The sequence below is a fragment of the Gilvibacter sp. genome (assembly GCF_965601605.1).
GTDB lineage: Bacteria > Bacteroidota > Bacteroidia > Flavobacteriales > Flavobacteriaceae > Gilvibacter.
This window is the reverse complement of the sequence record NZ_CBFCWJ010000037.1, coordinates 1-115,343: the sequence shown is the minus strand read 5'-3', so window position 1 is coordinate 115,343 and position 115,343 is coordinate 1. Positions and strand designations below refer to the sequence as shown.

The 115,343-nt window shown below is 42.5% G+C and carries 98 protein-coding genes, 1 tRNA gene and 2 pseudogenes; 61 read left to right on the top strand and 40 right to left on the bottom strand.

What is annotated here, in order from left to right:
- Positions 1-381 precede the first annotated feature (381 nt).
- The 4 genes from tsaE to ACSLP7_RS10630 all read left to right on the top strand — a co-directional run bounded on the left by tsaE (position 382) and on the right by ACSLP7_RS10630 (position 3,259).
- Complete coding sequence (gene tsaE / locus ACSLP7_RS10645) at positions 382-816, top strand: tRNA (adenosine(37)-N6)-threonylcarbamoyltransferase complex ATPase subunit type 1 TsaE (RefSeq protein ID WP_435579284.1); 435 nt, start codon at positions 382-384, stop codon at positions 814-816.
- A gap of 181 nt (positions 817-997) precedes the next feature.
- Complete coding sequence (locus tag ACSLP7_RS10640) at positions 998-1,135, top strand: hypothetical protein (protein WP_435579283.1); 138 nt, start codon at positions 998-1,000, stop codon at positions 1,133-1,135.
- Between the two features lie 535 nt (positions 1,136-1,670).
- Positions 1,671-2,870, top strand: coding sequence for an alanine dehydrogenase (locus ACSLP7_RS10635; RefSeq protein WP_435579282.1), 1,200 nt, complete (start codon positions 1,671-1,673; stop codon positions 2,868-2,870).
- A gap of 2 nt (positions 2,871-2,872) precedes the next feature.
- A complete protein-coding gene (locus tag ACSLP7_RS10630) occupies positions 2,873-3,259 on the top strand; it encodes a hypothetical protein (RefSeq protein WP_435579281.1) in 387 nt (128 codons plus the stop codon).
- Here the strand turns inward: ACSLP7_RS10630 and ACSLP7_RS10625 are convergent.
- Positions 3,256-4,446 (bottom strand): proline dehydrogenase family protein, encoded by a 1,191-nt coding sequence (locus tag ACSLP7_RS10625; protein ID WP_435579280.1) that lies wholly within the window; start codon positions 4,444-4,446, stop codon positions 3,256-3,258. The genes ACSLP7_RS10630 and ACSLP7_RS10625 overlap by 4 nt on opposite strands.
- Positions 4,447-4,514: 68 nt before the next feature.
- Between ACSLP7_RS10625 and aroB the strand changes: the two genes are divergently transcribed.
- Together aroB and ACSLP7_RS10615 are read left to right on the top strand one after the other, a co-directional pair.
- A complete protein-coding gene (aroB, locus tag ACSLP7_RS10620) occupies positions 4,515-5,588 on the top strand; it encodes a 3-dehydroquinate synthase (protein WP_435579279.1) in 1,074 nt (357 codons plus the stop codon).
- A 70-nt stretch (positions 5,589-5,658) separates the two neighbouring features.
- Positions 5,659-5,937, top strand: coding sequence for a hypothetical protein (locus ACSLP7_RS10615; RefSeq protein WP_435579278.1), 279 nt, complete (start codon positions 5,659-5,661; stop codon positions 5,935-5,937).
- Here the strand turns inward: ACSLP7_RS10615 and ACSLP7_RS10610 are convergent.
- Positions 5,934-6,413, bottom strand: coding sequence for an Lrp/AsnC family transcriptional regulator (locus ACSLP7_RS10610; RefSeq protein WP_272832430.1), 480 nt, complete (start codon positions 6,411-6,413; stop codon positions 5,934-5,936). The two genes, ACSLP7_RS10615 and ACSLP7_RS10610, sit on opposite strands and share 4 nt — an antisense overlap.
- 82 nt (positions 6,414-6,495) lie before the next feature.
- A complete protein-coding gene (locus tag ACSLP7_RS10605) occupies positions 6,496-7,599 on the bottom strand; it encodes a M14 family zinc carboxypeptidase (RefSeq protein WP_435579277.1) in 1,104 nt (367 codons plus the stop codon).
- Positions 7,600-7,880: 281 nt separating this feature from the next.
- Here ACSLP7_RS10605 and ACSLP7_RS10600 point away from each other — a divergent pair, with 281 nt between their 5' ends.
- Together ACSLP7_RS10600 and ACSLP7_RS10595 are read left to right on the top strand one after the other, a co-directional pair.
- A complete protein-coding gene (locus tag ACSLP7_RS10600) occupies positions 7,881-8,264 on the top strand; it encodes a helix-turn-helix transcriptional regulator (RefSeq protein ID WP_435579276.1) in 384 nt (127 codons plus the stop codon).
- Positions 8,265-8,289: 25 nt separating this feature from the next.
- On the top strand, positions 8,290-8,700 hold the full coding sequence (locus tag ACSLP7_RS10595) for a DNA topoisomerase IV (protein ID WP_435579275.1): 411 nt from the start codon (positions 8,290-8,292) through the stop codon (positions 8,698-8,700).
- Here the strand turns inward: ACSLP7_RS10595 and ACSLP7_RS10590 are convergent.
- Both ACSLP7_RS10590 and ACSLP7_RS10585 read right to left on the bottom strand, forming a co-directional pair.
- Positions 8,697-11,372 carry a DNA gyrase/topoisomerase IV subunit A gene (locus ACSLP7_RS10590; protein WP_435579274.1) on the bottom strand — a complete coding sequence of 892 codons (2,676 nt, stop codon included), beginning with the start codon at positions 11,370-11,372 and terminating at the stop codon, positions 8,697-8,699. The two genes, ACSLP7_RS10595 and ACSLP7_RS10590, sit on opposite strands and share 4 nt — an antisense overlap.
- Positions 11,373-11,399: 27 nt before the next feature.
- Positions 11,400-13,253 carry a DNA topoisomerase IV subunit B gene (locus ACSLP7_RS10585; RefSeq protein WP_435579273.1) on the bottom strand — a complete coding sequence of 618 codons (1,854 nt, stop codon included), beginning with the start codon at positions 13,251-13,253 and terminating at the stop codon, positions 11,400-11,402.
- Positions 13,254-13,544: 291 nt separating this feature from the next.
- Between ACSLP7_RS10585 and ACSLP7_RS10580 the strand changes: the two genes are divergently transcribed.
- Entirely contained in the window at positions 13,545-14,075 is a 531-nt protein-coding gene (locus ACSLP7_RS10580; RefSeq protein ID WP_435579272.1) for a hypothetical protein, read from the top strand.
- Here the strand turns inward: ACSLP7_RS10580 and ychF are convergent.
- The 4 genes from ychF to ACSLP7_RS10560 all read right to left on the bottom strand — a co-directional run bounded on the left by ychF (position 14,072) and on the right by ACSLP7_RS10560 (position 17,342).
- Positions 14,072-15,166, bottom strand: coding sequence for a redox-regulated ATPase YchF (gene ychF, locus ACSLP7_RS10575; RefSeq protein ID WP_435579271.1), 1,095 nt, complete (start codon positions 15,164-15,166; stop codon positions 14,072-14,074). The two genes, ACSLP7_RS10580 and ychF, sit on opposite strands and share 4 nt — an antisense overlap.
- Before the next feature lie 69 nt (positions 15,167-15,235).
- Positions 15,236-16,033 (bottom strand): alpha/beta hydrolase, encoded by a 798-nt coding sequence (locus ACSLP7_RS10570; protein WP_435579270.1) that lies wholly within the window; start codon positions 16,031-16,033, stop codon positions 15,236-15,238.
- Positions 16,026-16,892, bottom strand: a complete 867-nt coding sequence (locus ACSLP7_RS10565) for an alpha/beta hydrolase (protein WP_272832418.1) — start codon at positions 16,890-16,892, stop codon at positions 16,026-16,028. Before ACSLP7_RS10565 ends, ACSLP7_RS10570 begins: the two co-directional genes overlap by 8 nt.
- Before the next feature lie 102 nt (positions 16,893-16,994).
- Positions 16,995-17,342: a 4Fe-4S dicluster domain-containing protein gene (locus ACSLP7_RS10560; protein WP_272832417.1), complete on the bottom strand. Its 348-nt coding sequence runs from the start codon at positions 17,340-17,342 to the stop codon at positions 16,995-16,997.
- A gap of 59 nt (positions 17,343-17,401) precedes the next feature.
- On the opposite strand from ACSLP7_RS10560, the gene ACSLP7_RS10555 reads away from it, so the two are divergent.
- The 6 genes and pseudogenes from ACSLP7_RS10555 to ACSLP7_RS10530 all read left to right on the top strand — a co-directional run bounded on the left by ACSLP7_RS10555 (position 17,402) and on the right by ACSLP7_RS10530 (position 22,140).
- Positions 17,402-18,433, top strand: coding sequence for an acyl-CoA reductase (locus ACSLP7_RS10555; protein ID WP_435579269.1), 1,032 nt, complete (start codon positions 17,402-17,404; stop codon positions 18,431-18,433).
- Between the two features lie 72 nt (positions 18,434-18,505).
- Positions 18,506-19,574: pseudogene (serC, locus tag ACSLP7_RS10550) on the top strand (3-phosphoserine/phosphohydroxythreonine transaminase).
- A 19-nt stretch (positions 19,575-19,593) separates the two neighbouring features.
- Complete coding sequence (locus ACSLP7_RS10545; protein WP_435579268.1) at positions 19,594-20,547, top strand: D-2-hydroxyacid dehydrogenase; 954 nt, start codon at positions 19,594-19,596, stop codon at positions 20,545-20,547.
- A 124-nt stretch (positions 20,548-20,671) separates the two neighbouring features.
- Positions 20,672-21,322: a DUF937 domain-containing protein gene (locus tag ACSLP7_RS10540; protein WP_435579267.1), complete on the top strand. Its 651-nt coding sequence runs from the start codon at positions 20,672-20,674 to the stop codon at positions 21,320-21,322.
- Positions 21,323-21,439: 117 nt separating this feature from the next.
- The gene (locus ACSLP7_RS10535; RefSeq protein ID WP_291183832.1) at positions 21,440-21,844 is read left to right on the top strand and encodes a DUF6146 family protein; all 405 of its coding nucleotides are present in this window, start codon (positions 21,440-21,442) and stop codon (positions 21,842-21,844) included.
- Positions 21,844-22,140 (top strand): DUF6787 family protein, encoded by a 297-nt coding sequence (locus tag ACSLP7_RS10530; RefSeq protein ID WP_435579266.1) that lies wholly within the window; start codon positions 21,844-21,846, stop codon positions 22,138-22,140. The genes ACSLP7_RS10535 and ACSLP7_RS10530 overlap by 1 nt, the downstream gene beginning before the upstream one ends.
- Before the next feature lie 95 nt (positions 22,141-22,235).
- On the opposite strand, the gene ACSLP7_RS10525 is transcribed toward ACSLP7_RS10530, so the two are convergent.
- Both ACSLP7_RS10525 and ACSLP7_RS10520 read right to left on the bottom strand, forming a co-directional pair.
- Positions 22,236-22,859, bottom strand: a complete 624-nt coding sequence (locus tag ACSLP7_RS10525; RefSeq protein WP_435579265.1) for a GTP cyclohydrolase — start codon at positions 22,857-22,859, stop codon at positions 22,236-22,238.
- Positions 22,860-23,002: 143 nt separating this feature from the next.
- A complete protein-coding gene (locus tag ACSLP7_RS10520; protein WP_435579264.1) occupies positions 23,003-25,357 on the bottom strand; it encodes a TonB-dependent receptor in 2,355 nt (784 codons plus the stop codon).
- 640 nt (positions 25,358-25,997) lie between these two features.
- Here ACSLP7_RS10520 and ACSLP7_RS10515 point away from each other — a divergent pair.
- Positions 25,998-26,564, top strand: coding sequence for a type 1 periplasmic binding fold superfamily protein (locus tag ACSLP7_RS10515; RefSeq protein ID WP_435579263.1), 567 nt, complete (start codon positions 25,998-26,000; stop codon positions 26,562-26,564).
- Positions 26,565-26,614: 50 nt separating this feature from the next.
- Here the strand turns inward: ACSLP7_RS10515 and ACSLP7_RS10510 are convergent, their stop codons facing one another.
- Positions 26,615-26,923 (bottom strand): hypothetical protein, encoded by a 309-nt coding sequence (locus ACSLP7_RS10510; protein WP_435579262.1) that lies wholly within the window; start codon positions 26,921-26,923, stop codon positions 26,615-26,617.
- A 279-nt stretch (positions 26,924-27,202) separates the two neighbouring features.
- On the opposite strand from ACSLP7_RS10510, the gene ACSLP7_RS10505 reads away from it, so the two are divergent.
- The 9 genes from ACSLP7_RS10505 to ACSLP7_RS10465 all read left to right on the top strand — a co-directional run bounded on the left by ACSLP7_RS10505 (position 27,203) and on the right by ACSLP7_RS10465 (position 36,385).
- A complete protein-coding gene (locus ACSLP7_RS10505; RefSeq protein ID WP_435579261.1) occupies positions 27,203-29,611 on the top strand; it encodes a DUF5916 domain-containing protein in 2,409 nt (802 codons plus the stop codon).
- Between the two features lie 63 nt (positions 29,612-29,674).
- Entirely contained in the window at positions 29,675-30,331 is a 657-nt protein-coding gene (locus ACSLP7_RS10500) for an ABC transporter ATP-binding protein (protein ID WP_435579260.1), read from the top strand.
- Positions 30,331-31,098, top strand: a complete 768-nt coding sequence (locus ACSLP7_RS10495) for a TIGR02757 family protein (protein ID WP_435579259.1) — start codon at positions 30,331-30,333, stop codon at positions 31,096-31,098. The genes ACSLP7_RS10500 and ACSLP7_RS10495 overlap by 1 nt, the downstream gene beginning before the upstream one ends.
- A gap of 43 nt (positions 31,099-31,141) precedes the next feature.
- On the top strand, positions 31,142-31,642 hold the full coding sequence (locus ACSLP7_RS10490; RefSeq protein WP_435579258.1) for a hypothetical protein: 501 nt from the start codon (positions 31,142-31,144) through the stop codon (positions 31,640-31,642).
- 104 nt (positions 31,643-31,746) lie between these two features.
- Positions 31,747-33,669 (top strand): BatA domain-containing protein, encoded by a 1,923-nt coding sequence (locus ACSLP7_RS10485; RefSeq protein ID WP_435579257.1) that lies wholly within the window; start codon positions 31,747-31,749, stop codon positions 33,667-33,669.
- 34 nt (positions 33,670-33,703) lie between these two features.
- The gene (locus ACSLP7_RS10480; protein WP_435579256.1) at positions 33,704-34,963 is read left to right on the top strand and encodes a dihydroorotase; all 1,260 of its coding nucleotides are present in this window, start codon (positions 33,704-33,706) and stop codon (positions 34,961-34,963) included.
- On the top strand, positions 34,956-35,276 hold the full coding sequence (locus ACSLP7_RS10475; protein WP_291183793.1) for a hypothetical protein: 321 nt from the start codon (positions 34,956-34,958) through the stop codon (positions 35,274-35,276). The genes ACSLP7_RS10480 and ACSLP7_RS10475 overlap by 8 nt, the downstream gene beginning before the upstream one ends.
- 46 nt (positions 35,277-35,322) lie before the next feature.
- A complete protein-coding gene (locus ACSLP7_RS10470; RefSeq protein ID WP_435579255.1) occupies positions 35,323-35,649 on the top strand; it encodes a DUF4870 domain-containing protein in 327 nt (108 codons plus the stop codon).
- Positions 35,650-35,728: 79 nt separating this feature from the next.
- Complete coding sequence (locus ACSLP7_RS10465) at positions 35,729-36,385, top strand: alpha/beta hydrolase (RefSeq protein ID WP_435579254.1); 657 nt, start codon at positions 35,729-35,731, stop codon at positions 36,383-36,385.
- Here ACSLP7_RS10465 and ACSLP7_RS10460 read toward each other — a convergent pair.
- Both ACSLP7_RS10460 and ACSLP7_RS10455 read right to left on the bottom strand, forming a co-directional pair.
- On the bottom strand, positions 36,382-36,795 hold the full coding sequence (locus ACSLP7_RS10460; protein WP_435579253.1) for a bZIP transcription factor: 414 nt from the start codon (positions 36,793-36,795) through the stop codon (positions 36,382-36,384). The two genes, ACSLP7_RS10465 and ACSLP7_RS10460, sit on opposite strands and share 4 nt — an antisense overlap.
- Positions 36,796-36,892: 97 nt before the next feature.
- A pseudogene (locus ACSLP7_RS10455) lies at positions 36,893-37,673 on the bottom strand (MBL fold metallo-hydrolase).
- Positions 37,674-37,752: 79 nt separating this feature from the next.
- Between ACSLP7_RS10455 and ACSLP7_RS10450 the strand changes: the two are divergent.
- On the top strand, positions 37,753-39,198 hold the full coding sequence (locus ACSLP7_RS10450) for a TonB-dependent receptor (protein ID WP_435579252.1): 1,446 nt from the start codon (positions 37,753-37,755) through the stop codon (positions 39,196-39,198).
- A 15-nt stretch (positions 39,199-39,213) separates the two neighbouring features.
- Here the strand turns inward: ACSLP7_RS10450 and bcp are convergent, their stop codons facing one another.
- Complete coding sequence (bcp, locus tag ACSLP7_RS10445; protein WP_435579251.1) at positions 39,214-39,669, bottom strand: thioredoxin-dependent thiol peroxidase; 456 nt, start codon at positions 39,667-39,669, stop codon at positions 39,214-39,216.
- Positions 39,670-39,699: 30 nt separating this feature from the next.
- On the opposite strand from bcp, the gene ACSLP7_RS10440 reads away from it, so the two are divergent.
- Positions 39,700-40,368, top strand: a complete 669-nt coding sequence (locus ACSLP7_RS10440) for an endonuclease III domain-containing protein (RefSeq protein ID WP_435579250.1) — start codon at positions 39,700-39,702, stop codon at positions 40,366-40,368.
- A gap of 273 nt (positions 40,369-40,641) precedes the next feature.
- Here ACSLP7_RS10440 and ACSLP7_RS10435 read toward each other — a convergent pair whose 3' ends face one another.
- A complete protein-coding gene (locus ACSLP7_RS10435; protein WP_435579249.1) occupies positions 40,642-41,226 on the bottom strand; it encodes an RNA polymerase sigma factor in 585 nt (194 codons plus the stop codon).
- 235 nt (positions 41,227-41,461) lie between these two features.
- Between ACSLP7_RS10435 and uvrA the strand changes: the two genes are divergently transcribed.
- The 3 genes from uvrA (at position 41,462) to ACSLP7_RS10420 (ending at position 46,518) form a co-directional block, all read left to right on the top strand.
- A complete protein-coding gene (gene uvrA / locus ACSLP7_RS10430) occupies positions 41,462-44,239 on the top strand; it encodes an excinuclease ABC subunit UvrA (protein WP_435579248.1) in 2,778 nt (925 codons plus the stop codon).
- Positions 44,240-44,348: 109 nt separating this feature from the next.
- Positions 44,349-45,077: a hypothetical protein gene (locus tag ACSLP7_RS10425; protein ID WP_435579247.1), complete on the top strand. Its 729-nt coding sequence runs from the start codon at positions 44,349-44,351 to the stop codon at positions 45,075-45,077.
- 151 nt (positions 45,078-45,228) lie between these two features.
- Positions 45,229-46,518, top strand: coding sequence for a hypothetical protein (locus ACSLP7_RS10420; RefSeq protein WP_435579246.1), 1,290 nt, complete (start codon positions 45,229-45,231; stop codon positions 46,516-46,518).
- 35 nt (positions 46,519-46,553) lie between these two features.
- Here the strand turns inward: ACSLP7_RS10420 and ACSLP7_RS10415 are convergent, their stop codons facing one another.
- From ACSLP7_RS10415 to ACSLP7_RS10405, 3 genes are read right to left on the bottom strand one after another with little or no spacing between them, the layout of a single operon-like run.
- Positions 46,554-47,873, bottom strand: coding sequence for a glycosyltransferase family 4 protein (locus ACSLP7_RS10415; protein ID WP_435579245.1), 1,320 nt, complete (start codon positions 47,871-47,873; stop codon positions 46,554-46,556).
- 1 nt (position 47,874) lies between these two features.
- Positions 47,875-50,334 carry a YfhO family protein gene (locus ACSLP7_RS10410; RefSeq protein ID WP_435579244.1) on the bottom strand — a complete coding sequence of 820 codons (2,460 nt, stop codon included), beginning with the start codon at positions 50,332-50,334 and terminating at the stop codon, positions 47,875-47,877.
- A 23-nt stretch (positions 50,335-50,357) separates the two neighbouring features.
- Positions 50,358-50,615: a DUF4834 domain-containing protein gene (locus ACSLP7_RS10405; RefSeq protein ID WP_291183752.1), complete on the bottom strand. Its 258-nt coding sequence runs from the start codon at positions 50,613-50,615 to the stop codon at positions 50,358-50,360.
- A gap of 107 nt (positions 50,616-50,722) precedes the next feature.
- Here ACSLP7_RS10405 and ACSLP7_RS10400 point away from each other — a divergent pair, with 107 nt between their 5' ends.
- Together ACSLP7_RS10400 and ACSLP7_RS10395 are read left to right on the top strand one after the other, a co-directional pair.
- Positions 50,723-51,724, top strand: coding sequence for a transporter (locus tag ACSLP7_RS10400; protein WP_435579243.1), 1,002 nt, complete (start codon positions 50,723-50,725; stop codon positions 51,722-51,724).
- On the top strand, positions 51,721-52,839 hold the full coding sequence (locus ACSLP7_RS10395; protein WP_435579242.1) for a GTP cyclohydrolase: 1,119 nt from the start codon (positions 51,721-51,723) through the stop codon (positions 52,837-52,839). Before ACSLP7_RS10400 ends, ACSLP7_RS10395 begins: the two co-directional genes overlap by 4 nt.
- A gap of 48 nt (positions 52,840-52,887) precedes the next feature.
- Here the strand turns inward: ACSLP7_RS10395 and ACSLP7_RS10390 are convergent, their stop codons facing one another.
- From ACSLP7_RS10390 to ACSLP7_RS10380, 3 genes are all read right to left on the bottom strand, one after another.
- Positions 52,888-54,150 carry an aminotransferase class I/II-fold pyridoxal phosphate-dependent enzyme gene (locus ACSLP7_RS10390; RefSeq protein ID WP_435579241.1) on the bottom strand — a complete coding sequence of 421 codons (1,263 nt, stop codon included), beginning with the start codon at positions 54,148-54,150 and terminating at the stop codon, positions 52,888-52,890.
- Between the two features lie 124 nt (positions 54,151-54,274).
- Complete coding sequence (locus tag ACSLP7_RS10385; RefSeq protein WP_435579240.1) at positions 54,275-55,315, bottom strand: PLP-dependent cysteine synthase family protein; 1,041 nt, start codon at positions 55,313-55,315, stop codon at positions 54,275-54,277.
- A gap of 83 nt (positions 55,316-55,398) precedes the next feature.
- Positions 55,399-57,537 carry a S9 family peptidase gene (locus ACSLP7_RS10380; protein ID WP_435579239.1) on the bottom strand — a complete coding sequence of 713 codons (2,139 nt, stop codon included), beginning with the start codon at positions 57,535-57,537 and terminating at the stop codon, positions 55,399-55,401.
- A 73-nt stretch (positions 57,538-57,610) separates the two neighbouring features.
- On the opposite strand from ACSLP7_RS10380, the gene ACSLP7_RS10375 reads away from it, so the two are divergent.
- Positions 57,611-57,937: a YbaB/EbfC family nucleoid-associated protein gene (locus ACSLP7_RS10375; protein ID WP_435579238.1), complete on the top strand. Its 327-nt coding sequence runs from the start codon at positions 57,611-57,613 to the stop codon at positions 57,935-57,937.
- Here the strand turns inward: ACSLP7_RS10375 and ACSLP7_RS10370 are convergent.
- Together ACSLP7_RS10370 and ACSLP7_RS10365 are read right to left on the bottom strand one after the other, a co-directional pair.
- Positions 57,934-58,389 (bottom strand): thioredoxin family protein, encoded by a 456-nt coding sequence (locus ACSLP7_RS10370; protein WP_435579237.1) that lies wholly within the window; start codon positions 58,387-58,389, stop codon positions 57,934-57,936. The two genes, ACSLP7_RS10375 and ACSLP7_RS10370, sit on opposite strands and share 4 nt — an antisense overlap.
- A 106-nt stretch (positions 58,390-58,495) precedes the next feature.
- A complete protein-coding gene (locus ACSLP7_RS10365) occupies positions 58,496-59,590 on the bottom strand; it encodes an OmpA family protein (protein WP_435579236.1) in 1,095 nt (364 codons plus the stop codon).
- 231 nt (positions 59,591-59,821) lie between these two features.
- Between ACSLP7_RS10365 and ACSLP7_RS10360 the strand changes: the two genes are divergently transcribed.
- Positions 59,822-60,148 carry a YegP family protein gene (locus ACSLP7_RS10360; RefSeq protein WP_272832375.1) on the top strand — a complete coding sequence of 109 codons (327 nt, stop codon included), beginning with the start codon at positions 59,822-59,824 and terminating at the stop codon, positions 60,146-60,148.
- Positions 60,149-60,196: 48 nt separating this feature from the next.
- Here ACSLP7_RS10360 and ACSLP7_RS10355 read toward each other — a convergent pair whose 3' ends face one another.
- Genes ACSLP7_RS10355 through ACSLP7_RS10345 form a run of 3 tightly spaced genes read right to left on the bottom strand, consistent with a single transcriptional unit; the run spans position 60,197 to position 64,258 of the window.
- Positions 60,197-61,210: a threonine aldolase family protein gene (locus ACSLP7_RS10355; protein WP_435579235.1), complete on the bottom strand. Its 1,014-nt coding sequence runs from the start codon at positions 61,208-61,210 to the stop codon at positions 60,197-60,199.
- Complete coding sequence (locus ACSLP7_RS10350) at positions 61,211-61,837, bottom strand: hypothetical protein (RefSeq protein WP_435579234.1); 627 nt, start codon at positions 61,835-61,837, stop codon at positions 61,211-61,213.
- A gap of 6 nt (positions 61,838-61,843) precedes the next feature.
- Entirely contained in the window at positions 61,844-64,258 is a 2,415-nt protein-coding gene (locus tag ACSLP7_RS10345; RefSeq protein ID WP_435579233.1) for a zinc-dependent metalloprotease, read from the bottom strand.
- 91 nt (positions 64,259-64,349) lie between these two features.
- On the opposite strand from ACSLP7_RS10345, the gene prfB reads away from it, so the two are divergent.
- The 5 genes from prfB to ACSLP7_RS10320 all read left to right on the top strand — a co-directional run bounded on the left by prfB (position 64,350) and on the right by ACSLP7_RS10320 (position 69,840).
- A protein-coding gene (gene prfB, locus ACSLP7_RS10340; protein WP_435579232.1) for a peptide chain release factor 2 occupies positions 64,350-65,457 on the top strand; the annotation gives its coding sequence in 2 pieces (ribosomal slippage) (positions 64,350-64,412 and positions 64,414-65,457; 1,107 coding nt in all).
- A gap of 2 nt (positions 65,458-65,459) precedes the next feature.
- Positions 65,460-66,446 (top strand): carbohydrate kinase family protein, encoded by a 987-nt coding sequence (locus ACSLP7_RS10335; RefSeq protein WP_435579231.1) that lies wholly within the window; start codon positions 65,460-65,462, stop codon positions 66,444-66,446.
- Positions 66,447-66,458: 12 nt separating this feature from the next.
- Positions 66,459-66,968: a hypothetical protein gene (locus ACSLP7_RS10330; protein ID WP_435579230.1), complete on the top strand. Its 510-nt coding sequence runs from the start codon at positions 66,459-66,461 to the stop codon at positions 66,966-66,968.
- Positions 66,949-67,308 carry an arsenate reductase (glutaredoxin) gene (gene arsC, locus ACSLP7_RS10325; RefSeq protein ID WP_435579229.1) on the top strand — a complete coding sequence of 120 codons (360 nt, stop codon included), beginning with the start codon at positions 66,949-66,951 and terminating at the stop codon, positions 67,306-67,308. Before ACSLP7_RS10330 ends, arsC begins: the two co-directional genes overlap by 20 nt.
- 57 nt (positions 67,309-67,365) lie before the next feature.
- Positions 67,366-69,840, top strand: coding sequence for a TonB-dependent receptor domain-containing protein (locus ACSLP7_RS10320; RefSeq protein WP_435579228.1), 2,475 nt, complete (start codon positions 67,366-67,368; stop codon positions 69,838-69,840).
- Positions 69,841-69,898: 58 nt separating this feature from the next.
- Here ACSLP7_RS10320 and ACSLP7_RS10315 read toward each other — a convergent pair whose 3' ends face one another.
- Positions 69,899-70,063, bottom strand: coding sequence for a hypothetical protein (locus tag ACSLP7_RS10315; RefSeq protein ID WP_272832364.1), 165 nt, complete (start codon positions 70,061-70,063; stop codon positions 69,899-69,901).
- Positions 70,064-70,201: 138 nt separating this feature from the next.
- Between ACSLP7_RS10315 and fumC the strand changes: the two genes are divergently transcribed.
- Together fumC and ACSLP7_RS10305 are read left to right on the top strand one after the other, a co-directional pair.
- Positions 70,202-71,593, top strand: a complete 1,392-nt coding sequence (gene fumC, locus ACSLP7_RS10310) for a class II fumarate hydratase (protein ID WP_435579227.1) — start codon at positions 70,202-70,204, stop codon at positions 71,591-71,593.
- Between the two features lie 141 nt (positions 71,594-71,734).
- The gene (locus ACSLP7_RS10305; RefSeq protein ID WP_435579226.1) at positions 71,735-73,108 is read left to right on the top strand and encodes a 7TM diverse intracellular signaling domain-containing protein; all 1,374 of its coding nucleotides are present in this window, start codon (positions 71,735-71,737) and stop codon (positions 73,106-73,108) included.
- Positions 73,109-73,151: 43 nt separating this feature from the next.
- On the opposite strand, the gene ccsA is transcribed toward ACSLP7_RS10305, so the two are convergent.
- Positions 73,152-76,319, bottom strand: a complete 3,168-nt coding sequence (gene ccsA / locus ACSLP7_RS10300) for a cytochrome c biogenesis protein CcsA (protein ID WP_435579225.1) — start codon at positions 76,317-76,319, stop codon at positions 73,152-73,154.
- A gap of 149 nt (positions 76,320-76,468) precedes the next feature.
- On the opposite strand from ccsA, the gene ACSLP7_RS10295 reads away from it, so the two are divergent.
- The 6 genes from ACSLP7_RS10295 to ACSLP7_RS10270 all read left to right on the top strand — a co-directional run bounded on the left by ACSLP7_RS10295 (position 76,469) and on the right by ACSLP7_RS10270 (position 83,585).
- Positions 76,469-77,218, top strand: coding sequence for a Rossmann-like and DUF2520 domain-containing protein (locus tag ACSLP7_RS10295; protein ID WP_435579224.1), 750 nt, complete (start codon positions 76,469-76,471; stop codon positions 77,216-77,218).
- Positions 77,215-77,712: a KdsC family phosphatase gene (locus tag ACSLP7_RS10290; RefSeq protein ID WP_435579223.1), complete on the top strand. Its 498-nt coding sequence runs from the start codon at positions 77,215-77,217 to the stop codon at positions 77,710-77,712. The genes ACSLP7_RS10295 and ACSLP7_RS10290 overlap by 4 nt, the downstream gene beginning before the upstream one ends.
- Positions 77,703-78,617, top strand: coding sequence for a geranylgeranylglycerol-phosphate geranylgeranyltransferase (locus ACSLP7_RS10285; RefSeq protein WP_435579222.1), 915 nt, complete (start codon positions 77,703-77,705; stop codon positions 78,615-78,617). The genes ACSLP7_RS10290 and ACSLP7_RS10285 overlap by 10 nt, the downstream gene beginning before the upstream one ends.
- Positions 78,617-79,216: a Maf family protein gene (locus ACSLP7_RS10280; protein ID WP_435579221.1), complete on the top strand. Its 600-nt coding sequence runs from the start codon at positions 78,617-78,619 to the stop codon at positions 79,214-79,216. Before ACSLP7_RS10285 ends, ACSLP7_RS10280 begins: the two co-directional genes overlap by 1 nt.
- Before the next feature lie 78 nt (positions 79,217-79,294).
- Positions 79,295-81,799, top strand: a complete 2,505-nt coding sequence (locus tag ACSLP7_RS10275) for a PIG-L family deacetylase (RefSeq protein WP_435579220.1) — start codon at positions 79,295-79,297, stop codon at positions 81,797-81,799.
- Between the two features lie 100 nt (positions 81,800-81,899).
- Entirely contained in the window at positions 81,900-83,585 is a 1,686-nt protein-coding gene (locus tag ACSLP7_RS10270; protein WP_435579219.1) for a sodium:solute symporter, read from the top strand.
- 50 nt (positions 83,586-83,635) lie between these two features.
- Here ACSLP7_RS10270 and ACSLP7_RS10265 read toward each other — a convergent pair whose 3' ends face one another.
- Complete coding sequence (locus ACSLP7_RS10265) at positions 83,636-84,478, bottom strand: DUF2911 domain-containing protein (protein ID WP_435579218.1); 843 nt, start codon at positions 84,476-84,478, stop codon at positions 83,636-83,638.
- A gap of 205 nt (positions 84,479-84,683) precedes the next feature.
- Between ACSLP7_RS10265 and ACSLP7_RS10260 the strand changes: the two genes are divergently transcribed.
- The gene (locus ACSLP7_RS10260; protein WP_291184383.1) at positions 84,684-84,920 is read left to right on the top strand and encodes a (4Fe-4S)-binding protein; all 237 of its coding nucleotides are present in this window, start codon (positions 84,684-84,686) and stop codon (positions 84,918-84,920) included.
- Positions 84,921-85,022: 102 nt separating this feature from the next.
- Positions 85,023-85,634, top strand: a complete 612-nt coding sequence (locus ACSLP7_RS10255; RefSeq protein ID WP_435579217.1) for a tRNA (guanine-N1)-methyltransferase — start codon at positions 85,023-85,025, stop codon at positions 85,632-85,634.
- Here ACSLP7_RS10255 and murA read toward each other — a convergent pair.
- From murA to ACSLP7_RS10240, 3 genes are read right to left on the bottom strand one after another with little or no spacing between them, the layout of a single operon-like run.
- A complete protein-coding gene (gene murA / locus ACSLP7_RS10250; protein ID WP_435579216.1) occupies positions 85,615-86,928 on the bottom strand; it encodes a UDP-N-acetylglucosamine 1-carboxyvinyltransferase in 1,314 nt (437 codons plus the stop codon). The two genes, ACSLP7_RS10255 and murA, sit on opposite strands and share 20 nt — an antisense overlap.
- Before the next feature lie 15 nt (positions 86,929-86,943).
- A complete protein-coding gene (locus ACSLP7_RS10245) occupies positions 86,944-87,579 on the bottom strand; it encodes a DUF4290 domain-containing protein (protein WP_291184375.1) in 636 nt (211 codons plus the stop codon).
- Positions 87,580-87,631: 52 nt separating this feature from the next.
- On the bottom strand, positions 87,632-87,922 hold the full coding sequence (locus ACSLP7_RS10240; protein ID WP_291184373.1) for a DUF493 family protein: 291 nt from the start codon (positions 87,920-87,922) through the stop codon (positions 87,632-87,634).
- Between the two features lie 133 nt (positions 87,923-88,055).
- Between ACSLP7_RS10240 and ACSLP7_RS10235 the strand changes: the two genes are divergently transcribed.
- From ACSLP7_RS10235 to ACSLP7_RS10215, 5 genes are all read left to right on the top strand, one after another.
- Positions 88,056-88,625, top strand: coding sequence for an AAA family ATPase (locus ACSLP7_RS10235; RefSeq protein ID WP_435579215.1), 570 nt, complete (start codon positions 88,056-88,058; stop codon positions 88,623-88,625).
- A complete protein-coding gene (locus ACSLP7_RS10230) occupies positions 88,622-90,508 on the top strand; it encodes a RecQ family ATP-dependent DNA helicase (RefSeq protein ID WP_435579214.1) in 1,887 nt (628 codons plus the stop codon). The genes ACSLP7_RS10235 and ACSLP7_RS10230 overlap by 4 nt, the downstream gene beginning before the upstream one ends.
- A gap of 3 nt (positions 90,509-90,511) precedes the next feature.
- Positions 90,512-91,450, top strand: a complete 939-nt coding sequence (gene fmt / locus ACSLP7_RS10225; RefSeq protein ID WP_435579213.1) for a methionyl-tRNA formyltransferase — start codon at positions 90,512-90,514, stop codon at positions 91,448-91,450.
- Positions 91,451-91,637: 187 nt separating this feature from the next.
- Entirely contained in the window at positions 91,638-91,910 is a 273-nt protein-coding gene (locus ACSLP7_RS10220) for an HU family DNA-binding protein (RefSeq protein WP_087525164.1), read from the top strand.
- A gap of 81 nt (positions 91,911-91,991) precedes the next feature.
- Positions 91,992-92,552, top strand: coding sequence for a YqgE/AlgH family protein (locus ACSLP7_RS10215; RefSeq protein WP_435579212.1), 561 nt, complete (start codon positions 91,992-91,994; stop codon positions 92,550-92,552).
- On the opposite strand, the gene ACSLP7_RS10210 is transcribed toward ACSLP7_RS10215, so the two are convergent.
- Together ACSLP7_RS10210 and ACSLP7_RS10205 are read right to left on the bottom strand one after the other, a co-directional pair.
- Positions 92,549-93,391: an aminotransferase class IV gene (locus ACSLP7_RS10210; protein ID WP_435579211.1), complete on the bottom strand. Its 843-nt coding sequence runs from the start codon at positions 93,389-93,391 to the stop codon at positions 92,549-92,551. The genes ACSLP7_RS10215 and ACSLP7_RS10210 overlap by 4 nt on opposite strands.
- 52 nt (positions 93,392-93,443) lie before the next feature.
- The gene (locus ACSLP7_RS10205; RefSeq protein ID WP_435579210.1) at positions 93,444-93,830 is read right to left on the bottom strand and encodes an START-like domain-containing protein; all 387 of its coding nucleotides are present in this window, start codon (positions 93,828-93,830) and stop codon (positions 93,444-93,446) included.
- Between the two features lie 146 nt (positions 93,831-93,976).
- Between ACSLP7_RS10205 and ACSLP7_RS10200 the strand changes: the two genes are divergently transcribed.
- The 6 genes from ACSLP7_RS10200 (at position 93,977) to ACSLP7_RS10175 (ending at position 110,667) form a co-directional block, all read left to right on the top strand.
- Positions 93,977-94,050, top strand: a tRNA-Met gene (locus tag ACSLP7_RS10200).
- An 894-nt stretch (positions 94,051-94,944) separates the two neighbouring features.
- Entirely contained in the window at positions 94,945-95,448 is a 504-nt protein-coding gene (locus tag ACSLP7_RS10195; RefSeq protein ID WP_435579209.1) for a hypothetical protein, read from the top strand.
- Positions 95,414-99,595: a M14 family zinc carboxypeptidase gene (locus ACSLP7_RS10190; protein ID WP_435579208.1), complete on the top strand. Its 4,182-nt coding sequence runs from the start codon at positions 95,414-95,416 to the stop codon at positions 99,593-99,595. Before ACSLP7_RS10195 ends, ACSLP7_RS10190 begins: the two co-directional genes overlap by 35 nt.
- Positions 99,596-99,840: 245 nt before the next feature.
- Entirely contained in the window at positions 99,841-104,412 is a 4,572-nt protein-coding gene (locus tag ACSLP7_RS10185; RefSeq protein ID WP_435579207.1) for a LamG-like jellyroll fold domain-containing protein, read from the top strand.
- Positions 104,413-104,685: 273 nt separating this feature from the next.
- Positions 104,686-109,272, top strand: a complete 4,587-nt coding sequence (locus ACSLP7_RS10180; protein WP_435579206.1) for a LamG domain-containing protein — start codon at positions 104,686-104,688, stop codon at positions 109,270-109,272.
- 153 nt (positions 109,273-109,425) lie between these two features.
- Positions 109,426-110,667 (top strand): ABC transporter permease, encoded by a 1,242-nt coding sequence (locus ACSLP7_RS10175; protein ID WP_435579205.1) that lies wholly within the window; start codon positions 109,426-109,428, stop codon positions 110,665-110,667.
- A 42-nt stretch (positions 110,668-110,709) separates the two neighbouring features.
- On the opposite strand, the gene ACSLP7_RS10170 is transcribed toward ACSLP7_RS10175, so the two are convergent.
- The 4 genes from ACSLP7_RS10170 to rpsF form a co-directional block, all read right to left on the bottom strand.
- A complete protein-coding gene (locus tag ACSLP7_RS10170; RefSeq protein WP_435579204.1) occupies positions 110,710-111,180 on the bottom strand; it encodes a DUF6495 family protein in 471 nt (156 codons plus the stop codon).
- 62 nt (positions 111,181-111,242) lie between these two features.
- A complete protein-coding gene (gene rplI, locus ACSLP7_RS10165) occupies positions 111,243-111,698 on the bottom strand; it encodes a 50S ribosomal protein L9 (RefSeq protein WP_435579203.1) in 456 nt (151 codons plus the stop codon).
- A gap of 12 nt (positions 111,699-111,710) precedes the next feature.
- The gene (rpsR, locus tag ACSLP7_RS10160) at positions 111,711-112,010 is read right to left on the bottom strand and encodes a 30S ribosomal protein S18 (RefSeq protein ID WP_435579301.1); all 300 of its coding nucleotides are present in this window, start codon (positions 112,008-112,010) and stop codon (positions 111,711-111,713) included.
- The gene (gene rpsF, locus ACSLP7_RS10155; protein WP_087525154.1) at positions 112,010-112,348 is read right to left on the bottom strand and encodes a 30S ribosomal protein S6; all 339 of its coding nucleotides are present in this window, start codon (positions 112,346-112,348) and stop codon (positions 112,010-112,012) included. Before rpsF ends, rpsR begins: the two co-directional genes overlap by 1 nt.
- Positions 112,349-112,548: 200 nt before the next feature.
- Between rpsF and ACSLP7_RS10150 the strand changes: the two genes are divergently transcribed.
- Positions 112,549-113,289: a LytR/AlgR family response regulator transcription factor gene (locus ACSLP7_RS10150; RefSeq protein WP_435579202.1), complete on the top strand. Its 741-nt coding sequence runs from the start codon at positions 112,549-112,551 to the stop codon at positions 113,287-113,289.
- On the opposite strand, the gene priA is transcribed toward ACSLP7_RS10150, so the two are convergent.
- Positions 113,286-115,343, bottom strand: a 2,058-nt coding sequence (gene priA / locus ACSLP7_RS10145; RefSeq protein ID WP_435579201.1) for a replication restart helicase PriA, incomplete at its 5' end; no start/stop codon positions are given. The two genes, ACSLP7_RS10150 and priA, sit on opposite strands and share 4 nt — an antisense overlap.

The window sequence follows — 115,343 nt, the reverse complement described above, 5'->3', positions numbered from 1 at the left end:
TAAGAAATGAGCAAGTGCATTCATAATATCATTTCTACAAATTCATAAAACTAAGTACTGAGTTGGCCTCGCATTTTATGAATCCATATTTCAATTTCTTTTTTAATAAAGCTTCTCTACTTAAGTTTGAAAAGCGATGAACGATTGCCGTCTTGCATTTTAGTACTAATAGGGGAGTAACTACGAACGCGGCAATTTCTTCATCGCTTTTTTTTGTTAATTTTGTTGTATCGGTAAAAGCTCTTAACTCCTTGATTTACAGAGAGTATGTATTATAGCCGTAATTGGCATTTCTATTTTTCTTACATCGAGATGCTTTTAATCGATAAAATTTTGATATCATCGATAATTTATTACATTTGTAAAGTTCGTAAATAGTAAATGACAGGTTTTACGTACAAATTAGAGGAGGTTGACGCAATTGCTGAAGCATTGCACTGTAACCTTGAAGGCCGAATCGTACTGTTGTACGGTGAGCTTGGAGTAGGAAAGACTACCCTGTTGAAGGCGTTATTGAAGAAGTTGGGGGTCCAGGACCAAATTAGCAGTCCTACCTATGCATTAGTTCACGAATATTCGTCCAAAAATGGACCGATTTTTCATTTTGATTGTTATCGGTTAAAGTCTTCGGAAGACGCAGAGATGCTGGGTTTTACTGAGTATCTGGATTCCGGAAATTGGGTCTTTATTGAATGGCCAGAGAAGGTAGAGTTTCTACTGGATCAAACGTATAACATTTTACGGTTAAGCCGTAATGCAGATAATACAAGAACCCTAAATCTAAAAATTGAGCGAACGATCGCTCGGCCTACTTAAGTAATTAGAAATTTGTAGGACAAAAAATGTTGTAGTAAAATATTCGGGATATTAGAACCTGAAACGCTGATTAAAGCATGTTCTGAAAAAAGACAATCAGCTAAGTTAAGGTGATAATAGTTCGAAAACTTCTGTTTTAATGGACTAGGTTTGTACTATTAACCTCACAAAAAAACAGAACATGAAAGCTACAAAATTACTATTGATCGTTGCACTCTTTGGGTTTGGACTAATGACTTCTTGTACACCTGAAAGTATTGAAGATGAACAAACCGAACAACAACACGACGGAACCTTTAAAGTCCCAAGACAAGGATAGTAAAAAACTATTCCTTGGTGGTATAGTTGTTCTTTTAATAGCTATAACTCCGTTTTTTATTATACGCTTACAAGAGTTTCCCAGACACTCAAATCTGGGAAACTCCTTTGTTTGATGCTAGCACTGGATTCGAAAGCTGGTATGCTTACACTTGGTATCTAACTGGAAAGATAGTGCCATTGTACATATTACTACTCTGGTTCTTTACGTGTAAGCACTGGTGGCACTGGATTATACTTGTACCCATTGCAATCTATTCCTTTCAATTATGGGGTCTCATAAACGAAAGTCAGAACTACGATGAAGTTGAACTGTACTATGTAATCCCTTTAATGGCTGTTGTCGTTCCTTTAGTTTACCTTATTCGAGCCAAGCTTTTTAATACAATTCGCGGGAATGATCTAAGATCTTTCGAAGAAGAATTAGCTCAAGAAAAAACACTTTGGGGTCAAATTAAAGACCTCTTCCGCTAGAATCTTCCATTTGGAACTTCATTTACTTTTATTGTATCTTGGGTTAGACTAAACACCCAACCATGGCTGAGCAGCTATCTCCTTTTACTAAAGCTGAATTACTCCCTCAGGAAGAAAAACTTGAAATAGCCCAAGAACACGGCGAACTCTTTATTGGAATACCTAAAGAGGTTTACTTTCAAGAGCGTAGAATCTGTCTAACACCGGATGCTGTTGGGGCACTAGTTTCTAACGGTCACAAGGTGTTGATTGAATCTCAGGCTGGGGAGCAAGCGAGTTTCTCCGATAAGGACTATTCAGAAGCAGGTGCTAGCATCACCAATGACACTAAAAAGGTATTTGGTTGTCCTATTGTTCTTAAAGTAGAACCCCCTACCCTTGATGAATTGGAGATGGTCAATCCAAACACCATCATCATATCAGCACTCCAGCTCAAAACACAACAAGCTAGTTATTTTAAAGCTTTAGCTAAGAAAAAAATCACGGCGCTTGCCTTTGAATTTATAAAAGACCAAGACGGAGCTTATCCGGCTGTACGTGCGCTAAGTGAGATTGCTGGTACTGCGTCGGTCTTAATTGCTTCTGAGATCATGGCCAATGATAAACAGGGCAACGGAATGATGTTTGGCAATATAAGCGGTGTGCCTCCCGTAGAAGTTGTGGTCATAGGAGCTGGAACTGTTGGAGAGTTTGCAGCCCGCTCTGCTATAGGCTTAGGAGCTAACGTTAAGGTGTTTGATAATTCTTTGACCCGCTTACGAATCCTGCAGACAAACCTGGGCAGAACGCTTTACACCTCTACCATTCAACCTAAATACTTGCTTAAAGCATTAAAACGCTGCGATGTAGCTATTGGAGCTGTTCGCGGCAAAAACAGATCTCCTGTGGTAGTAAATCGCGATATGGTTGCTGCTATGAAGCCAGGAGCGGTTATCATTGATGTCAGCATAGATATGGGTGGCTGTTTTGAGACCACTGAGGTTACCAATCACGACAAACCCACTGTGGTTCAGGAAGGTGTGATTCATTATGGTGTGCCCAATATACCGGCGCGCTACCCAAAAACTTCATCGATCAGCATCAGTAATATTTTTACTCCTTACCTCTTGCAAATGGGTGAATGCGGTGGCCTTGAAAATGCCATTCGTTTTGATTCCGGATTGAAAAATGGGTTGTATTTTTACCGCGGTATTTTAACCAATAAGTCTGTGGCTGATTGGTTCGACATGAAATACAGCGATATCAACCTTTTGATCTTCTAAATATGACCCGAATTAAACGCTTTGCCTATTTCTTTGGCGGATTCAGCGTTGGTGTAGTAATTCTGATGTTTTTCCTTGGTGGTAAGAACGCTTCTTGTGCTTATGGACCCAATGCTCGGGTGCTCAAGAATATACGTATAAAAAGCCCTGAGGTTAGTGAGAAAGCGCTAGCTGGTATGACCGCTAATGGCTTGGATACTTCAGAAATCAGACGTTTTTTACAGATCGGGAAGGTGCTTTTTAGAGACAGTAACATCAAGATAAACGATACCTGTAAAAAATACGTGATACGCGGAAAAGCCAAGGACAGCGAGCGTTACCTAATGCAGGTTAAAAACTGTGATTCAACTGCTTTTATTACGGACTTTAGTAAATACGTGGAAGATTAAAGCTTTCTGCGCTTCTTTTCATTTTTAAGCAAAGACAATTCCCTAGATGTTTGTCCGGCAACAGAGGTGTTCTCCTCTGCTCTACGGATCAAATAAGGCATTACATCTTTAACAGGTCCAAAAGGTATGTATTTGGCTACGTTGTAACCTGCCTCTGCCAAATTGTAAGAAATGTGATCGCTCATGCCAAAGAGTTGACCAAACCAAACACGAGGATCATTTTTAGCAATTCCGAGCTCAGCCATGAGCTCCATAGCAAGATAACAACTCTCTTCATTGTGGGATCCGATAAAAACAGAGATGTCCTCAATATTTTCTAGGATATAACGCAAGGTGGCATTAAAGGTCTCATCAGTATGCCCCTTGTCTTTACAAATAGGCGTTGGATAGCCTTGTTCTTCTGCGCGCTCATTCTCTTTCTCCATATAAGCACCACGAACAATCTTATAGCCCAACTTAAATCCTTTAGCACGGGCTTCTAAATGTTGTTCTTTAAGATAATCCAAGCGATCCCAGCGGTAACATTGCAAGGTGTTGAATATTAGCGCCTTGTTTTTATTGTATTTACGCATCATGTCGGTGACCAACTCATCTGCAGCGTCTTGCATCCACGACTCCTCCCCGTCTATTAATAAGGCTACGTCGTGAGCTAAAGCCTTCTCACAAGCAGACTCGTAGCGCGCAACAATGGCATCCCATTCCGCTTGTTCTGACTCGGTTAAAGCTTCGCCAGCAGATTGCTTTTCCCAGATCCTGAATCGCCCTAAGCCAGTCGGCTTAAATACAGAAAAAGGCATGGCATCTTTTTCATCAGCAAAGGCAGTAAGTTCATTTACCTTAGCCAAGGTACTGTTGAATTGCTCTTGGGTTTCTTTTCCTTCTACGGAATAGTCAAGCACTGCGTGAACTCCTTTTTCATAGAGTTTGTCTACTACCGGCAAGCAATCTTCCTCATTTACCCCTCCACAAAAATGATCAAAAACCGTAGAACGAATTAAGCCTTCTACCGGCAAATTCATGTTTAAAGCGAGTTTAGTTGCAGCTGTCCCTATTTTGACTAGGGGTTCACTGGCAATCATCTTAAAGAGGAAATGAGCGCGTTCTAGCTCAGAATCAGTTTTGAGTGCAAAGGCCACTTCTGTGTTTTCGAAGAGTTTTTCGGACGGCATGAGCAAAAATTTTGACATACAAATATAATTAGAATTCACAGCTATTTGCGCGAAAACCGCTAATTTGGTCCTAAAGAAAATTGAAGATGCAAGCCATTACCTCAGGAGCAGCACCCGTATATTTTAACGAGCAGATTTACAGTGAAATAGCGACCTATGTTGAACAGTATTCGCCTAGTTCTGTGGTTATCCTTACAGACGATAACACCTATGCGGATTGCCTGCCACTGCTGTTAGAGCAGATCAATTTTCCTATGGAACCCAATATACTGGTGATGCCTGCCGGTGAGGCCTTTAAAACCATGGAAGTCACTGTTTCCATCATCGATGAACTTTCTAATTTGCTGACCGATAGAAAAGCCTTGATGATCAATTTAGGCGGTGGCGTGGTTACTGATTTGGGCGGTTTTGTCGCTTCCATTTACAAACGTGGGATTACCTATATAAACCTACCCACTTCCCTATTGGCTATGGTAGATGCCTCTGTAGGAGGCAAAACTGGGGTCGATCACGGGATGCTTAAAAATCAAATCGGCGTGATCAACAACGGTGCTATGGTTGGGGTTGATATTGATTTTTTGGCAACCTTACCCGAGAATCAAATGCGTTCCGGTTTTGCTGAGATCATAAAACACGGCTTGATCTCCAATCAAGATTATTGGGCTGCTGTCATGAATTTTGACCCTGGCACTATGGAAGGATTGGATGTATTGATCAGAGATTCCGTGGTCATCAAAAGCGATGTAGTCCTGGAAGATCCAACCGAAAAAGGGCTACGCAAAGTGCTCAATTTTGGACACACTCTTGGCCATGCCATAGAAACGTATTCCTTAGAATCTGATGTGATGGACGACTTGCTTCACGGAGAAGCCATTGCTGTAGGTATGGTCATGGAAACTTATTTGTCAGTTAAACGCTTTGGGTTCCCGGAAAGTACGCTGTACGATTTGATGAATTTAGTGCGCTCCTACTATCAGAAGGTAAGCTTCCCTAAAAACGCCTTGGAAGAGATCAGTGCCTATATGCTTCACGACAAGAAGAATGTGGGGGGACGCGTGAATTTCGTGTTATTGGCAGATATTGGAGCTCATAAATTAGACCAAACTATTGATTCTGAACTCATTAAAGAGGCCTTTGAATTTTACGTAAACGAACTGTAAAGTTTCCGCTTTAGGTTATATCAATTGATTTTTTAGCTAATTTTAATAGTGCATTACTAGCTAAAACATCATGAGACGCGCTATAGTCGACATCAAAAAACTAACGCCAGAGATCCTTTCTTTGCTTGTTGCACGCTATCCCGATGGCTATGATGACAAGCACATCATCAGCTTTAAAAATCAACATAACGATACTATTGAAGCTGTTGAAGTAAAAACCGAAGACACCATTTATTTGGTCAAGGTCAGCTCTCGTTTAGCCAGTGTTATGGCTCAGTTTGAAGATGATACTGAAGATAATTACGACAGCGATGCAGCTCTGCCGTCTTCTGAAGCAGAGCCCTCCTAAAGCTCGTTAAAGATAGTGTGCATCAAACGCTTCTTGTCGTTGATGCTCTCTTCCAAGGAGATCATAGTCTCTGTACGCATCACACCATCAATATCATCCAATTGGAAGATCACCTCTTTGGCGTGCAAAGTATCACGTGCACGAATTTTACAGAAAATATTGAATTTCCCAGTAGTAATGTGAGCTACCGTTACATAAGGAATCTCTTGAATACGCTCCAATACGAATTGGGTCTGTGAAGTGTTGTGAAGAAACACACCCACATAGGCAATAAAGGAATAACCGAGTTTGGTATAATCTAATGTCAAAGAAGATCCGGTTATAATTCCCGCCTCTTCCATTTTTTTAACACGGACATGTACCGTACCTGCTGAGATCAATAGCTTTTTGGCAATATCTGTAAAAGGTACTCTTGTATTCTGAATGAGAATATCTAGGATTTGGTGATCTACGTCGTCTAATTTGAACTTGGCCATAAAATTGCTTCTATTCGTACATTTTTGTTATTGCAAAATTATGAGAAAAAACGGCAAAATCACAGATTTTGTTGCAGATTTTCTAATGACTATACTTTTTTAGTACATAATCAGCAATAAATGGAGGCCAATCTGCTTGGTTCAAACGTTTGAGTTCGCTATTGAGCTCAGTATCATTTTCATAGCGATGCGCGAATTCTGGTTCGAGAGATTCTGGGCCGAAAACCTCAGCTTCAAAGCGAATACTGCCTTCAACAAGTAGCTCACGGTATTGAATGAAAAGATCATTGGTATCATTGATCGCTATCGGAAGTACATTCTTTAGGATCAGATCACAGTAGTTTACTTGATTTTCAGGAAGATCTAGATAACAAGACACTATTGAATTTCTTTCCACTTCGGTCACAGGTTGACACAATTGATCAAAAAGTACCGCGTATGCCTTCTCAATTAAGGCCGCAGTATTGTTTCGGCTGTAGTCCGGGCCAAATTGTCCGGCTTCAAAGAGAATTGTTGGTATTCCCTGCTGTGTGCAATAATCTCCAAGACAGTTGTTGTTAAAAGTATCGTCATACCTCCCTATTTGTTGACCTATGTCCTCATGAAGCGCCTCTGTAATGCTATTGATTAGGCGCATGGCCTCTAAGCGCGCCGGTGTTATGGTGCGCTCCGAATCTGCAGCTGGGGCTAAAAAAGACAATACCGCTGGATTCTCGCTACCGGTGAGACCGTAAATACTGCGTTGTCCATGTAGATTCAAGCAAAGTTCGGGTTTAAAAGCGTTAAAGACTTCTCTAAAAACTATGCTTTCTGGCTGAGATAAATCCAGAGCGTCTCTGTTGAGATCAACGTCATTTGCATTGAGTCGTGTATAAGTCGCAGCGCCATCGGGATTCAACATCGGGATGATAAACAATTGAAGGTGCTTAGCAAGCTGAGCTCCCTTTTCGCTATTCACTAAACGCTGCAGGTAATGCAAGAGTGCTTTTGTGGTTGTGGTTTCGTTGCCATGCATCTGTGACCACAATAAAATTCTCTTGGAACCGCTCCCAAATTTCAATCCATAAATGTGTCGTCCTTCAGCAGATTTGCCTAAAACATCTAAGGAAAAATTAGGGTCAATTGTTAGGCTTTTGAGCGCAGTTAAAATATGATCTGGAGCTAGGTAACGTGTGTTGAATTCCACAGGAATATATTATTGAGTTACAAATGTAAACAATCAATAATTTACAATTGTAAACACCTCAATTGCGTTAATTGGTTACAATGTTAAACGCAATCACATCAGGCATTACGACTAAATAGATAAAACCAATAGAATTAATAACTTGGGTGTGTATAGTATTGCATATAAGTAAGTTAAGGGTTCTTATTTAAATGTTTATTTCATATAAAATAAAAGGCTTTGTGTTAAAAATGAAACATTTCATTGAGTAAAGCGTTACATTTGTAACACATTAAAGAAACATGGTTAACACTGAAGCATTCTCCAAACGTTTAAAGCAGATCATGGACTATTACAGTCTGAGTTCTGCGGGATTTGCCGAGGCTATTGGTGTGAATCGTTCCAGTATCTCTCACCTACTTTCTGGACGCAACAAACCCAGTCTAGATTTTGTCATTAAGGTGGTGGAATCTTTTGAGGAAGTTGAGCTGTATTGGTTGCTCAACGGAAAAGGTAGTTTCCCGAATACAGCTTCGATTTTAAAACCTACTGCAGCTACTCCATCACCTGCGGAGGAAATTAAATCTGAAGTAGCTCCAATTACTTCTAAGAATAAAGAGGATGATATTGAACACATCATCATCTTTTATAAAGACGGAAGTTTTAAAAAATACCGACCGAACTAAGCCGCTTTTTCACGAAATTTGCAAAGTGAATAAGATATTGCTCCTCACCTGCTGTTTCATTTTATTATTTGCTTGTCAAGAGCCAGAACGAGATTGCCCTAATTTTAAGACTGGCACCTTCACTTTTGAAGAGTTTGTCGGTGGAGAGCTCAAGCAGACCACCTTTGTACGTAACGACAGTATCGAGATTGATTATTACGATGAAAAGATAGACACCTTCAGCATTCGTTGGATCAATGACTGTGAATACGTCATGAAGAATCTACGCCCAAAAAATCAGTCCGAAGAGCGCCCTGTACATTTTAAGATCCTAAAAACAGAGGGAGACACCTACACCTTTGAATACGCCATGGTGATCAAAAAGAACAAAGCCAGTAAGCGATATGTCCGCCAAGGCACGGCTAAAAAGGTTAGCGAAGAAACCAGTCGAAATTAAAACAGTGACGTTTGTCCTTCTCCATCCGGATCATCTGGAGTATCAGAAGCTGGCGGTTTTGATGAATCCTTAGCTGTAGGCTTTGTATCAGCCTGAGGCGTTTCTTCCGAGACATCTTGTTGATCCACTACTTCCATTTCTTCTGCAGGAACTTCTTCTGGCTGCTCATACGGTAAGGACTCCATAGGATTTATTTCCAGCACCTTGTCTTTGGTTAGCTGGTTACCCATGGCACTAATACCTTTGATTGCAATGAATTCCTCTAAATTGATCTCCAAATTCTCTTTGCGATCCTTTCCACGCTTCTTGGCAAATACCACTTCAGCTCGCGGACGATAATCGGTAAAGATGCATTCCAATTGCGAATCTGAATGATCTCCAATAATGCTCTCTTCCCGTTCTGGGTTTTCAATCAAGAAGCGTTTTACGTAGAACAGTTCCTTACTGCCTTCCCAATAAATGGCGGTAAGCGGTTTTTTAGGATCCCATTTCTCCAAGACGATCATATCAGAATCAAAATGCAGCGTCATTTCTGGAATTACAGTCTTAACCATTCCCTTCTGATTCACAATAAGCAATCGATCTTCACTTCTAAAATCGCCTAAGAATTCACCGCGCCCATCTACATTGAGGCGTTGTACGGTATCGTCAAACCAGATCTTACGAGGCTTTAAGGTGGATAAACCTTTTTCCTTAAGCTCTATACGTTTTACAGGATACTTGCTTACAATATTTCCTTTGGAGTTTCTACCCTTGACCAGTTGATCTGCAAAATCCAGATCAAATTTCAGCTTTTTAATACTGCCGGACTGACGCAGTAGTACGGTAACCAACTCTGCCTCACCATTTGGGTTTGCAGTAAAATAAAGCACTTTACTGCCTTTATTGCCCGCTGTGAGATCGTAATGCTTGTCTCTGGTAATGGCCGTAACTGCAAAACGCTTCACATAAGTAGAACCGCGCGTACCGTCTTTGTAGATCATATTGTAAATAGTACGCTTGTCTTTTTTCTTAAAGACGGCCACGTGAATAATGCCTTTACCAATAAAAGTCTTGTTATCTACTTTGGTGACCATCATTTGGCCATCCTGAGTAAACACAATGATGTCGTCAATATCCGCGCAATCGGTAACGTATTCATCACGACGCAAAGAAGTCCCGATAAATCCTTCTTCCCGATTCACGTAGAGTTTGGTGTTTCTGATGACCACCTTAGTGGCTTCAATATCTTCAAATACGCGGATCTCCGTTTTGCGCTCCTTGCCAGTAGCATAGGTCTTCTTCAAGCGTTTGAAGTAGTCTATGGCATACTCAATAAGATGCTCCAAATGATGCTTTACTTGAGCGATCTGCTCCTCAAGGGCTTCAATCTTTTGCTGCGCCTTGTCAATATCGAATTTGGAGATGCGCTTGATGCGGATTTCCGTAAGACGCGTAATGTCTTCTGTGGTTACTGCACGCTTTAAATGCTTGATGTGTGGCTTTAACCCTTTGTCAATGGCCGATATAACGCCATCCCAGGTCTCCTCCTCTTCAATATCGCGATAGATACGATTCTCAATAAAGATACGCTCTAGGGAAGCAAAGTGCCACTGTTCCTCCAGCTCGCCCAATTGAATCTCCAATTCACTTTTAAGGAGCTCCACGGTACGGTCTGTGGAACTACGAAGCATTTCCGAGACTCCAACAAACAGTGGTCGGTTGTCCTCAATCACGCAGCCCAAAGGCGAAATGGAAGTTTCACAATTGGTAAAGGCGTATAAGGCATCAATGGTTTTGTCTGGAGATATACCGTTTGGTAAATGCACTAAGATCTCCACATCTGCAGCCGTATTGTCTTCGATCTTTTTGATCTTGATTTTACCCTTATCATTCGCTTTTAATATCGAATCGATCAAGGAAGAGGTCGTGGTTCCAAAAGGAATCTCCGTGATGACCAAGGTATTCTTTTCGTATTGGCTGATTCGTGCTCTACTGCGGATCTTTCCGCCGCGTAAACCGTCATTGTAATTGGTGAAATCTGCAATACCGCCCGTTGGGAAATCAGGTAATATGGTAAATCTTTTGCCTTGGAGGTGCTTAATAGAAGCATCAATAAGCTCTATGAAGTTGTGCGGCATGATCTTGGTAGAAAGTCCCACAGCAATACCCTCTGCTCCTTGCGCTAACAACAACGGAAACTTTACTGGCAAATGAATAGGCTCCTTTTTACGTCCGTCGTAAGACGATTGCCAATCGGTAGTCTTTGGATTGTAAACAACATCCAAAGCAAATTTGGATAATCGCGCTTCTATATAACGAGAAGCTGCGGCCCGGTCTCCAGTAAGTATGTTTCCCCAGTTTCCTTGAGTGTCTATAAGCAGATCCTTTTGTCCGATCTGTACCATGGCATCAGCAATAGATGCATCCCCGTGTGGGTGATACTGCATGGTATGTCCCACAATGTTAGCCACCTTGTTGTAGCGTCCATCATCCAAATCCTTTAGGGAATGCATAATACGACGTTGCACCGGTTTGAAACCGTCTTCAATCGCAGGTACAGCGCGCTCCAGGATTACATAAGAAGCGTAATCCAAGAACCAATCTTGATACATCCCGGTTACCTTAGTAATGGTATCCTGTGGGTCTTCAGGGCTTAATTCTTCTCCGTTTAAAGGGCTTTGGTCACTCATATAGTCTTGCGGGCTAGTGCTTTTGGATTAATCCTCTACACGATCCAATTCAACCTTTAGGTTATTGATAATAAATTCTTGACGGTCCGGAGTGTTCTTGCCCATATAGAAGCGGAGCAAGTTTTCAATGGACATGGCTTTATCCAGCATTACAGGGTCTAATCGGATATCGTTGCCAATAAAGTGCTGGAATTCATCCGGAGAGATCTCCCCCAGTCCTTTGAATCGTGTGATCTCTGGTTTGGGTTTGAGCTTTTCAATGGCGTCTATGCGTTCTTGCTCCGAATAGCAATAAATGGTCTCCTTTTTATTGCGGACGCGGAATAGCGGCGTTTGAAGGATGTACAAATGACCTTCTTTGATCAGCTCTGGGAAGAATTGTAAAAAGAAGGTGATCAGCAGCAAACGAATGTGCATTCCATCCACATCGGCATCCGTAGCGATCACAATATTGTTGTATCTCAAGTCTTCTAAGGACTCTTCAATGTTCAAGGCCGCTTGCAAGAGATTGAATTCTTCGTTCTCATAAACGATCTTCTTACTCATGCCGTAGGAGTTCAGTGGCTTTCCACGCAGTGAAAATACTGCCTGTGTATTCACATCACGACTTTTAGTAATACTTCCACTTGCCGAATCCCCCTCCGTGATAAAAAGGGTTGATTCCAAACGACGGTCTTTTTTGAGATCTCCTAAGTGCACACGGCAATCTCTAAGTTTTTTGTTGTGCAGGCTGGCCTTTTTAGCCCGCTCCTTGGCAAGCTTTCGAATACCAGACAGTTCTTTACGTTCGCGTTCCGCCTGCATGATCTTACGCTGAATTTTCTCGGCGGTTTCTGCATTCTTATGTAAGAAGTTGTCTACCTGTGTCTTGACAAAGTCGTTGATATAAGTTCTAACCGTTGGCAGTCCCTCTCCCATCTCTGTGGAACCGAGCTTGGTCTTGGTTTGCGACTCAAATACAGGCTCCATTACTTTTACGCTGATCGCCGCAACAATACTTTTGCGAATGTCGCTGGCGTCGTAGTTCTTGCCGTAGAACTCTCTTACGGTCTTTACTATAGCCTCTCTAAAGGCTGCTTGGTGCGTTCCTCCCTGAGTGGTGTTCTGCCCATTTACAAACGAATGGTATTCTTCACTGTATTGGGTTTTGGAGTGTGTAATGGCTATTTCAATATCATCTCCGCGCAAATGAATAATAGGATACAACATGTCCTCATTGTTCATATTGTCTTCCAACAGATCCTTAAGACCGTTGGCGGAATGATACTTTTCTCCGTTGAAATCAATGGTGAGACCAGGGTTTAGATACACATAGTTCTTGAGCATCTTGGCTACATATTCCGGACGGTATTTGTAATTCTTAAAGATCTCCGGATCTGGAATAAAACTCACTTTGGTCCCCTTTCTACGGGAAGTATCTTCTACGGGCAGGTCTTCAACCAACTCGCCATAGGCAAAGGCAGCAGCTTTTATCTGCTGATCGCGAACAGACTCAACACGGAAACTAGTTGAAAGGGCATTTACCGCTTTGGTACCCACTCCATTCAGACCTACAGACTTTTTAAAGGCTCGGGAGTCGTATTTACCCCCGGTATTCATTTTAGAGACTACATCGATCACTTTGCCCAATGGGATTCCACGTCCGTAGTCGCGAACGTGTACTTCCTTGTCTTTGATGCGGATTTCAATGGTCTTCCCTGCGCCCATTACAAATTCATCAATACAGTTGTCGATAACCTCCTTTAGCAGGATGTAAATTCCATCGTCTGGTGAAGATCCATCTCCCAGCTTCCCGATATACATTCCGGGACGCATACGGATGTGCTCTTTCCAATCCAGCGAGCGTATATTATCCTCGGTATATTGTGTCTCTTTTGCCATTAATCTGATGTGGGAGTAATCCTGCTAATATAGGATTTCAACTGCTTTTTTAAAACGAGATCGGCTTAAAGTAATTAACAATAAGACCCCTGAAATTGTTAAGAAATACAGGGTCTAACAGCTTTTCAGTTCGAATTATTTAAGATTTTATTAACATTTCGATCGTTTTTGCGACTAATACATTAAAACCTGCTTTGAATTATGCATTCCGGTGGCGCAAATACTACCCTTAGAAACAATCGTAAGCTTCTTAAAAATCGTTCCTCACGATTTAAGAGTAAGCGCACCGTTATGGGTCTGAAAGACAAGGATATCATCCGTAAAAAGGACGACAAAAAGCGCCTCACTACACTCAGTGCTTCAGAGATCAAAAACATCGGTAGACGTTTGCGTCGCAGAAGAAGAATAGAAACTGCAATTGTGCTGATCCTAATTTTAGGTGCACTGCTGTTTATCTTCAGTAGTTTTGGTTCTCCGGATGCTATTGAGGCTCCAGATGTAGCAAGTACTTCTGCTACTACTGCCGTGTTACTGCCTATTTCAAACAATCAAACCGATTTGCATGAACTGGCTGAGGATCCTACTGTGCAGTATCGAGATGTAAAGGCTGAACAGTATTTGTCCTTTGGAGTTGATTTTTATCGCGAAGGGGCTTATTCCAGAGCTCAGCTAATGTTTGAAAAGGCCTTGTTCTACGAGCCACAGCACTGTCATGCTAAAGCATGGCTAGCAACGACCAAAAAGAAGATCGAGATTATTAAAATGGAAAAACGAAAAGCTCGGGGAGAAACCCGTTATGTGTCAGATTACGCCAATCGTTAGACGTTGAAACGGAACAGCATCACGTCTCCGTCTTGCACCACATAGTCTTTTCCTTCAATACCGAGTTTACCGGCTTCTTTGACTTTCTCGCGTGATCCCATTGCCTCGTAATCTTCATAGGCAATGACCTCCGCACGGATAAAACCTTTCTCAAAGTCTGTGTGGATCACTCCTGCAGCCTCTGGAGCAGTAGCTCCTACTGCAACAGTCCAAGCACGAACTTCCTTCTCTCCTGCTGTGAAGTAGGTTTGCAGGTTGAGTAGTTTATAGGCTCCGCGGATCAGTTTAGAAGCTCCTGGTTCATCCAAACCAATATCATCCAAGAACATCTGACGCTCTTCATAATCGTCCAATTCGTTGATGTCTGCCTCGGTTCCAACAGCCAAAACAAGGACTTCAGCATTCTCTGAAGCAACTGCGGCTTTTACTTGATCCACATAAGCATTCCCGCTTACTGCGCTTGATTCATCAACATTGCAGACATACATTACAGGTTTGTCAGTAATGAGTTGTATTTGGTCAATATACGCTTCGCGAGCATCCGCAGGCACCTCAATAGCTCGTACGGAGTTTCCAGCTTCCAAACCTTCTTTGATCAGGTTTAAAGCGGCTTCCTCTTTTTGAGCCTCTTTGTTTCCCGTCTTTGCAGCGCGTTTCACTTTATCCAAACGCTTCTCAACAGTCTCAAGATCTTTAAGTTGAAGCTCAATATCAATAGTCTCCTTATCGCGAACCGGATCTACAGAACCGTCAACGTGTACAATGTTATCGTTATCAAAACAGCGCAAAACGTGAAGAATAGCGTCTGTTTCTCTAATGTTGCCTAAGAATTGGTTGCCAAGTCCCTCTCCTTTACTAGCACCTTTAACCAAGCCGGCAATGTCTACAATCTCTACCGTAGCAGGAACTACGCGTTCCGGATTCACCAATTTTTCCAATACTTCCAGACGGGTATCGGGTACGTTTACCACGCCTAAATTCGGTTCAATGGTACAAAACGGAAAGTTTGCACTTTGCGCTTTGGCATTGGATAAACAATTGAAAAGAGTTGATTTTCCTACGTTTGGTAATCCTACAATTCCGGCTTTCATGGGCTGTAACTAATTTGGCGGCAAAGATAAGAATTGCCCTGTATACCGCGCCAATTATAAGCCTTTAATTCATCGGATAAACAAATCCAAAGATTCGTGATAGAGTTCAAAATCTCCCAGATTGTTATGCCTACCCTCTGGAATAGTGATGAACTGCACATTGGCAGGTTTGAATTCCAAGAACAGGCGCTGTCCGGAACTGAACGGTACTACTCCATCTCGAGTTCCGTGTAAAATAAGGGTGGCACAATTCACTTCTGGAGCATATTTAAAACTAGGAAAGTCATATTTGATGAGCCATTGAACGGGTAAATACCTAAAGCGGGTATTGGCCACATCTTCTATACTGTGAAAGGGCGTTTCTAAAATGAGCTGTCCCGGAGTATTTTCAGCAGCTAAAAAAGTAGACACGCTGGTTCCCAAAGACCTTCCAAACACCAATATATCTTGTTCTTTGTAGCGCTTTTTAGCATGTTCATAAAACAGCTGAGCATCACTGTACATCGTAGCTTCTGCGGGGCTTCCGCCGCTTTTACCATAGCCGCGATAATCCATTACCATCACATCATAACCGTATTTGGTATACTGTTCTGCAATACCGCCCCAACGCGCTAGGTTTCCTGCATTTCCGTGATAATACAGAATAAGACCTTTTGGATCAGCAACTTTAAAATGCAAGGCATTCAAAGCAACACTGTCCGGAGTCCAAAGGTTGAATTCCTCAAACTCTGTATTGAAAGCATATTTGTAATCTGCAGCCAAAGTTTGAGGCTGAAACATGATATTGTCTTGAATGAAGTACATAAATAGTGAAAAAACAGTGTAGGGAATGGTAATGATCGCAATCCCAAAAAACAGTTTACGCATTGGCTTTGGAGCTGTGTTTTACTTTCATACTCGTGGTCTCAAGATCAATATCCGTAGGTTTTGACATCAAAATCTCACTGAGCATACGGTGGTAAGATTCAAAGTTGTTGAGATTCTTATGTCCCCCTCCAATCACAGCATAAAGTCTTGTTCTACTAGGATTTATCTTAGACAATTTAATGCTTGACTTAAAGGGTATGAGTTGGTCCTGAGTCCCGTGAATAATATGAATAGGACAACGCACATACTTCAGCCATTTATAAGTTGGCATTGGATATTTTAAAATCACTGACAAAGGCATAAAAGGCATATACCTTGAGGTGGTTTTGGTCAGGCTGTAATACGGAGCATCCAAAATGAGCATTCGCGGATGATTCTCTGAGGCGATCTTGGTAGCGAAGCCAGAACCCAAAGAACGTCCGTAGATAATGATATACTCCTCACTGACTCGCTCTCTGATTTTGTTGTAGACGTATTGCACATCTCTTTTGATGGCCTTTTGACTGCGCTTTCCAGTACTTTTACCAAATCCGCGGTAATCCAACATGATCACATCGTAATTGTGACGCGTAAAATCTACAGCGAACTTCCCCCAACCTTTTATGCTCTTGGAATTGCCTTTCAGGTATAAAACCACGCCAATCGGGTCCTTAACTTTAAAATGCAAACCATTGATGATCCCGCCATCGCGAGTTTCTAGATTGTATTCTTCTACAATTTGATTTTTATAATAAAACTGAAAATCCTTGGGAAGCTTCTCTGGTTTAAAGAGAAAATAGTCCTGCAGGTAGTACAGAATCAGGCTGATGGCCATATAAATAGCCAAAACAGTGAGGGTAATATTTAACCAGACAGGCATAAAGCGATTTGCTCTAAATTAATAAAATATGCCTACTAGCCGCAGTTTTGGACATAAAAAAACGCCGGCAATGCGGCGTTTTAGATTTGTTCTTGTCTTTTATTAATGGTGCATGAAGGCTTGCTTTCCTAGAAGTGTAGCTTCATCCTCTACGTTATTCTCATCAGGAACACAACAATCTACCGGACAAACCGCGGCACATTGAGGTTCTTCATGGAATCCCATGCATTCCGTACATTTTTCAGGGACGATATAGTAGATTTCGTCGCTAATGGGTTCTTGAGTTTCGTCGGCATTAACCGCAGCTCCATTTGGCAATACTAGATCTCCACTGAGGTCTGTTCCATCGGCATAACGCCAATCGTCGGCACCTTCATAAATTGCGGTGTTTGGGCATTCTGGTTCGCAGGCCCCGCAATTGATACATTCATCGGTAATTATGATCGCCATAGCATTTTCTTTTTCTAACTTTGTGCTACAAAAATAACGCCTAAAAGCGGTAATCACAAATGGAACTGGAACTACACAAGCGCATTGCAAGTTGGGGACAATTAGGGGCTGAATTAAACCAAATCGTTCATCAAGATCCTTTGCCCGCTGAATTCGAGGCCTTTTTATCTGCTGTTGAGTCCAAAAATGGCTGGTTTACTGAGCAGCAAGTGCTTCATGCGCTTAGAGCTTGGGCCGAAGAACTTCAAGTCGATTCTCTTAAAGCATGGCTCGCTCCGTATACCATAAATAATTTGACTCCTAAAACCATAGCGGTTATTGCTGCGGGAAATATTCCACTGGTTGGATTACACGATGCCTTAAGCGTTTTGATGAGCGGACACAAGCTGCAGATCAAATTATCCTCAAGTGACCCGCTGCTTCTTCCTTATCTTTTTGATCGCTTGATCGCTATTGAGCCTGCTTGGGCAGATTTTATTGAGGTCCGAAAAGATGCCGTAAGTGATTACGATGCCGTAATTGCAACGGGGAGCGACAATACTGCGCGCTACTTTAGTCATTACTTTAAGGACAAGCCGCACATCATTAGAAAGAATAGAAACTCTGTTGCCGTATTGAGCGGTGATGAGTCTGAAGCGGAGCTTTCTGGTTTGGCCAATGATATTTTTAGGTATTACGGTTTAGGATGCCGATCCGTCTCCAAATTGTTCGTTCCAGAAGGATTTGATTTTGATAAGATCTTCAAGGCGGTGTACGAATGGAAACACCTCTTAGCACACAAGAAATACGAAAACAACTACGATTACAACAAGGCGGTATTTTTGATGAGCCAGTTCGATTTTTTAGAAAACGGATTCTTTATGATTAAAGAGGATTCTAGTATGGCCTCTCCTATTGCCAGTGTTTTCTATGAAACCTATTCAAATGCAGCTGAATTAGCCGAAAAATTAAGCACGCAAAAAGAGCAGATTCAATGTGTTGTAGGCAATACTAATCTACAAGATACCATAGCGTTTGGACAATCCCAGCAGCCTGGATTGTCAGACTATGCAGACGGTGTGGATACCTTAGATTTCTTGTTAAAACTTTAGTTGATAATTTATTGGTTAATTAACACAGCGCGTTGACTTAATTAACATCTTTGTACTCTTAATAAAATAAGCATGCAGAAACACAATTTTAGCGCCGGTCCTTGTATTCTTCCTCAATCTGTATTTCGCAAAGCTGCGGATGCAATTATTGACTACAACGGAATAGGCCTATCCATTATAGAGATCTCACACAGAAGCAAGGAGTTTGTAGCGGTTATGGAACGTGCGAGAAGCTTGGCCATCTCCCACCTCGGATTAGAAGGAAAAGGATATCAAGCCCTTTTCTTACAAGGTGGAGCCAGCATGCAGTTCTTGATGGTTGCTTATAATTTATTGCAAGGTAAAGCAGGATACCTCAATACAGGAACCTGGTCTACCAAAGCCATTAAGGAAGCTAAGCTTTTTGGAGATTTGGTTGAAGTTGCCTCTTCCAAGGATCAGAATTTCAACTATATACCTAAAGGGTATGAAATTCCTTCTGGTTTAGACTATTTACACCTCACTTCAAACAATACCATTTTTGGAACACAAATCAAAGATATTCCACAGACGGATGCTTCTTTGATCTGTGATATGAGCAGTGATATTTTTTCACGTCAGATGGACTTCAGCCAATTTGATTTGATCTACGCTGGAGCACAAAAGAATATGGGCCCTGCCGGAACCACTTTGGTTGTTGTTAAAAGAAGAAATTCTAGGAAAGGTTAGCCGTACTATCCCGTCCATGTTGGATTACCAAGTTCATTTAGGGAAGGACAGTATGTTCAACACGCCTTCTGTATTTGCAGTGTTCACTTCTATGCTGACCTTAGAGTGGTTAGAAGAACAAGGCGGTGTTAGCGCAATAGAAAAGATCAATAACGATAAAGCGGCCTTGTTGTACGGAGAGATCGATAGAAACCCACTATTTAAAGGTTTTGTTGCGGATGCTGCTGACCGATCAACCATGAACGCCACCTTTACCATTAATGATGAGGCGCAAGCAGATCGATTCAATGCCCTCTGGCAAGAAGCCGGAATTAACGGTTTGAACGGACACCGCTCCGTAGGTGGTTATCGCGCTTCTATGTACAATGCTTTACCGCTTTCTAGCGTACAAGTATTGGTTGACGTGATGCAAGAATTTGAAAGAACAGCATAAATATAAATTAGCAGGAATAATGAAGAAGATTTTAGCCAACGACGGAATTTCGCAAAGCGGAGTCACGGCTCTCGAAGCCGCAGGCTATGAAGTGATCACCACTAAGGTGGCTCAAGAACAGTTAGAGAATTATATCAACGAAAACCAGATCAACGGGTTATTGGTGCGCTCAGCAACCACAGTACGCAAGGATCTAATAGACGCCTGTCCTAGCTTGAAGCTTATTGGACGCGGCGGCGTTGGAATGGACAATATCGATGTGGATTATGCGCGTGACAAAGGACTGCATGTGATCAACACGCCAGCGGCCTCTTCTGCTTCTGTCGCCGAATTGGTATTCGCCCACCTTTTTACAGGAGTGCGCTACCTCTATGATTCCAACAGAAACATGCCCTTAGATGGAGATACCAAATTCAAGGATCTCAAAAAGAACTATGCCAAAGGTGCGGAACTACGCGGGAAGACCTTAGGAATTATTGGTTTTGGACGAATTGGACAAGCCGTAGCAAAGATTGCCATTGGCTGCGGAATGAATGTCTTAGCTCATGATAAATACACAGAATCTGCAAGCCTTCAATTGGACTTCTTTGACGGGCGTTCTATGGATTTTGAGATCAAGACCATTTCTATGGATGAAGTGCTGCAAAATTCAGACTTCATCACTTTACACGTTCCTGCACAAAAGGATTACGTGATCGGCAAAGCAGAAATGGGTCAAATGAAAGAGGGTGCTGCCTTGATCAACGCTGCTCGTGGTGGTGTCATTGATGAAGTAGCCCTGATTGACGCCTTAGATAATGGTAAGCTTTCTTTTGCTGGTTTAGATACCTTTGAAGAAGAGCCGAAACCGGCTATCAAAGTACTGATGAATCCAAAGGTGTCACTGACGCCACACATTGGTGCAGCTACTCAAGAGGCACAAGATCGCATTGGAACCGAATTGGCAGATCAAATTGTTAGTTTGCTCGGATAGATGCTTTTTATCGGTTATTAATTGCGCTTTAACTGATTGAATTTGAAAATTTAAGGTGAGGTACTGGTATTTGTACTTCACCTTTTTTAATTTGTAGTCAGAAATAATTCACTAAACAATAATCATGGAAGGATTAATGGATTTGCTCCAAAGCGATATGGGCAAACAAATCATAAACGGGGTTAGTTCCCAAACAAACGCATCTCAACAACAAACGCAATCAGTACTCTCTATGGCTTTGCCTGTACTTATGGGTGCTATGAAGCGCAACGCAGCTTCTCCAGAAGGGGCTGAAGGCCTTATGGGTGCACTATCTGGAAAACACGATGGAAGCATCTTAGACAACCTTGGTGGGCTTTTTAGCGGCGGAGTTGATCAAAGTGTTATGGACGACGGTGCAGGTATTCTTGGACACGTCCTTGGAGGATCACAACAAAATGTGACGTCTGCCCTTTCGTCTAAATCGGGCTTAGATTCTAACACAGTAGGGAACATTCTGCAAATGGCTGCTCCTATTTTACTTGGATTCTTAGGGAAGCAACAACGTCAACAAAATGTACAATCAAGTGCTGGTTTGGGAGATCTTCTAGGCGGATTGATGGGCGGCGGTGCTTCTCAACAACCTAAGCAGCAGTCAATGATCGAATCGTTACTAGACGGTGACGGTGACGGAAGCATCTTAGATGATGTGGCCGGAATGGTTTTGAACTCAGGAGGAAAAGGCAAAAAAGGTGGCCTAGGAGGATTGTTGGGCGGACTCTTTGGAGGACGCTAACAATTAGCTACAAATAGTATTAAAAAGAGGCTCCACGCCTCTTTTTTTTATTATGACATCCAGAATTAATTAGGTTGATGGTATATTTAGTAAATTTACAATCAATTATAAGCTAAGATGAAATACCTTCTAGGATTTATACTCACCGGTCTTCTCATTTTCAGTTGTGACAGTTACAAAGGGCCGTCTAGATCGGCTCGTGACGGAGCAACTGCCAACGACACGGTGCGTATTGCCAATGACAGCCTAGATTATGAGATCATCATTATTGAACCTGGCTTTTACAATTGGTTGGTGACTCAGTTTCCAGAAGACTATTATACTTTGAGCTTTTTGGAGAACAGAAACTTATTCTACGTTCAAGAGTACAACCGCAGAGTAATTAATCCCAACCAGTACGATTCGCAATTGTATTTATGGCAAATTGATTATCAGCCCAATGTCAAATACGGCAAAGAGGTGAATTATTTACTCTACAACTGGTTCATTTACTTTCAGCAGACCTACAAGCAAAAACTGTGATGGACAAGCTAAAAGCGCGTTGGAACATTCAAGACAATTGGCAACTGACGGTAATTTTTATCGTATTTGCAATTACAGGAAGCACAGCTGCGAAATTTGCGGGGCCCCTAGTGGAGTATTTAGGAATCACCAAGGAAAGCGGAGCTTTGATCTATTGGCCCGCACGTATTCTGTTGATATTCCCAATATATCAAATTCTTTTGGTGTTCTTCGGATGGCTTTTTGGTGAGTTTCAGTTCTTTTGGAACTTTGAAAAGAAAATGCTCCGTATGTTTGGACTGTTTAAAGAGCAGTAGTCCATTGATCTCTGATATTAGAAAACTAGATACAATAAAAAACTCCCGTCCTGTAATGAAACAAGACGGGAGTTTTTATAAGAGCTTTTTACTAATTACTGTACGTTCAATACAAAAGTTAGATCGAAGTCAGTATCTCCATCGTTAACTCCAGTATCTCCAGTTTTGATGTCTGGTTGGTGCTGAAGTCTAACACGGAAAGATCCTCCCGTAGAAGCAGCAGCATTTGTAGTCCAAGAAGTGCTAAGACCTACTGGGTTCCCGTTGTCATCAGTATCGTTGTAGTTTACAGCGTCAGCAGAATCGTCAAAGTTTCCGTTTCCAGCTGGGTCAGCAAAGACGTCGTTAGTGAATGAGAAAAAGAACTGGTGCTCATCGTCTTCTTCTAGGATTTCCTCTCCAATGTCTTCTACATCAGCAGGATCCAAAGCGTTAAGGATAGCCATAGTCAGAGTGTAAGTCGCATCAGCAGTAAGCGTGATCTCGTCGTTCACTTGTAATTCTTGGATACCTTCTCCATCAGGATCTACAGCAGTAGCAGTTACCACGTCAGTAGCATCAGCATTGTTAGTAAAGATCAAAGAAACAGAAGTAATTACTTCTACTTCGTTCTCCTCTTCTGGAGCAGCATCATCGTCATCGCTACAGCTCGCTGCAAAAACAGCAACAAACAATAGAGCGATTAGTCTAAAATTCAAAATTTGATTAAAGGTTTTCATTTTTATTTGAGATTTGATTTATGAACTTGTTATTAATTTAAATAGTAGTGTAATAGAACGGTTTGTAACGTAATTTATTCATGGAGCTCTTGTTTTTTTGTTGTAATCATTAAAGTCTGATGTTATTTCCATCGAATTTGTATTTAAAAACTGTAATTCAATGAAAACAGTATGTTTATTCCGGGTTCGTCGGCAAAATACCTGAACTCGTTTAGATAATTTCTATAGCTGTTGTTTAATACATTTTGGGCTGTAATACTCCCGCCTAAGTTCTTCACTTGAAAACTCCACAATAGGTCTAGTAAAAAGTAACCTTGAGGAGCATCTATAAAGTCAAATATTTCTGAATCTGAAGTAATTTCTACAGTTCCATCAACCAAGCTTTCTGGTGTAACTGTTCGAGGCGCTTGAAATTGTTCAAAAGTGTAACTCGGGCGCACTCCCCAATTGGATTCATCAAAAATCCAAAATCCACCTTGCTCCCACTGTAATTCCAGATTTGTAGAAATTGGCGGTTGTTCAATTAAGGGTTGATCGTCCCCAATATTTCTAGACCACAGATAACTCAACCCATAAGTAGAGGATAAACGTTCACTGAAATCGTGTTTCCATGTATAATCCAATCCTATAAAGAGTGCTTCTGCTTGATCGATAATAAATGCAGGTTGTGGCCCTCTAATACTTCCAAACACACCAATCGGACGTTCATAAACAAAATTGTCAATGTAGTTGACGTATCCCGTGATCAGATGGGAATTACTTTCCGAACTGGTACGGTATTCTGTGGTAAGCTTATATCCGCGTTCCAAGTCAACATCACTGTCTTCCAACAAAACCACATCGCTGGTACTCAATGTTCCGTTATCATCAGAGAATCGAAGTAAACCAAAGGTAGAACGATAGCCTTGCTGCCCGAAACTAAAAAGCTCGGCAACATTAGGTGTTCTAAAGGCAGACCCGACATTGGTGCTCAGTGAACTGTTTTCAGAGATATTCCACAGATACCCTAAAGACGCTGTGAAATTGGTAAAGGTATAGTTGTCTCTAAAAATATCTTGATTGGTCTCACGCCCTCTAACATCATTAGTTTCCCGGTCAAAACGAACTCCAGCCTCAAAAGTGTCATCCCCTACTTCTAAGGTTTCAATAAGAAAGATACTGACCCGTTCTGTATTGTAGTTAGGAATAAAAGGAGTGGTGAGTGTCCCTGGATTATTATCATTATTCTGATTGAAATACTGCACTCCAATCACGCCATCAAAACCCTTCCAATCGGGATGTTCCCATTCCAATTGGTATTCATAGGTAACCAAGTCCAAGTTAATGATTGGGATCTCCTCTGGCCTTCTTACATCAAATTCGTTACGTCTGTTTTGTTGAATCCCCGCGTGGAAATGAAGTTTGCCTCCATCTGAATAACGCCAATCAATACCCACCTTTGCCAATTGGTGTTCTGTGGTTTGGTTGGGTTCTTTTACATCATAGGTAAACGGATTGATGATTATAGGTTCATCCGCATTAATGGAGTTGATGAATAAATCAGGACTGCGGGTGACGGAAGAACGCAACAAACCTAAGTCTTGATCAATATAACTGTAATAGACTTTAAAGTCCCAAGCATCAATATTGTATCGAGCTCCCAAACTAAAAGCCGTTTCTTCCTTTCCGGTATTGGATAGGTTGTAATCTGGAGCCTTTCTATCACCAATGCGCGCATAGCTTCCATTAGCGAAATAACTGAAATGCTCACCGCCTGCTCCAATTTCAGCATTGGCATTGTAACCACGACCGTTGGTTTGATATCCTGCTCCTACTCGCCCATAAAATGGATTGTAAAGCGCTAAAGGATTCGGCTCAACTAATATGGCTCCACTGAGTGCTTCTGGTCCAAAACGAACTCCAGCAGCACCTTTAATGACAGTAATTCCATTGGCCGCATTCATGTCGATCTCTGGAGCATGGTCAGAACCCCAATTTTGGAACGCATGCTTAATATCGTTGTTCAGAACTAAAATTCTGTTTCCAGACAAACCGTGAATAATCGGTAATTGCACGTTGGTACCTGTCGATGCGAAGGTCACACCTTCTAGTTTGGAAAGAGAAACCGCCAGTGATTGGGTTGAATTACTCAGAATGTCATCCTTGCTCAAACGGCTTTGGGCTATAGTCTCTGTGCCCTTTTCCTTTGCCGCTTCTGCCTTTACTGTTACTTCATCCAAACTAGCCACAGTCTCTTCTAAGTAATATGTTGGGATTTCACCCGCCTGCCTTGTGGTGGTGAAATTTGCTTCCTTATAACCGAGTACGTTGATAGATATGCTAACGCGGTCCGGGCAATAATCGGTCAAAACAAAACTTCCGTCTTCCTTGGTTTGGGTGTAAACATTCGTGTTAGGAACGTTGACTGTCGCGAAAGCTACAGGAGTATTGGTCGCTTTGTCTAATACTTTCCCTTTAGTACAACAACTGCAGCTTTGCTGCTGTCCTTGAACAGGCAAATTAAATAGACAAAAGCCTAAGCATATTGCAAATCTTAGTATGATAATTCTGGAATTAAATAATTAGAGGGTGGCTGAATAATAATCAGCGCTCAGGGTTAAAAACAGGATCTTTGGACGTATTACAAAGAGTGTGGCGGGGGCCTGCTGTAAATATGTAAGTTGATTTCCTGCTTGGCAGCGGAAGCGACAATCGCGTGATTCTCTTCTTGAAAGTTTAAAATTTCCTCCTTCAATTCAAAGGTAGTCTCTAAGACTAGAAAATCAAATTCTTGCGAAGTTACAAGATGTTCGCAGAGTTCACATGCTATCTCGTGTCCATCACTATCTGCGTGATGTGTAACCTGATGTATTGCAAGAGAAGACACCTTGAGCACTACAGTGATCAGCAGTATTGAAAAGAAAAAATATTTTTTCAACTTCATAGCGTGTTGAAAAGGTAATTTATAGTTGTCTTCTTTAGGATTTTTAACATCCTTCTTACAAGTTTGGCAAAAATAAGTTAAGCTTTAGACAAAAACAACATAATATCGCCTTTTTCTGTAACTTTGTGAAACTGGGTAAACTTAGTAAAACCGCGGGTTTTAGACTCCGCTTAGTTCGTTAATCCCAAGTTAAATTTTTAATAGAAATTAGAATTATGAAAAAGAATCTATTCTACACTTTTGGACTCCTTGTAACCTTAGTCCTTTTTTCATGTAGCAATGATGATGACGGAGACTCTTCAGGGAATCAACTCGATGATGTTAATGTGACAACTTTAGTATTGACCTTAACTCCAGAAGGAGGAGGAACCCCAGTGATCTTTACTTCTCAAGATTTAGATGGTACCGGACCTGGTGAGGCAGAACTAACTGTTGAAGGAACGCTAACAGCGAACACCTCATATACAGCCACCATTGTCTTTTTAAATGATGCTGTAGATCCTCAAGAGAATCAAACAATTACTATACTCCAGAATCCAAATCAGTTTCAAGTATTTTATATCAGTAGTGATGCGCTGAACCTTAATCCTATTTACCTGGATGGAGATGGAAACGGCAATCCTCTTGGAATACTTATGGGCTTTGAAGCCGGAGACGGCAGCTTTGGAAACTTGACAATTTCTTTGCGCCAAGATCCTAACAAACCTAATGACGGCAGTTTATCTGGAGCTGGTGGCACCACGAGAATTGAAACTACCTTTACGGGAGTAGCTATTCAATAATGCTCCATTAAAAAAGCTAAAAGCCCCTTCGAATTGAAGGGGCTTTTTTATTAGCGATCTGCTCTAACTTTTATGGGAGTCAACTCTCCGGGATCTTCACCGTTAAACACATAGGTATATAACCACATCAAGGTGAAGGTTGGTATAAAGTCCAGTCCAGGGATAAGCTCCTCTAGAAATACAATGACAGAAGCCATCTTTCCTTGCTTTCCTGGATACATCTTATTCATTTGCCAAGCGGCTATCGGCGCCCAAACCAGATCAATCACAGTTCCAATTCCTGGTAATACCATGGTTACCATCCCTGCAGCATCTAGCACCAATCCCTTGGCCAGCATTTTATATTTTAATTTACGCATAGGTATTTTTTAGTTCATTCATAATCAAGCAATAAGCGTACCAAATTTTGAGGCTATGAAAGCTCGATACTGATCAGACGTAAAATCGTCTTGTTTGTTTCAATACTAAAGATCTCATTTATTCTTCTAAGCTAATCAATCCTAACAACAAATTATCATTCTTTTGACATTTCATTGGCTTTATTTAACGTTTCCTTAGTAGCCCTCCCCAATTGAGCAGAGTAGCTTTGCTTGCAATCAACTGACGACCCCGCGGTCTGCCGCAAAAATTTTAACTGTATGAACTTGCGTAGCTTAACGTTATTGTTGCTGCTTTTACCTACCCTGTCTCTGTGTCAAGTCCGCAAAAACCTTGAAGCGACAAGGATTGACACCCCTCCTAAAATTGATGGAATACTAGACGATGCGATCTGGCAAGAGCTGCCGGCTTTCAACGATTTCAATATGTATGAGCCTGGAAATGATGGAGAGATCGCTGACGAATATCAAACCGAGGTTAAGTTCGCTTATGACGATAACTACGTCTATATCGCGGGCTATATGTATGACCCGAATCCGGAGTCTATTCTGACCCAATTCTCACAACGCGATGAAGTTTTTGTGCAAGCAGACGTATTCACGGTAGCGCTCAATACCTACAATGACGGAATTAACGAAACCAGGTTCTACATTAACAGTGCTGGAGCCATTGGAGACGCTTTTGTATCTAACGGTAGAACAGATTTTAGTTATAACGTAGTTTTTAGCGCGCGTACCTCAATGGATGAAAAAGGTTGGTATGCTGAATTTAGAATTCCATATAACGCTTTGCGCTTTCCTGAGATCGATATTCAAGATTGGAGTATAAACTTTTACAGACGTCTACAAACGCAAAATGAGACGCATACTTGGAATTTCATTGAGAACAGTGTGGGTAATGAAACGCAGTACAACGGAACTGTCAGTGGTGTTCAGGGAATTAACCCTCCGCTGCGCTTGACACTTTTCCCCTTTGTTCAAGGCGTAGCGACAACATTTGATGGCGAATCAGAAACTGAGTTTGCTGCCGGGATGGACATTAAATACGGGCTCAGTGATAGTTTTACTTTGGACGCTACTTTGATCCCAGATTTTGGACAAGCCGCCTTTGATGAAGTCCGATTGAACTTGGGGCCTTTTGAACAAACCTTTGGCGAGAACAGACAGTTCTTCGTGGAGGGAATTGAACTTTTTAACAAAGGAAACATATTCTTTTCCAGACGAGTAGGAAACGCTCCAACAGGTAGCGTTGGCCCCTTAGATGAAAACGAACGGATCATTGAACAGCCTTCAAAAGTCAATCTGCTCAATGCCGTAAAAATATCAGGACGTACCAAAGAAAAACTCGGAGTTGGATTCTTCAATGCTATTACCGAGCGCACCTTTGCGCGAATTGAAGACACACTTACTGGCGAACGTAGAAAGGTTCTTATTGAGCCTTTGGCCAACTATAACATTTTTGTACTGGATCAACAGTGGAATGACAACTCATCCATCTCCTTGATCAACACCAACGTGCTTAGAAACGGAAACTTTAGAGATGCTAACGTCACCGCTTTGGTTTTTGATGTTGCCGATAAGGCCAATACGTTCAGAACCTCTGGGCGTGTGGTAGTGAGTAACGTAAACGAGAATAACGGCTTTAAAACGGGTTTACGTACCGAGTTTGATATTTTTAAAACTAAGGGGAACTGGCGCTATAGATTTGGACATGATTTTGCGAACACCACGCTAGATATCAATGATCTTGGGCTCAACTTTAGAAATAACTTCAACAACTTCGTGGTTGGAGGAAGTTATCAAATCTTTGAACCTACAAAGACCTTTAACTTTTACAGAATCAATCTAACGGTACGACACCGTCGTCTTTATGATCCCGATGTACAAACGGGGAATAGCATTTTCACCAATGCCTTCTTTGTAACTCCAGAGCGCTTTGCCTTTGGTGTTGACGGCAGTTACAATACAGAAAGTGACGATTATTTTGAGCCTCGTGTTGCAGGGAGATTCCTCACCTACCCGTCTAACTATGGTTTTGGCGGATTTGTCTCTTCGGACTTTAGAAAGAAGTTTGCTTACGATATAAACGTTGGATACCGCAAATGGGATGCTGAGCAACAGTATCGTTACAACATCAATGTTTCTCCGCGATATCGATTCTCCGATAATTTCTTAGTGGTTTGGTCCACTTCCTTGTCCAAGAATGAGAACAATTTTGGATGGATCTTTAATGACGATAACGGTATTATCATCGGGCAGCGAGATTTAACCAATTTGGAAAACAGCCTTACGGCGAGTTATAACTTTGATCCGTATAAGGCGCTTGACCTGCGATTTAGAAACTTTTGGAGTACTGCAAATCACAGTGATAATGTCTATTGGATGTTGGAAGAAGATGGCTCCAGAACACGCACAGACTATGACTTGGCAAACAGAGATCCCGACACCAATTTCAATATTTGGAACTTAGATTTGAGCTTTCGTTGGCGTTTTGCTCCCGGAAGTGAGGCCACACTGCTCTATCGCAATCAGATCTTCAATGTAACCGATATGGCTAATTTGAACTATTCTGAAAGTTTGGAATCTCTCTTTGAACAGCCTGCACAACATACCTTGTCCTTGCGCATCACCTATTTTGTTGATGTGAACAATTTTGGAAATTGGTTCTAATTTTCGCTCCGGATTGCATCAGCCAATTTAATGTTCTAATTTTACGTTTTTATCATTCGGTAAATGATCCAAGCAGTAAATCTTCATAAATCTTACGCGGACCTTCATGTTTTGAAGGGCGTCGATCTACTTGTAAAACAAGGGGAAATCGTTTCTGTTGTTGGAGCGTCTGGAGCAGGTAAAACTACCTTATTACAACTTTTGGGAACCTTAGATCAGCCTGATGACACCACTACAAGCTTGAAATTTCAAGATCAAGAGCTCAAAGGAATGAATAAGCGCGAGCTTGCTGAGTTTCGCAACAAGCATTTGGGATTTATCTTTCAATTTCACCAATTACTTCCAGAATTCACAGCTCTTGAGAATGTGTGCATTCCAGGTTATATCGCCGGGACTCCTAAAACAGAGGTACGACAGCGGGCCAAAGAACTCTTGGATTTGCTCGGGCTTCAAGATCGCTACGATCACAAACCCAGCGAACTCTCCGGTGGAGAACAACAACGTACAGCAGTTGCACGAGCTTTGATCAACAAGCCCGACCTTATTTTAGCCGATGAACCTTCCGGGAATTTAGACTCAGAAGCTGCCGATAAGTTACACAAGCTGTTTTTCGAACTTCGTGACACATTAGGTCAAACGTTTATTTTGGTTACTCACAACAACGAATTGGCCGACATGGCTGACCGAAAGCTCACCATGGTAGACGGGAAGATCGTATAATGAATCGCAGCGAGCTCAAAGCATTCTTAGACGAAAAGGCGGCTTACTACGAGCAGCCTAGCTTTCTGGAACAAGACCCTATTCAAATCCCGCACAGATATACCCTCAAGGAAGATATTGAGATCAGTGGTTTTTTAACTGCTGTCATTGCTTGGGGTAATAGGCTGAGTATCCTACGCAGCGCCGATAAGATGATGCAGATCATGGGCAATGCCCCGCATGATTTCATTTTGAATCACGAGTCTAAAGATCTTGAAAAAATAGAAGGCTTTGTGCACAGAACCTTTCAAACTGTAGATCTAAAGTACTTTCTAAAGGCCTTGCAGCAACTCTATCGTCATCAAGGAGGCCTAGAATCTACCTTAGCAAAACACTATAAAGAAGCCAGAGAACTGCAACTGGCTTTGAGTTCTTTCAAAAAAGAGTTCTTCAGTTTTGATCCGCCTCAGCGGAGTTTAAAACATTTACCAGATCCGCTTAAAGGTTCAGCGGCAAAACGAATCAATATGTATTTGAGATGGATGGTTCGCTCCTCCGCTAGAAATGTTGACTTTGGGATTTGGCATCAAATTCCTGCCTCTGCTCTTTCTTGTCCTTTGGATGTGCACAGCGGTCGTGTAGCCCGTGCTGTTAAGCTTTTAAAACGCAAACAGAACGATGCAAAAGCCGTTATGGAACTGGACAAGGCGTTGCGACGTTTGGATCCAGACGATCCAGTAAAATACGACTTCGCGCTATTTGGTCTGGGCGTTGATGAAAAATTCTAGTCCTTCACTGACAGTATTTACTGCTCTCTTCGACTTAAGTATCATGAGAGCAATCCTTCTTTTCAGCCTATTGGCCCTACCCTTTTCCGTGTTTAGTCAGAATATGAACAACGAGCGCCTGCAAGAGATCCTTCATGTAGAAAGTGATTCTGTTGTTGGTGCCAACGGGCGTTGGCAAATAACCTATAAGGAAGCCCCCATGTTGGTACTGACGGACCAGACCAATGACAGAATGCGAATCATCATGCCTATTACTAAAGGAACCACACTCTCAAAAGAGATGCTTCAAGCCTGTCTGACGGCTAATTTTCACACGGCATTGGATGTCAAATATGCCTTATCTGATGAACTCTTGTGGGCGGTTTATATACATCCGCTTAGTCCTTTGACAGAAGAACAGCTCAAAAGTGCGCTTGCCCAGGTCTACTCTGCGGCGCTTACTTTTGGCACTACTTTTTCCAGTACTGACCTACTGTTTGGAGGTGGTCAAATTCCAGAGGATCAGCCAGATCCAAGTCCGGCGTTAAACCCCAAAAGAGGCTAATAGAATAAGCCTGCTAGCTAAAAATGTTGCAGGGAAGTTAAAAGGGTTTCTTCTCGCAATCAAAAGTGTATCTTTGAAAGCAATACGCTTTTTTACTGCGCTAAATGCAATTCAAAAACCCGGAAATCTTTTACGGCCTACTCCTGCTGCTGATCCCCATATTGGTGCATCTGTTTCAATTGCGCCGTTTTGTAAAGGTACCATTCACCAATGTAGCCTTTCTAAAAGAGATCCAACTCAAAACCCGAAAAAGCTCTAAACTTAAAAAATGGTTGGTGCTCGCCTTGCGTTGTATGGCCCTCGCAGCTCTTGTTACCGCCTTTGCTCAGCCTTTCCTGTCAGATAAAACCGAGGATCAACAAGAAGACGAATACGTTTTTTATTTGGACAATAGCTATAGCATGACCGCTAGAGATCAACAAGGCACGCTTTTGTCAAAAGCCGTGCAAGACCTTTATGACAATCCGCCTTTGTCTGGAAGTTTTAGATGGTTTACCAATAGTGAGGACTACAATTCTGATACAGAGGTTGACTTTAGAAACAGTTTGCTTGAAGTCAGTCCATCCTTTAAACAATACAATTACAAAGAAATACTACTTAAGGCCAGTGGTATGTTCTCCAAAGAGGACACCCGTAAAAACCTGGTGGTGTTTTCAGATTTTCAGGCCAATGCTTTTGGGGCGATGGATTCCTTGTCGTCTATTGATATACAGGCCGTAAAGCTCGAAGCCCAATCCTTGGCTAATGTGAGTATAGATACTGCATACATTCAAGCAAACATTAACGGAAGCGCCGTTTTAAAAGTAGGCTTAAGTGCCGCTACAAGAAATAATGTGAATTACCCGGTTTCCTTATGGGAAGCAGAAACACTGGCGGCCAAATCAGCGGTTTCATTCGATCAAAACCTTAAACAAGAAGTAGCGTTTCCAATTGATCTAAACAAACCTTTTTTAGGTCGATTGAGCATCAACGATCAAGAGTTGGAATTTGACAATGAACTCTATTTTGCGCTCGGCAAAAAGACTGCGATCAAAGTAATGAGCATCAACCAAGCCGATCAATCCTTTTTGGATAAGTTATTTCCAGAGGCCGATTTTGAACTCACCCATTTCAATTATGCAGCTGCAGATTATAACGCCATCTTACAACAAAATGTAGTTGTACTGAACGAATTAGAACGCGTTCCCGCGAGTCTAGTCACAGCTCTGGAACGCTTTAAAGCAGAAGGCGGCGTGATTGTTGTAATTCCTGCGGCCCAAGCAGATCTAACAGAGTATACCGCCTTACTACAACGCTTAGAGGCAGGAACTTTTTCTGAGCCCGTCAACCAGGAGCGTAAGCTGAACACTATAAATTTTGATCATCCCTTGTTCAGTTCTGTATTTAGTAAAACAGTGGACAACTTTCAATACCCGACGGTCAACACCTTCTTTGATCTGACCAGTGGCGGCAATGATCCTTTATCACTTGAAGGAGGAAATCCATTCTTGGTACAATTCAATAGAGTTTATGTATTTGGCGCTCCTTTGAGCAGTCCAAATTCTAACTTTAAAGAGTCTCCACTTATCGTCCCTACATTCTACAATATTGGGCGAAGCGCACTCCCCTTACCCGTTCTTTATTATGAAATCGGGAAAAGTCAGCAGATCGGTTTGCCAATTTCCTTAGGAGAGGATCAAATTGTAAGTCTAAAAGGAACCGATCAGGATTTTATTCCGCTACAACAACGCTATGCCAATAAGGTAGTATTGTCCACAGAAGCAGATCCAGCCGTTCAAGGACATTATTTTGCCTTGAATAAAACCGATACTTTAGCCATTCTTCCCTACAATACTGCGAGAAAAGAAGCAGATCTTCAAAATTACAACACTAATGATTTAAAGGGTATAAACTTCTTTGACTCCGTTGAGGATATGTTGTTGGAAATGAAGCAACAAGGAGAGCAACGTCCCTTATGGCAATGGTTTGTGATCTTAGCGGTGCTCTTTTTGATCACAGAAATGGCAGTTTTACGCTTTTTAAAGTGATGAAATTTTTAAAGATAGTATTATCTTTGCGCCAATGCAGGTGTTAATAAAATCCGCAACCATTCTAGATCGTGCTAGTGATCACCACAACAAAAAGCGCGACATTCTCATTTTTAACGGTATTATTCAAAAGATTGCTGCCTCTATTGACCAGAAGGAAGCAGATCTTGTAATTGACAAGCCCAACCTTCACGTTTCATTAGGTTGGTTTGATTCCAGCGTGAGTTTTGGTGAACCGGGCTACGAGCAACGGGAAACCTTGGCTAATGGTATGCAGGTCAGTGCGCAATCAGGACTTTGCCACGTGGCCATCAACGCTAATTCAGCTCCAATAACGGACAACAAATCTGCGGTCAGTTTTATTGCACAACGCACCGAGGGTTCTCCGGTGAATGCTGTGATCATTGGCGCCTTGACTCAAGGAAGCAAAGGAATTGATCAGGCGGAAATGTTCGATATGAATACTGTTGGTTGTCCGAGTTTTTACGATTACAAACGTCCGACAGACGATGTAAACCTGCTAAAGCTTTCCTTGCAGTATACCCAACCTTTTGGTGGATTGGTACAGAGTTTTCCGCTGGAGAAAGGCTTGGCTACTAAAGGCGTAGTTCATGAGGGTATTGCCAGTACTCAATTAGGCCTAAAAGGTATTTCCAGTACTGCCGAGACCTTGAGAATTCAAAGAGATCTGGGCATTTTAGAATACACCGGTGGGAAGTTGCATATTCCTACCATTTCTTCTGCAGCTAGTGTGAAATTGATCAAAGCGGCTAAGAAAAGTGGTTTGGCTGTTAGTTGTAGTGTTGCTGCACATCATTTGTTATTTACGGATGAAGTCTTAGAAGGCTTTGACACCCAATACAAGGTCATGCCTCCACTACGTGATAAAGCAGATCGCAAGGCGCTTATCAAAGGCTTGCAAGACGGCACTATTGACGGAGTAACCTCAGATCACAATCCGTTGGATATCGAATCTAAGAAAAAGGAATTTGATCATGCAGACTTCGGTACTATTGGCTTAGAATGCCTTTTTGGAGCAACCAATAAAGCTTTGGGAACTGAAGCAGCTGTAGATGCCTTAACCGGTTTGAGAGCAATCTTTGGAATCAATTCAACCACAATTGAGGAAGGCCAAACAGCTGATCTGAGCCTGTTTGATCCCCAAGAAACTTGGACTGTTGATGCTAAGACCCTTCCCTCCTTTTCTAAAAACTGTATCTATCACGGCCATCAGCTTCAAGGGAAAGCCTACGGAATGATCTTGGGTGAAAAATACCACTTAAACGATGAGTGATTCTCCTTCTGACAAAAGCATTGCCATAATCGCTTACATTACCTTCATTGGGACCATTATCGCCTATTTTTTAAATAGAGAGGCTAAACATCCCTTTGCCACCAAGCACATTCAAAATATGTTTGGACTATTACTGATCTTATTCTGTGCTCAAGTGGCCTACGGTTATATGAATCCTATTTTAGGCGATGTGCTGTGGATCGGATCTTTTGGTGCCTGGGCCTTTAGTTTAGTGACCGCAATTATCGGTAAAGAACCTGCTATTCCTTTCTTCAGTCAAAAATTTCAAGAGTGGTTTCAGTTTTTAAAGTAATTAGCTATCTTTAAAAAGCTAAATAACTAACTAAAAACTATTTACCATGTCAGAAACTGCACAAGACGGCAAAACCATCGCCATTATTAGCTACATCACCTTGATTGGTTGGATCATCGCCTTAGTGATGCACCAGAGCAACAAAACCAGTTTAGGAGCTTATCATATTCGTCAAATGTTGGGATTAATGCTGATCTCCTTAGCCATTAGCCTTGTTGGACGTGTTTTAGGAATAGCCATGATCTTATGGATTTTGAATATCGGACTACTGGTATTCTGGGTTCTGGGCTTGGTAAGCGCTGTTCAAGGTGAAGAAAAACCCGTGCCAATTATTGGCCCCATGTTCCAAGATTGGTTCAAAGGAGTCGCTTAATAAAACCCTTTAAAAGAAATTCAGCCATCGTTTTACGGTGGCTTTTTTTATGGTTAATTTTGCTCAAGAATTAAGAACTATGGCCACATTTGCATTGGAACATTTATACCGACCAGCGGCAGATACCTCTAAAAAAGCACCATTGATTATCATGCTTCATGGCTATGGAAGTGATATGAATGATCTGTTTTCATTCGCTTCTGAATTGCCTGAGGAGTATGCAGTTCTTTCAGTTCAAGCGCCTCATGCAATGCAACCCTACGGCAATGCTTGGTATGCCATTCACTGGGATCAGGTTGGCGGTGGAAAGTTCAACGATATTGAGCAGGCGGTAGCTTCTCGAGAGTTGTTGGGGACTTTTATTAGCCAGGCCTTAGATGAATATCCAGTGGATCGGGAGCGTGTGGCACTAATAGGATTCAGTCAGGGTACAATTTTGAGTTTTGCTTATGCCCTATCCCATCCGCAACAAATTAAATGTGTAGTGGGATTGAGTGGCTATATCGTACCAGAAATGTATGTTGAGAATTATCGGGAAAACGATTTTAGCGGACTTAAAGTGTACAGTTCCCACGGAAGTGTAGATGCCGTTATACCAGTAGATTGGGCGCGTAAAACGCCAGGCTTTTTAGATGAATTGGGAATTCCGAATGTGTTTAGTGAATTTCCCGTTGGACACGGTGTGGCTCCGCAGAATTTCTACGAGTTTAAAGCTTGGCTAGAAGAAAACCTTTAGTTCGGGTACATCAACGAACCTAAAGTGTTAAAGGTGATCTGCTTGTCATCTTCAATAAAGTACTCCAAGACCATTTCTCCCCAATAGCGTCCGTCAGTGAAATCGCCAACCAACCAACGGTGGTTTAAAAACTTCAATTTATTGATGCGCATGGTACCGTCCATCCCTTCATAAGGGATCAACGGGTTTCCTTCTGATTGGCCGTTGTAGGCGTAAATGGATTCGCGCACATAGTTCTCTATGTCTGCAGCCTCAAATCCTAAAGATTCAAAATAGGTCATGGCATTGTCATTGCCTTGAAGCGTAAAGTAATTCAAAGTAGCGTTCTGCTCTTGTAGCGTATCGATATCTGCCGTAAGTTGAGCGAGTTGTGTCTCTAAAGAATCTATTTTTGCCTTGCTGATCCTCATAAATACGCTTTTGATTGACATACATGAATAACACCAATAAAATGGCGAAGAAGAACAGGTACATGAAAATCGATTTCTTCATAAAACAGTAAAAAGTTTAGTTGAAATTAAGTTCCAAATTGTCATAAGCAAGGTACACATTCTCAGGCAGGTTTTTAGATACCTCCTCATGAAAACCGAGCAAGTGACTGATGTGTGTAAAATAAGTCTTCTTAGCTCCTATGCGCTTTGCCATGGCTAAGGCTTCTTCCAAATTTAAATGTGTCCTGTGCGGCTCTACGCGCAAGGCACTAATGACCACAGCCTCTAAATCACGGAGCTTTTCAAACTCAGCATCTGGAATGGTCTTCACATCAGTCATATAGGCAAAATCAATCAATACGAAAGCCTAATACCGGTAAATCGCCATGAAACACACGGATCGGCGTCACCTGCTTGCCTTTAAGGGCAAAACTATTATCCGCGTTAATAACATTCTCATCAATTGTAGGTGCCCCAGGATATTTATTCTCCGTTTCAAAGATGTATCCAAATCGATCCTTTAGCGCATCAAAGACCCGCGGTTCGGCATAAAATGGAACATCTCCCTGTCTAAAAAAGAACGGGCGAATATCATCCAAACCTGCCGTGTGGTCACTGTGCTCGTGCGTTAATAGAATCCCGTCCAGACGTCTTTGACCCACCCGCAGCATTTGCTGTCTAAAATCAGGTCCGCAATCAATGACGAAGAATTGGTCCTCCCACTGTAATTGCACGGAGACACGCAATCTTTTGTCTTTAGGATCCTCGCTTAAACAGACGGGATGCGTACTGCCAATAATTGGGATTCCTTGGGAGGTTCCTGTACCTAAAAATGTGATTTTAAGGGGCGATCTCATAAATGCAAAAATAATTCTAAATTTTTTGTTACCCTATCGGTTTTAGTACCTTTGTAATACATCGAAATTGCAATGAATTATGCCGGATACGATTAAGGGCGACAAGGATTTTGAACACATTCCTTCCATTCACGCCAAATGCCTTAGGATAAACCTAAACGAAAATATTTACGGAACCTTCGCTGAGATTGGAGCGGGTCAAGAAACCGTTAGAAATTTCTTTAGGGCTGGAGGAGCTTCCGGAACTATTGCTAAGACCATGTCAGCCTATGACAAGGACTTTAGTGACGCTATTTACGGTGTGGAGGCAGACGGTCGTTATGTGACAGAACCGCGTTTGAAACGCATGTTGGAGCACGAAACTAAACTTATTGAAGAGCGTATTCATCGCGATAAGCATCCGGATAAGATCTTCTTTACTTATGCCAATACAGTGACTACCATTGACTTTGCTAAAAAGTACAAAGGTCACGGATGGGTTGGAATTCGCTTCCAAACAACTCCAGATGAGGATTACAGTGAAATCATTCTTCACGTTCGTTTTAAAGAAAATGACGCGCGTTTACAACAGATTACACTCGGAACACTTGGAGTTAACCTGATCTACGGGGCGTTCTATAAACACGATCAGCCTAGAAAATTACTGCGTTACCTATACGATCACTTGCACAAGGATCAAATAGAGATCGATACAATCAACTTCTCAGGCCCGCGATTTGCCACTGTAGACAACCGCTTGATGAGTTTACAGCTGATCAAGAACGGCATGACCGAAGCGATCATCTTTGGCCCAGATGGAAACAACATCCTGCCAGCGCGTATTCTTTACAAAAAGAACATTCTAGCCTTGCGCGGTAGTTTTAGACCGGTAACCAAGGTGAACATCGATATGTATGAAACGGCTCACCAACTGTTCATGCAAGAGAACAAAGTGGATCCGGAGCGATCTATTTCCATCTTTGAGATCACACTTTCTAACCTCCGTGCAGAAGGTGAAATCGATGAAAGAGACTTTATGGACCGTGCTGAATTACTATGTTCTTTAGGACATACAGTACTGATCTCCAATTTCCAGGAATATTACAAACTGGTTGAATACTTTAGCAACTATACCAAGAACCGTATTGGTCTGGCTATGGGAGTTAACAATTTGGTTGACGTATTTGATGAGAAGTATTACCGTCACCTTTCTGGTGGAATCTTGGAAGCATTTGGTAAGCTCTTCTACAAAGACCTAAAGGTTTACCTCTACCCGATGCGTACCAGTGAAGGTGAATATATAACTAGTGAGAACCTTAAAGTACATCCACGTATGAAAGAGCTCTACAAGTTCTTCAAATACAACGGTAAGCTCGTAGATATTGAAAACTTTAATGAAAATGTCTTGGACATCTTCTCTCGTGAAGTCTTACGAATGATTGAAGCTGGAGAATCTGGTTGGGAACAAATGCTTCCTGACGGTATCTCAGAGATGATCAAAAAAGAAGGCCTCTTCAATTGTAGTGAAAAGGCCCTGCAGTCTTAAATCTTTCAATATATCTTAGAGTTCTAAGATCTGAGCGGCATGCGCTTTGGTTTTTACTTTAGAAATGACATGGTCCACCACGCCTTCTTCGTTGATCAAAAAGGTCATACGGTGGATTCCGTCGTATTCTCGTCCCATAAACTTTTTAGGTCCCCAAACACCAAAGGCGTTGATTACCTCCTTTTCTGTATCAGCTAATAATGGGAATGGAAATTCGTACTTGGTGCTGAAATTCTTCTGCTTACGCTCCGTATCGGCACTTACACCCACTAAATGGTAACCTTTGGCTTGTAATTCACTGTAATGGTCACGCAGATCACAAGCTTCTGCAGTACAACCCGGTGTGCTGGCTGCTGGGTAAAAGAAAACTACCCATTTCTTTCCTTTAAAATCGTTAGAATCTACTGGGTTTCCGTCCTGATCGTTGACTTTGAAATGCGGAACCGCATCTCCGGCTTTTAGTGTATTCATTTTGCTATTTTTGTTCAAATTTACGCAATAATGACCAAGCAGGAAAAGGTAAAATTTGTCATCGATACGTTACAAGAGCTTTATCCGGAGATTCCCATCCCTTTAGATCATAAAGATCCATATACATTGCTCATTGCGGTATTGATGTCTGCGCAAAGCACGGATGTACGCGTGAATGAAATTACACCCAAGTTATTTGAAGTCGCTGATAATCCTTATGATATGATCAAACTCACCCAAGAAGAAATACGCGAGATCATAAAACCCGTTGGGCTGTCACCAATGAAATCTAAAGGTATCTATGAGCTCTCACACATCTTAATAAATGAACACAACGGTCAGGTTCCCGCAAGTTTTGAAGCCTTAGAAGCACTGCCTGCTGTAGGTCATAAAACAGCGAGTGTTGTCATGGCGCAGGCTTTTAATGTTCCCGCTTTTCCTGTAGATACGCATATTCACCGCTTAATGTACCGTTGGGGATTCACCAATGGCAAAAACGTGGTGCAAACGGAGAAAGATGCTAAACACTTGTTTCCAAAGGATTTATGGAATCAATTACACTTGCAAATAATTTGGTACGGGCGCCAATATTCTCCAGCAAGAGGTTGGGATCTTGAAAAAGATATCATTACCAAGACTGTTGGAAGAAAAACGGTCTTGAACGATTACTACAAGGCAAAAGCTAAAAAGAAGAACTAAAGAACTTTAAAAAGTCTAAATCTCTTCCATAAAAAAACCCGCCGTTAAGCGGGTTTTTCCAAAGTTTAGTTTAGAAGTGCTTCAAACTTCAATTTATTATAATCTATAACACTTAAAGCCTTAGAATAATCCAGAAGGAACTTAATTGTCTCTTCTTTTGGGACCATTTTATTCACGGGGTCCCTGCGTGAGGTCTTAGAGTACATTTCTTGCATAGAACGTTGTTTAAGAGTTAATGTTCTTAAAAAACGCGGCAAGTATTATTTTATTGTACTAATTGGTTAAAATTATATTGTGCTTGTCAATCACCTTGCGGAGGTTGATCAAAGCATAACGCATTCTACCCAAAGCTGTATTGATGGAAACGCCCGTCTGCTCTGAGATCTCTTTAAAACTCATATCCTTGTACATGCGCATGATGAGTACATTTTTTTGATCTTCTGGCAACTCTTCAATCAGTCTTTTTACGTCATCCGCAACTTGATCTTTAATGATGCGCTTCTCCGCATTTAAAGATTCATCGCTTAAAACAGAAAAAATATTGAAATCTCCGTTGTTCTCGAATTTTGGCATGCGATTGTTCTTTCTGAAGTAATCGATCACCAAATTGTGAGAAATACGCATCACCCAAGGCAGGAATTTCCCTTCTTCATTGTACGCACCGCGTTTCAGAGTACGAATTACTTTGATAAACGTATCCTGAAAGATATCTTCTGCGACATCTCGGTCGTAAACTTTTGAATAAATAAAACTGAATATCTTTTCCTTGTGTCGGGTAATAAGCTGACATAATGCAGCCTCATTACCATCAATGTAGGCTTTTACAAGGTGTGCGTCACTGGTTAAGTTGCGTTCCATATTAGTACTTTATTAGTCTCAAAAACCGCTAGGGCTCTGGTTTCTATCTAATTATAAAGTAGTAATATGCTATAGGCGTGTGCTTTAAAAGAGGTGTTAATGTTCGTAAATATAACAACAATCTTTTCAGAAAAGCAAAAAAAAAATTGGTTTTTGTTTAAAACTTGTACCGACTTACCCCTATTAAAAACGGCATTTAAGTGGTATCTTTGCAGGGTTTTTTAAAGCAAAATTCGTGTCCAAAACAACCTCCGATTTTAAAAACAACATCCTTATTCAAGGCGCTAAATTGCACAACCTTAAGAATATTGATGTTACCATACCTAGAAATAAGCTGGTGGTTGTGACAGGTCTTTCAGGAAGTGGTAAATCCAGTTTGGCTTTTGACACGCTTTATGCAGAGGGACAAAGACGTTATGTAGAAAGTCTTTCTTCATACGCGCGCCAATTCTTAGGGCGTTTAAGCAAACCCAAAGTAGACGCTATTAAGGGAATCGCTCCTGCTATTGCTATTGAACAAAAGGTAAATGCCACCAACCCGCGTTCTACAGTGGGAACTTCCACAGAGATCTATGACTATCTCAAACTGCTCTTTACTCGAATTGGCAAGACCTACTCGCCTATCTCAGGAGAACTTGTTAAAAAAGATACTGTCACGGATGTCTTGGATTATATCAAAACCTTAGAAGACGGAAAAAGACTGCTGTTGTTAGCCCCGATTACTTTGGAAGAAGGCCGCAGCATGGAAAACAAATTAAAGGCCTTATTGCAGCAAGGATATGCTCGTATCAAAGCCAATGATCAGGTATTGCGTATAGAGGACAGTTTGGATAAAGCTCTTCCTAAAACGCTTTATTTGGTGGTAGATCGTATTGTAAAGAAAGACGATGAAGATTTTTTTCACCGTTTAGGAGATGCGGTTGAGATGGCCTTTTACGAAGGAAAAGGAGATGTGATCATTGATCCTGTAGATGAAGGCACTCAAAAACCATTCAACAATCGTTTTGAGTTGGACGGACAAACCTTTTTGGAGCCCAATATTCATCTTTTCAGCTTCAACAACCCTTATGGAGCCTGCCCTACTTGTGAGGGATATGGAGATGTGATTGGAATTGACCCAGACTTGGTCGTTCCAAATACGGCTTTATCGGTCTATGAGAATGCCATCTTCCCTTGGCGCGGTGAAACCATGAGTTGGTATCGCGATCAATTGGTAAACAATGCTTACAAATTCGATTTCCCAATTCACAAGCCTTGGTTTGAACTTTCAGAAGCTGACAAACGCCTGGTTTGGCAAGGAAACAACTACTTTGAAGGCCTGAACAGTTTCTTTAAAGAACTGGAAGCCAAAAGCTATAAGATCCAAAACCGTGTAATGCTATCGCGCTATCGCGGGAAGACGCGCTGCGGAACTTGTTATGGTCGGCGTTTAAGACCGGAAGCTAACTACGTTAAGATTCAAGGCAAGTCGATCTCTGATCTGGTTGAACTGCCTATTGAAGAGGTTCGCAACTTCTTTCAGCAATTGGAACTCAACGATCACGACGCGCAAGTAGCAAAACGATTGCTCTTAGAGATCAACAATAGATTGAGATTCTTGTCTAATGTTGGACTCAATTATCTGACACTGAATCGTAAATCCAATACGCTCTCCGGTGGAGAATCGCAGCGCATCAACCTAGCCACGTCTTTAGGTTCTAGTTTGGTTGGGTCAATGTATATACTTGATGAGCCCAGTATTGGCCTGCATCCGCGAGATACTGAAAAACTCATAGGTGTACTAGAATCACTGCGTGATCTAGGAAATACGGTTATTGTTGTGGAGCACGATGAAGACCTCATGAAAGCGGCAGACACCATCATTGATATTGGACCTGAAGCAGGTACTTTTGGTGGTGAAGTGGTCGCTACCGGAACCTATGATGAGATCTTAAAATCCGATTCACTTACCGCTGGATATTTAAGTGGTCGTTTAGAGATCAGTGTACCTGAAAAGCGTCGGGAAGTCACTCAAACCATCGAACTGAAAGGGGCTAGACACAATAACCTAAAGAATATAGACGTGAGCTTTCCTTTAGGAAGCTTTAGCGTAGTCACTGGAGTTTCTGGTTCTGGTAAGAGTACACTAGTGAAAAAGATCCTCTTCCCTGCCCTACAACGTAAATTGGGAGGATACGGAGATAAACCTGGCCAGTTCTCTACGCTAGAACTACCGGAAAACGCCTTGCAGAATATCGAGTTTGTGGACCAGAATCCAATTGGGCGTTCAAGCCGCTCCAATCCGGTTACCTACATCAAAGCCTATGATGATATTCGCTCTTTATTTGCCTCGCAGAAACTTTCTGATATCCGCGGCTATAAAGCCAAGCACTTCTCTTTCAATGTAGATGGTGGACGCTGTGAAACCTGCAAAGGAGAAGGCGTTGTGACCATTGAGATGCAATTCATGGCCGATGTTCATTTGGAATGTGATACCTGTAAAGGAAAGCGTTTCAAAAAAGAGATCTTGGAAGTGCAATTCCACGGAAAGAATATTCACGATATTTTGACCATGACCGTTGACGAGGCCATTGCGTTTTTTGATCAACACGGAGAAACTAAGATCCACGATAAGCTAAAACCTCTGCAAGCGGTAGGCTTAGGCTATGTGCAATTAGGCCAAAGTTCCTCTACACTTTCTGGTGGAGAAGCGCAACGTATAAAATTAGCTTCTTTCTTAATCAAAGGAGCGAATAAAGACAAAACCTTATTCATTTTTGATGAGCCTACTACTGGTTTGCATTTCCACGACATTAAAAAGTTGTTGGATTCTTTCAATGCGCTCCTAGACAACGGTCATTCCATCATTGTGGTGGAACACAACCTGGACCTGATCAAGTGTGTTGATCACATTATTGATCTCGGACCAGAAGGCGGAGATAAAGGAGGTACTGTTGTCGCTTCAGGAACTCCGGAGCAAATTGTACAAATCGCTGAATCATTCACTGCGCAGCACCTCCGAGAAAAGCTATAACTAGCTCATTTACATCGTTTTAAAATTTTGGCACGCCCTTTGGTTTACTTAAGGCAATAGCGCAAGCCGAAAAGCTTAAAGAGTAGGCAAAACCCAAAATTTTAGAATTATGAAAAAAGCAATTCTTACAGTAGGTCTTTTCCTTTTTGGAATTTCTACACAGGCAAATGTGAATACAGAATCTAAGGTTTACAATCCTTGGGGCAACTACGAACGCTATTTAAGTACACAATCAGTAAGTTTTTATGAAGATGGTATCTTGTTTGAAGTGTTCTTGGATGGCAGTTTTAGCTATGTCCTTCCAAACGCCGTACACTATAACAGACGTACCCGTGTCAATGGAAGACGCAATGCCAGCAGAAGCTTACCGATTCACAACACACGATATCGTGGCCGCGGGCATTACCGACTAAACGTAGATCGATTTGGTGTACTGCACAACATTGGACGTACCAACATCTTTTATAAACCGAATGGTAAGGTTAGATTCATTGGAGATGTTTCTTTGAGATACCGCAGAGGCCGTTTAATAAGTGTAGGTGGAATGGAGATCTTTTACAACCGACGCGGTCGTGTAACCCATACGCTGGGTAATATTAACCGACGTAATATAGTCTACGGAGTATGTGGAGTTGCAGGAAGCACTACGTATACCTTTGGCAACAGATATTTTGGAAACGGCCATTACGATACTACCTATCGCACAGGTAGACGTTCTAGAACTCAGAACAATAATGCTGATTGGGATTTTGACTGGGATGACGATTGGGATGATGACTGGGACGATGATGATGATGATGACGATGATAACAGACGCGGACGTCGCAGCCGCAACTAGTATCATGATTTAGTTGATGTAGCACTGCTCTTTAAGGAGGGCAGTGTTTTTTTATTGCTGACAATCAAGGGTTTAAAAGTTTGGCACGCCCTTTGTATTTAAGTAAGCGTAATGCTAACCAGAATGCAATTACAAACTAAAACTTAAAGTGATGAAAAAACTTGGCATACTACTTAGCGGACTCTTACTGAGTGTTTCTGGATTCTTTTCAGATGCCCGCGCAGACGACAGACGATACAACTTTGACGGATCTTCATACATCTTTGTAGAAGGTGGTGTAGAATTCTCAGTATTCCCAGACGGACAGTTTGATTTTGTCTTCTTGGGAGGAAACACGGTCAACGTAAATGTGAATACTCCTGCAGTGAGTATCAACTACAATTCTGGTTACGATTACGACGCATTTGTACAGTACGATGATTACGGAGCTGTTATTCAGATTGAAAACGTACCGATCTTTTATGACAACTTCGGACGAATCTCTAGAGCAGGAACGGTAGATATCGTATACAACAACAGACGCATTGTACGTGTAGGTGGCCTACAGGTCTTTTATAACAACTTTGGATACTTTGATTATACGGTTGGATTTATCAGCCCTTTTTACAGAACCTATGTATACAGACCATGGCACGTATTTTACGCCAGACCGTTCTTTAACAACTGTATTGTATACAACTACCCGTACCGCAGATACTATGCACCAGTGCGCTATACATACGCAAATCATCTGCGCTACTACAACAACAGAGGTCGTAGAGCTTATGTGAACGGAAGACGCGATTTTTACCGCCCTGGAAGTAGAATCCACTATAGAAACGGAAGAACAGCGGCGAATCCAGATTACCGTCCGGCACGCAGATCAGGTAGAGATGCTGTAGCTACAAATCGCGGTAGAAGCTCGAGTAGAGCGACAACAGCGAACAACCGCAGAAGCATGAGTGCGAACACTCGTGGAGGAAGCACCTCTCGCGATATGAGAAGTTCAAGATCAAGCAATATGCGTAACGGTAGTGCAACAAGCACACGTGGAAACAGATCCAGCATGAGCAGTCGCGGAAACACCACAAACAACCGTGGAACCGTTGCTCGCAGTGGAAGCTCTAACAGCAGATCCTCTGGCAATATGCGCTCTCAGCGCAGTACCAACAGATCTTCTGGAAACATGAGATCTCAGCGAAGCACTAGCAGGTCTTCTGGGAATATGAGAAGCTCGTCTTCTCGTAGCAACCAGAGAGCTACCTCAAGCAGATCTACACGCAGTAGCAGCATGAACCGCTCCAGCGGATCAAGCTCAAGAGCAAATCGATCTGGAGGATCGCGGTCTAACACCCGCATGAGTTCTAGCAATTCTAGAAGCTCTCGCTCAGCGAATGTTTCACGCGGCAGTAGCAGCAGAAACTCCAACGCACGCAGCACGCGTAGCGGTAGAAGAAATTAAAGATCATTTTTTGGTTGGTTAGTTAGGAACCCTTGTTATGACGGTCTATGTCTTGCAAGGGTTTCGCTTTTTAGAACGGTAGCCAATTGCTCGGTAAGCACTTTGCGGTCGAATTGTTCTATGGATTTGTTTTGAAGTGCTAAGGACTTATTTTTATAGGACTTATAGGCGTTTAGAATGTAAGCGCCTAAATAGTCCTCATGGAGCTGCTTATAATTAAAAAAGGCGCCACTACCCGACTCCTCCACCAATTGTTTGATGTCACTCCCCTCGGGCCCTATCGCAAGGATGGGTCTACGCGCCATCATGTATTCAAAGAGCTTCCCAGGTAAGATCGCCCGTGTCTCTGGTGCATTGATCTCCAAGAGTAATAACAACTGACTTTGATGCTGGAGCACAATGGCTTCGCTGTGGTCTACATAACCTTTAAATTCGGCATGTTCAGAAAGCTCGTGATGAGTTAAAGAGATTTTGACTTCATCTGCTACCACACCTGCAAAAACAAGTTTTAGATCCTTTTTAAAGGCTTCATCCGCTTTGCAAAATTCCCCGAGTAGCTTCCAGAGCGACTCTGGATTGCGTCTGGCCAAGAGCGAGCCAATATGCGATATACTGAACTGTCTGTCTAAATCCAGCTGCTTTGAAGGTTTGTTTGAGGTGTCGTAACCGTTGGTGATCACCGCAATGGGTTGTTTGGTAAGGGTTTCAAACTCCTTTTTAGTCGATGGACTGGTCACCAGAATCTGATCTGCGGTATTTAAAACAGTAGCTTCTAAATGCTTGTGCTTTTTAGCATTCCAAGGAAGCAAACGCAAGGATTTGTGATATCCAATGGTGGTCCATGGATCTCTAAAATCTGCTAGCCAAGGGATGTTTAAAGCTTCTTTGAGTTGTTTTCCTATAAGATGAACGCTGTGTGGAGGTCCAGTAGTGATTATAATATCGTAATGCTGCTCTTTGAGATGATCCTTCAAATATTTGACAGATGGTTTGACCCAAGCCTTTCTCGCATCAGGAATAAAAAAGTTCCCACGAATGAAAAGCATTAACTTCTTAAGCAGGGAAGGATTCTCATCAATAATGCCCTTACTAAGGGTCTTAGTAGACTTTTTACCCAACCGTTTACCCAAGCCGTAAGGCTCCCATATGGGATGCTTTAAGACCTTTATGCCTTTTGGCACTTCTTGCAAAAGCCCCTCATCTACAATGGGATAGGTTGGATTCTCAGGAATGTAAACGGTAGGTTCAATTCCATTTTCGGGCAGATACGTACAAAACTTCAGCCAACGCTGAACCCCTGGCCCACCTGCTGGCGGCCAATAATAGGTAATTACCAAAACTTTTAAGGGCTCCATGCTAGGCAGCTTCTCGGTCAGATTTTCTGTAGTTCATATACCCAAATCCCAGCAAGATCAGTATGAAGACGGTAGCAGAAACTAAACTTAAAAGGCTTCCGCGTTGCACCACTTCTGGTTCAAAAGAGAACACGATCTCATGAGATCCAGCCGGTAACACCATAGCTCTTAGGGTATAATTAGCTCTAAAATAGTCAGCATCTTGACCGTCAACGGTCAGCTTCCAACCGGGTTTATAGTACATCTCAGAAAAGACCGCTAAGCCCTCTTGACTACTGTTACTCGTATAAACCATTCTATTAGGTGCAAACTCTTTAAGGCTGATGGTTGCTGTGGAATCAACCGTGAAACGCTTGCCGCTTAGTTGTTCGGCAAAGTCTGAATGAACTACGGCTTTACGTTTTGTATCTAAATCTGCTAAGGCTTGGATTTCCTCATCTGCTGAATTTACCATTTCATAGTCGGAGACAAACCAGGAATTGCCATTGGCTCCCGGATTGCGCTGCGCAAAAGGCCCACCGTTATCTCCAAAGCGAATCAAATAACGCACATTGAACATATTGATGATGTTCATATTGGGCTGTTCACGCATCAGGTAGAAATGGTTAATATCATTGATGCGGCCCATTTTAACTGCGGAATACCCTCCCAAGGCGTTGTGGAAGAAACTCGCACGTCCACTGGTAAAAGCAGCACTGGTCATATCGTATACTCTAAAGAAACCGTCGGTGTCCTTTTGAATTTGAAGATCCGCGCCATTGGCTTGATATGGCTGTTCCATCACACGAGAGTCAACAAAGTCATCCTCGTTGACGTAGCGTTTATCAACACCAACCAAATCGACCACTATCAAAACCGCTAAAATCCCAACAGCCACTGGTTCTTTGATCATTTGGCGCATCAGAGCAAACAATACAGCAAAACTGGCAACGACCAATCCTAGGGATCGTAAACTGTCTTCTTTAAACACAGAGAATCTATCGGCCTGAATACCTTCAATGAGTAAAGGTCCAATCTCACCCAAGGCTGCAGCAACGTCAGCATCATAGGGCGCCTCGAAATCAAACAAACTGGATCCGAAGAGGTAAAAAATCAGCAACAATCCAGAGACTATCCCACCGGAAAGCAGCAATGCCTTCTTACGGCTTTCCTTAGAATTGAAATCATTAAAGAGTTGGTGCAGACCAATAACAGCCGCAATAGGCAACAACAGCTCAATGATCACTTGCATGGAGCTAACGGCTCTAAACTTATTGTAAAGCGGCACATAGTCTACAAAGAATTCGGTGAGGAAGGCAAAATTCTTACCCCAAGAGAGCAACAGACTTAAAATAATACCTCCTAACAACCACCAACGCAATCGGCCTTTGATCAAAAAGAAGCCTAAAAGCGCTAAAAAGACCACTATGGCTCCAACATAGGCCGGAGCTTCTATAATGGGTTGTTGCCCCCAATACATGGGCAACGGAACCTGTCTCAAGATATTATTCGCATCTTCCGGGGAGATCGGTAAACCTCTCAAGGTTTCAATAAGTTCGCTTTCTTCTGGCAAGGGTTCTCCAGAACCACCTCCCATAAAACGAGGGACCATTAAATTGAATGATTCCAGTTTCCCATAACTGTACTCCGTGATATAATCGTATGATAGACCGTTGGTAACCTCTTTAGGAGTTCCGTCTGGTTTGATGGTCAATTCGCTCTTTCCGCGCATGGAATAAGGTGCGTACTCAGCGGTCGCTAATATATTCGCACTGTTAAATCCAATGGCCAATAATACAGCTCCGCACAGGATTAAAACAGATTTTGTAAAATGTTGTAGTTGCTTTTTTAAGATGGCATCAATCAAATAAGCTATTCCCAAAACCACAACCAATATCAAGAGGTAATAGGTCATCTGGAAGTGGTTGGCCACCAATTCCAAGCCCATGGCAATTGCCGTAAGTGCAAATCCCCAAAGATACTTCCGCCTAAAGGTTAAAATTATCCCCGCCAAAACTAGTGGCATATAGGCTATGGCGTGTGCTTTCAAATTATGTCCTACCCCGAGTATTATGATCAAATAGGTGGAAAAGCCAAAAGCTAAGGCACCCAGAAATGCGAGCTTATAGTCTACTTTCATGACCAAAAGCAGCACATACATACTCAGCAAATACAAAAACAAATAATCTGCAGGTCTTGGCAGAAAGCGCAGTGTTAGGTCTAGTTTTTTGATCAGGTGGTTTGGATAGCGCGCTCCGATCTGATAGGTTGGCATTCCGCCAAAGGCGCCATTGGTCCAATAGGTCTCCTCACCAGTTGCTGCTTTAAAGTCGCGTTGTTGCTTGGCAATTCCATTGAATTGAGCAATATCGCTTTGAAAGATGGTATCGCCTTGAAGTACCGGACTGAAATAGATCAGCGAGGCTAAGACAAATAGAATTAAAACAATGAGATGAGGAAGCGCTTTTTTTAAGGCAGCCATAGAAGCGGATTTAAGCCTCCAAATTAATCAATTTCTTCATAATCGATATAGTCCCCGACTACCTTAGTGGCCTCTTTTTTTCCTTGTGGCTTGCGGTGCACATGTACACTGCCTTCTGGCTTAGGGGGTTGCTGTTGCTCAAAGGCTCCAAATTGTTGTTCAAAGCGCTGCTGAAGCTTTTTACTGGCATAGCGCAAAATGTATGGCGCAGCGAGTTTTAACGCAAAACGCAGCATCAGCAATACCAAAATAACGATCAAAAACGTTCTCAATGCATCCATGCACTTTAAATTTAATGTAAAGGTAGGGATTCAGCGGGCAAGAAGCCGCTAAAGAACTATTAAAAAACTAATAAATTCTGCTATCTTTGACTGCAAACCAACACCCCATGATCACCCGCCTCTGGCTAAGTTTATGCATACTTCTGATAAGTGTTCCGACCGCTCTAGGTCAATATACGGAGACCATTAATTCCAACCGACCCGGTAATTCACAAGGTGCTTTTGCTGTAGGTAAAAACGTGCTACAACTGGAATTGGGCCTGGGATTAGGTCAAGAGAATCACGATCTGCTCAACACGGAGGCCAGTGCTTTCAGTATTGACTACGCCGTTCGTTATGGACTTCTCAAAGAGCGATTAGAGATCAACGCTATAGGAAATTACCAACGCAATGAAGTTACTTTCAATGATGGTTTTGTTACGGGTGACTTTACTCAGGCAAATTTTAGACTTAACAGTGTTGGAGCTAAGTATCTCTTATACGACCCGTACAGAAAGCGTGATTTAGAAGGTCCGAATCTATACAGCTGGAAAGCTAACAACACTTTTCAGTGGCGCGACTTGATCCCTGCTGTATCTGTTTATGCAGGTGCCAATTTTGACTTTGAGGACAATCCATTCACACCAGAAGATGAATTGACCATCAGTCCGCGTGTGGTTATCATTACTCAGAATAACTTTTTAGGCGGATGGGTTTTTGTAACGAATATTATTGTTGATCGTGTAACTACTGAGTTTCCGTCTTACAGCTATATCTTGACCTTGACGCACGCCTTTAGCGAGAAATTCTCTGCTTTTGTTGAGAATGAGGGGATCAAAAGTGACTTTTATGCAGACCAGCTCTTTAGAGGTGGTGCAGCTTATCTGTTCAACAAAGACTTCCAGTTGGATGCCTCGGTACTGCTGAATTGGAAGGACACTCCTACCCGCACCTTCTTTAGAATTGGTGCGAGCTATCGGTTTGATATGCACGGAGAAGATGAATATATAGAAGAAACTGGGCCTGATGGAGAACCCATTAACAAAAAGAAAAAGAAGAAAAAGCGCAACCGCCGTGATGATGTCGACGTTGAAGACGATGGCGGAAATCCTTTTGAAGACCGTCCATGATTGAAGTCAAACAAATAACCAGCAAAAAAGACCTCAAGGCCTTTGTACGCTTTCCTTTCAGCCTTTACAAAGATTGCAAATATTGGGTGCCACCGCTTATCAATGATGAGCTAGAGACCTTAAGTGGCGAGAAAAATCCTGTTTTCAAAAATGCTGAAACTCAATATTTCTTAGCGTATAAGAACGGTGAAATTGCAGGGCGCATTGCTGCTATTATCAATCATTTAGAGATCAACGAGCAAGGCAAGAAAAAGATGCGTTTCGGTTGGTTGGATATGATTGACGACATTGAAGTGACCAAAGCCCTTTTGGAAGCGGTAAAGACCATTGGGAAGCAAAATAATCTTGAATATATAGAAGGACCTGTGGGCTTCTCCAATATGGAAAAGGCCGGGATCTTGACTATGGGGTATGAGGAATTGAATACCATGATCACCTGGTACCACTTTCCTTACTATGCAGAGCATTTTGAAAAACTCGGATTTGAAAAACAGGCAACTTGGGTGGAATACCGCCTGAGTATTCCTCCTGAAATGAAGGAAAAGGTGAAAAAATTCTCTGCCTTGATCAAAAAGCGCTATGATCTTGAGGTCATTCGCTTTGGTTCTAAAAAAGAGATCATTCCTTATGTAGACGCTATGTTTGAGTTATTGAACAACACCTACAACAGTCTGCAAACCTTTGTTCCTATTCAACAATATCAGATCGATTATTACAAGGAGAAGTACTTCAACTTCATCCATCCGGATTATATTACCTGTATCAAAGACAATACGGGCAAGCTCATCGCCTTTTCCGTGGTGATGCCGAGCTTCTCTAAGGCCCTTAAAAAGGCCAATGGTAAACTCTTCCCGTTTGGATGGTATCATTTAATGCAAGCTCAGAAAAAGAACGATACCGCCGCTTTCTATTTAATTGGTATTGATCCGGAATACCAAGGAAAAGGCGTTACTGCTATTATTTTTGCGGAAATGCAAAAGCTCTTCAATGCCAAAGGAATTACCCAAGTGGAAACCAATCCAGAATTGGCGGAGAATACAGCCGTACAACTACTTTGGAAGGATTACGGCCCGGTGCAGCACAAGGAACGCAGCACCTTTAGAAAAGACCTATAAAAAAAGCCACCGTATTGGTGGCTTTTTTTAGTTCATATATCAGAACTATTATTCTCCCATTGAAGCTGCTAGAGCTGCTGAAAGTCTTTTGTAAGTTCCGTTTTCTAAACGCTCGCGAATAGCAGAGAACGCTTCTAATGTTTCTTGAATATCCTCCATAGTGTGAGACGCCGTTGGAATCATTCTAAGCAGAATTAATCCTTTAGGTATTACAGGATAAACCACTATAGAACAGAATACTCCGTGATTCTCTCTTAGGTCTTTCACTAAGGCCATAGCCTCTGGAATACTCCCTTTAAGATAAACTGGAGTTACACAACTCTGTGTAGTTCCTAGATCAAATCCACGCTCGCGCAGACCGTCTTGTAGTGCGTTTACGTTCTCCCACAATTTGTCTTTGTACTGAGTACTTGAACGCATCATATCCAAACGCTTCAATGCACCAACAACCAACTGCATTTGCAGCGACTTGGCGAACATTTGAGAACGCAGGTTGTATTTTAAGTAATTAATGATCTCTTCGTCTCCAGCGATAAATGCTCCTGTAGAGGCCATAGATTTCGCAAAAGTGGCGAAGTATACATCGATATCATCTTGTACGCCTTGCTCTTCTCCGGCACCAGCTCCTGTTTTCCCAAGAGTTCCGAAACCGTGAGCGTCATCTACGAACAATCTGAAGTTATATTTTTCTTTTAGCGCAACGATCTCTTTTAGCTTTCCTTGCTCTCCACGCATTCCAAAAACACCTTCAGAGATCAAAAGAATTCCTCCTCCAGTCTTCTCAGCTACTTTCTCAGCGCGTTTTAGGTTCTTTTCGATACTTTCCATATCGTTGTGCTTATAGGTAAAGCGCTGACCTAAGTGAAGACGAACACCGTCAATGATACAAGCGTGAGCATCTACATCATATACAATCACATCATCCTTAGAAACCAAAGCATCAATGGTAGATACCATTCCTTGGTAACCGAAGTTTAATAAGTATGCGGCTTGTTTGTTTACAAATGCAGCTAGCTCGTTCTGCAATTGTTCGTGCAGATTAGTATGCCCGCTCATCATACGAGCTCCCATTGGGTATGCTGAACCGTATTGTGCGGCTGCAGCGGCATCTACTTCACGAACTTCTGGATGGTTTGCCAATCCTAGGTAGTCGTTCACACTCCAAGTGATCACTTCCTTCCCGTTGAACATCATTCGATTACCGATTGGTCCTTCTAGCTTAGGGAATACGAAATAGCCTTCTGCTGCTTCTGCCCACTTGCCTAACGGCCCCTTATCTCTGTAAATCTTTTCGAATAAATCCTTTGCCAAATCTTTGCTATTAAAGTTTCCGGGCAAAATTATAAATTTATTCCTAATTATCAGGGTTTTTCGCGAATTCCTGCGCATAAAAAAGCCCCGCAAATGCAGGGCTTAAGTATTTTGTTTAAGGCGTTTATTTCACATATTGAATGTTGCCAACAACCTCTTCGTGTTCTGCGTCAAAGAAGCCTTGCTCCTTCATCCACTTGTCTGAGTAGACTTTACTCATATAGCGCGAACCGTGATCCGGTAGAATTACCACAACCACATCGTCTTTTTTAAAGAATCCTTCTTCTCCCAATTGTTGAACACCTTGAAGCGCTGCACCAGAGGTGTAACCTGCAAAAAGTCCTTCTTTGGTTGCAAGTTCTCTTGCTTTATGAGCACTTTCTTCATCAGTTACTTTGACAAACTGATCGATGCTATCAAAATCAGTAGCTGTTGGGATCAAGTTCTTTCCTAAACCTTCAATACGGTAGGGATAGATCTCGTTCTTATCAAACTCACGAGTTTCGTGATATTTCTTTAAAACAGACCCATAGGCATCAATTCCAACGATCTGAATATCTGGATTTTGTTCTTTTAGGTATTGGGCCGTCCCAGAAATGGTTCCGCCTGTACCGCTACAAGCCACCAAGTGTGTTATTTTACCTGCTGTTTGCTCCCAGATCTCAGGCCCTGTGCTGCGGTAATGTGCCGCGGTGTTTAAGCTGTTGAAATACTGATTGATGTATACCGAGCCTTTGATCTCGTTATGCAGTCTCTTTGCCACCTCATAATACGAACGTGGATCATCTGCTGCAACGTGTGCTGGGCAAACGTATACCTGAGCTCCCATGGCACGAAGCATATCGATCTTGTCACCACTGGATTTAGAACTCACTGCTAGAATACACTCATATCCTTTTATGATGCTCACCATAGCGATACTAAATCCAGTATTACCAGAGGTAGTTTCGATTATAGTGTCGCCAGGAGCTAAAATTCCTTGACGCTCTGCTTCTTCAATGATGTGTAAGGCAATGCGGTCTTTGGAGGAGTGACCGGGGTTGAATGCTTCAACTTTTCCGTAGAAATTACCGGGGATATCGGCAGTAATTTTGCTCAATTTGACAAGAGGTGTATTCCCAATGAGAGAAAGCACGTTGTCATGTGCTTGGATTTTGTCCTTCATAAATTCTGCTTAGTCAGAAGAAAGCCGCTCTTCTTGAGTGAATTGCGGTTTCAACCCTGCAAAGTTAAGTCAAAAATTTCAAACTACTTGGTTATACCTTCTAAATCAAAGAGGAAGGCCCAGTTTCTGGCTACTTCTTTGAGGGCTTCAAAACGTCCAGAGGCGCCACCGTGACCGGCGTCCATATTGGTGTTTAAAAGCAATACATTGTCATCGGTCTTCATTTCTCGAAGCTTAGCAACCCATTTTGCCGGTTCCCAATATTGTACTTGTGAATCGTGTAGTCCTGTAGTTACCAATAAGTTTGGATATCCTTGAGCACTCACCTGATCGTATGGAGAATAACTCAACATATAATCGTAGGAGTCTTTGTTGTTCGGGTTCCCCCACTCGTCATACTCACCAGTAGTCAATGGAATAGAATCGTCCAACATTGTAGTCACGACATCTACAAAAGGTACTGCCGCAATAACACCGTTATAAAGCTCCGGAGCCATGTTTACAATTGCTCCCATCAGCAAGCCTCCAGCTGATCCACCATAAGCGTATAAGTGATCGCTTGAAGTGTAGCCAGCCTCAATAAGAAACTTAGAACAGTCGATGAAGTCTGTAAAGGTGTTCTTCTTAGCGAACATCTTACCATCTTCATACCACTGACGGCCCATATACTGACCTCCACGAATGTGTGCAATGGCATAGATAAATCCGCGGTCCAATAGGCTCAAACGCGTCGTTGAAAAACGCGGGTCGATGGTAGAGCCATAAGATCCGTAAGCATACTGCAGTACAGGGTTCTTGCCGTTCTTTTCCATACCCTTGCGATATACCAAGGAGATCGGAATTTTGGTTCCGTCTGCAGCTGTAGCCCAAACGCGCTCAGAAGCATAATTGTCTTTATCAAATTTTCCACCCAGGACCTCGGTCTCTTTCATAACCGTAGATTCCTTAGTTGCCATATTGAAGTCAATTACAGAGGCCGGTGTGGTCATAGAATTGAAACCGTAGCGCAAAACTTCTGTGTTGAAATCTACATTTTGAGTGGTGTATGCGGTATAAGTCTCGCTTTCAAAAGGCAGGTAATAAGCCCCATCTGGATTGGCCCATGGAATGATCTTGAGTTTGTTCAGACCTTCACTACGCTCGCTTACTACTAAATAGTCTTTAAAAATATCTATGTCCTCTAATAAGACCGCGTTGTCATGAGCAATAACCTCTTCCCAGTTGTCCTTCCCAGTATTAGATACAGAAGTCTTCATGAGTTTGTAATTCTTAGCGCCGTCTTTATTGGTCAAGATGTAGAAATGATCTCCAAAGTGCGAAACATAGTATTCTAAGCCGCGTTCTCTAGCCTGTATTGGTTGGAACTCCCCCGTAGGATTGTTGGCATCTAAATATTGAAATTCAGAAGTCAAAGTACTTGTACTTCCGATCATCATATAGTCGTCTGACTTTGTTTTATACACATAGGTATAAAAAGTGTCGTCTTCCTCTGTAAAGATGAGGGTTGGATTTGTTGGGTCATCTCCGAGCTTGTGTCTGTAGATCTTATCGCTGCGGAGCGTAACCGGATCCTTCCCTGTAAAGAATAGGGTCTCGTTGTCATTAGCCCACTCAGAACCTGCCGTAGTCATTGGGATGGCCTCATCCAAGATCTCTCCCGTCTCCAAATTCTTCACGTAAATAGTATAGTTTCTACGGCTAACGGTATCTACCCCAAAAGCAACCATCTTGTTGTTTGGACTCACGTTGATTCCTCTTAGGTTGTAATAAGGATAGCCTTCTGCCATTTCATTGACATCAAAAAGCACTTCTTCCTCCGCGTCCAATGAACCTTTCTTACGCGTGTAGATCGGGTAATCCTTCCCAGTCTCGTAACGCGTCACGTAATAATAACCGTTATAGAAATAAGGCACGGAAGCATCGTCTTCTTTGATACGTCCCTTCATTTCTTGAAAAAGATCTTCTTGAAATGCCTTGGTGTGCGCGGTCATTTTATCAAAGTAATCGTTCTCTCTTTCGAGATAGTCAATCACTTCCTCATCTTCTCGATCATTAAGCCAATAGTAATTATCTACACGTACATCACCGTGAATCTCTAGGTTTTTTGCTTTCTTTTCTGCCGTTGGTGGCGTTATATCCATTGCTGCTTTAGGTTTTTGATCTTGATTGCAGGAAGCGGCAAAAATAGTGCAAACTGCTAGGATGAAGATGTTCTTGAACATGATTTTGAGTTTCTAATTGTTTTATATAGGCCCTCTAAATTAGTAAATTTGCGGCGAATAAAATGCTAAAATTATGTTCGGAGATATTATGGGAATGATGGGTAAACTCAAAGAGACCCAAGCCAAAGTTGCAGCGACCAAAGAGCGCTTAAACACTGTATTGATAGATGCAGAGAATTCAGAAGGAACGATTAATGTGACCTTAACCGCCAATCGCGAGATCAAGAATATCACCATCGCTGATGAATTATTAAGCGATAAGGAACAATTGGAAGATTATTTGGTGATCACTTTGAACAAAGCTATTGCGCAGGCAACTTCTGTAAATGAGACCGAACTCGCAGCTGTTGCCAAGGAAGGAATACCTAACATTCCTGGGCTTGACAATATGTTCGGCTAGTATTTATCGGCTACCTTATCCAGCAAGTCGTAGTGGTAGGTAGTATCGCGAAGACTGCTGTATCCAGAGACCTCCCCTATCTTTTTGCCCTTGTGATTGTAAGCGATCAATAAGGGAAAAGAACGGTCTGAGTTGTATTTTTTCAGGATCTCTTTGTTGTAGGCCAACTGTTCCGCAGAAACTATGTCCATACGACGCGGAATGTCAATCTTTACCAGGAAATAGCCCTGAGTCTTAGAACGGAACTCATCGGTTTCGAAGAAATCCTCCTTTAACTGTATACAAGGCGCACACCAATCGCTGCCCGTAAAGTAAAGTAATACAGGCATCTTATCCTTTTTGGCCATTTTCTGGGCGTCTTCCAGATTGGTCATCCACTGGGTCTTCTCCTGGGTTTGTGACCATCCGCTTTGCGTAAAGACAAAAGCTAGAACAATTAGTAGGGTTCTCATAGTTGTTGATTTGGGAACAGATATCGTGCCAAAAATGGGCAAAAAAAAGAGAAGTCCCAAATTAATGGGACTCCTCAACTCGATAGTTCACAGGATTGATTGTGAATTACTGAATGATTCTAAACTGCGTTCTGCGGTTTGCTCTGTGCTCACGCTCAGAACAAGAAACTCCATCAGCACAACGGTTTAACAATTGAGACTCTCCATATCCGTTAGAAACGATACGGCTAGAGTTGATCCCTTTAGAGATCAAGTAGTTAGTTACCGCTTGCGCACGACGCTCAGAAAGATCTCTGTTGCTGGCAGCAGTACCTCTTGAATCTGTGTGAGAAGCGATCTCTACGCGTACTCCGTCTTTCAATACTGGAAGTAATTTAGTGTCGATCTCACGCTTAGCCTCAGTAGTTAAAGTAGCAGATCCCAAGTTCCAGTTGATGTTCAAGTCATTGTATTCCAAAAGCTCACACTCTACTTCTTTCCAAGTAGTAAGTCCACCTTTTGTTTGCAATACTTCACGAGTGATCGTTTTGTAAACTGCAGGAATAGTCTCTTCTACAACTTGTGCATCTTTAACTAGTACAGTCTTAGTGATAGTAGCGTACTCTGCAGGAATCTCTACTTCTTCTACACGAGCTGGCTCAATAACCACACGCTTGGTGTAAGTAGCAGGAACTTCAGAAACTGGCGTAGAAGTAGTGCTGGCATCATTTGCTAAACGCTGAATAGCTACCGTTTGGTATTCTGCAGGATATCCTTTGTAACACCAGTAACGACAGTCATCTGGGTTGGCAGAAGCACAGTCAGGTGCTGCAGTACCAAGCTCCCACTGAGCGTAAGCTGGTTTAATCTCCAAAGTCTCTGAATCGCTAGAAAAGCTTGCAGGAATTACACGTAATGTAGAAGCTCCTTGCTTCTTTACATAAGAGATAGTCTCTGTTCCCCACTTTTCAGGAACTACAACCAATTTCTTACCGGCTGCTTTTACCATTACGCGCTCAGTTACGGTCTCATACTGTGCAGGAACGGTCTTTAATACCTTATAAGCAGGCTTAACCATTACTTGCACATCTTCATTTACATAAACGTCTGGTGTAGTACAACGTACATAACACTTACCAGGTTCTGGATTGGACGGAAGGTCTTGGGCATGAGTTAGATTCGCGAGACCTACGGCCAGGATTAGTAGTACAATTTTTCTCATTGTGATGTTTATTAGTGATTTGTTTTAACGTGGGGCAAATGTCCTTTTCTTTTAGTCTTTTTTAACAGACATTGAGATTAACTCCTAGTTAAAATCGACAAAAGACATTATTCATCGATTAAATACCATTCTAAGTTTTTTTGAAACCTTAGAGAACTCACAAATCATTTTTCAGCTTTTTTTTCGGATATTTACTTACACATACGAAGTTTAACACCAAATAATACAAACATGTTTGAATTGAAGCAAAAAGAAGGATCCGATCAGTATCACTTTGTACTGAAGGCCAAAAACGGGCAAGTTATCCTTTCTAGCCAAGTATACGCCAGCAAAAGCGGAGCGATGAATGGTATTGAGTCTGTACGTAAGAATTCTAGCGACGACGCTAAATTTGAGCGCAACACGGCTAAAAATGGAAAATTCTACTTCAACCTAAAAGCTGCCAACAGCCAAATCATTGGTACGAGCCAAATGTATGCTGCAGAAGCTGGTATGGAGAATGGAATTCAATCTATCAAGAACAACGCTCCAGACGCGGATGTTAAGGAGGTAGAGTAAATCCAACGTCCTTTAAAAAATCAAAGCCCTGCGATTGCAGGGCTTTTTTTATGACAATGTCTTTCTGAGTATTTCTAAAAACTCTTGATGCATGGCACCCGTATAATCCAAATGCGTCACTACACGCAACGCTCCTTGGCCCATATTACTCACTATTATATTATGGTCATCCATAGCTTTTAAAAAGGTGGATTCATCTTCAACATGGAAGATCACAATATTGGTCTCCACAGGAGCCACTTTTTTTACTTGAGGCAAGCTTTGTAAAACCTCCCCTATTTCTTTGGCCTTTTTATGGTCCTCAGCCAAACGTTCCACATGATGATCCAAGGCGTAAAGACAGGCGGCAGCCATATACCCTATTTGGCGCATTCCGCCTCCTAAGACCTTTCGGACGCGAATAGCATTGTCCATAAGGTCTTGATTACCGATCAAAACAGTACCTATGGGAGTACCCAATCCTTTGCTAAAACATACTGTGATGGTATCAAAGCGTTTACCAAATTCTTTGGGATCCTGCCCCATGGCAACTATAGCATTCATTAAACGAGCTCCGTCTAAGTGAAGGCCCAAACCGTGTTTGTCACAAATCGCGCGGATCTCGTCAATGGTATCAAAGTCGTAGCAAGCTCCTCCTCCTTTGTTAGTGGTATTCTCCAGACAGACCAATGTTGTGAGTGGGCTGTGATAAAAGTCAGGCGGATTGATCGCGGCCTCTACTTGAGCCGCAGTGATCTTGCCATGAGTACCGTCCAAAAGTTTACAAGATACCCCACTATTGAAAGAAACACCTCCACCTTCATAATTATATACATGTGCGTATTTATCGCAGATCAATTGCTCTCCAGGTTGAGTGTGTAGTTTAATGGCCGCTTGATTGGCCATACTTCCCGTTGGAAAGAAAAGCGCCGAAGGCTTTCCGAACATTTCAGCCATGCGTTGCTCTAAGGCATTCGCGCTCGGGTCTTCCTTATAAACATCATCGCCTACTTCTGCCTGCATAATGGCCTGAAGCATGCCGGGTGTCGGTTTGGTAACCGTATCGCTTCTGAGGTCTATCATTTAGTATTTTCTATTGAGTTTGCCTTGAGATTCAAGACTTTTCAAGGTATCATCCACCATAGCTTCTAAGGCTACCAGTGGATGGTTGTTGTTGTATTCAAAATTTTTATTCGGATGCTCAGGATCGTTGGTCAACTGGATCTCGTCATAGCGAGAGTTGAACGTTTCAGGTCCTGTAAAAAAGACATAAGCCCAACGGCAATTATATACTTCTGTCCTGGATTTGGTATCTGTATAAGGAACATCGGTGTCATATTCTTTGAGCCTTTCTGTTTTGAGCAAAAGCTCGTGTTCTTTGTAATAGACGAATATCTTCGGATCCTCAAGCTGAACCGTTTTAAACAAACCGCAATTGTCAATTTTTGTCAAATAGAGTTGTTCATCCTTAGCATAAACAACCGCAGTTTCAATGTAAGTGCCGTTTGAAGTACACCAGCTCCCATCGCGCAGCATAAATCGTTTCACACTACCCTCGCATTTGTTGGCGCGTACAAAGACCTCCGTCACGCCCTCTGCCAGCAACGCTTCTACGTGGTCTCTGAGCAAGCCTTCCACATATTGGGCATCATTTTGCGCAAACAATGGGAGGCTAAGTAGCAGTACACTTATTAAAACAAACTGTTTCATCACTATTTAGTGTTGATTATGAGAACACTGAAAGCTCCCAATAGGACTCCCGTCCGGAATGGTTGGGGCCGATTGCGGCTTGTATTCTTCTGGGTCTTCCATGAAGTTTTTAATTTCAAGAGCCAAGAACTGAGAAAACAAACTGCCTTCTTCGGTTAATACCTCCTGATTGGAAGTCAAAAAGCTCAGCGCAAGTGCCTTCACACTTGGAGTGGTTCTTCCATCCATGGCCAGATTCATCATATGCTGAATAACTCGGTGTTTAACGGCTTTAGATATCTCCGACTCGTATTCAGTGTCGAATTGGTAAACCGATATGATTTGTGCACTCAGATAATTCATAATGTCCAAAAAGCTGGCATTTTTGCTATTCATGGCTGATTGCTGATTCAATCGATTAGCCCGCTCTGGGTGCAACAAAAGTCCCAAGGTAAAATCTGCAGCAGTCGTGGCGGCACCAACTGGGTCAAAAGCCACTCCAGTCTTTCCTTTAAAGGATTCACGGTCTCTCCAATAACCAAAGGCACGTGGTGGGAATAGTTCTAATACATGCTCAGGAATCACCAAGTTTTCGGGCTTTAGGGTCTCCATCATGGCCTGAAGCGCCTTTAATTGCTCCTTTTTACTGACTACCTCGTGAATCAAATCACCATCTCCTTTAACCGAGTAGTTATAGTTTAAACCACCAATAAGCTTTACAGCTGCTTCTGTCTGGTAGCGGTGGAAGAAGTACAGCGGAACAAATACATCTTCTAGAACAGTCAGTGGTTCTCCGCTGCGGATGTTATCCACAGAAAAATTGTTCATAGCTGTCTGACGCAATTTCATGACCTCTTCCAGTTCTTTAACGGCATCTTCCCCATTATCCCAAAGGTGTGCGTATGCATGCGCCCCACCTTGAGCGCGGGCATCACTGTCTGATATGAATTGCAAGCCGTCTTTTTGAGCTTGAGCCAATACTTGGTTTAAATAGTCTTTCTCTGATTGCCCGGCTGAAGGGTCTCCGTAAGAATAAGCAACGGTTACTTTATCCCAAACTCCAATACCCGTATCATAAGCATTGCTGATGTCCAACTGGCCGTTCTTAATTCTAAGTAGTGGATGCGGATAATCCATGACACTGGCGCGTCCCGTAGGGCTAGACGCAAAATTGTGTGCAAAACCTAAGGTATGTCCTATTTCATGAGCCGAAAGCTGTCTGATTCTGGCCAAGGCCATTTCTAGCATGGGTTGGTAATTGTCATCACTATTTGCAAAAGGCTTGTTCATTAAGGCCTGTGCGATCATAAAGTCTTGACGAATCCTCAAACTCCCTAGACTTACATGTCCTTTTAAGATCTCACCGGTACGTGGATCCACAATGCTCGCTCCGTAACTCCAACCACGAGTAGATCGGTGTACCCATTGGATCATATTGTAGCGCAGGTCCATAGGATCAGCATCCTCTGGGAGCATCTTCACTTGGAAAGCATCTTTATAACCAATAGCCTCAAAAGCCTGATTCCACCAACGTCCGCCTTCTAAAAGTGCAGAACGCACGGGTTCAGGAGTTCCTGGGTCTAAATAATAAATGATGGGCTCAACCGCCTCACTTACCGCAGCGCCAGGATTCTTCTTCTCTAAGCGGTGTCTTACGATAATCCTCTTGCGAATCGGTTCCCAAATCGGCGTAGAATAATCCAAGTAAGATCGGTGGATAGCTCCGCTGCGTGGATCAAAAGCTCTGGGAGAATAACCATCATCAGGCAATTGCACAAAACTGTGGTGCTGGATCACAGTCAATGCACTGGCATCCGGTGCTACACTGCTTATGTTTCTTCCTGTGGGCTGCCCTTTAAAAGTCAGCATGGCTTCAAATTCCACATTCTTAGGGAAAGCCTTGGTGCGTTCCATCCACAATACATTGCGGGTTTTGTCCAAGCTGTACTTTCCTTCTTTAGCTCGAGCCAAACGTTGCGCAACGCCATGGGTATCTAGCATTAAAAAAGGCGTAAGGTCAATAACATAGCTGCCGCTTGCTGTAGTCTCTTTAATATCAAATCCAAACAGCACAGATTTAGCAAAAGCCTGCTCTACGGATTTACGCTCCGCTTCATTATCTGTGACCGCCCTGTAGTCTTGGTTGGGTTGCAGTAACAAAAGCTTATTGCCTGATTTAATGAATTTTACGATAACACCATCTCCCAACTGCCCACGGTCCAAACCAATGTCATTAGAACCTAGGCCAGAAGTCAACGAATGCACATACAAAAACTCTTGATCGAGCTTGTCGACTTCTAAATAAATAGCGCCCGCTTTAGGACTGTAATGAAAATCGAAGAAGCCGTTAAAGGCTTGTAGGTCTTCCTGTTTTTCTAAGAATTGTGATTTAACTGGGGAGATACAACATACAATTGCCAAAAGGCAAATCAATCGCTTCATAAAAAAATGGTTTGCTAGAGGCATAAAAATACGTCAAAATTGTTTCATCGCAGACCTTGAAGTTCTATTTTTGTGTGACTAACAAGCAAGTATGACTACAACAGATCAGATCAAGGATCTTAGAGAGCGCCAGGATGCGTTAAGGAGGTATCTTTGACATTGCCGGAAAGCGTGTCATTATAGCCAATGACGAAGAAAAGACCTTCGACCCTAACTTCTGGAACAATCCCAAGGAAGCAGAAGTTTTTATGAAAAAGCTTCGGGGGCAGAAAAAATGGGTCAGCGACTTTGAAGAAGCTGTTACCCTTATTGATGAAGCCGAAGTTCTATTAGAGTTCTACAAAGAAGACGAAGCCACCCAAGAGCAGGTGGATGCGGCGTTCACAAAGGCCCAAGAAGCCACAGAAAGCCTCGAGTTCAGAAATATGATGAGCGATGAAGGCGATGATATGAGCGCCGTTTTACAGATCACGGCGGGTGCTGGAGGTACCGAAAGCTGCGACTGGGCCCAAATGCTCATGCGTATGTATTTGATGTGGGCAGAGAAGAAAGGCTTTAAGGTCAAAGAATTGAATTTTCAACCGGGTGATGTAGCTGGGATCAAAACAGTAACTTTAGAAATTGATGGAGAATACGGCTTTGGCTGGCTCAAAAGTGAAAATGGTGTACACAGATTGGTACGCATCTCCCCTTTTGACAGTAACGCCAAGCGCCACACGAGCTTTGCCTCTGTATATGTGTATCCTCTGGCAGATGACAGCATAGAGATCGACATTAATCCTGCGGATATCAGCTGGGACTTTGCACGATCTAGCGGTGCTGGAGGTCAGAATGTGAACAAGGTAGAAACCAAGGCCATCTTGACCCACCACCCTTCTGGAATTGTGATTCACAACAGTGAAACACGTTCTCAGCTAGAAAACAGAGAAAAGGCCATGCAAATGCTCAAGTCGCAGTTGTATGAGATCGAACTGAGAAAAAGACAGGCGGCCAGAGATCAAATAGAATCAGAAAAGAAAGCCATTGAATGGGGGTCACAGATCAGAAACTATGTGCTCCATCCTTATAAATTGATCAAAGATGTCCGCACCAATTACGAGACCGGAAACACGGATGCCGTATTGGATGGCGCTTTGGACGAGTTTTTAAAAGAATATTTAATGATGACCGGACAAGAAAAGCCGGCAGACGAACTATAGCTATGTATAAAATTGCAGTTTTAGGACCCATCCCTCGGGATCATATCGTTACTCATCACGGTGAGGTCATTCAAAAATACGGTGCAGCCACCCATACGGCAATCGCCCTGTCTCGCCTGTTGGATGAGCAAGGTGTTGTTTATCCTGTAACTCATGTCCGTAAAGCGGATTACCAAGGCGTTTTAGAGGTATTGGCTCCTTATACCAACATCAACACGGACTACATTTCTGACGCCCAAGATCAAGGAGATGTGATCCAATTGCAATTTTTGGATCAAAACAATCGGAAGGAAAAACAAACGGCCTTCATGCCGCCAATTACGCCTGAAGATGTAGCACCATTACTGGACTGTGATGTCTTTGTCTGTGTTCCGGTGACTGATTTTGAAGTGCCTTTGGAGACCTTGCACTACATTAAGAATAACAGTGATGCAACCATAGTCTTTGATGCTCATGGACCAACCACTGCCCTGACCCATCGCGGAGATCGCGTGACCAAGTTTTGGGTAGATCGCGATCGTTGGCTTCCTTATATAGATGTATTAAAGATGAATTTGGAAGAGGCCAATTGCAGTTGGTTTAAAAACGAGTACGACTTGGGTGAGCTCGCCACGCATGATGCCATGAGTGAATCTCAATTGCCAGAATTTGCAGCACATTGCCTCAGCCATGGCTTGAAATCGCTCTATGTTACCTTAGATGCCCGCGGTGTTATGGTTTATTCCCTCAAAGACGGTAAGGTTCACGCAGAACACGTGGATCCCGTAATTGTTGATCACGTTGTCGATACTACTGGCTGTGGAGATTCCTTTGCTGGCGGAATCGCTTTTGGACTTTTAGAAGAAGACACAGCCTATGTAAAAGCGGCCCAATATGGAAACGCTATGGGTGCGCAACGCACACAAGGCAAGACCTTTGATGTGTTCCGCTCTTTGGCGGAAACTGATGCCATGATTGTTGCTGGTCACATCTCAGGCAAGTCGCAATAAGACTGAAATTATATGGGTCTTAAACCACAACCTTTATCGCAAATAAAGAAGGAGTTGCAGCTTCAAGACCGGGAAGCCTTGATCCAGCTGTGTTTAGAACTTGGTCGTTTTAAGCGTGACAATAAGGAAATGCTCAGTTATTTGCTCTTTGATGCGCAAGATGAAGAGCAATACATCTCCGCCTTGCAAGCCGATATGGACGCCAGTTTTGAAAGCATCAATACCCAATCGCATTATTATATCAAGAAGAGCGTCCGAAAAATCCTAAGAGAACTCCGCCGCTTTATACGTTATTCCAACAAGAATGAAACTGCTGTTGAACTCTTAATGCATTTTTGCTATGGTTTAACTGAAATCAGACCGTCAATCTTTGAAAACAAGGTGTTGACCAATATTTTCTGGCGACAGATCAATCAGATCGAACAAAAGATCGGAAAGCTGCATGAAGACTTGCAGCACGATTATACTTTAGAACTTGAAGCCTTAATCAAACCCTATGTCCATGATCACCATATATCATAACCCGCGTTGTAGAAAATCTAGAGAAGCCCTCCAATTGTTAGAATCTAGTGGCATAGCCCATGACATAAGGCTTTATTTGACCGATACACTTACTGCGGATGAATTAAAGGCTCTTTTGATCAAATTGAATATTACTGCGGAGGAGTTGATACGGAAAGGAGAAGCGGTATGGAAGTCTGCTTACAAAGGCAAAGACCTTTCTGAAGCGGATTTGGTAAAAGCGATGATAACAGAACCCAAGCTCATGGAGCGCCCTATTTTAAGCACTTCAGACTCAGCAGTTGTTGGAAGACCTTTGGAGGCTGCTCAAGCTTTTTTGCAAAACCTTAAACAAGATTAACATATTCTTAGGGAAGCTGCCGAGTATATAGGTCTAACTTCGCAAAAAATTACCTAAATGCAGCTAAAAGCACTAACCACGCTTGCCCTAATTCTGTTTGTGATCCCTTTCACTTTTGGGCAGGCCAATGCAAGAAATTTCACCGTAAAAGGTTCCATTGTTGATGAGCAAACCGGGCAACCGCTTGAATTTGCCACAGTATCCTTTTTTAATGCCGCCAATGATCTGGTCGCTGGGGGAATCACAGAGATTGACGGGAAATACTCCATTTCTGTACCAGAAGGCGTTTATACCGTACAGTACGATTATATCTCTTATAAGACAGTTCGAAAAGAAAACGTCTTAGTCAACAAAACGACAGAGCTTCCTCCTGTACGAATGGCTTTAGATGCTGCCAGTCTTGAAGAAGTGGTCGTAACGGCAGAGACTACAGAAGTTGTGGTACGCTTGGATAAAAAGATCTACAATATTGGAAAAGACCTCACCACCAGTGGTGCCACAGTAAGTGATGCATTGAATAACGTCCCTTCCGTAACCGTAGATGTGGACGGAGCCATCAATCTGCGTGGGAATGGAAACGTACAGATCTTGATAAACGGACGCCCTAGTGCGCTTGCAGGCTTCGGTAATACAGATGCTTTACGTCAATTACCTGCAGAGACCATTGAGCGCGTTGAGGTAATCACCTCCCCTTCTGCGCGTTATGATGCTGAAGGTTCCGCAGGGATCATCAATATTGTACTTAAAAAGGACAAGAACTTAGGATTCAACGGATCCATTATTTCTAACTTAGGTTTCCCTTGGGGAGCAAGTCTTACTGGAAACATCAATTACCGTCAAAAGAAATTCAACATTTTCAATACTACTTCAGTCCGTTACCAGGAATCGCCTGGAAATGGTTTCTTTAGAAACGACTTTAATATTGACGGAATTGAGAACCCTACAGTAATTGAGGATCGTGACATTGATCGCATCCGAAGAGGAATTACCACCAACCTTGGAATTACCTATAACTTAACGGACCGTTCAACCATTACTGCTTCTGGTTTTTACCGTACCGGTAATGACGATGATAGAACCGGAAACTTTACGGATGAATTTGACACTTCCAATGCATTGGCAGAACAGACTGTCCGTATTGAAAATGAAAATGAGGTGGGTGATAGCTACCAAGTAGCTTTGAATTACACCAACAATTTCAATGATGAAGGCCATAACCTAGCCGTTGATCTGCAATACGACACCCGTAATGAAGAGGAATCCAACTTCATTGAAGAGCGCGCTGCATTTCCAGTGGCCGAGACTTTACCTGCGGAAGACATTACTACAGATGAATCTCGTGACAACTATTTGATTCAAGCGGATTATGTATTGCCTATTGGAGAGAATGCACAGTTTGAAGCCGGTTATCGCGGGCAGTTTAGAGAAACAGTTACCGACTTTCAGGTTTTGGAAGAAGTGGGAACTAGTGGTGTTTTTGAGCGTAACGGAAACCTATCTAACGTATTTACTTTCCAGCAGGACGTTAATGCTATCTATACACAATACGGAAATAAGTTCGGGAAGTTCTCGTTCCTTTTAGGTTTGCGCTATGAATCTACGCGTCAACAAGGAGCTGTATCAGATTTTGACCCAACCGTTGGAGATGACTTTGATGTGGATTTTGACGAGACCTTTGATGGACTCTTCCCTACGGTAAACCTAATTTATGAATTGGGAGAAAGTGAGAACATTACCTTTGGTTACAACCGACGAATCAACAGACCGCGTGGTTTCTTTGTAAACCCCTTCCCTTCACGTTCCAGTGAGGCCAATATTTTTCAAGGGAATCCAGGTTTGAATCCTGCCTTTGCCTCTGCCTTTGATCTAGGTTATTTAAAGCGTTGGGAAAAGCTTACTCTGACTAGCTCTGTCTACTATCAGTATGAATCCGATGCGTTTCAGTTCATTAGAGAAAATACAGGGGATGTAACTCCCAACGGCGTGCCGGTTGTGCGTACCATTCCTATTAACCTAGCGACCAATGAACGTTTTGGTGCAGAAGCAGGTGTACTCTACAATCCAACCAAATGGCTGCGTTTGAACGGTAGTTTTAACTTCTTCCGATTTGTGACAGAAGGTGATTTTAACGGAACCGACTTTAGTGCGGACAACACCAGCTGGTTTGCACGTTTTTCTTCTAAGGTTACTTTACCGGCCAAGATCGATTGGCAGACCAATGCCTTTTACCGCGGACCGCGTGAGGATGCTCAAACCAAGAACAAAGGAATCTTATCCATTGATTTAGCCTTCGCCAAAGACCTTTTTAATGACAATGCAACATTAGGTTTTAACGTACGTGACTTGTTTAACAGTCGCAAACGAATCAGCGAGACCAATACGCCAAACTTTACCCAAGAGAGTGAATTCCAATGGAGAGAAAGACAATTCACTATGTCATTCACCTACAGATTCAATCAACAGAAAAGACGCCAACAACGCGGCAGACAAGGTGGCGGAGATGACGACTTTGAATTCCAAGGACGTCCTTAAGGCATAAAAAAAGAGCGGTCAATTGACCGCTCTTTTCTTTTTATCTATAAGTGAAAGCTTATTGCTGCGCTTTTTTAGCGTCGCGCTTCATTTTCATTTTCTCCATTAATGCTCCTCCAATCCAGTAAGGAATGATGCTGATCAAAAAGATCATCAACCAAAAACCGATGGTCAAGATGGTTAAGAATGCTAAAAATCCTAGGTATTGGTCAAATTCGAACATGGGTAACTATTTTTTAGTATGCTGCAAAGATAAATGAAAATCTAAAAAATTATTAGCCTGTGATAAAAAAAATTATCCCTCACGTACGCTGCAGATTTGCGGCTCAATATTTACCTTTGCAAGGATAAAATTACAACCATGGATTACCGCAAAGAGAAAGACACTTTAGGAGAAGTTAAAGTACCAGCAGACAAGCTTTGGGGCGCACAAACAGAGCGTTCTAGAAACAACTTTAAAATAGGAAGACCTGCTTCCATGCCTTTGGAGATCGTTTACGGTTTTGCTTATTTAAAGAAGGCTGCTGCCTACACCAACTGTGAGTTGGGTGTCTTAGCTGTAGAAAAGCGCGATTTGATCGGTGCTGTCTGCGACGAAATTCTAGAAGGAAAGCACGATGATCAGTTTCCGCTGGTTATTTGGCAGACCGGTAGCGGTACCCAAAGTAATATGAATGTCAATGAAGTGATCGCCAACCGTGCGCATCAATTGGCAGGAAAAACCATTGGTGAAGGTGAGAAAACCTTGCAACCCAATGATGATGTAAATAAATCTCAATCCTCTAACGACACCTTCCCTACTGGAATGCACATTGCTGCCTATAAAAAGGTGGTGGAAACTACAATTCCCGGTGTGGAGCAATTGCGCGATACATTACGTGATAAATCCGAAGCCTTTAAAGACGTAGTTAAAATTGGTAGAACCCACTTAATGGATGCTACTCCGCTTACCCTTGGACAGGAGTTTAGCGGTTATGTCTCTCAACTAGACCATGGAATTGCAGCCTTGAAGAACACTCTAGATCATTTGAGTGAACTTGCTTTGGGAGGAACTGCCGTAGGTACAGGGATCAATACACCAAAAGGTTATGCAAAACGCGTGGCCGAGTATATCGCCGAATTCACACAGCTTCCTTTGGTGAGCGCTCAGAATAAATTCGAGGCGCTGGCAGCTCATGATGCTATAGTGGAGACCCACGGAGCTTTAAAACAGCTGGCGGTGTCTCTAAATAAGATCGCTAATGATATCCGATTGTTGGCCAGTGGACCGCGTTCAGGTATTGGAGAGATCACCATTCCAGCTAATGAGCCGGGATCCTCTATCATGCCTGGAAAAGTGAATCCTACCCAATGTGAGGCCTTGACCATGGTTTGTGCACAAGTAATGGGTAATGATGTAGCCATTGCTGTTGGCGGGATGCAAGGACATTATGAGCTTAACGTATTCAAACCCGTTATGGCGGCTAACATCTTGGAGTCTGCTCAGTTGATTGGTGATGCTTGTGTTTCTTTTGACTTAAACTGCGCGCGAGGCATTGAACCCAACCGTCAAGTAATTGATAAGATGCTCAATAACTCCTTAATGCTTGTAACTGCGCTTAATACTAAGATTGGATACTACAAAGCTGCCGAGATTGCAGGAGCTGCTCACGCCAACGGAACTACTTTAAAAGAAGAAGCTGTCCGATTGGGCTACCTAACGGCAGATGAATTTGACGCTTGGGTACGTCCAGAAGACATGGTTGGACACTAACATGTAGGATTGTTAATTCCATTTGTAGGAAAATACGCCTCTTCTTGCTTTTTTTGACATTTTTTATCGATTAAGTGCATTATTTTATCGGTCAAAGAAGGATTTTTATATCTTTCGAGTCCCAAATTGATTGATATACTTATGTACAGGAGCTTTATTTTAGGCCTCCTGCTTTGCCTGACCTTCAATGCCCTTGGTCAACAGCAGGTGCGCTATATGCAGGATTCTCCAGAGAAGCTAGACTTTAAGTCTGCCTCCGTTGCCGACTATTCCCCTTACGGCTTAGAGAACTTTGGATTGAACAATGGAACGTATTGGTTTAAGATCTTCGGATCTAACACCCACAATCAGGTATTGACCCTTCCAAGTCCGCATGTTTATGATGCAACGCTTTACAACAGCCGCGGATTGAACATTGGTCAAGAAGGCTTTACGCGCTTCACAACCTATAAATTAAGTGAAGCTACCAACTATCCCCTATTCTTAAAGGTGAAATTGCATCAGGAAGCACAGGTTCCTATGGAACTTACGTCTGAAGCTATCTACGACGCAGAAACCCAAAAGACCTTATTTCAATTAGGATTGTATTACGGTTTTGCAATCATGGTAGTTTTGATCAACTTGATGTGTTTTGTCCTTTTTGATGAAAAGGTATTCTTAAAGTACGCCGGATTCCTAGTAACTGTTGGCTTGGCTTATGCCTTTACTGACGGCCTGTTTAACCTATTTGGAATCACCGGAAACTTTATCAACTTATATTTAGAGCCTATCCTTCAATTGAGCGTTGGACTCATGGGAGCGGCTTTTGCTTGCCAGTTTTTACGCAGTTCTCAGCATTTCCCAAGACTTAAATGGTTTACATTGACCTTAATTAGTTTTGCTGGACTCTCCTTTGGATTGTATTGGGGCTTTGGCGAATACAGCTATGCCACGGTAGGCCAAATCATGCTCTTTGCAGTGGCACTTACCTATTTAGCTACTGGAATTCGCTTGTGGAACGCAGGATTATATGCCCGAATCTTTGTGGTTTCCTACAGCCTCCTTTTCCTAATGGCGACTGATTTCTACCTATTGAAATCTCTAGGCCTGAACTTCCTGAACATTCAGGCGGTTCATCTTAAGATCGGTAGTGTCTTTGAAATGTTGGTTTTGAGCTACGCCATTATGTACAGAATGCGTTCGATCAAAGAAGAGAAAGAACTCATGAGCACAGAGATGCGTATTTACTTAAAGCGTATTGAATCGCTTTCACGCGGTATTGCCTTGGTGGATTCAGAAGAAGAAGCCTACCTGGAGAACCTTATTGATCACTACGATCTTGATGCTACAGAAACCCGCCTGTTACAATATGTATCAGAAGGAAAAGAGAATCACAAGATCGCAAGAATACTTAACCTTAGCGAACGCGAAGTCGAGCGCCTGACTCTCGCATTGTATCGCAAACTTGAAATTGCTGAACAGATCCAAGACGATTATCGCATGTTGGATCAGCAACCAGACTATATCTATAACTAGACGGCTAACTTAGCTAAGTATAAGGCCTGTGCGTTTTAAAGCGTCAGGCCTTTACTTTTTTATAGTGTTTCTTGTATTGGATCCAAGCAGCGGTGCTTAGGATCGCGATAAAGCCTAAGGTGTAGTAAACAAATCCTGGAGTAATCGGTTTGTCTCCGCTGGCGTAAGAGTGTAATCCTGTTAAGTAAAAATTTACACCAAAATAGGTCATCATAATAGACGCATAAGCGATCACAGCGGCAAAGTTGAAGGTCCAACGTCCACGAAGTCCCGGAACCAATCGCATGTGAATCACAAAAGCGTATATCATAATACTGATAAGCGCCCAGGTCTCTTTAGGGTCCCATCCCCAATAACGTCCCCAACTCTCGTTGGCCCATTGTCCGCCGAGAAAGTTACCAATGGTCAACATCACCAAACCAACCGTCAAGGCCAATTCAGTAATGATGGTGATCTCTTCAATATTGAGCTTCATGCGCTCTTTGTTCTTCTTGGTGGTAAGTACCATCAACAATAAGGCTGCTATCCCTAGTATCATTCCAAGGGTAAAGGGTCCATAACTCGCTACGATCACCGCCACGTGTATCATCAACCAATAAGAATCCAGAACCGGCTGCAAATTGGCAATGGAAGGGTCTAACCAGTTCTCATGGGCTACCCACAAGATTATGGACGCTACAAATGCTGTAGAAGCTACGGTAAGTACAGATTTTCTACCAAAAGCCAATCCGAAGAAAACCGTTGCCCAAGCCACGTAGATCACGGACTCATAGGCATCACTCCAAGGCGCGTGACCACTGATGTACCAGCGAGCAGCCAAACCTAGAGTCATTAATACAAAAAAGGCCCAGATAATAACGCGGCATACGTTGATCGCGCCTTTTAGGAATTTCTTGTCGTTAAAGATCTGCCAGATGATCATCAAGAACATCACCAAACCGATCATAGCAAAATACTTGTAGAGACGATTAAATATGTCCGCACGATTATAGGTGATCTCTGCATTGATCTTCTGATCTGATGGATATACCTCACTCCCATTATTCTTTTGGTAAAGCGTGATGGCTTCCAAGAGCTTGTCAGCATTCTCATAGTTCCCATCAGAGCGAGCGTCACGAAGGGTTTGCAAGTAAACTGGCAAGAGTTGCCCTTTGATGGAATCGTCTTTGGTCTGCATGCGCGTGCGAATCGCCAAAGTGGATTCCCACGTATTATTGAGGTCACCTGGAACTGGGAAGATCCTGAGAATGCTTCCTGTAAGGGCTTGGTTTAAAAGATAAACGTGTTCGTATACCTTGATGAAATCCTTTTCAAACTTATTGGGATTGTTCTTTCGAGTAGCCTCCGTCAAATACGGGTCTAACTTATTGTTCCCCTGCTCGTCTACAATGTCTAGAAGCGAAATGGCCTTGACGTCTTTAGGAACTCCGATGATCTTACGAATACTGTCGTTTCCTCTCGGCAAATAAATGATAGGTACATCGATCCACAGCTGCGGATGTTGACTCATGGACAAGAAAACCTGATCTGCCGTTAACCCAGCGTAAGTATCACTACGGCTGATCTTTCTGAGTAATTCCGACGAAAAAGTATTGATAGGTTTCATACGTCCATTGTCCTGAATGATCAAACGTCCGAACTTCCCTGCATGCTCTTTATCTACAGCCATATCCACGATCTGAGCTTCTATAACTTCTGTAGACAAGCCTGTGTTATGAGAATCCTGTGCAAAGCCTGCCGTACCGATCAATGCAGCGATCATCAAAGCCGCCTTTTTTGTCTTGACCTTTTCTAGCATTTGCTTGAGTTTCCCGAATCGGGTTCTGCGATCAAAAAGGATCATCATCAATCCTAGATACAAAAGGAAATAACCGATATAAGTGATCCAAGTTCCCCAAAAGTCGTGATTAACACTCAAAATGGTTCCTTTCTCATCAGCATCAAAGGAGGCTTGGAAGAAGCGATAACCGCCTTGATCCAAAACGTGGTTCATATAAATGTCGTAATCGAAAGAATCTCCTGATTCTGGATTCACAGTAAGTTTACTTTTAAAGGCGCTGTAAGCAGATTCTGTTCCCGGATATTTATCGGCAATAAAATCATTGAGGGTCAAACTAAAGGGTAATTCCAATTCTTTAGCACCATAGCTGGAGTAAATCTCTAAACCACCAACTTGAGTGAGTTCTACATCTGGTACATTCCCTTTTCCACCAATAAGCGTTAATGGTTTGGTCTCGCCACCTGAAGTAACTTCTAGAAACAGCGCATCTACTTGGCTCTGCTCCTCTTTTGGCGCTTTGACGATTCCGTATTTTCCTTGGGTCAAGCCCTCTGGGAATACAAACTGATTTCCAGCAATCTGGTAAAGTGATCTGAGTTGTAATTGTTGTACGCTATCTGCAACCACCGCGCCTTGCTGTTGATCTGCCATACGCAGATAGGTTCCTTCCAAAGGTGTAGAGATCTCAAAACCCTTTTCTTCACTGTAAAAGATGTTGATGGCCCCGTTGGTGGGTTGGTTAAAGGCAAATGCCAAGGAGTGAACTTGGGTTACTGTTCCGTCCTGTAACCAGTGTTCGTGGCGGTTACCGTCATTGGCCTCCACTAATTTTAAGTATTGTGCTCCTTGATCACCAGGAATAAGATCTTCCTTAGCTCCAGAGATATAATCTAAAAACTTAAAACTGACTTCTTGCCCGTTATAATCCGTACTGAGGATCTCATCTCCTCTGTATTTGTCTGCAAGTCTTTCTGAGAAATTAACCTGACGCGGTTCGAGGTTACGGCGCTGCTTCATGCCATCAACAATGGAATCTCCATCAATAAAAACCTTTAAAAACACCTCTGCGCTGAGCATGGTATTCTCTGTCTCTCCTTCGCGAATTCGCATCACGCCCTCGTAACCAATGTAGCGTGTCACAAAGGCACCAAATAAGATCAGAATGAAGGAAAGGTGCAACAAAAGCGTTGCCCAGTTCTCACGTTTGTTGAGTCTGTAGCGCTTGATGTTCCCGATAAAATTGATCATGAACAAGGCCATAATAGCTTCAAACCACCAGGCTTTATAGATGTAATGATTAGTAAAAGGTGTGGGCGATGTGGTCTGTGAGGCGTCTAAGAACGTACCTACTGCCATGGCTGCGGCAAAAACGATAAAGAGTACCGCGGTTAATCGCGTTGAAAAGAGGATAGAGAGCAGCTTATTTTGCATTCCGCAATTTTGATGCAAATTTACAAAACAAGCGTCAAAATATTAAGCTGAAAACTGGGGAATTCCTAAGAACTTTTTATTGAAAAATTGACAAAGCCTATTTTGTTTAAACTCCTCTCTGCCGACAAAATTTCATTACCTTCGTTTTTATGATTAAACTGGCTCTTGTAGGCAGCGGAAACCTCGCCCATCATTTGTATGAATCCATACTTCCCTTAGATGAGATTCAATTGGTCGGTGTTCTAGGTAGAAACCCAGAAACCTTGGCATCATATGATGCTGTTCTAACTACAACAGACCCTCTGGCCTTGCCTGCTGCAGATCTCACCATAATAGCGGTAAGTGACGATTCCATTGCCAAAGTCTCCCAGAAATTGGAGCAAAAACACGGCCTTTTGGCCCATACCTCTGGAGCTCAAACTTTAAACGCAATTGCCGGAAATAGACGCGCGGTTTGCTACCCGCTACAAACATTCAGTAAATCCAGAGCAGTAGATTTTAGCACTATCCCCTTTTGCTTAGAGGCGGAAACAGAAAAAGACTATGAGCTTCTCGAGGACTTTTGCAGCTTGTTGACTCAACGCGTGATCCGCATGAATAGCGAAGACAGAAAACATCTGCATTTAGCGGCCGTTTATGTGAACAATTTTGTGAATCAGTTGTATCAAAGTGCTTATGAAATTCTCGACGGACGTGACTTACCTTTTGATCTCTTACATCCACTTATTTTAGAAACTGCAAAAAAGGTCATGGACAACCGCCCATCCGATGTTCAAACTGGTCCTGCAAAACGCGGAGATCAAGGCATCATGGACGCACATTTAGAGATTCAATCAGAAGCCAATCGAAAAATATATACACTATTAACCCAAGCCATTCAAAACTCCCAGAATACATGAGTTATAAAACGAAACTAGCACAGATAACTACCTTCATTTTTGACGTGGACGGTGTTCTTACTGACGGGAAGGTCTTAGTCACCAGCAGTGGTGAATTGCTTAGAAGCATGAACATCAAAGACGGATTTGCCCTAAAATATGCGGTAGATATGGGCTTTAATGTTGCGATCATTTCTGGAGGCACCAATGAAGGCGTTCGTAGCCGCTTAGAAGGATTAGGAATCAAACAGGTATACCTGGGAGCGCATCAAAAAGCACAATTTTTAGAGGCATATTGTCAGGAACATCAGGTTAGTCCAGAAGAAATCGCCTATATGGGTGATGATATCCCCGATATTCCCGTCCTTAGAGCAGTAGGTTTGGCTACCTGCCCACAGGATGCGGTCCCAGAAGTAAAGGCTGCTTCAGAATATATTTCACATAAACGCGGCGGAGAAGGCTGCGCTAGAGATTTGATCGAGCAGGTCTTAAAAGTACATTCAAAATGGGTGTAGGCAGCATTCTACAACTCATCCGCTGGAAGAACCTCTTGATCATCATTGCTACCCAAGCAGTTATCAAATGGGCGTTTTTTCCAAGTTTTGGTGTGAGCGAAGCACTAAGTACAATCAATTTTATTCTTTTAATTCTGGCTACCATCTTGATCGCAGCTGGAGGTTACGTTATCAATGATATTGAAGATCGTGGTATTGACAAGATCAATAGACCAGATCGGGTTTTGATAGGGTCCAAGATTTCTGAAAAATGGGCCTTTAACTTTTATGTCGCTTTAAACATTCTTGGTGTTGCAGTTGGCTTTTGGATCGCCTATGCCATTGATAAAGCGAACTTTGCTGCGCTGTTTGTGTTAGTATCGGTTTTGCTTTATTTCTATGCTACCTCTTTAAAAAAGGTCCTGCTGGCAGGGAACTTTCTGGTTGGACTTCTAACTGCTTTTGTGGTTTTGATTGTCGGGATCTTTGATCTGGCGCCTGTGGCCCACCCTGCAAATCAAGACCTGCAATTACAGGTCATGAGACTGCTTCTGCATTACGCAGTATTTGCCTTTGCGCTGAATTTTATTCGAGAAATTGTCAAAGACATTATTGATATTAATGGCGATAAAAACTTTGGAGTAAACTCCTTACCCATTGCCCTTGGACGGGAACGCAGCAATATGGTGGTGTTTGCCTCAGGGGTTTTTACCCTAACAGCGGTACTTTATTACGGCTATTCGAATTTTTTGTATTCTGAGCTGATGCTGGCTTATTTTTTCATCGCGCTAGGCGCACCGCTCCTTTTATTCTGTATAAAAAGCTGGTCAGCTAGTTCTCGAGAAGATTACAGCTTCCTATCCATGTTGTTGAAGATCATCATGGTCCTCGGACTAATTTCACTGCTGATATACCCCTATAAATAATGTTGTTAGAAGATCAATTAAAGGATTACAGACTGATTCTGTCTTCTGCCTCACCACGTAGACAGAACTTCTTTAAAGGAATGGGGTTTGATTTTGTCTTAGACATCAGACCGGTAAACGAAGTCTACTCAGACGTCTTAAAAGAAGAAGAGATCACCAACTATTTGGCGCAATTGAAGGCGACTCCTTTTGACGATCTAAAAGAGAAAGACATCTTGGTCACTAGTGATACCATTGTCTGGTTTCAAAATAAACCCTTGGAAAAAGCGGCAGACCGAGATGAAGCCATTGCCATGCTAACCGCCTTGTCTGGAAACTATCACGAAGTGATAACTTCTATTTGTATCACAACTGCCTCAAAGCAATTGGTTATGCATGATAAGGTAAAGGTCTGGTTTAATGAGCTGAGTCAAGAACAGATCGCTTATTATATCGACAAGCACAAACCTTATGATAAAGCCGGAAGTTATGGAATTCAAGAATGGCTCGGTTATGTTGCTGTTCCACGAATAGAGGGCTCGTTCTTTACGGTTATGGGCTTGCCCACACATTTAGTTTATAAAGGCTTGAGTGAAATCGTACAAGGTAAAACCGATTAAATGTTAAAGAAGCATTAACAGCCTGAAGCAGGGGGTTGAATTTGGCTATATTTGAGCAAACCATTCCAATTACCACCCATGCGTTTAAAAGGCTTTTTATTGCTACTCGCCCTTGGGCTTCCCCTATTCGGCTGGGGCCAAAAACCAGAAAAACCAACCTCCTCAGAAATTTATGAAGACCTCAGAAAACTGAGCTTCTTTGGAACAGCGCTCTACGTAGCGGCCCATCCCGATGATGAGAATACGAGAATGATCTCCTATCTGGCCAACGATGTCAAAGCGCGAACTGCCTATTTGGCAATTACTCGTGGCGGTGGTGGACAGAACTTACTAGGTCCAGAGATCCGAGAATTGCTCGGAGTAATTCGCACCTATGAACTGCTCGGAGCTCGTGCAGCTGATGGCGGGAGTCAGTTTTTTACGCGAGCCGTAGATTTTGGTTTTTCAAAGCATCCTGATGAGACCTTGCAAATTTGGGATAAGGATGATGTTCTCAGAGATGTTGTAATGAATATACGTCGCTACAAACCGGATATCGTAATCAACAGATTTAACCACAGAACTCCAGGGACGACTCATGGACATCACACAGCATCCGCTATGTTAAGTGTTGAAGCTTTTGATATGGCTGGAGATCCCACAATATTCCCAGAGTCAGCAGAAAAATATGGTGTTTGGCAACCCAAACGACTTTTATTCAACACCAGTTGGTGGTTTTACGGAAGCCGTGAGAATTTTGAAAAAGCGGATAAGACCAATCTATTCGCCGTAGAAACTGGTAATTACTTCCCAGCTACTGGTCTTTCTAATGGAGAGATCGCTGCTTTAAGCAGAAGTATGCACAAAACTCAAGGATTTGGCAGCACCGGCAGTCGTGGCAATCAAACAGAATGGTTGGAATTTATCAAAGGTGATTTTCCAGAAAATAAAGAGAATCTGTTCGACGGTATTGATACCTCTTGGTCACGAATCTCTGGAGGAGAAGCTGTGGGAGCGATTGTTAAAGAGGTTACCGAGAACTTCAACTTTTTAAATCCATCGGCCAACGTACCAAAATTATTGGAGGCCTATCAACTACTCCAGAAATCACCAGATTCCCATTGGAAAACCATCAAGCTAGATGCACTTCAAAAAATAATCTTAGACTGCAGTGGTATCTTTTTAGAAGCTCGATCCAATCAGCAAATGGTAACTTTTCAAAGCAACCCAATTGTCTCTGTTGAAGCGATAAACAGATCAAACTTAAACGTAAAATTAAACAGTGTTTCTGCTACTGAGTTTAAGTTTCCGGATATGTTCGCCGCGGTCACTTTAGCACCCAATGAAGGCTATAACACAGAAAGTGTGAATGGATCTTTCAACCCTGTCCGTCAGTACACAGCCCCATATTGGCTGAGTGAACAAGGCAGCTTAGGGATGTACAAAGTGAACCAGGAAGACTTGATTGGCCTTCCTGAAGCGCCTAAAAGATTTCCCGTTAATTTCAGCATTAGCATCAATGGGGTTAATATGATGGTTACCAAAAATGTGATCCACAAGTATAACGACCCTGTTGCTGGAGAAGTTTACCAACCCTTTGATGTGGTCCCTGTGGTCACCACAGCTATTGAGGAAAAAGTTATTGTATTTCCTAGCGCCCAATCCCAGACTATTCCTGTTTTGGTTACGGCCGGAGAAAACAATCTTGAAGGTACATTACGCCTTCAAGTCCCTGAAGGATGGAGCGCATCTCCAAGCAGTGTCAATTTTAAATTGATGGATCAAGGAGAATCTCTCAGGATTAATATTGAAGTTACTCCTCCTTCTGATCAAAGTGAAGGATATATTATCCCGGAAGTAACTGTTGGCGATCAAGTTTACACGAAAGAATTAATACAGATCGATTACCCACATATTCCGTTTCTCAACGTCTTGGTTCCTTCTAAAGCAAAAGTGGCCCGTATTTCTATAGACAAACGTGGGGAGCGCATTGCCTATGTCAATGGCGCTGGTGATGCCATTCCAGAAAGTCTCAAACAAATTGGTTATGAGGTGACCACTTTAACACCTCAAGAACTCACCGCAGAAAACTTGAAATCCTATGACGCCTTGGTCTTTGGGATACGCGCATACAACACGGTTGCCGAGTTGGAATTCAAAAAAGAGGTAGTTGCCAGCTATGTTGAGCAAGGTGGAAATGTAATCGTACAATACAATACGAGCCATAGGTTGGTCACTGACGATTTTGCTCCTTACCCAATTCAACTCAGTCGGGAGCGGGTTACCGATGAATATGCACCTGTGACTTTACTCAAACCAGAGCATCCGGCACTAAACAGTCCTAATAAAATTACTGCAGCAGATTTTGAAGGCTGGGTACAAGAACGTGGACTGTATTTTCCAAGCAGTTGGGATTCCAATTACGAAGCCCTTCTTGAAATGAAGGATGAACAAGCAAGCAGTCCTTCTCAAGGAAGTTTATTGGTCGCTAAGCATGGAAAAGGACACTATATCTATACCGGGCTTAGTTTCTTTAGAGAGCTCCCAGCAGGAGTTCCAGGAGCCTACAGATTGTTCGCGAATCTTTTATCAATCGGGAAATAATGAAGGCGCCCAAACAATGGAATAAATGGTATACCTTGATCCTAGTAGCTAATCTGGCTTATGGGATCTTGTTTTACATCCTCATGAATCAATTCAGCCAATGAATCGCTTACAAATAGAAGATTGGCTGGTATTGGCCACCACCCTGCTCTTTATTGTTATCTACGGAGCTTGGAAGACTCGTAAACACAGCAAAGTATCCGATTACCTTCGCGGAGGGAATTCTGCCAAATGGTGGACGGTAGGTATTTCTGTAATGGCCACTCAGGCCAGTGCTATAACCTTCCTCTCTACTCCAGGGCAAGCCTTTCACGACGGAATGGGCTTTGTGCAGTTCTATTTTGGACTGCCTATAGCCATGATCATTATTTGTATGGTCTTTATTCCGCTATATCACAAGCTTAAGGTGTATACCGCCTATGAGTTTTTAGAGCAGCGCTTTGATGGACAAACCCGTGTACTTACGGCCTTCTTGTTTTTAGTGCAACGAGGGCTCTCTGCAGGGATCACCATCTTTGCTCCGGCTATTATACTCTCTGCCGTATTGGGTTGGGACTTGTATATGCTTAATATCATTATTGGAGTATTGGTGATCATATATACCGTAACAGGCGGTACAAAGGCCGTTAGCGTGACTCAGAAGCAGCAAATGGCAGTGATCTTTGCTGGAATGTTCATTGCGTTCTATTTGATCTTAGATGGCTTGCCAGAAGAGGTGACCTTTACCAAAGCATTGGACATTGCTGGAGCCAGTGGAAAAATGGATATTCTGGATTTCTCCTTTGATTTTGAAAACAACTACACGGTTTGGAGCGGAATCATTGGAGGTACCTTTTTAATGCTCTCTTATTTTGGAACAGATCAAAGTCAAGTACAGCGCTATCTCAGCGGGCAATCCGTAAAGCAAAGTCAATTAGGATTAATGTTCAATGGTTTGCTTAAAGTACCTATGCAGTTCTTTATTTTGCTTGTTGGGGTAATGGTTTTTGTCTTTTACCAATACAACAGTGCGCCCTTGCATTTTAATCCGAGTAACGTTGCTGAAGTTATGGCAAGCCCTTATGCAGATCAATACGAGTCTCTTGAAGCAGAGCGAGGCCTTATTGAAGCCGAGTTGTTCTCCGTGCAAAACGCTATGGCTACTAACTCCAGCAGCATGAATGATCCTGAGCTATTAAATCATATGAAAGGTTTACAAGGCAAGGATAAAGAGCTGCGTGAGCAAGCCAAAAGGCTTATTTTGAAAGTTAACCCGAACGCTACAGTCAATGACAAAGACTATGTGTTTATCCATTATATATTAAACAACCTACCCAAGGGACTCATTGGGTTATTATTGGCGGTGATCCTATCCGCAGCGATGTCCTCAACAGCCTCTGAGCTCAATGCTCTGGGAACCACAACTACCATTGATATCTACAAACGCAGTCATCGAGAAGAACGAGATGAGATTTTCTACATCAATAAATCAAAGTGGTTTACTGCCATGTGGGGTGTGCTTGCGATTTTAATTGCCTGTGTGGCCAATCTCTTTGAGAATCTCATTCAATTGGTCAATATCATTGGTTCCATTTTCTACGGAAACGTTTTGGGAATCTTTCTCCTGGCCTTCTTTATCAAATACGTAAAAAGTCGTGCCGTATTTGCCGCAGCAATACTGACCCAAGCCATTATCATTGCCTTGTGGTTCTGGGATGTCATTCCGTATCTATGGCTCAATTTAATTGGATGTGCCTTAGTGATGATCATTGCGATACTCTTCCAAAGCTTTGACAAAAAAGAATAAAAAAAAGGCGTCTTTAACAGACGCCTTTTTAATATTGTAAAGGGTTTAGCTTATTTAGCGCCCCACTCTTTCAATGATTTCTGATTCAAAGCTACATAATCTTTGTTACCAGCTTTCTCAGCCAATTCTAAAGAGGTTTTAGCCGCTGCAATAGCTCCTTGCTTGTCTCCCATTTTAGCGTGGATCAAAGATTTTTGGCGGTACATCCAAAACGCAGGATCCTTACGCATAGAAATAGCTTTATCAATCCACTGTTGTGCTTGCTTCATGTCTTTACCTTCTTGTAGGTAGTAAACAGCTGCAGCGTAATAGTCGTTTCCGCTAGGGCCGGCCATAGTTTGATCAATGCTCGCCATAACCGCTTTATCTGTTGGAACTTCGATAGTCGCGCGAACATAAGTGTTCTCCCAAATGATTCCGAGGTTCACAGAGTTATTAGAAAGATCATCAAAAGTAATTGTGAATGTTTCTACAGGCATGTCCATAGACCAAACCTGAGAAGTTACAGAAGCTGCAACTTTAGATTCGTCCCATTGACGTGGATTCCCCCAGTTGGTGGCATCGCTGTAGAAAATGATCTCCCAGCTTTTCTCACCAGGCTTGCTGTATAGTGCATAAGTGCCAGGCTCTAGTGTTTTCCCACCAATAGTAACAGCAGAGCTGAACGTAATTTTGGTGTTGGCGTTAGCCCCGGTTCTCCAAACTGGACCGTAAGGAACAAGGTCACCAAATACTTTACGTCCCTTCATGCTTGGACGGGAGTACTCTAAAGTAATATCAGTTAATCCGACTTTTTGCTCCACTTTTTGAAATGGACTCGGTGCGGGGGTATTTACTTGGCCCCATGCGGTAGCCGAAAGCGCAAATACCAAAAGAAAGAAATAGTTTCTCATGTTAATGAATTTAGTGTAGATGCGAAGTTAATTCAATCCACAGGCTTAGTTAGTTAAGATTTCCTTAAATCGCTGAACCTTATATGGTTGAATGCCATTACCTATTTGTAGGATTTTTCTATACCATTGGTATTTAATCGATTATTTTGATATATTTATCGATGTAATTCACCCCATAATTACTAACCCCTGCAAATCTTAACCTATGAATGCCCCATTGCACAAGTACTCCAGTAGTGACTTAACGGTCACTTTTGAGCCCAAGAAATGTATTAACGCAGAGCGATGCGCCAGAGAGCTTTCCTCGGTCTTTAGAACGTCAGTAATTCCGTGGATTGATCTTGAGGGCGCGCCCATGCAGAAAATCATCAAGCAAGTTAGACGTTGCCCGTCTGGTGCGCTGAGCTGCAGCGTTAAGGAAACTCAACCTCAATCGGCATAAGGCTAAACCGCCTATTCGTCGATAATAATGAAAATTTAAGCCTTCTAATGTGTCTTTTTTACATTCAAGATGTACATTTACCGCGTTAGAAAACTAGCACACATGAATCCTGTATTGAAAATATTCGCTTTTATTGCACTGTTGGCCAGCACCCCCGCTTTTGCGCAACAGTCTGTAAAAACACTCGACGAGCACTTTGTCGATGTGATTGACAAGTCCAACCGCTACGAAGATTACAAAGTTGTAAAGCGCTACAAACTCGACAATCTTAAAAAGGCGGTAAGTGATACGGTAGCCTCTTACAAGGCAGAAGTCACTGCATTAAAAACCACAGTTGGAGAACTTGAAACTCAGGTTGCTCAATTGCAACAAGAACTGAGTAACCTTCAGACCGAACTTGGTAATACCCAACAAGCTGTGGATAATATGAGCTTCTTAGGCAGCCAAACCAGCAAGGGTACCTACAACACCATTATGTGGAGTATCATTGGAGGCCTGCTCTTTTTGTTGTTGGTATTTATATTCCGATTTAGAAACAGCAATGCGGTAACCAAAGCTTCTAAGGTCAAACTTCAAGAAGTTGAAGACGAATATGAAAGTCACCGCCAACGCAGTTTAGAACGCGAGCAACAGATCCGCAGAAAACTACAAGACGAGATCAACAAAAGCCGTAAACAGCAATCTAGCAGTCAGGCTAAGAGTTCAGGCGCGTAATCTTTGCGCCAATAGCTCTTAATCGCTCGTCGATTCTTTCATAACCACGATCAATCTGTTCAATATTGTTGATGGTACTGGTGCCTTTGGCAGAAAGTGCAGCAATCAACAGAGAAATTCCTGCGCGTATATCTGGAGAGACCATAGTGGTCGCTTTTAAACTGGATTGGAAATCATGCCCAATAACCGTGGCTCTGTGCGGATCACAGAGAATGATCTTGGCTCCCATGTCTATAAGCTTATCCACAAAGAACAGGCGAGATTCAAACATCTTTTGATGGATGAGTACAGATCCTTTAGCCTGCGTACACACGACTAATACTATACTTAATAAATCCGGAGTAAATCCTGGCCATGGCGCATCAGCAACTGTTAAAATAGATCCGTCGATATAGCCTTGGATCTCATAAGATTCTTGTGCAGGGATAAAGATGTCATCCCCTTTCTTTTCGAGTTTGATCCCCAGTTTGCGGAAGGTATCCGGGATCAATCCTAAGTTTTCCCAACTCACATTCTTAATGGTGATCTCTGAACGCGTCATAGCAGCCAAACCGATCCAAGATCCGATCTCGATCATATCTGGCAAAATGCGGTGTGTACATCCACCTAAAGATTCTACACCTTCAATGACCAATAAGTTTGAACCGACACCGCTGATCTTCGCCCCCATCGCATTAAGCATCTTACAAAGCTGTTGCAAATAAGGCTCACAAGCCGCGTTGTAAATCGTGGTAGTTCCTTTAGCCAAAACCGCTGCCATTACAATATTGGCAGTCCCAGTCACCGAGGCTTGATCTAAAAGCATATAGGTTCCTTCCAATCCGTCAGGAGCTTCTACACCGTAAAAACGTTCTTCTTTGTTGTAGCGGAAGTTAGCGCCTAGTCGAATAAAGCCTTCAAAGTGGGTATCGAGTCTGCGTCGACCAATCTTATCGCCTCCAGGCCTTGGGATGTATCCTTTCCCAAAACGCGCTAATAACGGCCCAACGATCATAATGGAACCACGCAGGGAGCTTCCCTCCTCTTTAAAGAGTTCTGATTCCAGATACTTGAGATTTACATCGTCTGCCTTAAAAGCGTAGCGACCTTCTCCGAGCTTTTGAATTTTTACACCGAGATTACCGAGAATGGTAATAAGTTTATTAACGTCCCGAATGTTCGGAATGTTCTCAATGATAACTTCGTCTGGAGTCAGTAAGACTGCGCAAAGAATTTGTAATGCTTCGTTTTTTGCTCCTTGTGGTTGAATCTCACCTTGGAGACGATGGCCTCCTTCGATCTGAAATGTACCCATTAAAAAATGTAGGTGTTAGTGACGTTTTCTGTTTCTGCCTCCTTTTTTGCCTGAGGTCTTCTTTTGTTGGAATCGTTTTTTGGTCTTGAGCAGATCGCTAGAATCGCTTAAGTCTTCTGAAGAGTCTTTCAAATTGAGTTTCCCTTCTGAAAGTTCAAAAAGATGTTCAAAGATCACAGCGTCTTCTACTGTGTCTTTGTTCCAATTCAAAAAGGACTTTTTCATGTGATTGGCGATATTGATCACCAAGGCATTCTTCATATCGCCTTCATCCCACCCAATAGCAACATCGATCATACGCTTGATATTGTTACCGTAGAAACGGTATTTTGGATGGTTTTGCGGGTAACCTAAATGTTCTGGTCTTTCGCGAAGCTCCTCAATAGAAGGTTTTGGATAAGGCGAATCCACATCCAATTTAAAATCTGAGATGATAAAGAGCTGATCCCACAATTTGTGCTGAAAATCAGGTACATCGCGTAAGTGCGGGTTTAAATTCCCCATCACAGCGATGATGCTTTTAGCACATTTATTACGGGCTTCACGGTCTTCTATGGCCAGACAATGATCTACCATTTTCTGGATATGACGGCCGTATTCCGGAATGATCAAATGCGGTCGCTCGGTATTGTATTCTAACTGATCTATCAAAATAAAATGCTTAGTAAGTAAGGGTAAGTCCTAGAGTTTGCAAAATAGTAAATTATAGGGAAATCACCCCTTCTACCTTAGAAACTTCTAAATATTTTTCAATAACTGCATCCGGCGATTTCATTCGCACTTTTACCGATACACTTGTAAAGGTTCCTTTGGAGGATTCCTTGGTTTGCAGATCAGCTCCAGAATTGGCAAAAATGTCTTTGATAGCCGTGATTTTTTCAGGATCCGACGGGACTATGAATTTGTATAAATAGGTAGAGGGCCAACTGAAATTTTCTTCCAATTGCGCTTTTAATCGCTGGTAAAACTCTTCGGTTTTTTGGGAATTATTCATGAATTTAATGCACTATTTCAAGTGGGACAAAGATACGTCTTTCACAACGAAAAAATTATTGCCAACTTTGCTTGTAAATCGGCCCGCTTTTTGCCTTTGGCTAAGGGCAATAAAACCCCTTATCTTTATCGAAATGGAAAACAAAGAACATCGTATTGTAATTACCGGAGCACCCGGCACAGGAAAGACGGCCGTAATCGATGCTTTAATGCAGAAAGGTTATCAGGTGTTTCCTGAGGTAATACGCGAGTTCACGGCAGAGGAAACTGCAACTCAAGACAGTCCACAAATCGCAACCAACCCTATTGTTTTTGCTAAGGATTCCGACGGTTTCAACAGACGCTTACTCCTGGGAAGACAGCAACAGTTCTTTGCTGGCGCTGCCCTGGAGAAGTATCCTGTATTTTATGATCGTGGACTTCCCGATGTGCTGGCTTATATGGATTATTTCAATCAAGAATACGGCGCTGAATTTGAAGCCTATTGTACGGATCACAAGTATGATCAAGTATTTATAATGCCACCTTGGGAAGCTATTTTTCATGCTGATGGCGGGCGTTTTGAGACTTTTGAGCAGGCGGTAGATCTGCATGAGAGCCTCGATCTACGCTACCGATATTTTGGCTATGACCTCCTTGAAGTCCCACGCTTGAGCGTAGATGAGCGCGTGGGCTTCATTATCAATGAATTAAACCGCGAATGAATCCCCAAGAACTGCTAGAACAATATTGGGGTTATGCCAGTTTTAGAACTGGTCAGCAAAAGATCATTGAAGCCAGTGTTTCAGGCCGAGATGTTTTATCAGTGATGCCTACCGGTGGCGGGAAAAGTCTTTGTTATCAAATTCCTGGATTGATGCATCAAGGCATCACTCTGATCATTAGTCCTTTGGTGGCGCTAATGCAAGACCAAGTAGAACAACTCAAAGCTCGCGGAATCAAAGCAGTTGCACTTAGCGGAGGGCTCTCATTCGAAGCGGTGGATCGGATACTGGACAACTGTATTTACGGGGATTATAAATTCCTTTACCTCTCCCCAGAGCGTTTACAGCAAGACTTGGTGCAAAGCAGAATAAAACAAATGCAACTCAGGCTAATTGCCATTGATGAGGCACACTGCATCTCGCAATGGGGACATGATTTCAGACCCTCCTACGCCAAATTAAATGTCTTGCGAACCCTGTTGCCAGAAGCTTCCGTTATTGCATTAACAGCTACCGCCAACGCTCGCGTAGTTGAGGACATCCAACAATTGCTAAATCTGCGGGATCCTCTTGTACATTTAAGCAGTTTAGCCCGTCCTAATTTGAGGTATGCGGTCAAAAAGGTCTCTGACAAGCAAAAGGCTTTGGTACAATTGCTACAGCGCCAAGACGGTTCTGGAATTGTATACTTGCGCAGCCGCAAGGGTGTGGAGCAGCTCGCACAACATTTAGAAGCCTCTGGAATACCCGCCATGGCCTATCACGGCGGTCTTGATACAGAGTTGCGTAAAAAGCGCCTGACCTATTGGTTACAGAGTGATGACTTGGTCATGGTTGCTACCAATGCTTTTGGAATGGGCATAGACAAAGCCGATGTGCGTTTTGTCATTCACTTTCAGCTGCCTGATAGCCTAGAGAGCTACTATCAAGAAGCAGGCCGAGCCGGACGCGATAAACAAGCTGCGATTGCTACCCTACTTATTGGTGCTGATGACCTCAGACAGGCCGAACAAATGTACGTGAACCAATTGCCCGACTTACAATTCACTACACGCGTATATAAAAGTTTACAACAGCATTTGCGAATCGCCTATGGAGAAGGGGCTTTTGAAGCCTACCCCATAGATTTCGCCAACTTTTGCGCGGACTATGAGTTGCCCTATGGAAAGGCCTATGCGAGTTTTCAAATGATGGATCGCTTAGGCATTCTCCGATTGAGTCCCGTTTTTAGTAAACAGACCCAATTCCAATTCACCGCACCCAATGCCTCCCTCTTGGATTTCTTTGATAAAAATCCACAATCTGGAGTATTGGGTCAACTCTTACTGCGGAGCTATCCAGGCATCGCGGAAGCTCCAGCGCGAATTGCCCTCAAACCCTTGGCCAGACAGGTCAATCGTTCTGAAAGATTTTTGATCGAGCAATTGGAATTTATGGCCAATCAAGGAGTGGCTACACTTCAGTTGAGAGAATCTGACGCCAATATCACCTTCTTAACACCGCGAGAAGATGCTCGAACCCTCTACCCTTTCGGAAAACATATCGAACAGTACCACAGCCAAAAAGTGGAGCAATTCAATGCTCTAAAAGACTACATTAATAAAGATTCTGGGTGCAGACAGCAATTGATCGCCTCTTATTTTGATCAAAAGGAATCAGAACCTTGTCTAAATTGTGATCTCTGTGATTCCAGAACTCGATCCTCCCAAAAACCACCCACAGAGCAAGAGATCTTGGCCCTACTAGAAAATGGTGGCCTGAGCCGTGATGAACTTGCAGAAAGGCTTAATTTTGCGCCAGCATACATCGGGCAGCTATTGCAAACGCTCTTAGATGATGGACGCGTTAAAATGAATATGGATCAAACATTTACCAAGATTTAAGCGATGAGAATAGTATTTATGGGTACTCCAGAATTTGCGGTAGCTTCATTGGAGGCTTTGATCGAAGCGGATCATGAGGTTGTTGGTGTAGTTACTGCGCCGGACAGACCTGCTGGACGTGGAAGAAAGCTCAAAGCATCTGCAGTAAAAGAAGCCGGCCTAAAACACCAGATACCCGTTTTACAACCGCTAAAGTTGAAAAGCCCAGAATTTCTTGAGGTATTAAAGGAACTTGAAGCCGATCTGTTTGTGGTTGTCGCTTTTAGAATGCTGCCAGAAGTGGTTTGGAGTATGCCCCGTTTTGGCACTTTCAACCTCCACGGGTCGCTTTTACCAGAATATCGCGGAGCTGCCCCTATCCACTGGGCCGTAATTAATGGAGAAACAGAAACTGGCGTTACTACATTCTTCATTGATGAAAAAATAGATACTGGAGCCATTATTGCCAGTAAGTCTATGGCTATTGGTGCCGATGAAACTACGGGAGAAGTACACGATAGAATGATGCAATTAGGAGCTTCTTTAGTAGTGGAGACCGTTTCGGCTATTGAATCGGGCGAGGTTAAAGCACAACCGCAGCCTAAAGATAGGTCCTTTAAACCTGCGCCAAAGCTGCATGCGGAGAATACTCGTATTGATTGGAGTCTTTCAGGTGAGTATATATATAATAAGGTAAGGGGCCTAAATCCGTTTCCTGCAGCTTGGACTGAATTTGTCATCCAAGAGGAAGTTGTCTCTGCTAAAATCTACAAGGTGGCTTTTGAAGCTGCAAAGCACGATCTAAAAATCGGAAGCCTTCTTTGTGACAAAAAGAGTATCCGAGTCGCCATTGAAAATGGTTGGATCAATCTATTGGAACTCAAATTGTCTGGAAAACGAAAAATGACCGCTTCTGACCTTTTGAATGGATTCAGCATCCCATCAGATTCCAATGTCCAATAAACCCCCACAGGGTGTGGGCTGTATGAATTTTATCGATTAAGTGTAGCCGTTATTAACAATGGGTTCGAGTTATTAACAAAAACGCTCATTTCCCGCGCCATTCCTTGCATGGACCGATAATCCGATTAAATTTGTAAGGCAATAAAATAATAACGTTTAACCACTAATTTAATTTAAAGTTCAAATTATGAATAAATCAGATTTAATCGACGCAATGGCGGCCGATGCTGGAATCACTAAAGCAGCAGCTAAAAAAGCACTAGAGTCTTTTTGTGGAAATGTAGAAGGAGCTCTTAAGAAAGGAAACAGAGTATCTCTAGTTGGATTTGGATCTTGGTCTGTTTCTAAGCGTTCTGCACGTGAAGGACGTAACCCACAAACTGGGAAAACAATCAAAATTGCTGCTAAAAACGTGGTAAAATTCAAAGCAGGTTCAGAATTATCTAACTCTGTGAACTAGTCACAAACGCAATAAAATAAAGGTAAAACCCCGCAAATCGCGGGGTTTTGCTTTTCTAGGGATTTATTTCTAGATTTACTTATGCCAACATTAAAACCAACCAAAGGCGTACTGCTTATCGCAGAGCCTTCTATTTTAACCGATGTTTCTTTTAACCGTTCGGTGGTTTTACTAGCGGAGGTGAATGATGCCGGCGCCGTTGGTTTTATCCTCAATAAACCTCTGGAGTTTACTTTGAATGATCTCATCCCTGAGATCGATTCTGACATTACCGTCTATAAAGGCGGGCCTGTTGAGCAAGACAACCTTTATTTTATCCATAAAATACCTGAAATGATTCCTGACAGCGTAGAGATTGCGAGTGGAATCTATTGGGGTGGCGATTTTGAAGCCGTGATGAAGCTCCTGGAAGAGGGTAAGATCTCTCAGGAAGACATTCGATTCTTTTTAGGTTATTCTGGCTGGGCCAGCGAGCAGTTGGATGAAGAATTGCAGATCAACAGCTGGATTGTCATGAAAAACCCTTATGAAAACGAAGTCATAGGGATGAGCTATCAGAATTTCTGGAAGGAAAAGATGATCGAGTTTGGAGATGACTACGCCTTGTGGTCAAACGCTCCAGAAAACCCACACTACAATTAAGACAAGCGCACACGTGCGTTTAATTTTCCGATAAGGTCTTTGGCCACCGTATTGGTGTACTGTTTTTTGCGGTATTTAGTCACCGGACGGATTCCCTGCACTACGTTTGTGATGAACATCTCGTCTGCCTTTTGGAGCTCAAAGGGAGATACCGGCCCCTCCTCGATCAAATAGTCAGGCAATTCGAGTAATAACTTTAAAATCTGCTTACGCATGATTCCGTTCAAACAACCGCTGCTAATGGGAGGTGTTTTGATACGATCTCCTTTCACCAAGAATAAGTTCCCATTCAAAGCCTCAACGATCTGCTTATCAGTATTGACCACCAAACAGTTTTGGTAATCGTTCTCGTCCGCATAAATGCTGCCCAATACCTGCAAGGCCTTATTATTAGTTTTTAGGGTGGAAAGTAAAGAAGGGCTCAAATAGTGATCCTTATATAACTCTACCTCATAGGCAGATTCTTCTAAGGTGTAAAAAGGAGAATCTATCGCGCGCAAACTAATGGTATAATCTACTTCTAATTGCTTTGGAAGATACAATCCACCGGTTTTGCGGTAGACCAGTAATTTTACCACAGCAGTTTTAGAAGATAGTTCATGCGCTTCAACCAACTCTTGAATTTGCTCACTTAAAGCCTCCGGAGTGAATTCCATGGGGATCTCCATGCGCATGATACGCATGGCAGACATGAGTCTAAAATAGTGGTCTTCCCAAAAAAGGATCTTCCCCTGTTGAACACGTAGGGTTTCAAAGACGGCGTCACCGTAGTTTAAACCGCGATTGTCATTGGCGTGAATGCTTGTTTCTGAGCTGAGGGTTCCGTTAATGATCTGCATAAAAAAACTCCCGTTCTTACAGGAGTAAAGATACCATTTATAAGGACCAGATTTAAACCGATCCCAAAATATGTTTGAGTTCTGAGATCATATTGTCCCAAAGCATTTTACCCTCTTCCATTTCATCGTCTTCCGAAAAATCAGTGATCATTAGAGAAACGTCTTTGGTAATCTCATCAACCTGAATACGCAGTTCAAAATAGTAGTCGGTGTCTTCATCCTCCATCCAACGGAATTTGACACGCTCTCCACTCTTTTTACTAATGAGCTTAGCTTGTTCTTCACTACCGTCCCAAATAAAGGTAAAAAGCTCTCCTCTGGAATTCACATTATCTGCGTACCACTCTGAGAGTCCGGAAGGTGTAGAAATATATTGAAACAAGAGGGATGGAGACACATGAATAGGAAACTCCATTTCGTATTTGACTTTGTCGCTCATTACGTTTTTAAGATTGGAACGCTCCAATATATATATTAATTTGAAAGTAGAAAAGAATAAAACTTGAATTAAAAAAATAAAACAAAAATTGACCGCTTTATTTGGCTTGAGAAGATTTGTTGTTATCTTTGCTCGCTGTTAAAAACGGCGAGGTAGCTCAGCTGGTTAGAGCGTCGGATTCATAACCCGGAGGTCGGGAGTTCAAGTCTCCCTCTCGCTACAAAAGCAAACCCAAATACCGCAAGGTATCTGGGTTTTTTTTATGTCCTAAGCTGAAAGCTTGCTTTCAAAGCGAATGGACATGAAAAAACACAGTAAAAGCCCAACGGGCTTTTTGGGTTTGTATGCTTGTTAAGGCTTCCCAATTAAGACTCAGCGACTAAAAGGAGCTAAGTCTCTTTATAAGATTAAGACAAAACAACCCAACGGGCTTTTTGGGTTTGTATGCTTGTTACAGCTTCCATATTAAGACTCAGCGAGCGATAGCGAGCTAAGTCTTCAACAATTCAAAGAATTGGTGGGTTTAAGACTCACCGAACACCAGTGAGGTAAGTCTACAACAATTCCCCCGCGCCAGCGATCGCAGCGGCATCCTTTTCGCGTTAGCGGAAAGATACAGCGGAGAGCGCGGTCGTGAAGTGAATTTATTCTACTTCACGAGGCGCCCAAACCACTACCACCTCAAATTCACTTCCTGCAATTCACAACAATACAGTACTTATCAAGGCGCCCAAACCACCGAAACACATAAATTAAAGTATAACCGATATACTTCTTCCTGTTTCCTACAAGAATTAACTAACAATTGTTAATTCAACACCTTAAAAAACATCGATGAAATGCACTTTTTACGGTTGAAGTGCAAAAAAATCGTGTTTTTTCTTGGTCAAATGGATTTTAATACACATTTTTGTCCACGGCTGAATTACAGCCTAAAACGTTTAAACTTAACCTTAACCACGAATCGAATATGAAACCCCCGTATTCTTCATTCCGAATTCGAGCCTACTTAACCGCTTGTTTCTCAGGACAAAGAATTACTTCGATTTCCTCTTTGTGTTCGATCCGCGAAATGAACACGCCAATAGCTATTGGCCCCACTAAATCAACAGTTATGAACCCGAAACTACCTCTAAAGGCTATTACTTTTGTAATGGCATTGCTTGTGTCTACAGGACTGTTCGCACAGGAAACTGCAAAACGCGTTGTACTTAGTAACGTAACGGCAGAAGTGTCTAAAATGCTAGTCGACAATGGTGTCGATTTAAGATGTGGTGTTACACACGACCACGATGCATCTTCAGGACACGATGTACTGAAGTTGGAATTACTACCAACGGAGCTAAAAACATTGGATCGTTTGAACATACCTTATATGGTATTGATTGATGATCTCTACGCGCACTATGAAGAAGTCGCTGCTAAGGATCTTCCTCTAGCAAAAGCGCAATTGGCACAAATGAAAGCCGTTCAGGCGGAACGTTTAGCTGCCAAAGGTTCTGTGAGCAGCACTACTCAAGATAGTTTCTTGCAGTATACTGGTTCTTCTGAAATTGATTGGGCTATTCCAGCTAATTTCAACCTTGGAAGCAAGTTTTGGTGGATGTTTAACAGTTGACGAAGTAATGGATGAGTTAGATGACATGAATACCCTATTCCCAGGTTTGGTGTCTGCGAAGCAAGACGCTTCCCCTAGTGGCGAAGTTACTTGGGGTAATGACTCTCCAGGAACAGCGAACGATTGGGACGGTCAAACCATTTACTACGTGAGAATGACCAGCGATCAGGCTTCTGCAGAAGGTTCTAAGCCTGCAATGCTATTTACTTCCATGATCCACTCTAGAGAGGTAAGTTCATTAATGAGTAACATCTACTTCATGTGGTACTTGCTTGAAAACTACGGAGTTGATAACCGTGTTACTGAGCTTTTGGACAATAATGAAATTTATTTTATTCCTGTTGTAAACCCTGATGGTTTGCGTTGGAATGAGACCATTACTCCTGGTGGAGGAGGCCTACAGCGAAAAAACTTGAATCCAAGTTCTGGTTCAAGTACGGTAAGTTCATCAAACACCTCTCGTGGTGTGGACTTAAATAGAAACTTTGACTATTTCTGGGGAACCGCGGGTTCTGGTTCTTCAGGAACGCCAAGCTCTGATTCTTACCGCGGTACTTCTGCCTTCTCTGAGCCAGAATCACGAATTTTAAGAGACTTTATGCTGTATGATGGTCCGGATGCAGGTTCAGATCCTGACAGAGACTTTCAAACAGTTTTGATGAACCACTCGTTCGCCAACAGTATTCCTCACCCTTATGGAGGTAACCCTGGCAACGTGACTGGACGTGAAAATGAAATGCACGCATGGCACGCAGAGATGACGCGTTACAACCGTTACGTATCTGGTGCTACAATTTTCACCCCTGCAAACGGTATTGCTGACGACTGGATGGTTGGAGGTGCTACAGATGGTAACGGATCTACTGGATCTGGACAGAACATTTTAGGTACTACTCCGGAACACGGTGGTACCGGATTCTGGCCTTCATCTACTGATATTACACCTATTGCACAACGTGCAGTACGTCTATATATGTCTTCTATTTACTACGGAGGTAAATACGCCAAGTTCCACGACATGACTCAGTCTGACGTAACTAGCCTTAACCCTACTCTTACTTTTGGTATTGAGCGTGTTGGACAAACTGCTAGTGATTTTGACTTAGTAGTGACTCCAGGGAACAATATGACTGGATCTGCTGTCACTTTAAGTGCAAACGGACTCGGAATTAGCGGAGCTAGTGCTTGGACAAACCTAACCACCCCTGTTAGCTTAGACACTAACATTCAGGCTGACGACACTTTTACCTATACCATTTCTTTGCGCAACGATGACGGAAACGTGATCTACGAGGCAGAAATTGAAAAAGTTTACAACCCAACCGTATTGTTCTCTGACAACCCAGATACAGACAGTCTAACCAACTGGACAGCTACTGGAGCTTGGAACAATTCATCATTGGATGGGTTTACTGGAACACGTTCTTTGAGAAGTTCTAGTACTATTCCTTATACAAACAGTTCTAACGGAACCCTTACTTCTGGTGTAATTGACCTTTCTACTTCTGGAGAGAGTGTGATTCAGTTCTACACAAAGTATGATATTGAGCGTAACTTTGACTATGTTGAAGTTCTTGGTTCTACAGACGGAACTACATGGATTCCGCTAACAGGACGTTATACCAAACCTGAAGCGACTTCCTCTACAAATGATCACAATGCAAAGTCTGCGACCAATGAGGGTCACCAAAGCGGTAGCTCTGGAATTGTATATGACGGTGACACTTTTGATCAGTGGGTAATGGAAGAGATCGTGGTGAGTTTGAGTGAAAACACAAGCTTGTTTGGATCAAGTACAGTCCAGATCAGATTCCGCTATTCAAATGACACCAACAATGTTGGTGAGAACTATAGCTACGACTATGATGGATTCTTTATTGACGATTTTAAAGTGATCCGTACAAGTACTGAAGTACAATGTGATTTTGACGTTGTAAACACCTTCCCTTATACCGAAAACTGGGAATCAGGACGTGGATTGTTCAGTGAACAAGCTGGAGATGACGGAGATTGGTTGTTGAACACTGGTGGAACTCCATCAGGTAGTACAGGACCGAGCCAAGGTAATGGTCCTGCGGGTCAATATCTATATATTGAGTCTTCTGATATCGGTGTGACTACTGGCGCTATTGGATTCAATGCCCGCGCCATTATTGCGAGCTCTTGTATCGATTTGACAAACCACTACAATGCTTCCCTATCTTTTGATTACCACATGTATGGTGCCGACATGGGAACCTTAGCCCTTGAGGTAAGTGAAGATGGAGGAATAACTTGGACACAAGCCTTTAGTGTAAGTGGACAACAGCAAACTTCTAACGCAGACGCATGGACGACTGAGGTTGTAGACTTGAGTGCTGGAAATTATGACGGAAAGATAATCCGTGTTCGTTTTAACGGACTGACAGGATCAAGCTTTAATTCTGATATGGCCATCGATAACTTTGTAATTACTGCTACAGAGGTATGTACTGTAACCACCACTTGGGACGGAAGTTCTTGGGACAATGGAACTCCAACAGCTAACGTACAAGCTGTGATTGCAGGTGATTACAACATGAATACACAGCCGAGTATCGATGCTTGTGCCATTACGGTAAACAACGGTGCAACATTAACTGTAGCAGCTGGAACTTATGCCACTTCAACGGGAGACATCACGGTAAACACCGGTGGTAACCTTGTGGTTGCTCATGAAGGATCTGTTGTTCAAACTGATGACAGTTCAACCGCTACTAACAACGGTAGTATCACAGTATCTAAAACCACTCCTACGCTTGGATTCAGAGAATTCAGTGTAATGTCGAGCCCAATGTCTGCTTCTACAAGAGATGTTGCCTTCTCAGGAGCTTTTAGAGCTTTTGGACACAATACAGCAAACTTTGACACTAATGATGCAGTTACTGCTATCGTTGGAGACGCGATCAATTTTGTGGACCAAACTGGAAATGATCGTATTCCACTAACGGGATCTGAATCACTTGATGTTGCTCGTGGATATTTAGTAGTACCATTTGGACCAGGTCCTGATGCAACATATACAGCAAACTATACGCAAGGAACGCTAAATAATGGACAGATTACTAAGTCTATCATTTACAACGGATCTCCAGAAGAAAGTGCTAACCTTATCGGTAACCCTTATGCTTCTGCAATAGATGCTGACCTATTCCTAGCGCAGAACACACACATCCCAGAATTGTATTTCTGGAATCAGAACACAGCCCCTGCTGCTGGGCCAGGATACTTGGCATACAGCATGGAAGATATTTCTCAGTACAACTCCTCTGGAGGTATTGCGGCTGCTTCTGACCCAGGTAACATTCCTGATCAATTTGTACCATCAGGACAAGGATTTGGTGTGAAGCCTACTAGCAATGCCAATGCGGTATTCTCAAATAGCATGCGTGTTTCAGGAAACAACACTGGCTTTAAGAGCGCTCCTGCCACATCTACAAGACCAAACAGAATTTGGTTACAGATGGACAATGCGACTTATACAGAGTCTACCTCTACTACCCTAGTTGCTTTCTTGAATGAAGCTACTGATGGATTAGATCTTGGATATGATTCTAAGCGCATCGGTACCTATGTATCACTATTCTCTACTGTAGAGGATCTTGAACTCGGTATTCAAGGACGTTCTGCTTTTGTAGATGACGCGGTAATCCCAATGGGCTTTAGAACACTATTAGAAGAAACTACAGCTTATACTATTAGTATCGCTAAACTAGAAGGTGAAGACATTGAAGGAGCCACCATCTATATTAAGGATTTAGAAACGGGAACGATTACAAACTTGAGCGAACGTGATTATGTGTTCACTGCAGACCAAGGACACTATCCTAACCGATTCGAGGTTTACTTTAAGAATCGTGTACTCGATGTGGAAGACTTAGGACTAAACGCAAACACCGTATTGCTTTACCCTAACCCTGCATCTGACAGCTTTACTATTCAGAACACCAGCAACCAAACTATCGAACAAGTGACGATTTATGACATCCAAGGTCGCGTAGTTTACAATTCGGATATGAACGGACAGTCTGAGCAGAATATATTTGTAGGACAACTTCCATCTGGAGTGTATATGGTGAGACTTCAATCTGCCAACACAGATGTTATTAAGAGATTGATCAAGAATTAATTATCACTGATTTAAACTTGAAAGAGCCTCCCACATTTCGGGAGGCTTTTTTTTGTGATGTTTTTCCTACAGTATTTGTTCGTAATGATACATTTAAACCATAAAATACACTATATTTTCGATGAACGGTAAGATATAATTGATTAACGGTTTTACCGTAACACTATTTATTACCTAGTTTTGTACCGCGAACAATAAACAACTTAACCTCACACAAATGAAATTCATTTTAAATGCCCCCAAAAATGAAAACAAATACTTCAAAGAGAATTTTAGGGTTCCTATTTGTAGGAATGCTTACGCTCTCACTAGCTAAAGGATTTTCACAAACAGTAATCCATTCTGCCGATTTTGAATCGGGATTAGATGGTTGGACACTCGTAAGTGGTGCGCGATGGAATTCATCGAGTTACTCTTACACGGGTACCTTCAGTATTCAAATTGGACACAACACTGGAGATTTGCAGTCGCCTCAAATGGCCCTTGCTGCATACGACAAGGTTGATATCCGTTTCCATTTTACCAATCGTGGAATAGACACTGGTGAGAATCTAATTTTAGAGTATCGAGACAATCCTTCTGCATCTTGGGTTGTCATAAACAACTACGTTTCAGGAAACGTTGTTTCCAAAAATGCTGATTTTCAGTACAATGCTTCCTCTTCTGTGAAGTATGCTAAAATCATCGCAATCAACAGCTCGGATTATACCTTCCCTGCTTCTGCGACAGCTCAGTTTCGATTTAGAACAAACGCGGACGATTCGGCTGACCTGATTCACATTGACGCTGTAACAATTACAGGTACTACTTACAACACGATCTCTACAGGTCCAGGTGGTGTAACTAGCGGTTTAGAGATGTGGTTGCAAGCAGATAAGGTGGATGGATCTGGTGTAACAACAGACAACACAGGTTTAAACACTTGGCAAGATACTGGTAAGGGCCATGACGCCAATACTATGGTAAGCACCCAAGCACCAACGTACAAAAACAACGCAACAGACAATATTAATTTCAATCCTGTGATTGAGTTTAGCAATTCATCTGCTACCTCCAGCTCAGACATGGGTTATTTAACAGCACGTGACGAATTGACCGGAACAGGTGGTTTTTACAGTCATGACATCTTTATGGTGGTAACACCAGACGAGCCTATTACGAATACCATGATTCCCCTTGATACATTTACTGGCAAGGATCCTACAGGTACCACGGCTCAGGAAGATGTGACTGGATTCGGTTATGGGGCATATACTAACCGTTTTACCAATGAGTACTTTGCATACTGCATTGGTACCACCGCTGGTCCGGGCGATGGCTATGGCCGTGGTGACCTTACCTACAATGTAGATTTGAATCAAGTAGGTATCATCAACGCCCGCCACAATGCAACATCCGGAGCAACCGGACAAATGGTATACTTTAATAATATTGACATTGGAGACAGCGAGTCTGATTCTGCTGACTTTGCTGAGATCTCTAATCAAAAGTACTATATCGGACGCAGTCAGTATTGGAACGGAAGTTTTGGTGGACGTGTAGCAGAGATCATCACCTACTCTTCTACCAATGCCGACGGATCAGCAAGTGACGCCAGAAACAGAATTCAATCGTATCTAGCGATCAAATATGGAATTACCTTAGGCGCTAACGGAATCTCTCAAGATTACGTAGATGCTGGAGGTAATGTGATCTGGGATCAGTCAGCTGATTCTGCTGGTTTTAATTACGACATCGCCGGAATTGGACGTAGTGATGCTGCCGGATGGCAACAAAAACAATCCAAATCTATTAACAGCAATACCATGATCACCATGGGAATTACAGAGATTGCCACTACCAATAGTGACAATAGCAATAGTATTCCTATTGATGAATCATATTTAGTTTGGGGTAACGACAACGGAAGTTTGACAGCGGCTCCAGCCGTAAATGTAGACTTGAGTGCCAGTATTTCTGGGCTTTCAACACCTGTTGAGTTTACATCTATCTCACGTACTTGGAAAGTAGTTGAATCTGGTGGAAATGTTCCAGAAGTAACTGTTTCCGTACCTGAAATTTCATTATCAGCTACCCTAACCCCGCCGGGTAGCTACCTAATGTTTATCTCAAACACACCTTCTTTCAGTCCAACATCTGAGTATAGAATCATGACCCCCAATGGTTCTAACTTAGAAGCGTCTTATGATTTTGACGGAACCAAATACATCACTTTTGGATATGCTCCAATGTATGTGTATGAGCGTTCAGTTGATTTTGATGGCGCTGCGGATTACTTAGATGCTGATGATGTAGCAGATTTAAATTCTGCATTCACCATGTCTGCTTGGATCAAAACTGCAGCCGGAAACACGAATGTAGACATCATCTCTAAGCGCGATGCTGCTCCATTTACTCAAGGTTATGCGTTGAGAATTAACGGTAGTGGCGAACTAGAAGCGACTTGGAAAAACAGCTCAAGTGCAACACAGACACTTATCTCAAATACCGTGATGACAGATTACACGGATGTTTGGCACCACATAGCCCTGATCTTTGACGGATCAGACGCCTATTTGTATATCGATGGTGTATTGGACGAAAGTGGGTCGATGGACCCTCCAGTATCCACTTCACAACACTTATTGATTGGTGCTGCGGATTATTTATCTCCTCAAAACTTCTTTGATGGAACGATTGATGAAGTTCGTATTTGGAGACAAGCGCTAAGTATTGATCAGGTTCGTTATATGATGAATCAGGAGCTTTATGAGCACACTGACAATTCTGTTGACGGTACGATTCTGCCGCAAAGTATTACTCTCAATGAGGTAGCTTCAATTGACTGGCCAGATTTGGTAGTATACTATCCGATGAACGTATACACCTTTACAAATATCAATGACAGTTCAGGAAACAACAATGTAGCCGCTATCAAGAATTTAGATACTGTAGATTTCCAAACAGCTCCCCTTCCTTATGAAACTACTGCTGACGGAGATTGGACGGACGCATCTTCTTGGATTAACAACAGTGTACAATATTTACCTCAATCTAGCTCTATCGTAGATGGATCTCTAATTGAGTGGAACGTGGTCGACATCAACCACAACATTACCAGTTCATCAAACACTACAGTTCTTGCCGCAATGGTAGACAGTAGCGCATCTTTGGATATGGATAATGATAATAAACTAGAGGTAACGCACTATCTAGAGCTTGATGGTTTCCTAAACTTACAAGGAGATTCTCAACTCGTGCAAACTGCTGGATCTGATCTGGAAGTGACTAGTTCTGGTTATTTAGAGCGCAGTCAAGGCGGAACAGCTGATCTTTATACTTATAACTACTGGTCTTCTCCAGTGGGTAGAAACAATGCATTTACGCTAAACTGGGATTACAAGATCAACAACCGCCTGCGTGATGGCTCATCACACATTAACTGGGTGTGGGGTTATGACGGTGCAGCTGGTTCGCCAGTAAGTCTTTCTGCGCGTTGGATCTTCCGTTTTGAAAACGGACCAGTTGGAGACTATGACTCTTGGGAGTTTGTAGGACCTTATCAGTATTTCAGTGTAGGTCAAGGATTTACTATGAAAGGCCCTGGTACAGGTGGCGTGACAGATATTCAGAGCTACACCTTTACAGGTAAGCCAAACAACGACCAGGCCAGTCATGAAATTCAGTTGAGTATTTCAGCAGACAACAACTATTTAGTAGGTAACCCATTCCCTTCTGCATTAGATGCGAATGATTTTATTGCAGACAACCCCCACTTGGATGGTACCTTATACTTCTGGGAACACTTTGGAGGTGGTTCACACTTCCTAGCTGAATACCAAGGTGGATATGGTATGTATAACCTATCTGGTAGTGTGCCAGCGACGTCTCACCCATTAGTGAGTGATGCAGGGTCATCTACAAAATCACCAGGACGTTATGTTCCTGTAGCTCAAGGGTTCTTTGTAGCTGCGGATAGTGACGGTACGATAAACTTTAACAACAGTCAGCGTAATTTCGTAAAACTTGGAGGCTCTTCAGTTTTCATGTTCACTGATGATACATACGCAGGAGGTACTCCAACTACAGGAGATGAGCCTTCAACTGAGGAACCAGATGACACGCAGTTTGACGCTCCAGACACACGAACCAAACTACGTTTAGGATTTGATTCTCCTATTGGAATGCACAGACAACTATTGGTGACCTTTGACAACAATACCACACTAGGTGTTGACCACGGTTATGACGGTAGAGTATTTGACGAACAAGTTGAGGACATGAACTGGTTGATCGAAGATGAGCGCTATGCGATTCAAGGTATTCCAGTAATTGAGGGTAGATCAAGCGTTCGTAGAGCTCTTTATGTGAAGATCGAAGAATATGGTGAGATCACTATTGGTCTAGACGGTGCCGAGTTCTTGGGTGAGAAATTAGTTCCTTACCTACACGATAAAGAAACAGATACCTACGTAGATCTTAGATACGACTACTTTACGACATTGATCGAGCCAGGCGTATATGAAGATCGTTTCCAAATGGTTTTCCGCAAGACACCTCGTCAAGTGGATCAAATTTCTAACAAACAAGTTAACACTGTTGCTGCTATGCATGCAAAAACTTCGCAGCAAGTAACCGTGTTTGCTAAGGAGGAAGCTTTGACCATTAAAGAGGTTACTGTATACTCTATTCTAGGACAGCAAATTGGAACCTACCAATTCACCGGTAATGCAACTCAGGTAAACTTCCCTTCTACCTTGATGAGCACTGGAACTTATATCCTTAGAATTACAACAGACAAAGACGTTCAAACGACTAAGATTTTAATTGACAAATAATAGTTTGCTTAGACAAAGCAAGTAGTTTTTCCTAACGCAAAGGGAGCCCTGTAACGAGGCTCCCTTTTTTTTATGAATAAATACATGATGTAGGAAACCTCTGTAATAATTACGGTTTAAACACACAAAAACACCGTTAATCAACATATTTTTTCGACGAAATGCACTTTTTTGTCGATTATTATGTTAAAGCGAAAGGATTTTTTTTTAAGTTTGTTTACAGAATCTGTTACAGAAGACCCCAAATCGACCTGTGGCTTAATCTACTAGCTTATGGAAAAAACTACTTCTACCAACCGCGGTATCGCGTATGCGATGCTGATTTTTTGCATGATCTTTACGCCGCTTGTCACGGCGCAGACGGTCATCCACCAAGCGACCTTTGAGTCTGGACTGGATGGATGGACCTTAGTTACAAACGCAGATAGACAAAATAACGTCACCTTCGCGGCCCAAGGCAACTACGCCATTCGTATTAGAAATGCCTCTGGAGAAATGCGCAGTCCCCAATTAGCGTTGAATACCTACGACAAAATTGACGTTTCTTTTCGTTTCACCAACTATGGTTACGATACTGGTGAAACCTTCGATTTAGAATATAGACCGGACACCTCGAGCTCCTGGACCATTGTTGGAAGCTTCGTTGCAGGAAGCGTCACTGGCAAGACTGCCGACTTTCAAAACGGTGTTCCCTATGTAGACTATGCCAAAACGGTAACTATTTTTAAGACTGACCATACCTTCCCGAGTTCTGCTACGGGACAGTTTCGTTTTTCAAGTAACTCTACCTGGGATGGAGATCGTGTGTACATAGATTATGTAACCGTAACAGGGACAGCATACAATACTTCAATTACAGAAGGGCCTGGTGGCATCAACAACAATCTAGAGTTGTGGTTGAGAACCGACCGCGTTGATGGTAGTGGTTCTATTGCTGACAACACTGCGCTAACTACATGGGAGGACTACGGAAAAGGAAATGATGCCAACGTCTTAGAATCTTACCAAGCACCGACCTATTACGACAACAACAACAACAACATCAACTTTAATCCAGTGCTTTCTTTTAGTAATGACAACAATTTGTCAGGAAGCGATATGGGTTATTTAGATAGCAAAAATGAAATGGCTGGAACTGGAGGTTTTTACAGCCACGATATCTATATGGTAGTAACTCCAGACCAAACCATTACCAATGGAATGATCCCGTTGGACACCTTCACTTCTACGGACCCAACAGGAACAACATTTTCTGAGGATGTAACTGGTTTTGGATACGGAGCCTATACCCAAAGATTCACTGGAGAGTACTTTGCTTACTGTATCGGAACAACCACCGGTGCTGGTGACGGTTATGGTAAAGGAGATCTTGACAATGCTATCGATCTGAATCAGATTGCCATCATCAATGCACGCCACAACAGTACAAGTTCGCCTACGGGACAGAATGTATACTTCAACAATATTGAGATCGCGGAATCTGAATCAGACGCTGGTGATTTCGCAGAAGTTTCAAACACCAGATACTGGTTAGGACGCAGTCAATACTGGAACGGTAGCTTTGGAGGTAGAATAGCAGAAGTAATCACCTACTCTGCCACCAACACAGACGGTTCTTTGACAGACAATCGCAACAGAATTCAGTCTTACTTGGCGATCAAATACGGAATTACCTTAGGAGTCAATGGAGTTTCTCAAGACTACGTAGACTCCAACGGAAACGTGATCTGGGATCAATCCTCTGATGGAGGAGCCTTTAACTGGGACATTGCCGGATTAGGTCGTTCTGACGCAGCCGGACTGATGCAAAAGCAATCTAAGTCTGTTAATGCCAATACCCTTGTTACTATGGGTATGGCCAATATCGAGTCAACAAATAATGCAAACACAAATGATCTCACTGATGACGAATCGTATTTGGTTTGGGGACACGATAACACCAGTCTAAACGCTGTTGCCCCTATCATTGTTGATATGAGTGATGGTGTACCAGGATTGACTACTATAGTAGAATTTACTTCTGTAGAACGCACTTGGAAGGTTGTTGAGACTGGAGGTGATGTTCAGAAAGTGGAGGTATCTGTACCAGAAGCGCAATTAGCTGCTACTTTGGATCCACCAGGGGAGTATTTAATGTTCATCTCCGACACACCGACCTTTAATCCGAACTCAGAATATCGCATTATGCGATTGAATGGAGGAAACTTAGAAACTACCTACGATTTCAACGGCACCAAGTATATTACCTTTGGATATGCCCCGGAGAACATTTACGTGCGCTCCGTTGACTTTGACGGTAGTGTAGATTATATGGATTCTGATGATTTCCTAGACCTAGATTCAGACTTTACGCTTTCTGCTTGGGTTAAGCGGGACGCTGGTACGGATAGAGACATCATTTCTAAACGTAATACAGCTCCATATACTGAAGGGTATGCGGTTAAAATTGATGGAAGCGGACATGCTCAAGCCATTTGGACTAACAGTGGTGGAGCCGTACAAAGCCTAACCTCTTCTGTAGAAATTCCAACAGATCAGTGGCACCATATTGCGGTCACTTATGACGGAACTAATGCACGCATCTATATTGACGGTGTTTTAGACGTAACTGGTCCTATGGATGCTCCAGTGAGCAACTCGCAACACTTCTTGATCGCAGCCTCAGATTACGAGAACCCATCCAATTTCTGGGATGGAGGCATTGATGAAGTGCGCGTTTGGGATACAACATTAGGAGAAAATCAGATCCGATTCATTATGAATCAAGAGATCATAGAACACTCAGACAATACAGTAACTGGTAGTATTCTGCCTCAGAGTATTTCACTCAATGAGGTATCCTCAATTCCATGGGGACAACTTATGGCCTACTATCCGATGACGACCTACACCTTTACCAACATTAAGGATGAGTCTGGAAATGGAAATACAGCGGCCATCAAGAATTTGGATACCGTTGACTTCCAAACTGCACCACTACCCTATGAAACAGATGCAGATGGTGCATGGGATGACGCGAACACTTGGGCGAATAGTAACGTACTTTATTTGCCAGGGTCTCTATCCATTGTTGACAATACCACGCCAATTGATTGGACGATATCTAGAGTTAATCACGACCTGACAACCTCAAATAATACCACAGTTTTAGGTGTGTTTGTAAACGTTGGAGCGGAGATTCTTGTTGACAACAACAATAAGTTTGAAGTATCACACTATTTAGATCTTGCCGGATTTATCGACCTTCAAGGAGAATCTCAATTGGTTCAAACACAAGGAAGTGACTTGGAAGCAACCAGTGCTGGTTATATTGAAATTGATCAAGGAGGTACAGCAGATACGTACACCTATAATTATTGGAGTGCTCCTACCAGTACATTCTCCTCAACCAGCGTGAATGAAACATTCAATATTAATCGTGTCCTACGTGACGGTACGGATGTGAATAATCCTGTGTATGTGAATTGGGTGGGTGGCTATAACGGTGCGCCAACCACTCCGATCTCCCTGTCCGATTACTGGTTGTTCAAATACGACAACCACCCTATTGGAGACTACAGCTCATGGCAATACCTCGGTCAATGGGGTGCACTAGATGCTGGACAAGGATTTACCATGAAAGGCCCAGGATCTGGAGCTGTTACAGATATACAGAACTACACCTTTACAGGTAAACCTAACAACGATCAAACAGGATACGAGATACAACTCTCAATCACTGGTGGAAACAACTATCTGGTAGGTAATCCGTTTGCCTCTGCTTTGGATTCACATGACTTTATTGCAGACAACCCACACCTAGACGGTACCTTGTACTTCTGGGAGCACTGGGGCGGTGGATCACATATTTTAGGTGAGTACCAAGGTGGGTATGCTATGTACAACCTCTCTGGAGGAGTTATGGCTACCAGTCACCCTGATGTAAGTGCTGCAGGTGTTCCTACCAAAACTCCAGGACGTTATGTAGCGCCGAGCCAAGGATTCTTTGTTGCTGCGGATACTAACGGTACCATTGAGTTCAATAACAGTCAGCGTAACTTTGTTCGCTCCGGATCGAGTTCTGTCTTTGTCTTTACCGATGACTCCTACGCAGTGCCATCCACTCCAGCGACAACGACCTACAGCGAACCAGACGACAGCGATCTAGACGCGCCAGACATGCGTCCTAAATTGCGTATTGGCTTTGATTCACCAAAAATGTTGCACAGACAATTGCTGTTGACCATTGACCCGAACACTACTTTGGATTACGATCGCGGTTATGACGGACGCTTGTTTGACGATCTAATTGAAGATCTGAACTGGGATATCGCTGGTGAACGTTATGTGATCCAAGGAATTCCAATGGTAGAAGGAAACAGCAGTGTGGTACTTCCACTAATTGCTGAGATTGCAGAAAGCGGAGAATTCACCATTGGTCTTGACCAAGCCGTGAACCTCAATGAAAAGATCATTCCTTATTTGCGTGACAAGGAGTTCAATATCTACACCAATCTTCTAGAAGAGGTGTACACGGGAACTATTGACGCGGGAATGCATCCGGATCGTTTTGAGATTATCTTGCGCAGAACACCGAGAAACCGAGATATTGACACGAGTATGAAGTCTGTGGAATCGGCAGTATACGCTATGCATCAAAAGCAAGCTGCTCAAGTGAGCGTAATTGCTAAAGAAGCTGATGAAACCATATCTACGGTAGAGGTCTACTCTATCTTAGGACAATTCATCGGACGCTATAACTACAGCGGCACCAATCCGCAGGAGGCTTTCTCTTCAGCGCAAATGGCCACTGGAACTTATATACTTAAGACTACAACCAACACAGGGACTCATACAGTTAAAATCTTGATTGAGAAGTAGTTTAAACTTTAATTCATAACCAAAAGGCGAGAATCCCATGATTCTCGCCTTTTTATTTTCTTACCAGCCTGTTAAAGCCGCTTAAATCCGATTCGATATTTTGTAACTTTATCCTTTATAATTCGTCATATAACGCAATTAAAAGCCTTTACCATGTTTTCATTATTCCGTGAGAATGTTCGAATTGCGATGGATTCCATCCGCAGTCAACTCCTTAGAACCATTTTAACGGTAGTAATCATTGGAATAGGTATATGGGCCCTAGTAGGTATTTTAGCGGCGGTAAAAGCTTTAGAAAACACGATTTCTAGTGACTTTGCCTCTATGGGTGCTAACTCCTTCAACATTCAGCGTTACGATTTCACCTCTCAGGGAAGACGCGGTGGAGAGCGCCAAAAGATCAACCCGATCATCAGCTATCGGAATATCAAAGATTTTCAGGACGCCTACAACTACCCTTTTACCCGTACCTCTGTTTCTTTCCGCGGAACCAGTCGTGCGGAAGTACGTTATGAGGGCAACAAGACAGATCCTGAGGTACAGGTTTACGGAGTAAATGAGAATTACCTAAACAACACCGGTACGGAAGTGGAAAAAGGACGTGACTTCAATGTTTTTGATATTCAGAATAATGTCAACGTCTGTTTGCTCGGTGCGGATTTCAAAAAGACCTTATTTGAGGGCACTGACCCTATAGGTAAGACCTTGAGCATTCGCGGAGTAAAGTTCAAAGTCATTGGACTCTTAGAGTCTAAAGGAGCGACTTTTGGTAACAACCAAGACCTTAAGGTGCTGATCCCTATTCAGCAAGCCAGAAGTATCTACACCGCTCCTAACATCACTTATACCATCAGTGTTATGGTAGATGACAAAGAATACTTGGAAGGCGCTCAAAGCGACGCTATTGTTACCTTTAGAAACGTGAGAGGCCTCTCCCCTGTTGAAGAAAATAACTTTGGATTAGAGCGTAGCGAGGATTTGATCAACAGGATTGCAGAGATCACTGGAGTTCTAGAGTTTGCCGCCTGGTTCATCAGCGCCATTACCATTTTTGGTTCTTTGATCGCCTTGATGAATATCATGCTTGTTTCTGTTACGGAGCGTACGCGAGAGATAGGGGTACGTAAAGCCTTAGGAGCAAAACGATCTACTATAGGAACACAGTTTTTAATGGAGACCGTAGTTATTGGTCAGTTGGGAAGTATCTTGGGAATTCTCCTAGGTTTGGGAACTGGTTTGGCTTTTGCTAAACTGGCCGATTTTAACTTCAGTATTCCTTGGGGTGCCGTGATCGCTGCGACCATTATCACCTTTTTAGTGGCCGTTGTCGCAGGTTCTTATCCCGCCATGAAAGCCGCTAGATTGGATCCTATCGAGAGTCTTCGATATGAATAAATTATAGCTTTAAGTAAATTTAATTAATTGCCTTAAAAACAATTAATTAATAATTTCATCAAGTGCTTCAAAAAGTTCCTTGCCAGCAATGTTTGCACCTTGTTGGATCAAACCAAAAATCTGTTGATTTCTGTTAGCTCCTAGCGCTTTATTTCCCGTTTGCAATTGAACTGCATCCTCTTGAATATTCTCGATTAGCCATTGCCGCCCTTCCGCTGTAGTGAGGTCTGCTGCACCAGAAGGAATACGCGCATGGATCATTCGCATTTGATCGTCCTCAATAGCTATACAAAACACTTGATCAGGGCTCGAGTTCTCTAAATACTTCGCTGCACTCAGCGCTCCCTCCCACACCAGATCGCTAAACACATCCAATTCCGCTTCAGCAACCTCAGGCTTATCTGCTTTGAGCTTCTGCCATTCGTCTGCCGTAATGCTTTGAGTAGCTAAAAAGCGGGTGAACTCCTCTTGAAGCTCTTCAAACTGTTCTTTGGTAAGTCTTGTATATTTCATCCTTTCAAAAAAAAAGGCCTTCTGCAGATACAAAAGGCCTTTTACTATTATTGGAGGGCTAATTAGCTCTTAGCCTCTGCTACTACGTCAAAAGTCAAGCTAGCAATCACGTCTCTGTGGAAACGTACTTTGGCTTCGTATTGCCCGGTACGTTTGATGTTTCCACCAGCTACAGAGATGAACTTCTTCTCGATGCTCACTCCAGCTTTTTCCAAAGCCTCGGCTACGTCTGCGTTGTTTACAGAACCGAAAAGTTTATCACCTTCACCAGCTTTAGCAGTGATCTTTAACTCAAGGCCGTTCAATTTGTCAGCCTCTTTAGTCGCGTCGTCTACCAACTTCTGCTCTTTGAAAGCGCGTTGCTTCAAAGTCTCTGCCAATACTTTCTTAGCAGATGAAGTAGCTAGGACCGCATATCCTTGAGGGATCAGGTAGTTTCTACCGTATCCGTTCTTTACAGTAACGATATCGTCTGTAAACCCAAGATTTTCTACATCTTTCTTTAATATAAGTTCCATGACCGTACTGTATTATTTTAATAGATCCCCTACGTATGGCATAAGTGCAATGTGACGTGCTCTTTTAACAGCTACGGCCACTTTACGTTGATACTTCAAAGAAGTACCAGTCAAACGACGAGGAAGTAATTTACCTTGTTCATTCACAAACTTCATCAAGAAGTCTGGATCTTTGTAATCGATGTACTTAATACCAGACTTTTGGAAACGGCAATATTTCTTTGCCTTCGTAGTCTCGATGTTAAGCGGCGTCAAATAACGGATTTCACCGTCTTTTTTGCCTTTTGCTTGTTGTTCAATACTAGACATGATTAAGCGGTTTTAGCGTTACGTTTTCTTCTTTTCTCTGCCCATGCGATAGCATGCTTGTCCAAACGTACCGTTAAATAACGCATGATGCGCTCGTCACGTCTAAACTCTACTTCTAATGGGTTGATCACTTCACCAGGAACGGTGTACTCGAACAAGTGGTAAAAACCACTTTTCTTGTGTTGAATAGGATAAGCAAGCTTCTTAAGCCCCCAGTCCTCTTTTGAAATCATCTTAGCTCCGCCAGAAACCAAAAAATCTTCGAATTTCTTTACTGTTTCCTTTATCTGCTCTTCAGATAAAACGGGATTCAAGATGAAAACAGTTTCGTAATGATTCATACTTTATGTTTGAATTAAATTTAAGTCTCTTGTTAAAGAGGGGGCAAAAATAGCACTAATTATAGAATATTCAAAGCCCCACTACCCTTTAATTTCCTACATATTAGCCTTACAGTTTTGACAGTTAAACGTAGTTTTTTCACCATTAATCGTTAAGTTTAGTTAAGAAATGTTGTCGTTCATCGATAATTTGTGTATAATTGTACGTTACTAAATCTATTATTGCCTTGGAAAAAACCGTACTTAACTGTGCTATAGTTGACGATTCCAGCCTACAACGTCTTTCTATCGTCAAGCTAATCCAAAACCACCCCTCGCTCAATTTAGTAGCCGAGTACAACAACGCTATTGAAGCAAAGATGGGGCTCTTGGACACACAAATCGACTTGATATTCCTTGATATCGAGATGCCGATCTTATCGGGATTCGACCTACTCGATGACCTGAGCGTTAAACCACAGATTATTTTCGTTACTGGGAAAACCAAATACGCTTTTAAAGCCTTTGACTATGATGCTGTAGATTATCTGCGCAAACCTATTTCAAAGGAACGCTTCCTAAATGCGGTGCATAAGGCGATTACCAATCATAGACTGCACAATGAAGACGGTTTTGACGATGAAGACTTCATCTTCGTAAAAAGTAACTTGAAAAAGCGTAAAGTATTCTTGAATGAACTTCGTTATATCGAAGCTTTAGGAGATTACGTAAAACTGGTGACCGAGCACGATTCTTTGGTAGTACTATCTACTATGAAGAATTTTGAGTCGCTCCTGCCAGCCGATCGCTTCTTGAGGATTCACAAGTCTTATATTGTAAACCTGGATAAGGTGGAGCGTTACAACAGTAAAGTTATTGAGATCGATAACGATCAGCTGCCGCTAAGCCGAAACAGAAAGACCCAATTGGTAGAAGCACTTACTGCTTCCATGAAGGCCTAATACGGATCTACATCTACAACTAGTTTTATTCGCGCAAAAGGTTTTTGCGCTTCAAAGTTGCGCACGAGCTGCCCGACCTTTCCTTTGTATGCCTTTATTCCAGCGTGAATGGGCACTTTTAGCAATACGTGACTGAGGTATTCATTCCGAATTCTACCTACAGGAGGGATCTCCGGTCCTAGTACACCGTCATTGAATTGTGCTTCCAAAGCTTTGGCAAACCAACGAGCACCATTCTGCATCGTTTCAAAATTTCGATGTTTAAAAGTAAAACGGATCAAGCGATTAAACGGCGGATAGCCATAATATCTGCGTTGTTCCATTTCATCCTTAAACATCCCATCAAAATCATGCGTGGTCACTTGCTGGAGGATCATATGCTCTGGATTGTAGGCCTGAATCAAAACCTTACCGCGATCTTTAGTACGTCCTGCCCTACCCGCAACCTGACTCAGCAATTGGAAACTACGCTCATGTGCGCGAAAGTCTGGAAAATTCAATAGCGTATCGGCCTGCATAACACCTACTAAGCCAACCGCTCTAAAATCAAGGCCTTTTGCCAGCATCTGCGTCCCGACCAAAACATCGATCTCTCCTTGTTCAAAGGCGTGGATGAGTTTGGCATGCGCATGCTTGCCTTTAGTAGTATCTTGATCCATACGAGAAATACGCGCTTCTGGCAGTAATTCCTGCAGTTCATTCTGAATCTGCTCTGTACCAAATCCTTTAGGGTCCAGAGTCATACTGCCGCAGGCGCCACATTGCTTGGTTATAGGTGTGGCATATCCGCAGTAATGACAACGCAGCTGCCCTTTCGCCTTGTGGTAAGTCAAACTCACATCGCAATTAGGACACTGTGGAGCACTCCCGCAGGTCATGCATTCCATAATGGGCGCAAAACCCCTTCGATTCTTAAAAAGAATCACTTGTTTGTTTTCTGACAAGGTTTCTTTAATGGCTTCCAGCAAGGTGTCTGAAAAATGCCCTTGCATGCGTTTCTTACGGTTTTTATCCCGCAGGTCTACCAATTGTGTGTCTGGCAGCAAAACCTTCCCAAATCGCTCCTTAAGGCTTACCAAGCCATATTTCCCGGTACTTGCGTTGTGATAGGATTCTAAAGCTGGTGTTGCAGAGCCCAAAAGGACTTTAGCCTGTGTTAACGCTCCTAGTACAATAGCACTGTCTCTGCCGTGGTACCGAGGAGCCGGGCTGTATTGTTTAAAAGAATGTTCGTGCTCTTCATCAACAATGATGAGCCCCAAATCCTGAAAAGGCAAAAATACCGTAGAACGAGCCCCTATGACCAACTGCGCTTTTGCATCTCGCCGCAATACCTGATTCCATACCTCTACCCTTTCATGTACGCTGTAACGGGAATGATAAACCCCTACGCGATCTCCAAAATAATATTGCAATCGGCTGATGAGCTGCGTGGTCAGTGCGATCTCTGGCAACATATAGAGTACCTGTTTGCCAGCATCGAGCATTTCTTCTATAAGTTTTACATAAACCTCCGTCTTTCCGCTAGAAGTCACTCCGTGAAAAAGACAAACGGATTTATTGGCAAACGCTGTTCTTATTTGTTCTAAAGCCCTTTGCTGTGCCTCTGATAGACCTTTTGAGGCTGCCGTTTCTTGCTCCCACAGAGCCTTACGGTCGGTTTGTTTCTTTTCTTGAATGACAATTCCCTTATCAATCAAGGCTTTTAAGGGTGCTGCACCACCAGATACCGCAGACAAAAGCTCTTGTCTTTTTACGGCCCCAGACTGTCTCGCACTAAGCATAAAGAGTTGCATAAGCACTTCCTTTTGTTTGGGAGCGCGTTGCATTTCATCCAAGAGTGCGGTCAGAACTGTCTCCTCTTGATATTCTGGCGCCAATTGAAGGTAAGACACCATCTTTGGGATGTACTGCTCGTAGAGCGTCTCTACTAAAGCCACGCGATTTTTATCAATCAGGGCTTGAATAACTCCAAGGACCTGCTTTTTCTCCAAAAGATTCCGTACGTCATTGAGATGTAGTTGCTGTCTGTTCTCTAACGCCTCAAGTATTAA

Coding starts and splice junctions, on each gene's coding strand:
- aroB (WP_435579279.1), top strand. CDS start 4,515: ATGCAAGCCATTACCTCAGGAGCAGCACCCGTATATTTTAACGAGCAG.
- ACSLP7_RS10565 (WP_272832418.1), bottom strand. CDS start 16,892: ATGCCTGTCTGGTTAAATATTACCCTCACTGTTTTGGCTATTTATATG.
- ACSLP7_RS10315 (WP_272832364.1), bottom strand. CDS start 70,063: ATGTTCGAATTTGACCAATACCTAGGATTTTTAGCATTCTTAACCATC.
- ACSLP7_RS10305 (WP_435579226.1), top strand. CDS start 71,735: ATGTACAGGAGCTTTATTTTAGGCCTCCTGCTTTGCCTGACCTTCAAT.
- ACSLP7_RS10505 (WP_435579261.1), top strand. CDS start 27,203: ATGAACTTGCGTAGCTTAACGTTATTGTTGCTGCTTTTACCTACCCTG.
- ACSLP7_RS10630 (WP_435579281.1), top strand. CDS start 2,873: ATGACCCGAATTAAACGCTTTGCCTATTTCTTTGGCGGATTCAGCGTT.
- ACSLP7_RS10475 (WP_291183793.1), top strand. CDS start 34,956: ATGAGTGATTCTCCTTCTGACAAAAGCATTGCCATAATCGCTTACATT.
- ACSLP7_RS10560 (WP_272832417.1), bottom strand. CDS start 17,342: ATGGCGATCATAATTACCGATGAATGTATCAATTGCGGGGCCTGCGAA.
- ACSLP7_RS10450 (WP_435579252.1), top strand. CDS start 37,753: ATGCCGGATACGATTAAGGGCGACAAGGATTTTGAACACATTCCTTCC.
- arsC (WP_435579229.1), top strand. CDS start 66,949: ATGATCACCATATATCATAACCCGCGTTGTAGAAAATCTAGAGAAGCC.
- ACSLP7_RS10515 (WP_435579263.1), top strand. CDS start 25,998: ATGAAAAAGAATCTATTCTACACTTTTGGACTCCTTGTAACCTTAGTC.
- tsaE (WP_435579284.1), top strand. CDS start 382: ATGACAGGTTTTACGTACAAATTAGAGGAGGTTGACGCAATTGCTGAA.
- ACSLP7_RS10570 (WP_435579270.1), bottom strand. CDS start 16,033: ATGCGTAAACTGTTTTTTGGGATTGCGATCATTACCATTCCCTACACT.
- ACSLP7_RS10270 (WP_435579219.1), top strand. CDS start 81,900: ATGAATCGCTTACAAATAGAAGATTGGCTGGTATTGGCCACCACCCTG.
- ACSLP7_RS10365 (WP_435579236.1), bottom strand. CDS start 59,590: ATGAGAAAAATTGTACTACTAATCCTGGCCGTAGGTCTCGCGAATCTA.
- ACSLP7_RS10255 (WP_435579217.1), top strand. CDS start 85,023: ATGAATCCTGTATTGAAAATATTCGCTTTTATTGCACTGTTGGCCAGC.
- ACSLP7_RS10220 (WP_087525164.1), top strand. CDS start 91,638: ATGAATAAATCAGATTTAATCGACGCAATGGCGGCCGATGCTGGAATC.
- ACSLP7_RS10500 (WP_435579260.1), top strand. CDS start 29,675: ATGATCCAAGCAGTAAATCTTCATAAATCTTACGCGGACCTTCATGTT.
- ACSLP7_RS10380 (WP_435579239.1), bottom strand. CDS start 57,537: ATGTTCAAGAACATCTTCATCCTAGCAGTTTGCACTATTTTTGCCGCT.
- ACSLP7_RS10495 (WP_435579259.1), top strand. CDS start 30,331: ATGAATCGCAGCGAGCTCAAAGCATTCTTAGACGAAAAGGCGGCTTAC.
- ACSLP7_RS10615 (WP_435579278.1), top strand. CDS start 5,659: ATGAGACGCGCTATAGTCGACATCAAAAAACTAACGCCAGAGATCCTT.
- ACSLP7_RS10350 (WP_435579234.1), bottom strand. CDS start 61,837: ATGAAACAGTTTGTTTTAATAAGTGTACTGCTACTTAGCCTCCCATTG.
- ACSLP7_RS10635 (WP_435579282.1), top strand. CDS start 1,671: ATGGCTGAGCAGCTATCTCCTTTTACTAAAGCTGAATTACTCCCTCAG.
- ACSLP7_RS10170 (WP_435579204.1), bottom strand. CDS start 111,180: ATGAAATATACAAGACTTACCAAAGAACAGTTTGAAGAGCTTCAAGAG.
- rpsF (WP_087525154.1), bottom strand. CDS start 112,348: ATGAATCATTACGAAACTGTTTTCATCTTGAATCCCGTTTTATCTGAA.
- ACSLP7_RS10280 (WP_435579221.1), top strand. CDS start 78,617: ATGTTGTTAGAAGATCAATTAAAGGATTACAGACTGATTCTGTCTTCT.
- ACSLP7_RS10355 (WP_435579235.1), bottom strand. CDS start 61,210: ATGATAGACCTCAGAAGCGATACGGTTACCAAACCGACACCCGGCATG.
- murA (WP_435579216.1), bottom strand. CDS start 86,928: ATGGGTACATTTCAGATCGAAGGAGGCCATCGTCTCCAAGGTGAGATT.
- ACSLP7_RS10530 (WP_435579266.1), top strand. CDS start 21,844: ATGGACAAGCTAAAAGCGCGTTGGAACATTCAAGACAATTGGCAACTG.
- ACSLP7_RS10485 (WP_435579257.1), top strand. CDS start 31,747: ATGCAATTCAAAAACCCGGAAATCTTTTACGGCCTACTCCTGCTGCTG.
- ACSLP7_RS10360 (WP_272832375.1), top strand. CDS start 59,822: ATGTTTGAATTGAAGCAAAAAGAAGGATCCGATCAGTATCACTTTGTA.
- ACSLP7_RS10385 (WP_435579240.1), bottom strand. CDS start 55,315: ATGAAGGACAAAATCCAAGCACATGACAACGTGCTTTCTCTCATTGGG.
- ACSLP7_RS10275 (WP_435579220.1), top strand. CDS start 79,295: ATGCGTTTAAAAGGCTTTTTATTGCTACTCGCCCTTGGGCTTCCCCTA.
- ACSLP7_RS10585 (WP_435579273.1), bottom strand. CDS start 13,253: ATGGCAAAAGAGACACAATATACCGAGGATAATATACGCTCGCTGGAT.
- ACSLP7_RS10375 (WP_435579238.1), top strand. CDS start 57,611: ATGTTCGGAGATATTATGGGAATGATGGGTAAACTCAAAGAGACCCAA.
- ACSLP7_RS10420 (WP_435579246.1), top strand. CDS start 45,229: ATGAAAAAACTTGGCATACTACTTAGCGGACTCTTACTGAGTGTTTCT.
- ACSLP7_RS10590 (WP_435579274.1), bottom strand. CDS start 11,372: ATGAGTGACCAAAGCCCTTTAAACGGAGAAGAATTAAGCCCTGAAGAC.
- ACSLP7_RS10260 (WP_291184383.1), top strand. CDS start 84,684: ATGAATGCCCCATTGCACAAGTACTCCAGTAGTGACTTAACGGTCACT.
- ACSLP7_RS10625 (WP_435579280.1), bottom strand. CDS start 4,446: ATGTCAAAATTTTTGCTCATGCCGTCCGAAAAACTCTTCGAAAACACA.
- ACSLP7_RS10545 (WP_435579268.1), top strand. CDS start 19,594: ATGAAGAAGATTTTAGCCAACGACGGAATTTCGCAAAGCGGAGTCACG.
- ACSLP7_RS10440 (WP_435579250.1), top strand. CDS start 39,700: ATGACCAAGCAGGAAAAGGTAAAATTTGTCATCGATACGTTACAAGAG.
- ACSLP7_RS10235 (WP_435579215.1), top strand. CDS start 88,056: ATGGAAAACAAAGAACATCGTATTGTAATTACCGGAGCACCCGGCACA.
- ACSLP7_RS10640 (WP_435579283.1), top strand. CDS start 998: ATGAAAGCTACAAAATTACTATTGATCGTTGCACTCTTTGGGTTTGGA.
- ACSLP7_RS10400 (WP_435579243.1), top strand. CDS start 50,723: ATGATCACCCGCCTCTGGCTAAGTTTATGCATACTTCTGATAAGTGTT.
- ACSLP7_RS10185 (WP_435579207.1), top strand. CDS start 99,841: ATGAAAACAAATACTTCAAAGAGAATTTTAGGGTTCCTATTTGTAGGA.
- ACSLP7_RS10240 (WP_291184373.1), bottom strand. CDS start 87,922: ATGAATAATTCCCAAAAAACCGAAGAGTTTTACCAGCGATTAAAAGCG.
- ACSLP7_RS10525 (WP_435579265.1), bottom strand. CDS start 22,859: ATGAAAACCTTTAATCAAATTTTGAATTTTAGACTAATCGCTCTATTG.
- ACSLP7_RS10540 (WP_435579267.1), top strand. CDS start 20,672: ATGGAAGGATTAATGGATTTGCTCCAAAGCGATATGGGCAAACAAATC.
- ACSLP7_RS10535 (WP_291183832.1), top strand. CDS start 21,440: ATGAAATACCTTCTAGGATTTATACTCACCGGTCTTCTCATTTTCAGT.
- ACSLP7_RS10435 (WP_435579249.1), bottom strand. CDS start 41,226: ATGGAACGCAACTTAACCAGTGACGCACACCTTGTAAAAGCCTACATT.
- ACSLP7_RS10215 (WP_435579212.1), top strand. CDS start 91,992: ATGCCAACATTAAAACCAACCAAAGGCGTACTGCTTATCGCAGAGCCT.
- ccsA (WP_435579225.1), bottom strand. CDS start 76,319: ATGCAAAATAAGCTGCTCTCTATCCTCTTTTCAACGCGATTAACCGCG.
- ACSLP7_RS10490 (WP_435579258.1), top strand. CDS start 31,142: ATGAGAGCAATCCTTCTTTTCAGCCTATTGGCCCTACCCTTTTCCGTG.
- ACSLP7_RS10460 (WP_435579253.1), bottom strand. CDS start 36,795: ATGAGGATCAGCAAGGCAAAAATAGATTCTTTAGAGACACAACTCGCT.
- ACSLP7_RS10205 (WP_435579210.1), bottom strand. CDS start 93,830: ATGAGCGACAAAGTCAAATACGAAATGGAGTTTCCTATTCATGTGTCT.
- ACSLP7_RS10580 (WP_435579272.1), top strand. CDS start 13,545: ATGGGTCTGAAAGACAAGGATATCATCCGTAAAAAGGACGACAAAAAG.
- ACSLP7_RS10510 (WP_435579262.1), bottom strand. CDS start 26,923: ATGCGTAAATTAAAATATAAAATGCTGGCCAAGGGATTGGTGCTAGAT.
- fmt (WP_435579213.1), top strand. CDS start 90,512: ATGAGAATAGTATTTATGGGTACTCCAGAATTTGCGGTAGCTTCATTG.
- ACSLP7_RS10290 (WP_435579223.1), top strand. CDS start 77,215: ATGAGTTATAAAACGAAACTAGCACAGATAACTACCTTCATTTTTGAC.
- bcp (WP_435579251.1), bottom strand. CDS start 39,669: ATGAATACACTAAAAGCCGGAGATGCGGTTCCGCATTTCAAAGTCAAC.
- ACSLP7_RS10600 (WP_435579276.1), top strand. CDS start 7,881: ATGGTTAACACTGAAGCATTCTCCAAACGTTTAAAGCAGATCATGGAC.
- ACSLP7_RS10610 (WP_272832430.1), bottom strand. CDS start 6,413: ATGGCCAAGTTCAAATTAGACGACGTAGATCACCAAATCCTAGATATT.
- ACSLP7_RS10265 (WP_435579218.1), bottom strand. CDS start 84,478: ATGAGAAACTATTTCTTTCTTTTGGTATTTGCGCTTTCGGCTACCGCA.
- ACSLP7_RS10370 (WP_435579237.1), bottom strand. CDS start 58,389: ATGAGAACCCTACTAATTGTTCTAGCTTTTGTCTTTACGCAAAGCGGA.
- ACSLP7_RS10210 (WP_435579211.1), bottom strand. CDS start 93,391: ATGCAGATCATTAACGGAACCCTCAGCTCAGAAACAAGCATTCACGCC.
- ACSLP7_RS10285 (WP_435579222.1), top strand. CDS start 77,703: ATGGGTGTAGGCAGCATTCTACAACTCATCCGCTGGAAGAACCTCTTG.
- ACSLP7_RS10425 (WP_435579247.1), top strand. CDS start 44,349: ATGAAAAAAGCAATTCTTACAGTAGGTCTTTTCCTTTTTGGAATTTCT.
- ACSLP7_RS10470 (WP_435579255.1), top strand. CDS start 35,323: ATGTCAGAAACTGCACAAGACGGCAAAACCATCGCCATTATTAGCTAC.
- ACSLP7_RS10230 (WP_435579214.1), top strand. CDS start 88,622: ATGAATCCCCAAGAACTGCTAGAACAATATTGGGGTTATGCCAGTTTT.
- ACSLP7_RS10180 (WP_435579206.1), top strand. CDS start 104,686: ATGGAAAAAACTACTTCTACCAACCGCGGTATCGCGTATGCGATGCTG.
- ACSLP7_RS10480 (WP_435579256.1), top strand. CDS start 33,704: ATGCAGGTGTTAATAAAATCCGCAACCATTCTAGATCGTGCTAGTGAT.
- ACSLP7_RS10175 (WP_435579205.1), top strand. CDS start 109,426: ATGTTTTCATTATTCCGTGAGAATGTTCGAATTGCGATGGATTCCATC.
- ACSLP7_RS10345 (WP_435579233.1), bottom strand. CDS start 64,258: ATGAAGCGATTGATTTGCCTTTTGGCAATTGTATGTTGTATCTCCCCA.
- ACSLP7_RS10335 (WP_435579231.1), top strand. CDS start 65,460: ATGTATAAAATTGCAGTTTTAGGACCCATCCCTCGGGATCATATCGTT.
- ACSLP7_RS10415 (WP_435579245.1), bottom strand. CDS start 47,873: ATGGAGCCCTTAAAAGTTTTGGTAATTACCTATTATTGGCCGCCAGCA.
- ACSLP7_RS10295 (WP_435579224.1), top strand. CDS start 76,469: ATGATTAAACTGGCTCTTGTAGGCAGCGGAAACCTCGCCCATCATTTG.
- ACSLP7_RS10410 (WP_435579244.1), bottom strand. CDS start 50,334: ATGGCTGCCTTAAAAAAAGCGCTTCCTCATCTCATTGTTTTAATTCTA.
- fumC (WP_435579227.1), top strand. CDS start 70,202: ATGGATTACCGCAAAGAGAAAGACACTTTAGGAGAAGTTAAAGTACCA.
- ychF (WP_435579271.1), bottom strand. CDS start 15,166: ATGAAAGCCGGAATTGTAGGATTACCAAACGTAGGAAAATCAACTCTT.
- ACSLP7_RS10405 (WP_291183752.1), bottom strand. CDS start 50,615: ATGGATGCATTGAGAACGTTTTTGATCGTTATTTTGGTATTGCTGATG.
- ACSLP7_RS10195 (WP_435579209.1), top strand. CDS start 94,945: ATGAACCCGAAACTACCTCTAAAGGCTATTACTTTTGTAATGGCATTG.
- ACSLP7_RS10395 (WP_435579242.1), top strand. CDS start 51,721: ATGATTGAAGTCAAACAAATAACCAGCAAAAAAGACCTCAAGGCCTTT.
- ACSLP7_RS10555 (WP_435579269.1), top strand. CDS start 17,402: ATGGAACTGGAACTACACAAGCGCATTGCAAGTTGGGGACAATTAGGG.
- ACSLP7_RS10330 (WP_435579230.1), top strand. CDS start 66,459: ATGGGTCTTAAACCACAACCTTTATCGCAAATAAAGAAGGAGTTGCAG.
- ACSLP7_RS10465 (WP_435579254.1), top strand. CDS start 35,729: ATGGCCACATTTGCATTGGAACATTTATACCGACCAGCGGCAGATACC.
- ACSLP7_RS10320 (WP_435579228.1), top strand. CDS start 67,366: ATGCAGCTAAAAGCACTAACCACGCTTGCCCTAATTCTGTTTGTGATC.
- rplI (WP_435579203.1), bottom strand. CDS start 111,698: ATGGAACTTATATTAAAGAAAGATGTAGAAAATCTTGGGTTTACAGAC.